Annotated in this window: 93 protein-coding genes (2 of these 93 running past the window's edge); 57 read left to right on the top strand and 36 right to left on the bottom strand. The window is 44.1% G+C overall.

Annotation, left to right across the window (positions count from 1 at the left end):
* The 4 genes from fldA to ORJ00_RS12230 all read right to left on the bottom strand — a co-directional run.
* Nucleotides 1–149, bottom strand: partial view of a flavodoxin FldA gene (gene fldA, locus ORJ00_RS12245; protein ID WP_027670142.1) — the 5' end (the start) only. It extends 382 nt beyond the left edge of the window; 149 of the gene's 531 nt are visible here — the first part of the coding sequence; its start codon is at nucleotides 147–149; its stop codon lies off the left edge, out of view.
* 13 nt (nucleotides 150–162) lie between these two features.
* Complete coding sequence (gene ybfE / locus ORJ00_RS12240; RefSeq protein WP_305974386.1) at nucleotides 163–435, bottom strand: LexA regulated protein; 273 nt, start codon at nucleotides 433–435, stop codon at nucleotides 163–165.
* A 14-nt stretch (nucleotides 436–449) separates the two neighbouring features.
* Nucleotides 450–647: a DUF2788 domain-containing protein gene (locus ORJ00_RS12235; protein WP_027670140.1), complete on the bottom strand. Its 198-nt coding sequence runs from the start codon at nucleotides 645–647 to the stop codon at nucleotides 450–452.
* A 65-nt stretch (nucleotides 648–712) separates the two neighbouring features.
* A complete protein-coding gene (locus tag ORJ00_RS12230) occupies nucleotides 713–1,525 on the bottom strand; it encodes an alpha/beta fold hydrolase (RefSeq protein WP_306140002.1) in 813 nt (270 codons plus the stop codon).
* Between the two features lie 69 nt (nucleotides 1,526–1,594).
* Between ORJ00_RS12230 and seqA the strand changes: the two genes are divergently transcribed.
* The 32 genes from seqA to ORJ00_RS12070 all read left to right on the top strand — a co-directional run bounded on the left by seqA (nucleotide 1,595) and on the right by ORJ00_RS12070 (nucleotide 47,163).
* A complete protein-coding gene (gene seqA, locus ORJ00_RS12225; protein WP_305974390.1) occupies nucleotides 1,595–2,101 on the top strand; it encodes a replication initiation negative regulator SeqA in 507 nt (168 codons plus the stop codon).
* 12 nt (nucleotides 2,102–2,113) lie between these two features.
* Complete coding sequence (pgm, locus tag ORJ00_RS12220) at nucleotides 2,114–3,763, top strand: phosphoglucomutase (alpha-D-glucose-1,6-bisphosphate-dependent) (protein WP_306140001.1); 1,650 nt, start codon at nucleotides 2,114–2,116, stop codon at nucleotides 3,761–3,763.
* A gap of 153 nt (nucleotides 3,764–3,916) precedes the next feature.
* Entirely contained in the window at nucleotides 3,917–6,403 is a 2,487-nt protein-coding gene (locus tag ORJ00_RS12215) for a glycogen/starch/alpha-glucan phosphorylase (protein WP_306140000.1), read from the top strand.
* 103 nt (nucleotides 6,404–6,506) lie between these two features.
* Complete coding sequence (locus ORJ00_RS12210; RefSeq protein ID WP_027670135.1) at nucleotides 6,507–7,298, top strand: SAM-dependent methyltransferase; 792 nt, start codon at nucleotides 6,507–6,509, stop codon at nucleotides 7,296–7,298.
* Nucleotides 7,299–7,303: 5 nt separating this feature from the next.
* A complete protein-coding gene (locus ORJ00_RS12205; RefSeq protein ID WP_027670134.1) occupies nucleotides 7,304–7,828 on the top strand; it encodes a GNAT family N-acetyltransferase in 525 nt (174 codons plus the stop codon).
* Between the two features lie 126 nt (nucleotides 7,829–7,954).
* Nucleotides 7,955–8,227: a hypothetical protein gene (locus ORJ00_RS12200; RefSeq protein WP_305974400.1), complete on the top strand. Its 273-nt coding sequence runs from the start codon at nucleotides 7,955–7,957 to the stop codon at nucleotides 8,225–8,227.
* A gap of 287 nt (nucleotides 8,228–8,514) precedes the next feature.
* Nucleotides 8,515–9,984, top strand: a complete 1,470-nt coding sequence (locus tag ORJ00_RS12195) for a GGDEF domain-containing protein (protein WP_306139999.1) — start codon at nucleotides 8,515–8,517, stop codon at nucleotides 9,982–9,984.
* Nucleotides 9,985–10,048: 64 nt separating this feature from the next.
* Entirely contained in the window at nucleotides 10,049–11,110 is a 1,062-nt protein-coding gene (gene astE, locus ORJ00_RS12190; protein ID WP_306139998.1) for a succinylglutamate desuccinylase, read from the top strand.
* Nucleotides 11,111–11,390: 280 nt separating this feature from the next.
* On the top strand, nucleotides 11,391–12,575 hold the full coding sequence (locus tag ORJ00_RS12185; protein WP_305974406.1) for a thiamine pyrophosphate-dependent dehydrogenase E1 component subunit alpha: 1,185 nt from the start codon (nucleotides 11,391–11,393) through the stop codon (nucleotides 12,573–12,575).
* Entirely contained in the window at nucleotides 12,575–13,552 is a 978-nt protein-coding gene (locus ORJ00_RS12180) for an alpha-ketoacid dehydrogenase subunit beta (RefSeq protein WP_306139997.1), read from the top strand. Before ORJ00_RS12185 ends, ORJ00_RS12180 begins: the two co-directional genes overlap by 1 nt.
* Before the next feature lie 11 nt (nucleotides 13,553–13,563).
* Nucleotides 13,564–15,159, top strand: coding sequence for a dihydrolipoyllysine-residue acetyltransferase (locus tag ORJ00_RS12175; RefSeq protein WP_306139996.1), 1,596 nt, complete (start codon nucleotides 13,564–13,566; stop codon nucleotides 15,157–15,159).
* An 84-nt stretch (nucleotides 15,160–15,243) separates the two neighbouring features.
* Nucleotides 15,244–16,704, top strand: coding sequence for a Ycf46 family AAA ATPase (locus tag ORJ00_RS12170; protein WP_027670128.1), 1,461 nt, complete (start codon nucleotides 15,244–15,246; stop codon nucleotides 16,702–16,704).
* A 15-nt stretch (nucleotides 16,705–16,719) separates the two neighbouring features.
* The gene (locus ORJ00_RS12165; RefSeq protein ID WP_306139995.1) at nucleotides 16,720–18,546 is read left to right on the top strand and encodes a protein kinase domain-containing protein; all 1,827 of its coding nucleotides are present in this window, start codon (nucleotides 16,720–16,722) and stop codon (nucleotides 18,544–18,546) included.
* Between the two features lie 145 nt (nucleotides 18,547–18,691).
* Nucleotides 18,692–19,165, top strand: coding sequence for a free L-methionine (R)-S-oxide reductase MsrC (gene msrC, locus ORJ00_RS12160; protein ID WP_027670126.1), 474 nt, complete (start codon nucleotides 18,692–18,694; stop codon nucleotides 19,163–19,165).
* Entirely contained in the window at nucleotides 19,162–19,470 is a 309-nt protein-coding gene (locus ORJ00_RS12155; protein WP_027670125.1) for a hypothetical protein, read from the top strand. The genes msrC and ORJ00_RS12155 overlap by 4 nt, the downstream gene beginning before the upstream one ends.
* Nucleotides 19,457–20,167 carry an RNA chaperone ProQ gene (gene proQ, locus ORJ00_RS12150; RefSeq protein WP_306139994.1) on the top strand — a complete coding sequence of 237 codons (711 nt, stop codon included), beginning with the start codon at nucleotides 19,457–19,459 and terminating at the stop codon, nucleotides 20,165–20,167. Before ORJ00_RS12155 ends, proQ begins: the two co-directional genes overlap by 14 nt.
* Nucleotides 20,168–20,184: 17 nt before the next feature.
* Nucleotides 20,185–22,209, top strand: coding sequence for a carboxy terminal-processing peptidase (prc, locus tag ORJ00_RS12145; protein WP_306125582.1), 2,025 nt, complete (start codon nucleotides 20,185–20,187; stop codon nucleotides 22,207–22,209).
* Between the two features lie 87 nt (nucleotides 22,210–22,296).
* Nucleotides 22,297–23,628 carry a sodium-dependent transporter gene (locus ORJ00_RS12140; protein WP_027670122.1) on the top strand — a complete coding sequence of 444 codons (1,332 nt, stop codon included), beginning with the start codon at nucleotides 22,297–22,299 and terminating at the stop codon, nucleotides 23,626–23,628.
* Between the two features lie 76 nt (nucleotides 23,629–23,704).
* A complete protein-coding gene (gene nhaC, locus ORJ00_RS12135) occupies nucleotides 23,705–25,174 on the top strand; it encodes a Na+/H+ antiporter NhaC (RefSeq protein WP_306139993.1) in 1,470 nt (489 codons plus the stop codon).
* An 86-nt stretch (nucleotides 25,175–25,260) separates the two neighbouring features.
* Nucleotides 25,261–27,846, top strand: a complete 2,586-nt coding sequence (gene pepN, locus ORJ00_RS12130; protein ID WP_306139992.1) for an aminopeptidase N — start codon at nucleotides 25,261–25,263, stop codon at nucleotides 27,844–27,846.
* Nucleotides 27,846–28,067 (top strand): DUF2835 family protein, encoded by a 222-nt coding sequence (locus ORJ00_RS12125; protein ID WP_027670119.1) that lies wholly within the window; start codon nucleotides 27,846–27,848, stop codon nucleotides 28,065–28,067. The genes pepN and ORJ00_RS12125 overlap by 1 nt, the downstream gene beginning before the upstream one ends.
* 320 nt (nucleotides 28,068–28,387) lie before the next feature.
* Complete coding sequence (locus ORJ00_RS12120; protein WP_305974425.1) at nucleotides 28,388–30,478, top strand: DUF1302 domain-containing protein; 2,091 nt, start codon at nucleotides 28,388–28,390, stop codon at nucleotides 30,476–30,478.
* A gap of 16 nt (nucleotides 30,479–30,494) precedes the next feature.
* A complete protein-coding gene (locus tag ORJ00_RS12115) occupies nucleotides 30,495–31,856 on the top strand; it encodes a DUF1329 domain-containing protein (RefSeq protein ID WP_306139991.1) in 1,362 nt (453 codons plus the stop codon).
* A gap of 79 nt (nucleotides 31,857–31,935) precedes the next feature.
* Nucleotides 31,936–32,970: a WD40/YVTN/BNR-like repeat-containing protein gene (locus ORJ00_RS12110; RefSeq protein WP_306139990.1), complete on the top strand. Its 1,035-nt coding sequence runs from the start codon at nucleotides 31,936–31,938 to the stop codon at nucleotides 32,968–32,970.
* Between the two features lies 1 nt (nucleotide 32,971).
* Nucleotides 32,972–35,287 (top strand): efflux RND transporter permease subunit, encoded by a 2,316-nt coding sequence (locus tag ORJ00_RS12105; protein ID WP_306139989.1) that lies wholly within the window; start codon nucleotides 32,972–32,974, stop codon nucleotides 35,285–35,287.
* A gap of 228 nt (nucleotides 35,288–35,515) precedes the next feature.
* Nucleotides 35,516–40,354 (top strand): NAD-glutamate dehydrogenase, encoded by a 4,839-nt coding sequence (locus tag ORJ00_RS12100; protein ID WP_306139988.1) that lies wholly within the window; start codon nucleotides 35,516–35,518, stop codon nucleotides 40,352–40,354.
* Nucleotides 40,355–40,418: 64 nt separating this feature from the next.
* Entirely contained in the window at nucleotides 40,419–41,429 is a 1,011-nt protein-coding gene (pyrD, locus tag ORJ00_RS12095) for a quinone-dependent dihydroorotate dehydrogenase (protein ID WP_306125590.1), read from the top strand.
* Between the two features lie 116 nt (nucleotides 41,430–41,545).
* On the top strand, nucleotides 41,546–42,061 hold the full coding sequence (locus ORJ00_RS12090) for a cell division protein ZapC domain-containing protein (protein ID WP_027670112.1): 516 nt from the start codon (nucleotides 41,546–41,548) through the stop codon (nucleotides 42,059–42,061).
* Nucleotides 42,062–42,136: 75 nt separating this feature from the next.
* Nucleotides 42,137–43,339 carry a class I SAM-dependent methyltransferase gene (locus ORJ00_RS12085; RefSeq protein ID WP_306125593.1) on the top strand — a complete coding sequence of 401 codons (1,203 nt, stop codon included), beginning with the start codon at nucleotides 42,137–42,139 and terminating at the stop codon, nucleotides 43,337–43,339.
* A 30-nt stretch (nucleotides 43,340–43,369) separates the two neighbouring features.
* Entirely contained in the window at nucleotides 43,370–44,776 is a 1,407-nt protein-coding gene (locus ORJ00_RS12080) for a mannose-1-phosphate guanylyltransferase/mannose-6-phosphate isomerase (protein ID WP_306139987.1), read from the top strand.
* A gap of 112 nt (nucleotides 44,777–44,888) precedes the next feature.
* Nucleotides 44,889–45,575 carry a glutathione S-transferase family protein gene (locus tag ORJ00_RS12075; protein WP_306139986.1) on the top strand — a complete coding sequence of 229 codons (687 nt, stop codon included), beginning with the start codon at nucleotides 44,889–44,891 and terminating at the stop codon, nucleotides 45,573–45,575.
* 82 nt (nucleotides 45,576–45,657) lie between these two features.
* Nucleotides 45,658–47,163, top strand: a complete 1,506-nt coding sequence (locus ORJ00_RS12070) for an alanine/glycine:cation symporter family protein (protein ID WP_306139985.1) — start codon at nucleotides 45,658–45,660, stop codon at nucleotides 47,161–47,163.
* 73 nt (nucleotides 47,164–47,236) lie between these two features.
* Here ORJ00_RS12070 and pyk read toward each other — a convergent pair whose 3' ends face one another.
* Both pyk and ORJ00_RS12060 read right to left on the bottom strand, forming a co-directional pair.
* Nucleotides 47,237–48,673: a pyruvate kinase gene (pyk, locus tag ORJ00_RS12065; protein WP_306139984.1), complete on the bottom strand. Its 1,437-nt coding sequence runs from the start codon at nucleotides 48,671–48,673 to the stop codon at nucleotides 47,237–47,239.
* Nucleotides 48,674–48,805: 132 nt separating this feature from the next.
* On the bottom strand, nucleotides 48,806–49,663 hold the full coding sequence (locus ORJ00_RS12060) for a MurR/RpiR family transcriptional regulator (protein ID WP_027670106.1): 858 nt from the start codon (nucleotides 49,661–49,663) through the stop codon (nucleotides 48,806–48,808).
* A 254-nt stretch (nucleotides 49,664–49,917) separates the two neighbouring features.
* Here ORJ00_RS12060 and zwf point away from each other — a divergent pair, with 254 nt between their 5' ends.
* The 14 genes from zwf (at nucleotide 49,918) to ORJ00_RS11990 (ending at nucleotide 69,545) form a co-directional block, all read left to right on the top strand.
* Nucleotides 49,918–51,387 carry a glucose-6-phosphate dehydrogenase gene (gene zwf, locus ORJ00_RS12055; RefSeq protein ID WP_306139983.1) on the top strand — a complete coding sequence of 490 codons (1,470 nt, stop codon included), beginning with the start codon at nucleotides 49,918–49,920 and terminating at the stop codon, nucleotides 51,385–51,387.
* 3 nt (nucleotides 51,388–51,390) lie between these two features.
* The gene (gene pgl, locus ORJ00_RS12050; RefSeq protein ID WP_306139982.1) at nucleotides 51,391–52,083 is read left to right on the top strand and encodes a 6-phosphogluconolactonase; all 693 of its coding nucleotides are present in this window, start codon (nucleotides 51,391–51,393) and stop codon (nucleotides 52,081–52,083) included.
* Between the two features lie 9 nt (nucleotides 52,084–52,092).
* Entirely contained in the window at nucleotides 52,093–53,925 is a 1,833-nt protein-coding gene (edd, locus tag ORJ00_RS12045) for a phosphogluconate dehydratase (RefSeq protein ID WP_306139981.1), read from the top strand.
* On the top strand, nucleotides 53,918–54,892 hold the full coding sequence (locus tag ORJ00_RS12040) for a glucokinase (RefSeq protein WP_306139980.1): 975 nt from the start codon (nucleotides 53,918–53,920) through the stop codon (nucleotides 54,890–54,892). The genes edd and ORJ00_RS12040 overlap by 8 nt, the downstream gene beginning before the upstream one ends.
* A 1-nt stretch (nucleotide 54,893) precedes the next feature.
* On the top strand, nucleotides 54,894–55,541 hold the full coding sequence (locus ORJ00_RS12035) for a bifunctional 4-hydroxy-2-oxoglutarate aldolase/2-dehydro-3-deoxy-phosphogluconate aldolase (RefSeq protein WP_306139979.1): 648 nt from the start codon (nucleotides 54,894–54,896) through the stop codon (nucleotides 55,539–55,541).
* 155 nt (nucleotides 55,542–55,696) lie between these two features.
* Nucleotides 55,697–57,286, top strand: a complete 1,590-nt coding sequence (locus tag ORJ00_RS12030) for an ABC-F family ATPase (protein WP_084153465.1) — start codon at nucleotides 55,697–55,699, stop codon at nucleotides 57,284–57,286.
* 180 nt (nucleotides 57,287–57,466) lie between these two features.
* Nucleotides 57,467–57,934 carry a Dps family protein gene (locus ORJ00_RS12025; protein WP_306139978.1) on the top strand — a complete coding sequence of 156 codons (468 nt, stop codon included), beginning with the start codon at nucleotides 57,467–57,469 and terminating at the stop codon, nucleotides 57,932–57,934.
* Nucleotides 57,935–58,128: 194 nt separating this feature from the next.
* Complete coding sequence (locus tag ORJ00_RS12020) at nucleotides 58,129–58,974, top strand: HDOD domain-containing protein (protein ID WP_027670098.1); 846 nt, start codon at nucleotides 58,129–58,131, stop codon at nucleotides 58,972–58,974.
* A gap of 56 nt (nucleotides 58,975–59,030) precedes the next feature.
* Nucleotides 59,031–60,713, top strand: a complete 1,683-nt coding sequence (locus ORJ00_RS12015) for an NAD-dependent malic enzyme (RefSeq protein ID WP_306139977.1) — start codon at nucleotides 59,031–59,033, stop codon at nucleotides 60,711–60,713.
* 95 nt (nucleotides 60,714–60,808) lie between these two features.
* Nucleotides 60,809–62,674 (top strand): DUF885 domain-containing protein, encoded by a 1,866-nt coding sequence (locus ORJ00_RS12010; protein WP_027670096.1) that lies wholly within the window; start codon nucleotides 60,809–60,811, stop codon nucleotides 62,672–62,674.
* 154 nt (nucleotides 62,675–62,828) lie between these two features.
* Nucleotides 62,829–63,890, top strand: coding sequence for an efflux RND transporter periplasmic adaptor subunit (locus ORJ00_RS12005; RefSeq protein ID WP_306139975.1), 1,062 nt, complete (start codon nucleotides 62,829–62,831; stop codon nucleotides 63,888–63,890).
* Nucleotides 63,887–66,982, top strand: a complete 3,096-nt coding sequence (locus tag ORJ00_RS12000) for an efflux RND transporter permease subunit (protein WP_306139974.1) — start codon at nucleotides 63,887–63,889, stop codon at nucleotides 66,980–66,982. Before ORJ00_RS12005 ends, ORJ00_RS12000 begins: the two co-directional genes overlap by 4 nt.
* Before the next feature lie 31 nt (nucleotides 66,983–67,013).
* Nucleotides 67,014–68,375, top strand: a complete 1,362-nt coding sequence (locus ORJ00_RS11995) for a ribonuclease J (protein ID WP_306139973.1) — start codon at nucleotides 67,014–67,016, stop codon at nucleotides 68,373–68,375.
* Nucleotides 68,376–68,384: 9 nt separating this feature from the next.
* The gene (locus tag ORJ00_RS11990) at nucleotides 68,385–69,545 is read left to right on the top strand and encodes a GNAT family N-acetyltransferase (protein WP_305974458.1); all 1,161 of its coding nucleotides are present in this window, start codon (nucleotides 68,385–68,387) and stop codon (nucleotides 69,543–69,545) included.
* Between the two features lie 44 nt (nucleotides 69,546–69,589).
* Here ORJ00_RS11990 and ORJ00_RS11985 read toward each other — a convergent pair whose 3' ends face one another.
* The 3 genes from ORJ00_RS11985 to yghU all read right to left on the bottom strand — a co-directional run bounded on the left by ORJ00_RS11985 (nucleotide 69,590) and on the right by yghU (nucleotide 71,118).
* Nucleotides 69,590–69,874, bottom strand: coding sequence for a cell division protein ZapA (locus tag ORJ00_RS11985; RefSeq protein ID WP_306139972.1), 285 nt, complete (start codon nucleotides 69,872–69,874; stop codon nucleotides 69,590–69,592).
* Entirely contained in the window at nucleotides 69,874–70,074 is a 201-nt protein-coding gene (locus ORJ00_RS11980) for a hypothetical protein (protein ID WP_037055036.1), read from the bottom strand. Before ORJ00_RS11980 ends, ORJ00_RS11985 begins: the two co-directional genes overlap by 1 nt.
* Before the next feature lie 210 nt (nucleotides 70,075–70,284).
* Nucleotides 70,285–71,118: a glutathione-dependent disulfide-bond oxidoreductase gene (yghU, locus tag ORJ00_RS11975; RefSeq protein ID WP_306138375.1), complete on the bottom strand. Its 834-nt coding sequence runs from the start codon at nucleotides 71,116–71,118 to the stop codon at nucleotides 70,285–70,287.
* 270 nt (nucleotides 71,119–71,388) lie between these two features.
* Between yghU and ORJ00_RS11970 the strand changes: the two genes are divergently transcribed.
* Nucleotides 71,389–72,318 carry an alpha/beta hydrolase gene (locus ORJ00_RS11970; RefSeq protein WP_051219942.1) on the top strand — a complete coding sequence of 310 codons (930 nt, stop codon included), beginning with the start codon at nucleotides 71,389–71,391 and terminating at the stop codon, nucleotides 72,316–72,318.
* Nucleotides 72,315–73,562, top strand: coding sequence for a kynureninase (kynU, locus tag ORJ00_RS11965; RefSeq protein WP_306139971.1), 1,248 nt, complete (start codon nucleotides 72,315–72,317; stop codon nucleotides 73,560–73,562). Before ORJ00_RS11970 ends, kynU begins: the two co-directional genes overlap by 4 nt.
* Before the next feature lie 34 nt (nucleotides 73,563–73,596).
* Here the strand turns inward: kynU and ORJ00_RS11960 are convergent, their stop codons facing one another.
* From ORJ00_RS11960 to ORJ00_RS11950, 3 genes are all read right to left on the bottom strand, one after another.
* Nucleotides 73,597–74,196: a DUF938 domain-containing protein gene (locus ORJ00_RS11960; RefSeq protein ID WP_305977899.1), complete on the bottom strand. Its 600-nt coding sequence runs from the start codon at nucleotides 74,194–74,196 to the stop codon at nucleotides 73,597–73,599.
* A 62-nt stretch (nucleotides 74,197–74,258) separates the two neighbouring features.
* Nucleotides 74,259–74,990, bottom strand: a complete 732-nt coding sequence (locus ORJ00_RS11955; protein ID WP_306139970.1) for an SGNH/GDSL hydrolase family protein — start codon at nucleotides 74,988–74,990, stop codon at nucleotides 74,259–74,261.
* A 148-nt stretch (nucleotides 74,991–75,138) separates the two neighbouring features.
* Nucleotides 75,139–75,423, bottom strand: coding sequence for a hypothetical protein (locus tag ORJ00_RS11950; RefSeq protein ID WP_306125609.1), 285 nt, complete (start codon nucleotides 75,421–75,423; stop codon nucleotides 75,139–75,141).
* 175 nt (nucleotides 75,424–75,598) lie between these two features.
* Between ORJ00_RS11950 and ORJ00_RS11945 the strand changes: the two genes are divergently transcribed.
* On the top strand, nucleotides 75,599–76,120 hold the full coding sequence (locus ORJ00_RS11945; RefSeq protein WP_306139968.1) for a CIA30 family protein: 522 nt from the start codon (nucleotides 75,599–75,601) through the stop codon (nucleotides 76,118–76,120).
* A gap of 6 nt (nucleotides 76,121–76,126) precedes the next feature.
* Here ORJ00_RS11945 and ORJ00_RS11940 read toward each other — a convergent pair whose 3' ends face one another.
* The 10 genes from ORJ00_RS11940 to gyrA all read right to left on the bottom strand — a co-directional run bounded on the left by ORJ00_RS11940 (nucleotide 76,127) and on the right by gyrA (nucleotide 88,105).
* Nucleotides 76,127–77,851: a potassium/proton antiporter gene (locus ORJ00_RS11940; RefSeq protein WP_306139967.1), complete on the bottom strand. Its 1,725-nt coding sequence runs from the start codon at nucleotides 77,849–77,851 to the stop codon at nucleotides 76,127–76,129.
* 18 nt (nucleotides 77,852–77,869) lie between these two features.
* Complete coding sequence (pyrF, locus tag ORJ00_RS11935; RefSeq protein WP_306139966.1) at nucleotides 77,870–78,574, bottom strand: orotidine-5'-phosphate decarboxylase; 705 nt, start codon at nucleotides 78,572–78,574, stop codon at nucleotides 77,870–77,872.
* A gap of 14 nt (nucleotides 78,575–78,588) precedes the next feature.
* Entirely contained in the window at nucleotides 78,589–79,725 is a 1,137-nt protein-coding gene (locus ORJ00_RS11930; protein ID WP_306139964.1) for an N-acetylglucosaminyl transferase, read from the bottom strand.
* Nucleotides 79,726–79,728: 3 nt separating this feature from the next.
* Entirely contained in the window at nucleotides 79,729–79,971 is a 243-nt protein-coding gene (locus tag ORJ00_RS11925) for a LapA family protein (protein WP_306139963.1), read from the bottom strand.
* 41 nt (nucleotides 79,972–80,012) lie between these two features.
* Nucleotides 80,013–80,297, bottom strand: coding sequence for an integration host factor subunit beta (gene ihfB, locus ORJ00_RS11920; RefSeq protein WP_027672179.1), 285 nt, complete (start codon nucleotides 80,295–80,297; stop codon nucleotides 80,013–80,015).
* A gap of 64 nt (nucleotides 80,298–80,361) precedes the next feature.
* Nucleotides 80,362–82,041, bottom strand: a complete 1,680-nt coding sequence (gene rpsA, locus ORJ00_RS11915) for a 30S ribosomal protein S1 (protein ID WP_027672178.1) — start codon at nucleotides 82,039–82,041, stop codon at nucleotides 80,362–80,364.
* A 111-nt stretch (nucleotides 82,042–82,152) separates the two neighbouring features.
* Nucleotides 82,153–82,842 (bottom strand): (d)CMP kinase, encoded by a 690-nt coding sequence (gene cmk / locus ORJ00_RS11910; protein ID WP_027672177.1) that lies wholly within the window; start codon nucleotides 82,840–82,842, stop codon nucleotides 82,153–82,155.
* 144 nt (nucleotides 82,843–82,986) lie between these two features.
* Nucleotides 82,987–84,267: a 3-phosphoshikimate 1-carboxyvinyltransferase gene (gene aroA / locus ORJ00_RS11905; RefSeq protein WP_306139962.1), complete on the bottom strand. Its 1,281-nt coding sequence runs from the start codon at nucleotides 84,265–84,267 to the stop codon at nucleotides 82,987–82,989.
* Nucleotides 84,264–85,349, bottom strand: a complete 1,086-nt coding sequence (serC, locus tag ORJ00_RS11900) for a 3-phosphoserine/phosphohydroxythreonine transaminase (RefSeq protein ID WP_370304646.1) — start codon at nucleotides 85,347–85,349, stop codon at nucleotides 84,264–84,266. Before serC ends, aroA begins: the two co-directional genes overlap by 4 nt.
* A gap of 137 nt (nucleotides 85,350–85,486) precedes the next feature.
* Nucleotides 85,487–88,105: a DNA gyrase subunit A gene (gene gyrA, locus ORJ00_RS11895; protein ID WP_027672174.1), complete on the bottom strand. Its 2,619-nt coding sequence runs from the start codon at nucleotides 88,103–88,105 to the stop codon at nucleotides 85,487–85,489.
* A 189-nt stretch (nucleotides 88,106–88,294) separates the two neighbouring features.
* Here gyrA and ubiG point away from each other — a divergent pair, with 189 nt between their 5' ends.
* The 5 genes from ubiG to ORJ00_RS11870 all read left to right on the top strand — a co-directional run bounded on the left by ubiG (nucleotide 88,295) and on the right by ORJ00_RS11870 (nucleotide 94,191).
* Nucleotides 88,295–89,020: a bifunctional 2-polyprenyl-6-hydroxyphenol methylase/3-demethylubiquinol 3-O-methyltransferase UbiG gene (gene ubiG, locus ORJ00_RS11890; RefSeq protein WP_306139960.1), complete on the top strand. Its 726-nt coding sequence runs from the start codon at nucleotides 88,295–88,297 to the stop codon at nucleotides 89,018–89,020.
* Between the two features lie 340 nt (nucleotides 89,021–89,360).
* Nucleotides 89,361–91,646: a class 1a ribonucleoside-diphosphate reductase subunit alpha gene (nrdA, locus tag ORJ00_RS11885; protein WP_306139958.1), complete on the top strand. Its 2,286-nt coding sequence runs from the start codon at nucleotides 89,361–89,363 to the stop codon at nucleotides 91,644–91,646.
* Between the two features lie 71 nt (nucleotides 91,647–91,717).
* Nucleotides 91,718–92,848 (top strand): class Ia ribonucleoside-diphosphate reductase subunit beta, encoded by a 1,131-nt coding sequence (nrdB, locus tag ORJ00_RS11880; protein WP_027672171.1) that lies wholly within the window; start codon nucleotides 91,718–91,720, stop codon nucleotides 92,846–92,848.
* Between the two features lie 5 nt (nucleotides 92,849–92,853).
* Nucleotides 92,854–93,108, top strand: coding sequence for a class I ribonucleotide reductase maintenance protein YfaE (yfaE, locus tag ORJ00_RS11875; RefSeq protein WP_027672170.1), 255 nt, complete (start codon nucleotides 92,854–92,856; stop codon nucleotides 93,106–93,108).
* A 75-nt stretch (nucleotides 93,109–93,183) separates the two neighbouring features.
* Nucleotides 93,184–94,191: a tetratricopeptide repeat protein gene (locus tag ORJ00_RS11870; protein WP_051219954.1), complete on the top strand. Its 1,008-nt coding sequence runs from the start codon at nucleotides 93,184–93,186 to the stop codon at nucleotides 94,189–94,191.
* Nucleotides 94,192–94,262: 71 nt separating this feature from the next.
* Here ORJ00_RS11870 and ORJ00_RS11865 read toward each other — a convergent pair whose 3' ends face one another.
* The 6 genes from ORJ00_RS11865 to ORJ00_RS11840 form a co-directional block, all read right to left on the bottom strand.
* On the bottom strand, nucleotides 94,263–94,832 hold the full coding sequence (locus ORJ00_RS11865; protein WP_305974501.1) for a YceI family protein: 570 nt from the start codon (nucleotides 94,830–94,832) through the stop codon (nucleotides 94,263–94,265).
* Between the two features lie 15 nt (nucleotides 94,833–94,847).
* Nucleotides 94,848–95,396, bottom strand: a complete 549-nt coding sequence (locus ORJ00_RS11860) for a cytochrome b (protein ID WP_027672168.1) — start codon at nucleotides 95,394–95,396, stop codon at nucleotides 94,848–94,850.
* 169 nt (nucleotides 95,397–95,565) lie between these two features.
* Entirely contained in the window at nucleotides 95,566–96,480 is a 915-nt protein-coding gene (trhO, locus tag ORJ00_RS11855; protein WP_027672941.1) for an oxygen-dependent tRNA uridine(34) hydroxylase TrhO, read from the bottom strand.
* 130 nt (nucleotides 96,481–96,610) lie between these two features.
* Nucleotides 96,611–97,252 (bottom strand): LysE family translocator, encoded by a 642-nt coding sequence (locus tag ORJ00_RS11850; protein ID WP_306139957.1) that lies wholly within the window; start codon nucleotides 97,250–97,252, stop codon nucleotides 96,611–96,613.
* A 179-nt stretch (nucleotides 97,253–97,431) separates the two neighbouring features.
* On the bottom strand, nucleotides 97,432–98,772 hold the full coding sequence (locus ORJ00_RS11845) for an NAD(P)/FAD-dependent oxidoreductase (protein WP_306139956.1): 1,341 nt from the start codon (nucleotides 98,770–98,772) through the stop codon (nucleotides 97,432–97,434).
* A 36-nt stretch (nucleotides 98,773–98,808) separates the two neighbouring features.
* On the bottom strand, nucleotides 98,809–99,396 hold the full coding sequence (locus ORJ00_RS11840) for a GNAT family N-acetyltransferase (RefSeq protein ID WP_306139955.1): 588 nt from the start codon (nucleotides 99,394–99,396) through the stop codon (nucleotides 98,809–98,811).
* Nucleotides 99,397–99,616: 220 nt separating this feature from the next.
* Between ORJ00_RS11840 and ORJ00_RS11835 the strand changes: the two genes are divergently transcribed.
* Nucleotides 99,617–102,223: a TonB-dependent receptor plug domain-containing protein gene (locus ORJ00_RS11835; protein ID WP_306139954.1), complete on the top strand. Its 2,607-nt coding sequence runs from the start codon at nucleotides 99,617–99,619 to the stop codon at nucleotides 102,221–102,223.
* Nucleotides 102,224–102,290: 67 nt separating this feature from the next.
* Here ORJ00_RS11835 and ydiJ read toward each other — a convergent pair whose 3' ends face one another.
* The 4 genes from ydiJ to ORJ00_RS11815 all read right to left on the bottom strand — a co-directional run bounded on the left by ydiJ (nucleotide 102,291) and on the right by ORJ00_RS11815 (nucleotide 108,590).
* The gene (ydiJ, locus tag ORJ00_RS11830; RefSeq protein WP_306139953.1) at nucleotides 102,291–105,329 is read right to left on the bottom strand and encodes a D-2-hydroxyglutarate dehydrogenase YdiJ; all 3,039 of its coding nucleotides are present in this window, start codon (nucleotides 105,327–105,329) and stop codon (nucleotides 102,291–102,293) included.
* 81 nt (nucleotides 105,330–105,410) lie between these two features.
* Nucleotides 105,411–105,875 carry a YehS family protein gene (locus ORJ00_RS11825; RefSeq protein ID WP_027672936.1) on the bottom strand — a complete coding sequence of 155 codons (465 nt, stop codon included), beginning with the start codon at nucleotides 105,873–105,875 and terminating at the stop codon, nucleotides 105,411–105,413.
* A gap of 88 nt (nucleotides 105,876–105,963) precedes the next feature.
* Complete coding sequence (ribA, locus tag ORJ00_RS11820; protein WP_027672935.1) at nucleotides 105,964–106,545, bottom strand: GTP cyclohydrolase II; 582 nt, start codon at nucleotides 106,543–106,545, stop codon at nucleotides 105,964–105,966.
* Nucleotides 106,546–106,751: 206 nt separating this feature from the next.
* On the bottom strand, nucleotides 106,752–108,590 hold the full coding sequence (locus ORJ00_RS11815; RefSeq protein WP_306139952.1) for a cation:proton antiporter: 1,839 nt from the start codon (nucleotides 108,588–108,590) through the stop codon (nucleotides 106,752–106,754).
* Nucleotides 108,591–108,784: 194 nt separating this feature from the next.
* Here ORJ00_RS11815 and ORJ00_RS11810 point away from each other — a divergent pair, with 194 nt between their 5' ends.
* The gene (locus ORJ00_RS11810; protein WP_306125624.1) at nucleotides 108,785–110,632 is read left to right on the top strand and encodes an ABC transporter ATP-binding protein; all 1,848 of its coding nucleotides are present in this window, start codon (nucleotides 108,785–108,787) and stop codon (nucleotides 110,630–110,632) included.
* Nucleotides 110,633–110,725: 93 nt separating this feature from the next.
* Here ORJ00_RS11810 and ORJ00_RS11805 read toward each other — a convergent pair whose 3' ends face one another.
* The gene (locus tag ORJ00_RS11805) at nucleotides 110,726–111,697 is read right to left on the bottom strand and encodes a DMT family transporter (RefSeq protein ID WP_306125625.1); all 972 of its coding nucleotides are present in this window, start codon (nucleotides 111,695–111,697) and stop codon (nucleotides 110,726–110,728) included.
* 222 nt (nucleotides 111,698–111,919) lie between these two features.
* On the opposite strand from ORJ00_RS11805, the gene ORJ00_RS11800 reads away from it, so the two are divergent.
* Nucleotides 111,920–112,909: a 6-phosphofructokinase gene (locus ORJ00_RS11800; RefSeq protein ID WP_306139951.1), complete on the top strand. Its 990-nt coding sequence runs from the start codon at nucleotides 111,920–111,922 to the stop codon at nucleotides 112,907–112,909.
* Between the two features lie 6 nt (nucleotides 112,910–112,915).
* Here the strand turns inward: ORJ00_RS11800 and ORJ00_RS11795 are convergent, their stop codons facing one another.
* From ORJ00_RS11795 to ORJ00_RS11785, 3 genes are all read right to left on the bottom strand, one after another.
* Complete coding sequence (locus ORJ00_RS11795; RefSeq protein ID WP_305976716.1) at nucleotides 112,916–113,734, bottom strand: LytR/AlgR family response regulator transcription factor; 819 nt, start codon at nucleotides 113,732–113,734, stop codon at nucleotides 112,916–112,918.
* Entirely contained in the window at nucleotides 113,727–114,809 is a 1,083-nt protein-coding gene (locus tag ORJ00_RS11790) for a sensor histidine kinase (protein WP_306139950.1), read from the bottom strand. The genes ORJ00_RS11795 and ORJ00_RS11790 overlap by 8 nt, the downstream gene beginning before the upstream one ends.
* 141 nt (nucleotides 114,810–114,950) lie before the next feature.
* Nucleotides 114,951–115,343 carry the 3' portion of an acyl-CoA thioesterase gene (locus ORJ00_RS11785; RefSeq protein WP_027672929.1) on the bottom strand. Its footprint extends 6 nt past the window's final position, so only the last 393 of its 399 coding nucleotides appear in the window; its start codon lies off the right edge, out of view; it ends in the stop codon at nucleotides 114,951–114,953.

Raw genomic sequence — 115,343 nt, 5'->3', positions numbered from 1 at the left:
AGTAAATCATAGCCAGCAATATCTTCTTTGCTGCTTTTTGCTATATCGCGAATATCGAATAAATGTTTACCCAATTCTTTTTGGATCATCTTGGCGATATGTTCAGTGTTACCGGTATCACTACCGAAAAAAATGCCTACTGTTGCCATTAATCTAACCTTCTTACCTGGTTAAAACTTGTGTCAAAATATGTTCTATATACGCACTGCGTGTCATTTCGGCTTTGTTGGCCTGTTGGCTCAACTCAGCATAAAGGTGATCTGACACTTTAAACTCAATGCGCTTTAACCCTTTACTACGATCACGTTTAATTTGATTACGTTTGTTCAGTTTAAGTTGTTCTTCCCGTGGCAGCGGATTGGTTTTCGGCCTGCCGGGGCGCTTTTCCTGGGCAAACAAATCAATCGTGGTGTGATCAGTGGCAATCTTCGCCATTAATCCAAACCTTACTATTCTAAGAAAAAAGGTACTAAGCTTTTTATAATAAATACTGCTGGCGATAAAAATAGTACCAGCCAGACAAAAAACTGACCAAACTTTGGTGCATTGCTTTTTTTCAGCACGTCACGTATTGCCATGACAATAAACAAGTACAGGATACCCAGCCCAAGCCACAAGCCTAAAGACTCAAACTGCTCTATCGACATTGCACATTACCTAACCTGCAAAAAAGAGCGCGCACTATAGCATAACTTGGCAAGATTTTAGTGTTTTAGCTCAATAAAAACGCTTGTACCAGTCGGGTAAAAGCAGCTGGTTTTTCAGCATGCAGCCAGTGACCGGTACCTTGGATAATTTTTGCTTGTGCATTGGGGAATAGTTTAGCAATTATCGGCCGGTGTTCTGCCTGTATGTAGTCAGATTCGCCACCTTTTATAAATAACGTGGGGCCATCGTATTGGCCGTCAGTTTGTGGTCCATCAATCAGTGCCGAATAATTTTGCTTTAATGCGGTTAGGTTAAAGCGCCAATGAAATGCATTATCGTCTTTTATAAGGCTTTTTAACAAAAACTGCCTTACACCCGGTTCATTTATGTGCGGAGTTAACAGCTTATCAGCCTCTGCGCGGCTGGTTAACTTATTTAAGTCTACCGCCATTAAACCTTCGAAAATACTGGCATGTCTAGGGGGATAACTCACCGGTGCTATGTCAGCCAAAATTAGCTTTGTAACACGCTCAGGGTATTTAAGCGCAAAAGCCATTGCCAATTTACCGCCCATTGAATGGCCTAATAACACGGCTTGTGGTATTTCTAATGCATCCAAAGTTTGTGCTAAATCTGTTGCCATTAATGGATAGCTCATCTGGTCACTGTGGCCAGAGCGACCATGGTTACGTACATCAACGTTAATGACGTGATAATGCTCGCTTAAACTACGCTCAATGACACCAAGGTTTTCATAACTGCCAAACAGGCCGTGGATCAGTACTATTGGAGTGGCTCGGCTATCGAACTTGCCACTGCTATGGGTATGTAAAAGCATAAACAACGTCTCATCAAGGTTAGAATAGTATTCTAACAAATCATGTTGCTGGCGTCAGTCGACAAGGCTTTATATAATGAGGCCACTTTTAGCGCGCGGAATAAATATATGAAATCCATCGAAATAGATGACGAGCTTTATCAATACATCGCCGGCCAGACAAAGAAAATAGGTGAAAGTGCATCCGAGATTTTGCGCCGTTTACTATTAGGTGATGCAGAAGCACAGGTGCCAGAGGTATCTGAGGTTGCAGCGGTTGAAACCCCGGTAGCAGTAAACAGTAATATTTTTGACTTAATAAACAAGCAAGATTTACAGGCAGAGTCGAGTGTGGTGGGGCGGTTTTTATTTATTTTATCAACATTAGCCCGGGTGCATAAAAAGCAATTTAATAAGGTATTGGATATTAAAGGCCGTAATAGATTATATTTCGGCCGCAGCGCAGAAGAATTGTCCGAAGCGGGCAGCAGTACTAATCCTAAGCAAATCCCTAACACCGATTTTTGGGTGATAACTAACTCCAATACCACTCGCAAGAAGATGATGTTAACCGAGACAGCAATAAAACTCGGCTATAGTGAGCAGGATGCTGAACGTATTCGCGATTTGTTATAACAAGGAAACTCTATGTCTTTACATCCGTTAGCCGGGCAACCGGTGCCTAATTCAATGGTGCCTAATATCAGTCGCTTAATGACAGCCTATTATGTGCTTGAACCTGATGTGCATACTCACCCTCAACACAAAGTGAGTTTTGGTACCTCTGGTCATCGTGGCAGTGCGCTACATTGCTCATTTAATGAGCCTCATGTGTTAGCTATTTGTCAGGCGATAGCGGATTATCGGAAAAAAAATACCATTACCGGACCATTATTCTTAGGTAAAGATACGCATGCATTGTCTGAAGCGGCATTTGCAACGGCACTTGAAGTACTTATTGCCAACAAAATTCAGGTCTGCATCCAAAAAGATTTGGGCTATACACCTACCCCTGTAATTTCGCACGCTATTTTAACGCAAAATGCCGGTGCTGAGGCACAATTGGCTGATGGTATCGTCATCACGCCATCGCATAACCCACCAGAGGATGGTGGTATTAAATATAATCCGCCACATGGTGGGCCTGCAGATACGGATGTGACTAACTGGATAGAACAGCGCGCTAATGAGTTACTAGCAAAAGATCTCGACGGTGTGAAAATGATGCCGTACGCTTTAGCGCTCCAATCGGGTTACTGTCAACATATTGATTATATTCAACACTATGTTGATGATTTAAAAAATGTAATTGATATGGATGCAATAGCTAAAGCTGGGATCCGCATTGGGGTAGACCCTATGGGCGGTTCAGGTTTAGCGTATTGGCCACGTATAGCCAAGCAGTATGGCCTTAATATTACGGTTGTTAACGACAAAGTTGATCCCGCTTTTGCTTTTATGCCGCTGGATAAAGATGGTCAAATCCGTATGGATTGTTCATCGGCTTATTCAATGGCAAATCTTATTCAGTTAAAAGATCAGTTCGACATTAGCATTGGTAACGATCCTGATTTTGACCGTCACGGAATCGTTACCCGCAGTGGTGGTTTAATGAATCCTAATCATTACCTTGCCGTTGCCATAAATTACTTGCTTGCCAATCGCCCCGATTGGGACCCTGAACTGGCTATTGGTAAAACACTGGTATCCAGTGCACTCATTGACCGGGTAGTTGCTGCTCGCGGGCGTAAATTACTTGAAGTGCCGGTTGGCTTTAAATGGTTTGTCGAGGGTTTACACCAAGGCACTATAGCCTTTGGTGGCGAAGAAAGTGCGGGTGCCAGTTTTTTACGCTTCGATGGCACTGTCTGGTCAACTGATAAAGATGGTTTTATCCTTGGTTTACTTGCTGCAGAGATGTTGGCTAAAACCGGTGTTGACCCATATCAACAATATCAAGCACTAACGAAAGAACTGGGTTCGCCTTTATACCGCCGCTTAGATGCTCCGGCCAGCAGTGAACAAAAAGCGGCTCTAAAAAAACTAGATGTAAGCAGTGTCAGCCAAACCACACTAGCCGGTGATGACATTTTAGGGGTGTTAACTAAAGCGCCGGGCAATTCTGCAGATATTGGCGGTGTTAAAGTGGTAACGCGAAATGGTTGGTTCGCGGCAAGACCTTCAGGTACCGAAAACGCTTATAAAATATATTTAGAAAGCTTTGTTGGTCAAGCTCATCTGCTACAGTTAGAAGCAGACGCCAAAACTTTCGTTGAATACGTATTCAGTAAAATCTAACATGTTGAAATGTATAAAAATATAAATGTAATCAACTTTCAGCAGTCGTTGTTTATTTTGCTATAACGCAGGACATAGGGTATTTTTTTGTAATAATTCTACAATTGCCGCTACATTGTTGAAAAAACAGGCATTAACTTATCGGGATTTGTAATGAAAAAACACTCAGCACCTGCCGCTACCGGTGCGGTACAAATTAGCACTGAGCAGCTTAAAGATCAGATTGTTCGTCATTTACATGCGACATTGGGTACAGATGTAAACAAGGCAAGCCCTAAAGCATGGTGGCGTGCGACATGCGCAGCGATTAATGAACAAGTCTACGACGGACTTCGTAATACTCAGCGAACCCATTATGAGAATAATACCCGGGCGTTGCATTATTTTAGCCTTGAGTATTTGATGGGGCGATTATTTAGCAACAATCTGCATAACCTGGGGTTATACGATCAAGCTAAGCAAGCGCTTGGCGAACTGGGAATGAATATTGCTGATTTGGAAGATCAAGAAGAAGACATGGCGCTGGGTAATGGCGGTCTTGGCCGACTGGCTGCCTGTTTTATTGACTCTTTGGCCACATTAAATTACCCAGCCATTGGTTATGGTATTCATTATGAGCATGGTTTGTTTCAACAAAGCTTTCAAGACGGTAAGCAAATAGAGCGTCCGGACAGTTGGCGTGAATATGGCAACCCATGGGAGATTTGCCGGCCTGAATCAGTTCAGGAAATTTCGGTGTATGGGTATGTAGAAACCGTTTATGACCTGCAAGGGCGGATGAAAAAAGTATGGCACCCTGGCCGTATTATTAAAGGCGTGCCTTGGGACATTCCTGTTGTTGGTTATAACGGCAGTTCAGTCAATGTTTTACGATTATGGGAAAGCCGTGCCAGTGACTTTTTTAACTGGGACGTATTTAATTCTGGTGGCTATATTGATGCTGCACGCGAAAATATAGAAGCAGAAACGATATCTAAGGTGTTGTATCCAAACGATGAGACCGATGCAGGTAAAGAACTACGGCTGATCCAGCAATACTTTTTTGTCTCGTGTTCGTTAAAAGATATTATTCGTCGTTATAAGCGCGCGCATGCTGATGACTGGAGTGAATTTGCCAAACAAGTGGTTATTCAGTTAAACGATACTCACCCAGCGGTTTCTATTCCTGAACTGATGCGTATTTTGGTTGACCGGGCAGAAATGCAATGGGACCAGGCCTGGAGCATTTGTCAGCAGGTATTTGCCTATACTAACCATACATTACTGCCTGAAGCATTAGAGAAATGGCCGGTGCGATTATTTGAAAAGGTATTGCCACGACACCTGGAAATCATTTACGAAATTAACCGTCGCTTTTTACTAGAGCAAGTTGATGTTTTATGGCCGGGAGACGATGAGAAAAAACGCAAATTGTCCATTATTGAAGAAAACCATGAGCCAATGGTTAGAATGGGCCATTTGTCTGTCGTTGGTTCATTTCGCGTCAATGGCGTTGCAGAAATTCACTCAAAATTGGTGAAATCTGATCTGTTCCCGGAAATGGTTGCGTTATGGCCAGATAAATTTACTAACGTTACTAACGGTGTTACACCACGACGTTGGTTAAAAGCCTGTAACCCTAAGCTATCGAAGCTGCTTGATAATCATATTGGAACAGCCTGGCCGACAGATTTAAAGCAATTGTCTAAGTTTGCAGCGTTTGCTGATGATGCTGCCGTACAAGATGCTTTTATGGCCATAAAGCAGCAAAACAAAGCTGAATTGGCAACGGTGGTGAAAAAATTAACTAATATTGATATTGATCCGCACGCCATATTTGATATTCAAATTAAACGCTTACATGAATACAAGCGTCAGCATTTGAATTTGTTACATATTCTCGCTTTGTATCGTCGTATTTTACAAGATCCAAACTACGATATGGCGCCACGGGTATTCTTATTTGGTGCCAAAGCAGCGCCGGGCTATAAGCTGGCGAAAGACATTATTTATGCCATTAATAAAGTAGCAGAGAAAATCAACCACGATAAGCGAGTTAAAAACCGCCTTAAAGTGGTGTTTATGCCAAATTACCGTGTGACATTAGCGGAAAAGATGATCCCTGCAGCCGACGTGTCAGAGCAAATTTCTACTGCTGGTAAAGAGGCTTCTGGTACCGGAAATATGAAGCTAGCATTAAATGGCGCTATTACCGTTGGTACGCTAGATGGTGCAAATATTGAAATTGCCGAAGAAGTTGGTGATGAAAACATTGCTATTTTCGGCTTAACGGTTGATGAAGTAAAAGCTTTGCATGTTAAAGGCTATAATAGCGCCGATTATTACTACAATAATCCTGAAATTAAGGCGATTCTCGATTGGCTTGAAACTGATTATTTCACGCCGGGTAAACCCGGTGAGTTGGCAGCAATTAAACGCAGCTTACTAGAAGGTGGCGACCCTTATCTGGTGTTGGCTGACTTTGAAAGCTACAGCAAGGCTCATGAGAAAGTTGATCAGTGGTATCGAGATAAAGCATTGTGGGCGAAAAAGGCTATTCTAAATACCGCGTCGGTGGGTAAATTTACTTCAGACAGGTCGATAGAAGATTACGTCAGCCGGGTATGGCATTTGGAAAAGTGCAAAATAACAAAGAATTAAAGCTAAAGGCCTGTGTAAAACAGGCCTTTTTTTTGCTTGTATTCTTTATTGCCTGTAATGTTCTTACCGCATTATAGTAAACAAAAAATTAAGGATAAACGGTTTGCAGATAGGAAGCTTAGTGTGTGTTGGCACGGGTATGACGTTGGGGGCACATATCAGCCCATTATCGCGCAGTTATATAGAACAGGCAGACGTGGTGTTTGTGTTAGTTGCCGACGGTATTACTGAAAAATGGATAGAGCAAATGAATGCTGATGTGCGTTCGTTGCAGCCGTATTACCTGGAAGGTAAATCACGGATGATCACTTACCGCGAAATGGTTGCGGCCATACTGGCTGAAGTAAAAGCCGGTAAAAAAGTCGTCGGCGCTTTTTATGGCCACCCCGGTGTTTTTGCTTGGGTGCCACACAATGCCATAAAACAAGCGCGTGAGTTGGGTTTCAACGCGCATATGGAGCCAGGTATTTCTGCAGAAGACTGTTTGTACGCCGATTTAGCCATAGACCCAGGTACATCGGGTTGTCAGCATTTTGAAACCAGCCAGTTTATGTTTTATAAACGTACTATAGATACCGCGGCGTTATTGGTGCTGTGGCAGGTAGGTGTAGCGGGGGATAGAAGCCTGGCCAAATTTACCACTGATAGTGAATACCGTAAGGTATTAGTAAAACTACTAACCGAGTACTATTCGTTGGATCACAACGTGATTTTATACGAAGCGGCAACGTTGCCTATTCAGCCAACGCGCATTGAATATATACCCATAAGTGGTTTGCCTGATGCAAAGATGGATTTAAAAACAACGTTGGTTATTCCACCTAGCACTAAACCTCAGCTAAACGAGCAACTGATTGCAGAGTTAGAGCTGTTGGTTGAAAGCCGAGACAACTAAAAAGTATGACTGCATTGTTAATTGCTAGCGCATTTGAATTCAGCACTGAAGATTTGCATGTAAAGCCCCTTGGCGAAGAAGATGAAGAGTTATATCTGCATCTTTATACCAGTGAAAGGGTGATGCGATTCATTACCACACCATTAAGCCTGCAACAGGCTAAAGCCAGTTTTGAGCATGCTTTGGCGCAAAATAAACTATCTTGCGGCAATAGGTTATTTTTAACTACCCGACCTATTAACAGTGATAAAGCCGTAGCGCTGTGTTGTATTTCAGATTTTGATCGTAAAAACGAAATAGTAGAGATAGGAAACATGGTATCACCGCTAGCGCAAGGCAAGCAGTATGCGCAGCAGGCGACTGTTGCTCTGATGCACCACGTGCAACGCGTTCTGGACGTGCATCATTTTACAATGGAAATACATGAAAAAAATCTAGCTGCGTTACGTGCTGCAAGGTTACTTGGTTTTAGGCCATGCGAAGGACAAAATAATATGTTTTATTTACATAAACAAAAGTGTGCTTTTTAAAGCAAAGATATTTAATAAAATTATTCACTTGTTTGTTGTTAAACTAGCCAAAAGCGCTGTGTTAACGTATAAAAGTATTTTGCAAACGCAATTTAAAGAAAAATTTAGCCAAAGGAGAAATTTCACGTGTCTAACATTATACGTTTTATGGAAGAATTAGGTTCAACGGCAAGTTTAAAACACATGGCAGAAGCCGAGTTAGTTACAATGCTTCGTGAGCAAGGTGTAAATGTAGACACTAAGCGTTCAATAGTGTCAGCAGTTGAATTTGCAATTGACGCCCGCAACAACGTTGTTTGTGGTGTTTTTCCAGCGGAAGAACCCGGCAAGGAGCAGCCAAATGATGACGAAGATGATGATAAAAAAGATACTGAAAGCCTCTTGGTCGTGAACGGCTGAGTAGGTTTAACGTGTTTAATTCCCTGCATTTAAGGAAAAGTCGCAGCATATTAGCTGCGGCTTTTTTACTAATATCTTGTCAGGTATCCGCAGATAATTGGGCTGCGCTAACCGAGTTGGATAAAATTAAAACTCAGAATTTTGAACAATTCTCTAGTTCGTTAGACGAATGGTTAGTAAAAGATACTGAGCTAAATGTAAAAGAACAACACTACGTCAAATTTTTAGACTTGTTTCGTAACGTCTATCTGAAAGGCTATACCAGCGTTATTGATGAAATTGAGCAAATGTTGCAACAAGATTTGCCTTTGACATTAAAATTCAGATTATCTGCGCTTGCGGTTAATGCCTATCAAATAAAGCGAGATTTTAGAAAAGCCTTTTTGTATGCCGATGACATTTTGAGAACGGCTAACGAAATTGATGATGCATATACACTTAGACAAGTTCTGGCACCGATGGCGCATTTATATATTGATGCCCGGCAAAAAGACTTAGCTCAGTTTTATATCGAACGATTACGAGCAGTTACACAGCAAGAAGACAGGGCGTGTTTTGCTGATTATCTCGATTTCAGATTACATTTATATTTTTCATCAATAGATGAACTTTCAACACATGCAAAAGCTGCTGTTAATAGCTGCAAAGATGTTGGCGAAACATTATGGCAAGATCTGGCCTATGCGCAGTGGGCAAAAGCGTACTTAGACAATAATCAAATTGACGATGCGATCACGTTAATGGATCAATTTAGGGCGTCGGCGTTAGCCAGTTCTTATCCTGTTCTTGTTGGAAGCGTATACAACGTCGATGCAAATATTGCCCTTGAGCGTAAGGATTATATAAGTGCAAAGCGCTATCTTAAGCTGGCATTCGAAAAATCTGCTTCAAATGAGTCTCAAGAACTCAGAATGTACTTAAATGAAACTGCCTATAAGATTGCTTTTAATGAAGGAAACTTTGAGCAAGCGTTAGAGTACTATAAAGTGTTTAAGCAGATTGCTAACTTATTAGATAAAGATCGTGCTGATAAACAGCTTTCTTATGAACTGGTGAAAAGTGAAATTGAAGTAAAAAATCAACGAATCGAGTTGTTAAATAAAGATAACGAATTACTCTACCTGCAAAAAAACGTTTATGAGAGTGAAGCAAAGCAAAACCGTCTTCTTGTATTAGTGTTAGCCTCTGTTCTTGTACTTGCTATTGTAATGGCGTATCGCGGCATTACCGGCAGACGTCGCTTTAAAAGAATTGCCGAGTATGACCACCTTACAGGCATTAGCAACCGTTATCATTTTAACAATCAGGCCCAGGTTGCTTTAGATTATTGCGAAAGTAACGCTAAACCTGTTGCGCTTATTCTGTTTGACCTGGATTTTTTTAAAAACATCAACGATACCTACGGTCATGCTATAGGTGACTGGACCTTACAACAAGTTGTAAATACCTGCCGGAATTTCATGCGTAACAACGACGTGTTTGGTCGTATTGGCGGTGAAGAATTCGTTGTTGTACTACCTGGGTGCCATACGGATAAAGCATTATTGTTAGCCGAAATTTGCCGAGACGCGATTGCTAATATCGATACAGCTGTTAGTGGAACGGAATTTGCGCTTACCGCCAGTTTTGGTGTTACCGGTGCTGATAGCTCAGGTTATCAGTTAAAGCAGTTGTTAGCTGATGCTGATAGCGCAATGTACCGCGCAAAAGAGGCGGGGCGAAATCAAGTTGTATCTTTTGCTCCAGAACAAGAGTAAGCCGTTTAGTCCATCCTCGTACTAAGGTAGAATTAGTGCCAGACTCACAACAGGGAGCTGGCGCATGTCACATCCAACATTATTAGAACAACTTCAACAAGATGGTGATTTTCTTAAGCTAACGCTATCTAATCCTAACGCCCTTGAACCGTTTAACTTTAGTTTACTTGATGACACAATAGTGTGCATTTGGGATACCGGTGTTATTTGTTTTGAACCGAAACAGCTAACCCATCAGGATATTGTATTGTCGTGCGGTGTTCATGGTAATGAAACTGCGCCAATAGAAATTTGCGCAGACATAGTACAGCAGGTGTTAACCGGTCAGATTACACTAAAACATCGCTTGCTGGTGTTGTTCGGCAACCCTCCAGCGATTAATGCGTCTAAGCGTGAAATCGAAGAAAACCTTAATCGTTTATTTTCAGGGCAGCATAACGATACTGCTGTAACGCCTAGCGCTGAACGCGAAAGGGCGAAAAAACTAGAGGGTTATGTTGGACAGTTCTATAGCTCGTCACGCGTAACTGATTTAGTGCCGCGTAACCGTTATTTGTATGATTTACACACGGCTATTCGTGGCTCCCGTTTTGAAAAGTTTGCTGTATATCCCTTTTTACACGAAAAACCGTGGCGAAAAGCCCAATTTGAATTTCTACAGGCTTGCGATGTTACGACGGTATTGTTGATGCAAACCCCAGCGACAACGTTTAGTTATTTTGCATCTAATACACATGGTGCAGATGCCTTCACTATTGAGCTTGGCAAAGTAAAACCGTTTGGGCAAAACGATATGACTCGCTTTACTAAAGTCTGCACGGCGCTACGCCAGTTAATTAGTCACGATACGGTACAAACTGTCGCCTTTGATGAGCATCAGTTTCAGTTATATCAGGTGTATCGCGCGATTAATAAGCAAACCGAAGCGTTTAAACTGCACTTTGCGGATGATGTAGAAAACTTTACGAGTTATCCGGTTGGCACACTATTAGCGTCAGATGGCGAATTGGAATACCGGGTAGAGCAGCCAGGTGAAGCCCTGATTTTTCCTAATGCAAAAGTAGCTAAAGGTCAGCGGGCAATGTTAATGGTGGTGCCAACAACGGTTGCTGGTAATGTCGTTTAAGAAACCAATTGTGACCTGTTATTTATCTTAAATAGTAAATTTAAGCTGACAGTCTTAACTGGTCGCAATGAGCACTTTACCGACACTTGGTTGCAATGCAGTTTACGTAAAGGTAAAGTTGCCGCCGACAATAAATAGAATAAACCGGCGTATCCATAGTGCTACGTAAAACGGGGAAAGCGGTAAACGCCGCTATAATAAAGTCAGTCAGAACAGCGCCAAGGCTGTTTTGGCGTGGCTAACCACATGTCTATCACGTATAACAAACAAGAGACATTCTATGACAAACCCTAATAACGCCACCATTACCTCGGTGCACACTGCAGAATTTACTGCCGGTGATGCGTTAAAAATTCCAACACTTCGTATTCTGCGGGATGACGGTAGCCTGTATGAGGGCGCTTCGGCCCCCGAGCTGGACAAAGTTACTGCGCTTAAAATGTATGACACCATGGTATTTACCCGTGTGTTAGATGAGCGCATGTTGGCGGCACAGCGCCAAGGTCGTATCAGCTTTTATATGCAATGTTTAGGTGAAGAAGCGGCTACTGTCGGAAGTGCTGCTGCTTTGGATGATAAAGACATGATCATGGCGCAGTATCGTGAACAGGGGGCGTTGCGTTATCGTGGTTTTACATTAGAACAATTTATGAACCAGCTGTTCTCGAATGAAAAAGATTTAGGCAAAGGGCGGCAGATGCCGGTGCACTACGGCAGTAAAGATATTTACTACATGACCATTTCTTCGCCGCTGGGAACACAGATCCCTCAGGCAAGTGGCTATGCCTATGCGCAAAAGCTGCGTGGTTTAAAAAACACTACCATTTGTTACTTTGGTGAGGGGGCCGCGTCTGAAGGTGACTTTCATGCCGGTTTAAATATGGCTGCTGTGCACAAAGCGCCTGTTATTTTCTTTTGTCGTAATAATGGCTATGCCATCTCAACGCCGGCGAATGAGCAGTTTGTTGGCGATGGTATTGCTTGTCGTGCCGTGGGTTATGGTATGAAATCATTGCGAGTTGATGGTGCGGACATATTGGCCGTATACAAAGCTACACAGATGGCTCGTCAGCACGCGATTGAGCACAATGAACCAGTGCTCATTGAGTCTATGGCCTACCGCTTAGGTGCACATTCATCTTCTGATGATCCAAGTGGTTATCGTTCAAAAGAAGAAGAAGAAAAATGGCGGCAAAACGATCCAATTTCCCGCTATCGTCTTTGGTTAATTGAAAAAGGCTGGCTTAACGATAGTGATGATAAAGCCACTATTGAAGCACTGCGTACAGAAATTTTAGATGCATTAAAAGTAGCAGAAAAGGTTGCCAAACCGGGCATTGAACATTTGATATCAGATGTTTATGCCGAGCCAATTCCAGCATTACAACAACAATTAGATGAATTAAAAGCGCATATTCGTAAGTATCCAGATGCGTATCCGGTGACTGCGGGGAGACTAGACTAATGGCAAAAATGAATATGTTGCAGGCCATTAATAATGCGCTTGATTTGGCAATGGCCAAAGACGACAGTGTAGTGTGTTTTGGTGAAGACGTGGGCCATTTTGGTGGCGTGTTTCGGGCTACAAGTAAATTGCAGGAAAAATACGGTAAGGCGCGCTGCTTTAATACGCCACTCACTGAGCAAGGCATTGCCGGTTTTGCCAATGGTATGGCAGCACAGGGCATGAAACCGGTGGCTGAAATTCAGTTCGCTGATTATATCTTCCCAGCGTTTGACCAAATTGTGAATGAAACGGCGAAGTTTCGCTATCGCTCAGGCAACGAGTTTAATGTAGCTGGTTTGGTTTTCAGAACTCCTTACGGCGGCGGTATTGCCGGTGGTCATTATCACAGTCAGTCGCCAGAAGCCTATTTTGCTCACACCCCAGGTTTGAAAGTCGTTATTCCGCGTGACCCGTATCAGGCAAAAGGCTTGTTATTGGCTTCTATCGCCAGCCAGGATCCGGTTATTTTCTTTGAACCGAAAAAGCTGTACCGCGCATCGACTGGCGAAGTGCCAGAAGAGTATTACGAGATTGAACTTGGCAAAGCTGAGGTAACACAGCAGGGTAAAGATGTTACTGTGCTTGCCTGGGGTGCGCAGATGGAAATAGTACAAAAAGCTGTGGAAATGGCCGAGAAAGACGGTATTTCTTGTGAGGTGATTGACCTTCGCAGCATACTGCCTTGGGATGCTGATACCGTAGCCGCCTCGGTTAAGAAAACCGGCCGTTTAGTGATAAACCATGAAGCACCGTTAACCGGTGGCTTTGCCGGTGAAATTGCAGCCACCATTCAGCAAACGTGCTTCTTGTATCTGGAAAGCCCAATTGAGCGTGTATGTGGTATGGATACACCATACCCGCTGGCGCTGGAAAAAGAGTACGTGGCAGATCATTTAAAAACCTACGAAGCCATTAAGCGCTCGGTCAATTTCTAACGGAGGCAGCAATGAAAAAAGATTTTATTCTGCCGGATATCGGTGAAGGTATTGTTGAATGTGAAATTGTCGACTGGTTAGTAGCAGAAGGCGATACCATCGTCGAGGACCAGCCGGTATGCGACGTAATGACCGACAAAGCGTTGGTACAAATACCCGCTGTGCACGACGGTGTGGTGTCTAAGCTATATTACGGCAAAGGCGAAATTGCCAAAGTGCATGCGCCGTTGTTTGAAATGCAGCTGACTGGCGACAGCAACGCGGCATCGGAGCCCGCTGCGGTTACAAAGACGCAGCCAGCAGCCGTTAACACCCCATCTGCAGCGACAGCGAACAACGAAACTGAAGACTTTATTTTACCGGACATTGGTGAAGGTATTGTTGAATGTGAAATTGTTGACTGGCTTGTGGCCGAAGGCGACGAGATTGTTGAAGATCAGCCGGTGTGCGATGTCATGACTGACAAAGCGCTGGTACAAATTCCAGCTAAGTATTCCGGTAAAGTCACCAAGCTTTATTATTCTAAAGGCGAAATTGCCAAAGTGCATCAACCATTATTTGCCATGTCGCATGCGGGTACAACAAAACAGGCAACCGCGGCACTGGCGCCATTAATCCAAGCCAGTTCACAACAGACTAGTTCGGGTTCAGCGCAGCAAACGGCAACGCAATCTGCAACTCACAGCACTGCGGCGCCGCAGGGTAAGGCATTAGCCAGCCCAGCGGTAAGGCGTTTAGCACGTGAGCTGAATATCGATTTAGCCAAAGTGCCTGGCAGTGGCGATAAAGGCCGGGTGTATAAAGACGATGTAAAAGCCTTTGCACAAGGCGGTAGTGTGAAAAGTAATGTGCCAGCTGCTTCTGTCGCATCTCCAGCTGTTAAAGCTACAGCGGTAGCCGGTGGCCGCCGTGTTGAGCCTATTAAGGGCATTAAAGCGGTAATGGCACGGCAGATGATGGAGTCGGTATCAACCATTCCGCATTTTACCTATTGCGAAGAGATTGATTTAACCGATTTGATTGCACTGCGCGCCAGTTTAAAAGATCAGTATGCCAAGCAGGGTGTTAAGCTCACCATGATGCCGTTTTTTATTAAGGCATTGTCACTGGCGATTAATCAATTCCCTATTATGAATACGCAAGTGAATGCAGACTGTACTGAGCTGACTTATTTTGACGATCACAATATTGGCATCGCTGTCGATTCAAAAGTAGGCTTGCTGGTACCCAATATTAAAGGCTGTCAGCATCAGTCTGTTATTGATATTGCGCAGGCGCTGACACGCTTAACCGATCTTGCTCGTGAAGGCCGTGTTAGCCCGGCCGATTTAAAAGGCGGTACCATCAGTATTTCAAATATTGGTGCGCTGGGCGGCACGGTAGCAACGCCGATTATTAACAAGCCAGAAGTAGCGATAGTCGCGCTGGGTAAAGTACAAACGCTGCCACGTTTTAATGCCAAAGGTGAAGTTGAAGCTCGTCAGCTGATGCAAGTAAGCTGGTCTGGCGATCACCGAGTAATTGATGGTGGCACCATTGCGCGTTTCACCAATTTGTGGAAACAATATTTGGAGCAGCCAGCCACGATGCTAATGGCAATGCGCTAAACGCGTTACGCTTGGCAGGCTGCTGGCTTTCTGATAAAACCCACTGTAACAAAGTGGGTTTTTTTATTGCGTTAAGGACAATAGATGCACGAATTAGAAGATTTACGCGTACTGGTGCAGGCGCACAGCCCGCTTATTGTAATTGAGAGTTACGAAGAGCCACGGGCGCTGCTACTGATAAAGCGGTTGGCAATAAATTTAATGCGGCCTGTGTTCAAGTGGAGCATTACCGAGGGCTTACATCGGCTAGATGGCGACCATACTGCGCAGGCGTTTAATGCCGATGCGACTAATTTATTAGCGCAAATAAAAGCTACGCGTAATCCGGGTATTTTCGTTTTGTGCGATTTCCACCCGTTTTTAGCCGAGCCCAAGCATGTGCGTTATATAAAAGAGATAGCACAAACGCATGAACAGCTAGGCCATACCCTTATTTTACTTAGTCATGCTATTGAGGTGCCACCCGAGCTAGCACGGCTGTGTTACCGTTTTGAACTTAGCCTGCCATCAGATCAACAAATTCGGCAGTTAGTGCATGAAATGGCTGATAGCTATGCAAGTAAACAAGGTCATCTTGTAGATTTGCCACCGGAGCAGGTTAGCTTACTGGTACAAAATTTACGCGGTCTAACTTTTGCTGAGGTAAAACGATTGGCTTACAAAGCCATTGCTGATGATGGCGCGATAACGGCTGATGATATTCCGCGCATTAACCGTGCTAAGTTCAGCCTGTTGCAAACCGATGGTGTATTGTCGCAGGTGTTTGATAGCGGCAATTTTAGCAATGTTATTGGTCTGGCTAACCTTAAACACTGGATAGCTCAGCGGCAGCGGGCGTTTATCGAGCAACAGGCCGATACCCCCAAAGGTTTGTTGTTAACCGGTGTACAGGGTACGGGAAAAAGTTTGGCGGCCAAGGCGATCGCCGGCAGCTGGAGTTTGCCGCTGCTTCGCCTTGATATGGCTGCGCTTTACAACAAGTATATAGGCGAGACTGAGAAAAATCTCAGTCAGGCGTTAGCGCTGGCCGATGCGATGTCGCCGTGTGTACTGTGGATTGACGAGATTGAAAAAGGGCTGGCGGCAGGTGATAACGACGGTGGTGTGTCGCGGCGCTTACTGGGTAGCTTTTTAACCTGGTTGTCCGAGCGTAAGTCTCAGGTGTTTTTAGTGGCAACAGCAAATAATATTCATGAACTGGCACCGGAACTGCTTAGGAAAGGTCGCTTTGATGAGATATTTTTCGTTGATTTGCCGACAGAAACTGAGTGCTTACAACTGCTAAACCTACATTTATCAAAACGTAATTTATTGCTGGCTGAGAATGACCTAAACACTGCATTGGCGCTGTGTCGAGGTTTTTCTGGTGCAGAGCTGGAGCAAGCTGTTGTCGGTGCCAGTTTTCGTGCCAGAGCTGAACAGGTGTCATTTGCGCTTAGCCATTTAACGGCGGAGCTGACCGCTACGCAACCCTTGTCTGTGGTTATGGCGGAACAGGTTAATGCACTTCGTCACTGGGCGCTTGAACGCTGTGTTAAAGCGTAAATTAAGGCATGGGTAATGCAATATAAAAACCAGCTACGTAATTTTTATATCCCGGAAGAGCAGTCTATTTATCTGCTTAACGCCAATGATGCAAAAAAACTTAAAGACTGGGTGGCATTGTGTATTTCAGAGCTGGAAAAGTTAGGTTACAAAGATATTTCCCTTATTGGCAAGGGGGCTTATGGCTTTGCTTTTGCCGGGCTTGATAACAGCGCTCAAGCCTGTGTATTTAAATTTTCCCGTATTAATTTGCCTCAGCATATTCAGGAACGGTTGGCTGAAGAAGCCTATATGCTATCACAGGTTCACCACCCTAATGTGCCGCGCTATATCACCTATCAGGTGGTGAAAAAGCAAGGCATTTTAATGATGCTGCGCGGTAAAGGCATTGATCTAGAGCGCTATAGCTTGCAGCATGGCCGCCTGAGCGCGCGGCTGGTGGTTGATATTGCTGGCCAGCTGGCCGATGTATTACTGGCACTGCGTAGTTACTATAAAGATGGTGCGCTTCAGCCCATCGTCCATGGTGATATTAAGCCGTCAAATCTGGTGTTTGATGAGCAAACCGGACGCATCAGTCTTATTGATTGGGGCTCATCGGTATTTGCGCAGGTGGATGCCCAGGGGCAATATTTGTCAAATAATGTGATGCAGCTAATGTCAGCCGACTTACAAAGTTCAAACGCCCGTATGGGCGATGTTTACTTTATCGGCGCCGATCAGCGTGCCGGGGCGCTATCCAGCCCGCGTTTTGACGAACAGGGCGTGGCAAGTACTTTATATGCTTTGGCATCTGGACAGTCGTGCCGCTTTGGCTTTAAAGCCATTCCGGCACGTAGTTTGGGCTTGCCGGTAGAGTTTGCCACGTTGCTGGACAGCATGTTATCAGACGACGCTCAGCTTCGTAGCCAAGCGGGCGATTTCTTTATGCAGCAGATGCCAAGGCTAACGCATTTAGTGCTACCGGAACGCCAGCTGTTTGATGATGAGGCGTTATTGCCGGTATGGGTGAGCCCGCAAGCAAGAGAACTGGATACCGTAGTGTACTCTTCACGTAAGTCGTTTTTGCGTGAGCACAGCGAGCAGGACGGTATAGCCTATGTCGATGATGTTCAGCTGGAACGTTACTATAAAAATTATCTCGAGGGCATGGGGGAAACAGAAAAAGCCTTTGTTGCTGCAGTTAGCCGCCTGGCACGTTATCCGGTTGTTGGTGGGTTAGCTATTCATTGGCAAGCGAGTGGGGTCTATATTGATTCAAGTTTAAATTTATATGATGCGAGTTTAGCGTCATCTTTCGCGCTTAGCGTCAATAATGTCGTGACGTTGGCTCGAGCCATTGCAAAGGTCGGTATTTTCAAAGCGTGTTTATTCAATGCACGTAATACCATCCATATTAGTCGAACCACCACTTCAACTCCATTTTTAGCGCCACCAGACGCTATGATCCCTTATCAACTGGCCCCGGTACTTAGTGGTGAGGATGCCAGTAAACAACACTCTTATTTTGAAGATGGCAAAGATCCGGACGAACAGTTAGTGTTACCTGATGCCATTATGGATGACATAGCCCGATTAAATTTAATTCGGCATACCGGCTGTATTATTTTTGAAGTTACCAATCTTTATATGAAAATTCATAGTTACTATCGTTTGTTAGATCCCAAAGCAGAGGCCGAGTTTAACAGGCTGTTGCAAAGTATTTTATCAAAGGTATCTTTGATAAGTGGTGAAGGTGTGGGGGGCTTTATGAAGTTACCTTATAAAGACACGCGCTTTTTTAGTCATCAGGCGCAGCAACCGGTATGTTACTATCCGGCTAACCCATACAGAAATGAGTGAGCCTGTTGTACAAAACTCACGCGATTAAGCCTGCAATACAGTGAAAATCGGGTAGCTAGAGAAATCTTTGGCGTGAAGAGGTTTAAATTGTCAGGTAAAACGAGTAATGTACGGGTTTTGAGTGCTAACCAGAATTCCTTATTTCATGCCAAATGAAAAAACTGCTGAATACCGTCTGCTAAATCTACAGGCACAGGCTTTAATAGAGCAAGAAACCGATCTTATCGCTAACATGGCAAATTTAAGTGCGCTATTGTTTAATCAACTGCCAGATTTAAATTGGGCGGGGTTTTACCTGATGCGTGATGGTGAGCTTGTGCTGGGACCATTTCAGGGCCAAGTTGCCTGTGTTCGTATTGCTGTTGGAAAAGGCGTTTGCGGTACTGCTGTTGCAACAGGCGAAACACAGTTGGTCAAGGACGTACATGAGTTTCCCGGACATATTGCTTGTGATGCGGCCAGTAACTCCGAAATTGTACTGCCACTGCGCCATAAAGGTGAAATAATCGCGGTGCTGGACATTGATAGCCCATCTATTGCAAGGTTTGATCAGGATGACAAAGATGGGTTAGAGCAGCTAATCATGATGTTTGAACAACATTTGGCTGCAATACCATGAAAGATTCAATTTCGTTGCACGACTATTTGTTTGATATGGCAGATATTGGTGACTGGGAGGGCGACGAGGAACTGGTTACAGACAAGATAAATGCCATTTACCATACGGTGTGGCAAGCTTTGCCGGAAGATATCAGTTCAGCACAGGTCGACGTTCTGTTACCTGGAATATGGGATCAGCTTCGCGGTGGTACTGTGCTGCTAGAGGCAGATGAAGACGAATTAATTGATTGGGCGTTGGCATATGTTCGCCAACAGCTGGAAGAAGGTATTCCGCTAACGGATACTGCAGATGAAGAAGAGTGAAGCGTTAATGACCACCCCAACAGAACAAAGTGTTAAAGTAAGCAATGTAAAAGATATACTGACGTACTTAGCGGCGCAGTTCCCAGCATGCTTTAGTTTAACAGGCGAACCCAAACCACTGAAAATTGGCATTTTTCAGGATTTAGCAAACCGATTACAAGATGATGCAACCGTCAGTAAGACTCAGTTGCGTCAGGCTCTGCGGGTTTATACCTCTAGCTGGCGTTATTTAGAATCGACGAAAGAAGGGGTTGCCCGCGTCGATTTGGATGGCGCCCCCGGTGACGTGATTGATGCGTCTCAAGCAGAACACGCCAATAAAGTATTGGATGAAAGTAAAGCCAAAGCTGCTGAAAAACGTAAAGCTAAGATAGCTGAAGCCAAGGCAAAACAAGCTACCGTAGCGGCTGACAAACCTGCTTACAAAAAAATGCCGAACAAAAAGGCACCGTCCCCGTCTAAAAGCACTAAAGTACATCAGAAACCAGCCAGTGCAGTCGAAACTGTTACTCAGTCGGCGCCATCGTTACAGAAAGCATCAGCTGAGCATGTTGTTGTTGGTGGTAAAGTACTGTTAAAGTTAGGGCAAAGCCCAATGTTGGCAACGGTACTTGAAATACATAAAGACGATGTGACTGTGCAGCTTGGGTCTGGTATGGTTATTAAAACCCGTCAGGACAGCTTGTATTTGGCCTGATCTATTCAGAGTAGCTTATGAAAAAATTATCAGTAGTTGCAGCAGCTCTTATCGTCGCCTTTAGCATAAACGCCTCTCCTGAGTCTAAAACAGAGCCTTTGGTATTACCAACAATGGCACAGGACGCCCAACATGCTACGGCAAGTAAGCGCATTACGGCATTATTTAAGCGCGGGCATTACAGCGCCGTTCAACTGGATGACGAATTGTCATCCAAAATGTTTGATAGTTATCTGAAAAATTTAGATTATTATCGCAACGTACTGTTAAAAAAAGATATTGCTAGCTTTGAACAGTATCGTGACAAATTTGACGATGCGTTAGATAAAGGTAATTTGAACTTTGCCTATGATATGTACAATCTTACGCTAAAGCGTCGTTTTGAACGTTTTGACTATGCATTAGCACTATTAGACAAAGGTTTTGATTTTTCTGGCGATGATCAATACGTTTACGATAGAGAAAATGCCAGCTGGCCAGAAAGTGAAGCTGAACTTGATGAAATCTGGCGGCAACGCGTTAAATTTGATGCCCTAAATTTAAAATTGGCTGGAAAAACTCACGAAGAAATATCCACCATTTTGGCTAAGCGTTATCGTTATAGCCAGAAACGTTTGACACAATCTGAAAGTGAAGACGTTTTTCAATTAGTAATGAACTCTTTCGCTCGCAGTATTGAAGCGCATACGTCTTATTTATCACCAAGAAATGCCGATCGTTTCCAACAAGAAATGAATTTATCATTAGAAGGTATTGGTGCAGTTTTACGTGCTGACGAAGATTACACCGTAATTCAGAGTTTGGTACCGGGTGGTCCGGCAGACACTACGCAAAAATTAAAGCCTAAAGATAAAATTATTGGTGTTGCGCAGGACAAAGCTGACTTTGTCGATGTCATAGGTTGGCGTTTGGATGATGTGGTCGACCTAATTAAGGGACCAAAAGGCAGTACCGTGCGCTTGCAAGTGTTAGGTGCAAACGATATTGGTACCAATCAAGCGCAAGTTATCAGTATTGTGCGTGACAAAATTCGGTTGGAAGATCGCGCCGCTAAAGCAGAAGTATTTAAACCACAGTTGTCTGAATTAGATCAAAAAATCGGTGTAATAAACATACCTGGTTTTTATAATAATTTATCTGAGGACGTTAAAAAGCTGCTTGTTGAGTTAAAAGAGCAGAATGTTGACGGTATTATTGTCGACTTACGTGGTAACGGTGGTGGTTCTTTACAAGAAGCGACTTTATTAACGGGCTTGTTCATTGAGCGTGGCCCAGTTGTACAAATTCGTGAAGGTGATGGCAAGGTATCAGTATCACAAGATACTGATGGTGTTAGCTTCTACGATGGTCCATTAACGGTAATGGTTGACCGTTACAGTGCGTCTGCATCAGAAATTTTTGCAGCCGCTATGCAGGATTATGGTCGGGCTCTTATTGTTGGTGAACAAACCTTTGGCAAAGGCACTGTGCAGCAGCATCGTAGCTTGAAGCGTGTTTATGACATGTTTGAAAATGATATAGGCAGCGTACAATATACCATTGCAAAATTTTATCGTATCAATGGTGGTAGTACACAACACAAAGGTGTTATCCCTGATATCCAATTTCCTACAGCTATTGACCCGGCTGAATGGGGCGAGAGTAAAGAAGAATATGCTTTACCCTGGGATTCTATTAATGCTGCACGTTATGACAGTCTGCACGATATTAGTAGTGTAGTCCCTATATTGCGTGAAAAGCATCATGCCCGTATTCAACGAGAAGCTGAGTTTCAATATCTGTTAGATGACATTGCTGAATACAAGCAAAAAGCAGACGACAAAACGTTGTCTCTTAAAGAAGCAGAGCGGATTGCAGAGCGCGATAAAAATAAAGCTGAGCAATTAGTACGCTTAAATACCCGGCTTAAGCGATTTGGTATGCCAGCGGTTACATCATTAGATGATGTACCAGAAAAGCTGGAAAAGCTGGATCCTTTTTTAGAGGAAGCGGCGAATATCACAGCAGATTACAAGATGGTAAGCCGATTAGCCAAAAAATAAGGGCTAGTTCGTTACCCTCCAAGCAAGGCGGCTTAGTTAGCGCCTTGTTTAATATTAGAAATATCATAATAATTATAAAGGTTTACTATGGCTATACGTGGTGAATTCTCATCGAGAATTGGCTTCATTCTTGCTGCTTCGGGATCAGCAGTTGGCTTGGGGAATATTTGGGGGTTTCCGGCGCAGGTTGCCAGTAATGGCGGTGCTGCATTTGTTTTAATGTATCTTATCCTTGCCTTTGTGCTGGCTTATCCGGTGCTAATGGCAGAGTTTCTTATTGGTCGGTCCACCAAGTCTAACGTGGTAGATGCATTAGGAACCGTTGCTAAGGGCGGAGTAGGCCGATTAGTGGGGATGTGGGGCATTGCTACCGTATCTTTAATACTCGCGTTTTACGGTATTGTTGGTGGCTGGATGCTGGCCTACGCTTTTGAAGCGTTAGCAAGCTTGTTTGGTTTAGAAGATGTTGCCCAATGGCTAGTGTCATCGTCTTTAAGTCGTAATATCCTGTTTTGCGCGTTGTTTATGTTGCTGACGGTGGGGATTGTTAGTGGTGGAGTCGTAAAAGGCATTGAACGCTGGTCAGTTCGTTTAATGCCAACGTTGTTTGCCATCATGCTACTGCTTTTCGGTTATGTGATGACCCAAGATGGCGCAATGGATGGCTTGAAAGTTTATTTACTGCCAGATTTCTCTCAAGTATTAAATCCAAATTTATTAGTAAGTGCCATGGGACAAGCATTTTTCTCAATGTCCTTAGGCGTCGGTACTATGCTGATCTACGGCTCTTATGTTAGTCACAATGAAAACCTGCCTAAACTTGGCGCTGCAGTATCGCTTATAGATATTGGCGTTGCTGTTTTGGCAGGGTTGCTAATCATTCCCGCGATGTATGTTGCGCTGCATAATGGTGTGCAAATTTTTGGAGAAAACGGCAAGTTACTTGCTGAAGACACCTTAATTTTTGCAGTATTACCATCATTATTCGACACCATGGGTTTAGTTGGTATTTTTGTTGCCCTGGCGTTCTTTCTACTTATGTCTATTGCATCTTTAACGTCCTCTATCTCTATGCTGGAAGTCCCTGTGTCGTATGTGGTTGAAAAACGCAATGTCACAAGACAAAAAGCAGTTTGGATAATTGCAGCAATTATTTTTAGCCTCAGTGTGCTGATTATTATAAATTTCAATACGTTGTTTGGTTTTGTTATCACGCTGACTACACGTTATAGCCAGCCACTGCTTGGGCTTATGCTATGTATTTTCGCCGGTTGGGTTTGGCGACGGAATGACATCTTACAGGAACTTAAAAAAGGCGATGAACATGCCGAGCAAAGCTTGTTCTGGCGAATTTGGCCGTGGTATGTGAAATTTGTCTGCCCGGTAGTTATCGTATTTATGTTCTATAGGTCGCTGTAAGCGTTTGTCGCATTTCTCTATAACAATAAGAAACTAAAAGGCGCTGGCAGCGCCTTTTATCAATTGGAGCAATACCATGTCTGCTAAGCAACCCAGTTTTCTGGATGCATCTATACCCCTTTTGGTACTGGTAATACTGTTATCAGCATCGGTTTATTTATTTGGTGATAATTCATCATACGGCCCTAACCAAATTGCCTTGTTTATGGCCACTGCAGTAGCTGTGGTTGTTGGTTTGAAAAATGGTTATAGCTGGTCTGTTATTGAAAAAGCGATGGTTAACGGCATTTCCTTATCTTTAGGTGCTGTGCTTATTTTGTTATCAGTTGGTGCTTTAATCGGTACTTGGATGCTCTCAGGTACGGTACCAACACTAATTTATTATGGCTTGCAATTATTAAGCCCTAGTTGGTTCTATGCGGCGAGCTGTTTATTGTGCGGCATAGTCGCGATGAGTATCGGCAGTTCATGGACCACTGCCGCAACAATTGGTGTTGCCTTAATTGGTGTGGCTCAGGGCTTGGGGTTGTCACCGGCCATTACTGCGGGAGCCATTGTGTCAGGTGCTTATTTTGGTGACAAAATTTCTCCGTTAAGTGAAACGACAAATTTAGCCCCTGCAGTTGCTGGTGCCGATTTATTTGACCACATACGCCATATGTTATGGACCACGGTACCCAGTTTTATCTTAGCTTTGTTATTATTTACTGTAATTGGATTTAACTCTGACGTGAGTGCAGATTTTGCACGTATTAATGAAATTAGTCAGGTGTTGACTGAGAATTTTTCTATTAGTGCTATTTCCCTTGTTCCTTTATTTATTTTACTGACTATGGCAGTGAAAAAAGTTCCGGCATTTCCAACCGTGTTTATCGGTGCTTTATTAGGTGCGGTGTGGGCAGTATTTTTTCAGCAAGATCTGATGTCTCGTTTGGTAGAACAAGATGTGGGTTATACACTAGCGTCTATTAAGCTTATTTGGCATATTTTTCATGCTGGGTTTGTTATTGAAACTGGTAATGCCAGTTTAAATGACCTGCTAAGTGGTGGGGGCATGTCAAGCATGCTCAATACTATTTGGTTGGTATTTTGTGCCATGATGTTTGGCGCCACCATTGAAAAAATCGGTTTGTTGCGTAAATTTGTTGAATCAATTTTGTTTTTTGCAAAAAGCACCGGGTCGTTAATTACCAGTACTATTGCTACGTGCTTTGTCACTAATGTACTAACGGCAGATCAGTATATGTCTATTGTTATGCCTGGACGGATGTTTAAAGAAGAATATGAGCGGCGAAACCTGGCGCCGGTAAACTTATCTCGCACGCTGGAAGATGGCGGCACTATTACTAGCCCGCTAATCCCTTGGAATACGTGTGGCGCTTATATGCATAGTGTGTTACAGGTTAGCCCGCTGGATTATGCAATGTATGCATTTTTTAATCTAATTAATCCTGTGTTGGCGATTATTTATGCCTACTGTGGCATTAAAATTTTAAAACTTACCCCACCAGACTCAGTGGTTCAGGAAGTAGTGGCAAAAACCTGACACCGTTTACAGAAAAAAGCCTGATTCGTTCAGGCTTTTTTGTCTGTACAGTGAGTAAATTTTTGTAACAGCTTCAGGATAGTATTATGGTTCAACTTAATAACAGAAAGGCTGTAAACAGGCGCGACTATAAGTGCCCTGAGTTTCTTGTCTCGCATATCAACTTATTTTTTGAATTAGATACAAAAGCGACTAAGGTAACTTCTGTCATGCAGGTACACCGCCAGCTTACTGCCGCCGCACTGGTATTAGATGGACAGCAGCTAGAATTGCTTCGTGTTGCTGTAGATGGCAAAGATTTGCAGTGCAGTGAGTATCACCAAGATAACGAGACTTTGACGATTGCTAATTTGCCTGACAGATGTGAATTGACAGTTGTTACACAAATTTCACCGTTAGACAATACCGCCCTTGAAGGCTTGTATCTGGCTGAAGACACCTTCTGCACTCAATGTGAAGCGCAAGGTTTTCGGCGTATTAGTTATGCGTTAGACCGGCCAGATGTGTTGGCTGAATATCATGTCACGATTAAAGCTGACGCACAGCGTTACCCTTACTTACTCTCAAACGGCAATAAAGTAGCAGAACACATAGATAGTGACGGCAACAGAATTGTACAGTGGCATGATCCCTTTCCAAAACCCTGTTACCTGTTTGCACTGGTAGCTGGCGATTTTGATTTACTTACTGAGCAATTTGTTACGCAAAGTGGCCGAAATGTCGCGCTACAGCTGTTTGTAGATAAAGGACAGGCTGCTAAAGGGCAATTTGCGCTACAAGCGCTTAAACGTGCAATGCGTTGGGATGAACAGCGCTTTAATCTGGAATATGACCTTGACATCTATATGATAGTCGCCGTTGACTTTTTTAACATGGGCGCAATGGAAAACAAGGGTCTTAATGTTTTTAACAGTAAATACGTATTGGCCGACAACAATACTGCCACTGACCGGGACTATTTTAATATTGAATCAATTATTGGCCACGAGTATTTTCATAACTGGACGGGAAATCGGGTAACGTGCCGGGACTGGTTTCAACTTAGCTTGAAAGAGGGCCTAACCGTATTCCGTGATCAGGAATTCAGTGCCGATATGGGATCAGCAACCTTATGTCGAATTGATGCAGTAAAGTTGATAAGAACCGCGCAATTTGCAGAAGATGCCAGTCCGATGGCGCATCCTATTCGTCCTGAATCAGTGTTGGAAATGAATAACTTCTATACTGTTACTGTGTACGATAAAGGTGCGGAAGTGATCCGTATGCTTCAAACCATCCTGGGTCGTGATAAGTTTAATCAAGGCTTAGCGCTATATTTACAGCGACATGACGGGCAAGCAGCAACCTGCGATGACTTTGTTCAAGCAATGCAAGACGCGAGCGGTAAAGACCTATCACTGTTTTCGCGTTGGTATAGCCAGTCGGGTACACCAGAACTTACTGTGCAGCAAAAATTTAACGTACTAACTGGCCAGCTGTGTTTAACGTTACAGCAACACACGCCGGTGACAGCCGATCAGGCAAATAAACACTCTCTCTGTATTCCGGTACAGATTGAGTTGTTGTTGCAAGACGGCAGTAAACAAACCCATTTACTGCTATTGGAACAGGAAACTCAGCAATTTGTATTTGACGATTTGAGTACAGAACCTGTCATAGTCTGGTTAGCACATTTTTCGGCACCCGTTAAACTACATCAGCAAAATGACGACTCTACTTTATTAAACATTGCGGCGCATGCTACAGATGGTGTTGCTCGCTGGGATGCGATGCAGCAGTTTTGGAACAGTAAGGTTCAGCAACTCGTCGCTGGAGCCGATGCATTTGCGATTTTGCCAGAGCAGCTTTTTAGCTTAATGGGCCAGTGGTTAGCTACACCATCGCCAGATTTAGCACTTACCGCTGAACTGCTAACATTACCTGATTTCGACACGCTTGCAGAGCAATACACGGAGATCCCGGTGGAGGCTATTCTGTCAGCTCTACACCATTGCAATTTGCTTCTCGCAACGAGATTACAACGTGATGTGGTCAGTTGTTATCAGCAACTGTCACCTCAACCCTATCGTTATGACGATGAGTCCGCGGGGCGGCGTAAATTAGCAGCGGTATGTCTTAAATATATCGCACTGTTGCCTGAGCAGAACAGTGATGTCGTCATAAAGCACTATGAACAGTCTGACAATATGACCGACACCATTTCAGCTTTACAGGTGTCCCAGCAATATTTGACGAATACGTTTTCTGTATTGATTGAAGATTTTATCTCGAAATGGCAAGACAATGTTTTGGCTATGGATAAAGCATTTTCGTTGATAGCTACCGATCGATCAGAGCACGTTTTTGACGGTATTGAAAAAATGCTTTCGCATCCGCTGTTTAGTTGGAAAAATCCAAACCGGGTACGAGCACTATTTTCAGCATTTAGCTTACGGAATCCTGACCAATTTCATCGTATTGATGGCAAAGGGTATAATTTGTTGCAACAGACAGTTGCAACAATGGACTCTATTAATCCTCAGGTTGCCGCAAGGCTGGTTACGCCCTTAATTAGTTGGCGTCGTTTTGACAGTGATCGTCAGCAGTTGATGCGTAACGCCTTGCAGATACTTGCTTCACATGACAGCTTGAGCAATGATTTATTCGAAAAGGTGAATCGAAGTCTTAACTAATGCAACGCTATTTTTTTAATGCCATGCTCACTACAGACCAGTGCTATGGTTATTATCGTGGTGAAATATCTTACGTTGTTGTTACTACGGACAACGGTACACGTGTGCAGCTGGCATTTCGTCATTTTCAGCCATTTGTTGACAGTAACGGAATAAGAGGGCGTTTTCGTTTAACCATTAGTGAGCAGGGGGCTTTTATCAGTCTTGAAAAAATTAATTAGAGTTTATACTTTAAACGCTTGGTTGAAAGCTCACCTTGCATAAAGGTGAGCTTTGGCCTTTAATTTCATTGAGTTATAAATGCTTGTTTAGCTGTAAAGTCTTAAGATTAAACCTGACAACAGTGAACTCGTGTGAAAGATAATCAAAAAAAACAAAAACTGAATACAAATCAACAGATTTACGTAACAACGGCCCTTGCCTGTAGCTTGAAATGATGTAATTATTTTAGCTAAGTAGGCTGAGATCGGATCAGTTGGCTTAGTATTATAACTAAAAGAACATTTACATATCCTGCAGGGACAGGGGGGGAGATAACAAGATGAATAAAAGGTCATTAACCTTTGCTAAGAAGCCCTTAGCCGCAGGTGTTGCCTCAGCGCTGTTAGCCTTGTCAATGGCTCCGGCACAAGCAGCATCCTGGGACTTTGGTGATGTTAATATTACTTTCGACTCTACTTTTTCATACGGCGGCAGCTGGCGGATGGAAGATCGTAACTTAAATACCATCAGTAAAGCTAACCAACCTCGTTTTGATTGGACAGGTTATAACGCTGCAACCAACAACATTTATTCGCCGTCACAAATTTGGAATACGCCAGGCCCAGGCTCGTATTCTAGTAATGGTGATGCAGGTAATTTAAATTACGATAGGGGCGACATGTTTAGCAGCCTTGCTAAAGGTTTGCATGAATTGTCTATCTCTAAAGATAATATCGGTTTGTTTACCCGTTTTATGTATTTCTACGATTTCGCTCTAATGGACGGTGATCGTGCTTATACCAACCCTGTATCGGGTAATTATGTTGACCCTTGTGCAGATGATGATGCACGTGATTTAACCTGTCGTGATATTCGTTTGTTGGATGCTTATGTATACGGCAACTTCAGTTTTAACGACGGTATGAATCCGGTTACGGTTAAAGTTGGCCAACAAGTACTAAGCTGGGGTGAAAGTACGTTAATACAGCATGGTATTAATATTACGCCAATAGACGTTGGTGTTGCTCGTGCACCTGGCGCAGAGTTAAAAGAAGCTTATATTCCAGTGGGGATGGCAACAATTAACATCGGTTTGACTGAAAACTTGTCAACTGAACTATTTTATCAATATCAGTGGGTAAATAGTTATTTGCCGGTACCTGGCACTTATTTCTCTACTAATGATTTTGCTGGCGAAGGCGGTTATTTACAAAACGTACAGTTAGGTTTTGCTGGTAATCCAGATATCGATTTAGATCATGTTTTGTTAAACCTGAATATGTTAGGTGCAGGCGTAGCATCTGGTGCTATTCCAGCCGCATTAGCCGGTCAAGCCTATCTGGCGTATCCGACCAAAGTAACCTTACGTCCTTATGGCAGTGCAGGTGAAATTGAACCTGATGATGGTGGTCAGTACGGTATTAAGTTTGACTACTTTGCCTCAGAACTAAATGATACAGAATTTGCTTTGTACTACATGAACTACCATAGCCGGGTGCCAGTTATTTCAGGTATTGCTTCTGATTTTTCTCAAGCCGGTGCTGATATTGGCAGATTGGTATCAATGGTAGCCAATGGTGGTGTTACTAAAGAAAATATCTCTGATTTAGCGGCATTTTCAAAAGCATTAATTGAATACCCTGAAGACATTAAACTTTATGGTTTTAGTTTTAACACAACGGTAGGTGAAACCTCTGTTGCTGCTGAACTAGCGTATCGTCAAGATGAACCATTACAAATCGATGATGTTGAGATTTTGTATGCCGGTATGCCAGAGCAATTGGCAAATGCAGGTTTACGCCCAGATTTAGCCGGTATTTCTCAGATTGGCCGTGATACACGTTACGGTGAAAAGGTGTTACCAGGGCAGAAAGCCAATGGCTTTATTTTGGCTGATACCTTACAGGCACAAATGACGTTCACCCATTTATTCGGACCTACATTAGGTGCTGACAACCTAACTATGCTGGCAGAAGTGGGTGGTATTCGCATCCAAGATATGCCGGATCAAGATGTATTGCGGTTAAATGGTCCTAATACCGACCGTAGTGGTGCGCCTCTGTTAAATGGCAATGGCGTAGCAATTCCGGGTTTGCATACCGGTTTGTCAGATGGTGCCGAAACTAACCCGTTCCCAACGGCGTCAGCTTGGGGGTATCGTTTATTGGCAAAAGCGGATTACAACAACGTGTTCGCTGGTGTGAACTTATCTCAGCGCATGGTGTTTTCACACGATGTCAACGGCATTACACCTGATCCGCTGTTTATGTTTGTTGAAGATCGTAAATCACTAGCATATGCCGTAAGTTTTGATTACCTGAGCAAATGGTCAGGTGAAGTATCTTACAATGTATTCTGGGGTGGTCAGGGCACGACAAATAACGTAGCAGACCGTGATTTTATCTCTTTCAATATCAAGTACTCTATTTAAGGGACGAGCACAAATTATGAAAAAACTCACCCTAATTTCTTCCGCTGTTGCGTTAGTTTTAAGCTGTTCTGTAACAGCAAAAATTACCCCTGAACAGGCTGCAAGACTAGGCAATGATTTAACGCCTCTCGGTGCTGAAAAAGCCGCTAATGCTGATGGTTCAATTCCAGCCTGGTCTGGCGGTATTACGTCAGCGCCAGCAGGCTACACTGTTGGCATGCACCATCCAGATCCTTTTTCAGACGATAAGGTTTTGATGGCAATTGATAAATCTAACTTTGCTGAGTATAAAACCTTCCTAAGTCCGGGACAGATAAAACTGTTTGAAATTTATCCTGATACCTACAAGATGAATATTTATCAGTCACGGCGTACTGCTTCTTACCCGCAGTATGTTTATGATGCGACCAAAACTATTGCCACTAAAGCTGAGTTAGTCGAAGGTGGTAACGGCATAGTAAACGCAGCTATTGGTATACCGTTTCCTATCCCACAAAATGGTTTAGAAGCGATTTGGAACCATCTATTACGTTTTCGCGGTGTCGCAGCCAGCCGAAATGGTGGGCAGGCGGCGCCCACAGCGACAGGTGCATTTACTATTATCGGTTTTGATGAACAAATTATGTTCAAATATTCTGATCCTAAAGCCACACCTGAAGCCTTAACCGAAGAAAACATTCTGTTTAGGTTTAAGCAGGCTGTTACAGCACCTGCACGTTTAGCTGGTACGGCATTGTTAGTGCATGAAACAATGGACCAGATTAAAACACCGCGCCAGGCGTGGACATACAATACGGGGCAGCGTCGGGTTCGTCGGGCACCAAACGTAGCTTATGATGCGCCAGGTACGGCGTCTGACGGTCTGCGTACTACAGATGACTTTGATATGTTTAACGGCTCACCAGACCGTTATAATTGGACACTGGTTGGTAAACAAGAACTGTATATCCCGTATAACAGTTATAAGTTACATAGCAGTGGTGTTAAGTACGATGATTTATTAATGGCAGGACATGTAAATCCTGAATATGTACGTTGGGAAAAACATCGAGTTTGGGTAGTTGAAGCGAAACTTAAAGATGATACCCGTCATGTCTATGGCAAACGCGTGTTTTATATTGATGAAGATAGCTGGCAAATTCACATAGCAGACTTATATGACAACCGCGATGAGTTATATCGTGTTGCAGTTGCACATGGTTTGAATTACTTTGAAGTGCCTACGCATTGGAGTACGCTTGAGGTGTACCACGACTTAAATTCACGTCGCTATATTGCTATTGGTTTAGACAACGAAGATAAAATGTATAATTTTGGCGTTGATCTTACCGATGCGGACTTCACTCCTGCAGCACTGCGTCGTGAAGGGACGCGGTAGCACATCGCAGCTATAATGACGGTTGGCCAAGTGCCAACCGTTTTTATTTTTAACCTTTTACCGAGTAAATAATTTAAGTATGCGTAGAACAATTATCTGTCTGACAGCCATACACGCTATGTTTTTTGCTGCAACAGTCGCCGCTGAGACTGTTGATAACCAGCCGCAAACATCAGATATCGCTATTTTGGCTGAAAAAGCGTTGCTAACGGATATTACGGCGATTGGCGATCAAATTTTAGTAGCAGTTGGCGAGCGTGGTCACATTTTGCGTAGTCAGGATGCAAAAAATTGGGTGCAGGCTACGGTGCCTGTCCAGGCTAATTTAAACAGCGTCTATTTTGTTAACAAGCAGCAGGGGTGGGCGGTAGGACATGATGCCAGTATTTTAGCTACTCAGGATGGCGGTGTCAGTTGGCAACTACAACACTTCGCACCGCAGGTCGATAAACCCCTGTTTGATGTTTATTTTTTTGATAGTCAGCATGGTATTGCTGTTGGCGCATATGGCTTGTTTTATCGAACGACTGATAGTGGCAAAAACTGGCAAAAAGAGTTTCATCCAGAAGTAATGTCTGAAGACGATCAAGATTATTTGCAGCAGCTGCAAGAGTCAGATGAACAAATGTATGAAACTGAGCTTGGCGCAATTTTACCTCATTTTAATCGGCTGTATGCTGACGGCAACGTGTTATACATGGCTGGTGAGGCCGGCTTTGTTGCTAAAAGTATTGATAACGGCTTAAGTTGGCTGCGATTAGATGAATTTTATAACGGTTCGTTGTTTGATATTACCCGCACCACACAAATGAGTTTATTAACTGTGGGATTGCGCGGCCACGCGTTTATCAGTGATGACCAAGGCATGAATTGGCAACAAGTTGCATTAACGGAGTCGGCAACATTTAATAGCGCATTTTCAGATGCTTCGGGTCGGCAATATTTGGTAGGAAATGCAGGCGTGTTATTGGTTAGCGACAAAACAGGCAAAACCTATACTGATTATTCCCAGCCAGATGGTAAAGCCATAGTAAACGGCCTGATTTGGCAAGGTCAGCTGATACTGGTTACCGAAGTGGGTATTAAAACGATTAATCTGAGTGAATTAAATTAAAATGAGTGTTAATAGACTGGTTAATAAATTTGAGTACGCTTTGTTCCGGCATCGTACTTTGGTCATTATTGCGTTTGTGGCGGCAACGATTTTTCTGTTAATGAAAGCCACCACCATTAAACTTGATGCCGCGTTCACTAAAAATATTCCCCTGCAACATCAATATATGCAAACCTATCTGCGCCATGCACAGGATTTCGGTGGGGCAAATAACATTCTGGTGTCTTTGTGTGACCAAAACGGTGATATTTTTAACGAAGGATTTTTTGATACCTTCCGTAAAGCACATGACGAGTTGTTGTATACCTCAGGTGTTAACCGTGTGCTGGTTAAATCACTGTTTAGTCCTAGTACGCGTTTTGTTGAAGTGGTTGAAGATGGTTTTGCTGGAGGCCCTGTAATACCTGCCGACTTTGTTGCTAATGCAGCAGGTCTGGCCAAGGTGAAAGAAAATACCGAAAAGGCTGGTATTGTTGGCCGAATGGTAGCTGATGACTACAGCTGTGCAATGATTTCAGCTCAACTACTTGATGTTGACCCTGACACAGGTAAACAAATCGACACGATTGGCTTTGCCAACACGCTAGAGCAGAACGTTCGTGGCAAATATCAATCCGACACCATCAGTGTGCACATTATTGGCTTTGCCAAGATGGTAGGCGATGTTGCTGAGGGTGCTAAAGGCGTGCTGGTATTTTTTGCCATAGCCATTGCAGTGACATCAATAATGGTATTTTTCTTTTGCCGCTCGTTAATGTTAACGGTACTGCCTATTGCATGCTCGCTCATTGCGGTGATCTGGCAAATGGGTTTGTTGTCTGTAATGGGCTTTGGTATTGATCCAATGTCAATTTTGGTACCGTTTTTGGTATTTGCTATCGGTGTAAGCCATGGCGTGCAGATGATTAACTCAACCGGAAAGCGTGTTGCTGCGGGCATGGATGCTAAAACGGCTGCCCAGGCTAGTTTCCGTAAACTGCTGGTACCGGGTGGCGTTGCTTTACTGTCTGATACCGTTGGTTTTTTAACACTACTTATTATTGAAATTGGGGTTATTCGTGAATTGGCGATTACCGCAAGTTTAGGAGTGGCCGTTATCATTTTGACCAACCTTATTCTGTTACCTGTACTGATGTCTTTTGTGCGTTTTAGTAAAAGTTATAAAGAACGTGCCAGCGCACCTTCACCTAAAATAGACAAGGTCTGGTATGCCTTATCCGCATTTGCCACACGTAAATATGCTGCAGTCATATTGTTAATTACAGCTGCATTGTTCGCCTTTGGTTATATGCAAAGCCAACAGTTAAAAATTGGTGACTTGCATGCCGGTGCACCTGCACTGCATGAAAATTCGCGTTATAACCAGGACACCTTTTTAATAACCGACCGCTACGCCATCTCTGTTGATTACTTAAATGTGATGGTGGAAACCATTCCTAGCGCCTGTACTGAACACAGTATCATGGCAAAGGTTGATCGCTTTCAATGGTTAATGGAAAACGTCGAAGGGGTACAATCAACTGTTTCGTTGGCTTCGGTATCGAAATCAATTAATGCAGCATTTAACGAAGGTAATGTGAAATGGCGTGTTTTGCCTCGCAATACGCAGAGCTTGGTGCAGGCATCTTCTCGTGTTGAAACCAGTACGGGCTTGTTAAATGCAGATTGCTCTGTCATGCCGGTCATTCTGTTTTTACAAGACCATAAAGCACAAACGATAGAACGTGTAGTTGCTGCTGCGAAGAAATATGGTAGTGAATTGGGAGATGAGCAGACACAGTTTATGCTGGCATCAGGGCCTGTTGGCGTAATGGCGGCTACCAATGAAGCGGTTGCAGAAGCGCAGCAGCCAATGATGTGGTATGTATACGGTGCTGTTATTATTCTTTGCCTACTTAGCTTCCGTTCAATGCGAGCTACCATTTCCGTTATTTTGCCGCTGTATGTAGTGTCGGTATTAGCAACAGCCTTAATGACCTGGTTGCAGATAGGCCTTACTGTATCAACCTTGCCCGTTATTGCGCTTGGCGTGGGTATTGGTGTTGATTACGGTATCTATATATTATCGAATATGTCTCAGATGCTGCGTGACGGTACCGGCGTTCGTCAGGCTTATTATGAAGCGCTGAAAGAACGTGGCAGTGCTGTGTTGTTTACGGGTATTACGTTAGCCATTGGAGTAAGTACCTGGGTGTTTTCAGCACTGAAGTTTCAGGTTGATATGGGCATTCTGCTGACATTTATGTTTATCGTAAATATGTTAGGTGCCATTGTCGTGTTGCCTGCGTTGGCTGCTTTTTTATGGCGTAAAGATTAATTTATTTTTTGCATGAATAAACACGAAAATGGCCGAAAGGCCATTTTCTATTTACGGCAGATGAATAAGTTGTCATAGCCTTTAGAAATCACTGGTTTAACCAGCACAAAAGCCAAAAATAGTGCTCGAAAAGCGCTACAATAGACACTACACTGCGCACCTGACACGCTCTGGTTTTGTTCGGTAGCGCCTGCTGTAATAAGCAGTGACTGCAAAAAGGATACAATAATGGCACTGATAGACGGTCAACCTTCTGTACTACTACAAAATGTTAATAAACTTATAAAACAAAAAGTAAAAGATCAGGTTCCGCTGATCGAGAAATTTGCTAATACCCTTTACGGCAATATGTCTAATGAAGACTTAGTCGGACGCAATGACAGTGATCTGTATGGCGCAGCCCTTAGTTTGTGGCAAACGTTTAATAGTCACGGTGAGCCTGGTGCTAAAATACGCGTATTTAATCCTGAAATTGCAAAATATGGCTGGGAATCCAAACATACTATTGTTGAAATAGTTGTACAGGATATGCCATTTTTGGTTGACTCAGTGCGTATGGCATTAAGCCGTCAAAGTATTACGGCACACTTATTACTTCATTACCCACTGCAGACAGAGCGTGATAAAAAGCATCAAATTATCGACTTCTTTAAACTGGGTAGTAAAGCTAAAGCCAGCATCCAGCAAACTGTATTTCACATTGAGATTGACCGTTTAAGTAGCGAAGCCGCAATACAGGCGTTGACGGATGAGTTGCACTCAGTAATGGAAGATGTGTCACTTGCCGTGCAAGACTGGCAGCCAGCACGAGACAAACTGCAGCAAGTTGTTAAAGACTTAGCTAAGCAGGCTGGTAAGGCGGCGACTGAGGAAGTAGAGCAAGCCAAAGAATTTTTAAACTGGTTGGCAAAAGATAACTTTACGCTATTGGGCTATCGCGAGTATACGATAAGCCCGGTTGAAGGTGATTATAAAATCAGTGGCATCGATAGCAGCTCACTGGGTTTAATGCGACGTTCTGCTGCTCGTGATTTATTGTTATCTGAACTGCCAGAGTCAGGCCGTATTCAGGCGATAAACAATGCTTTATTAATCTTGACTAAAACGAACAACAAATCACGAGTTCACCGGCCGGCATACATCGACTATGTCGGCGTTAAGAAATTCGGTAAAGATGGCAAGGTGATAGGCGAAGATCGCTTTATCGGTCTTTACTCCTCATCGTTATATAACAACAGTGCCGGTGATATTCCCTTACTGAAAAGTAAGCTCGCCAGTGTTATGCACATGTCTGAGTTTGCAACGGGCACCCATGCTTATAAAGCGTTATTGAATATTCTGGAAACGTATCCACGTGATGAATTAATTCAGTCAACTGCGGATGAGTTACTGCATGTAGCAATGGGTGTACTGCAAATGCAGGAACGAGATATGACCCGACTGTTTATGCGTAAAGACAGCTTCGGTCGCTTTGTTACTGCCATGGTTTATGTTCCGCGTGAGCGCTATAACACTCAGCTTCGCAAAGACACTCAGGCCATTTTACAACGTGCATTGGGTAGTAATGAGCCGGTAGAATTTACTACTTATTTTTCTGAATCTGTGTTGGCTCGTACCCATTATTTAGTACGGATCAGCGATAGCCATGTTGAGTATAAAGTGAAAGATATTGAACGTAATTTGGTAGAAGCGGCCCGTACCTGGGAAGATAAATTAGAAAGTGCGTTACTTGGAGTTTATGGTGAAGCCCGTGGCCGAGAGTTAATTAGCAAGTACGTAAATGCATTTCCACGCAGCTATAAAGAAGAGATGCTGCCAAATGACGCCCTGGTTGATATTGGCAAGCTGGAATCGCTGAACGACGATCACAAGCTCGAAATGCTTTTTTACCGGCCTCAAGAAGAAAAACCTGACAGCAAAGCCGTGCGGTTGAACTTATTCCATAAAGATCATCCTATTCATTTATCAGACGTGCTGCCAATGTTGGAAAACTTTGGACTACGGGTAATCGGTGAAACCCCTTATGCTATTAAGTGTGCTGACGGCTCAATAAGCTGGGTACTAAATTTTGCCATGGAGCTTAACTTTGCTGTGCCGGCAGATTTTGAAGCGGCGCAACAATCGTTTCAGGACTCGTTTGCAAAAGTATGGAATGGTCAACTCGAAGACGATGGGTTTAACCGACTGATATTAAGCGCGGGTTTAACTGGGCGTGAAGCGTCTCTGTTACGCGCGTTTGCAAAATACAAACGTCAGATAGGCGGAACTTTTAGCCAAACTTATGTTGAAAATACTTTTTCACGTTACGCCGATTTAGCCAATTTATTGGTGCAATTGTTTAACAGCAAATTTGACCCTAAATCTAAAGCGACAGCAAAAAGTATTGAAAAACTGGAAGAGCAAATTAGTTCTTCATTAGAAAATGTTGCTAACCTGGATGATGACCGTATTGTTCGTCGTTTTGTCGACATGATTAATGCGACGTTACGGACTAACTATTTCCAGAAGTCAGCCACCGGTGCGGATAAGCCGTATATCTCTTTCAAGATTAAGTCAGACTTAATCCCGGATATGCCGCTACCTATACCTATGTTTGAAATTTTCGTTTACTCACCACGAGTTGAAGGCGTGCACTTACGCTTTGGTAAAGTTGCCCGTGGTGGTTTGCGTTGGTCAGATCGTCGCGAAGACTTCCGTACAGAAGTACTGGGTTTAGTTAAAGCACAAACGGTTAAAAATACGGTTATTGTTCCGACAGGCTCTAAAGGCGGCTTTGTCTGTAAAAAATTACCAGAAACGGGTGGTAGAGACGCTTTCGTTAATGAAGGTAAAGAGTGTTACCGTACTTTTATACGCGGCTTACTTGATGTTACCGACAATATTGTTCAGGGGGCTGTAGTTCCACCTCAAGATGTTGTTCGTCACGATGAAGATGACCCTTATTTGGTGGTTGCTGCCGACAAAGGTACAGCGACTTTCTCTGATATATCTAACGGTATATCAGAAGAATATGGTTTCTGGATGGGCGATGCATTTGCTTCAGGCGGTTCAAACGGCTACGACCATAAAAAAATGGGTATTACTGCCCGTGGTGGTTGGGAGTCAGTAAAACGCCACTTCCGTGAAGTGGGTATTAATTGCCAGACAACAGACTTTACTTGTGTTGGTATTGGTGACATGGCTGGCGATGTTTTTGGTAACGGTATGCTGCTATCCAAGCATATTCGCCTGCAGGTGGCATTTAACCACATGCATATTTTTATTGACCCTAATCCAGATTCAGCCAGTAGTTGGGAAGAACGTAACCGTTTATTTAATCTGCCGACATCAACCTGGGATGATTACAATAAGGCGTTAATTTCTGATGGCGGCGGTATTTTCTTACGCAGTGCCAAAGCGATTAAGCTATCACCTCAAATGAAAGAAATGTTAGGTTCTACTAAAGCCAGCATGACACCAAACGAGCTGATACGTGAAGCCTTGATGATGCAGGTTGATTTGATTTGGAACGGCGGTATTGGTACCTATGTTAAAGCAACCAATGAAAGCCATGCCGAAGTCGGCGATAGGGGGTCAGAGCCACTGCGCGTTAACGGTAGAGATCTTAAAGCTAAAGTAATTGGTGAAGGTGGTAACTTAGGTGCCACACAACGTGGTCGTATTGAATTTGCCATGAACGGTGGATTGGTTAATACCGACTTTGTCGATAACGTTGGCGGTGTTACCTGTTCAGATAACGAAGTTAACATTAAGATTTTGCTGAATACATTAGTTGCAGCAGGCGACTTAACGCTGAAACAGCGTAATAAGTTATTGCTCGATATGACAGATGATGTCACGGCGATCGTATTAAAAGACTGTTATCGTCAAACACAGAGCATTAGTATTTCATCATTGCTAGGTGGTGAGCAGTTAAAAGAATATACCCGCTTTATTCATACATTGGAAAAAGAAGGCAAGCTGAATCGTGAGCTGGAGTTTTTACCAACGGATGATGAACTGGCCGAACGTATGGCAAAGGGGCAGGGACTAACACGCCCAGAGCTGTCGATCCTAACTGCCTATGGCAAAATGGTATTGAAAGAGCGATTGGTATTACCAGAAATATTCGAAAATGAGTATTTTAAGCGTCAGCTTTTTGCCAACTTCCCGCAAATGTTGCAAGACAAATATGCAGCAGAGATGGAAAACCATCCGTTAAAAGCGGAAATTATTGCCACTAAACTAGCCAATATGTTGGTAAATGAAATGGGGCCTAATTTTACGCAACGTATGCAGGAAGAGACCGGTGCCGGTGTCGGTGAAGTGACATTATGCTATGCCATCGCACGTGATTTGTTCGACTTATCGGCTATGTGGCGAAAATTAGAGCAGTTGGATAATGTTATTCCTGCTGCTTTACAAACCAAATTGTTGCATCAATTGCGTCGGACAATGCGCCGTGCGACCCGTTGGTTCTTGCGTCATCGTAACAAGGCATTAGATATCCAACAGACGGTTGATTTCTTTAAACCGGCTTATCAGCAGTTATCTGAGTCGTTAGGTAGCTACTTAGCACCTTCAGAAGCAGAACAGTTGCAGCAAAAACAAGCGGCACTGGTTGAGCAAGAGGTCCCTGAAGATATTGCTCAGTACTTAGCCCAATTAAGTACCGTGTTCTCAGTGATGGATATTGCTCAGGTAGCAGATACTGAAAAAATGGCATTGCCTATAGTGTCTGAAATCTACTTTAAATTGGGTGATAAGCTGGATCTGCATTGGTTCCTTGAGCAAATTACCAACCAACCGGTAGCAAATCACTGGCAAGCACTGGCCCGGGCGTCGTATCGTGAAGAGCTTGATTGGCAACAACGCGCCTTATCTGCGGTTGTTGTTCGTAGCTGCGATAAGAAATGTGCCGCAGACGAAGCTGTTACCAGTTGGGTAAATGCTAATGACGCGTTATTAGAGCGCTGGCGTTTGATGTTGTCTGAGTTTAAAACAACGAAGAGCCATGAATTTGCTAAGTTCTCTGTTGCACTGCGTGAATTAATGCTGCTAAGTCACCACTGCGACCCTGTAAAATAATGTTCTAAGTGGCTACAATACCCCGGCAACACCGGGGTATTTTTTTGTTTATAAAAGGCACGCTATGTTTTATCCAATTGCACAAAAATTAATGTTCGCCTGTGATGCTGAGTGGTCACATAATTTTGCTCTGGGCAGTCTAAAACATCTGGCGCATACGCCTTTGGCTGGCTTGTGGCGTCAACATGTTCCAACTAAAGCGTTGACCGTTGCAGGGATCCGGTTTGACAATCCACTGGGCTTAGCGGCCGGACTGGACAAAAATGCCGAGTGTATCGACGCCTTTAGCCAAATGGGTTTCGGCTTTATTGAGGTGGGAACAGTGACACCAAAACCACAGCTGGGCAATGATAAGCCACGTATTTTTCGTTTGCCACAGTCTGAGGCCATTATTAACCGTATGGGATTTAATAACAAAGGAGTCGATTATCTGGTTAATAACGTAAAAAATGCCCGCTATAAAGGCGTATTGGGTATCAATATTGGTAAAAATAAAGATACGCCAAACGAGCAGGGTAAGGACGATTATATTCACTGCATGCGCAAAGTGTATGCCCATGCCAGCTATATTACCGTCAACATTTCATCCCCAAACACACCGGGGTTGCGTGATCTTCAGTTTGGCGATGCACTGCTTGATTTACTGCAAAGTGTGAAAAATGAACAACTCGATTTGCAGGCGCAGCAGGATAAATATGTTCCTGTTTTTGTTAAAATAGCTCCTGATATGGATTTGGTAGCCGTTAATCAGGTCGCCGAAACCTTAATTAAAAGCCAAATGGACGGCGTTATTGCGACCAACACCACATTAGATCGCCAAGATGTACAAGGCCAACGTTATGCGGGTGAAGCGGGTGGTTTAAGTGGTTTACCGGTACGTGCAAAAAGCACCGAAGTGTTACGTCAATTGCGCGCAGCGGTTGGCAGTGCAATGCCTATTATTGGTGTCGGCGGTATTAATGATGCTGATTCAGCAAAAGAGAAACTTGCAGCTGGTGCCAATTTATTGCAAGTGTATACTGGTTTTATTTATCGTGGTCCCGAAATGGTTAAGCAGATCGTTACTAGCTTATAATGATCAACAGCTGATCTGGGTATTTTAGAACAAAACAATCTTTAACATTTTGATCAGCTTAGTGTAATTATTAAAACGTCTAATAAATAAACAACATATTTCAAGCAGGGATTTGCATGCTTAGGCCATCGGAGCACTGGAACTGGATTTACTGTAGTACTAAAGACCGTTTGTTACTGGATATCAGTGATGAGGCTCAGTTTTGCTCACCTTTTACCAGTTCACAATTAGCTTGTAAGCCTACCCAACAGCCGTTATCTATGGCTGAAGCTCAGGCATTTTGGCAAATTGATGACAGTTTGCAGCAGCTTGAAATGCCAGCGGCAGTTCGTTTAGAGTTATGTTTAACAGCACTTTGTGCCCCCTATTTACAACAGCAAGCTCATAAAAGTTGGTATTTCCAGCAAGGAGCGGATTGTTCGGCTAAACCCTTTGAATTGGTGATGTTGAGAGGCCTAAGCGGCCAATATGCTTTGGTATTATCTTCAGAGACAGATTGCGTAACCTGTTTGCTATTAGGTGATATCAGTACGCTTTCAGGTAAGCAGTTAAAACGGCTTCAGGTTATTCGTGTCTTACGCAATCGGATCAGCCCGCTTAAATTAGATATTCCCTTTAGGCATACTGCCTGAAATTAACAATGCTTTATTTCACTTCGTTACAGATCCGACTACACTAGCGTCAATTTTTTGTAGTGGAGCCGTGCAATGTCTGCCATCGATAATTTATCTGCTCAGTGCGAGCCATTTTTTCAGTTACTGCAATCGGCTATACATGAGCAGCAGTTGGTTAAGTTGGTATTGAGTAAATACCATGGCGATGAAGCGATAAAACAGTTACAGGTACGGCCTGTCGAGTTAAAACAACAATGGCAACTCAGCTTTACTTACAAATATCAAACGCAGGACATAACGCACAACTTTGACGCTAACACAGCTATCAGTGAAATCAGAAAGCTGCTAGGCCATAAGTACAGTGCAGCCAATCTGTTTGCCCTCCAGAATGAAGCGCAATTAACCTTTAGTAAAAAAGGCAAGGTGTTGTTCCAGCAAAAAAAGCTATCACAACCCGTTAGCCTATCTGCGATGGAACATAACCGGGAAAAGCAGCGCTATCTCACACTGCAACGGCCCTTTTTACAAGCGCTGGGGGTAACCGATGCTGGTCAGCAATTAGTCCCTGCCATGTCAAGAAAATGGAAACAAATTAATAAATTTATTGAGATTTTTTCCACTGCAGTAAAAGACACCGGTTTAAGTCAGCGCCAGCAATTGCATGTCGCTGATTTTGGCTCAGGAAAGGCCTATTTAACCTTTGCAATGCACGATTACCTTTGTAACACCTTGGGTTTAGAGGCAAAAGTAACCGGTGTGGAGCTAAGGCAGAACCTGGTAGATTTATGCAATAACACCGCAACGCAACTTGGCCTTAACGGAATTGATTTTGAGCAAGGTGACGTAAAGCACTTTAAAGCACGTGGTATTAACGTGATGATTGCACTACATGCCTGTGATATTGCGACTGACTATGCCATCCATATGGGTATTGCTACCGGTGCAGAAATTATTATGTGCTCGCCGTGCTGCCATAAACAAATTCGACCACAGATGAAAATGCCTGATGTACTGGCGCCGATGTTAGCGCATGGTATTCACCTGGGGCAAGAAGCAGAAATGGTCACCGATAGCCTTAGAGCATTGCTGCTGGAAGCATTTGGTTATCACACCAAAGTATTTGAATTTGTGTCACTTGAGCATACCAGTAAAAACAAGATGATCTTAGCGACAAAGGCTAAGAACAAACCGGATAAATCTAAAATCTTAAAACAAGTTGATGAGATTAAAAATTTTTACGGGATTAAGCAGCACTTTCTCGAAGGCCTGCTCGATGCTGAAAATTCAATATTGTAAGCTTTGTTATCCAATACGACAGGATCAAATATGTTTACGCCGGTAATATTGGCGGGAGGTACGGGAAGCCGGTTATGGCCGTTATCACGTAGTCATTTTCCCAAACAGTTTCTGCAACTCGACGACAAGCACACCCTGTTGCAGCAGACGATATTAAGATTAGGCGGCTTAGCGCACGCCAAGCCATTGTTTATTTGTCATGAAGAGCACCGGTTCGTTGCCGCCGAGCAAATAAGACAGCTTAATTTAAAACAGGTTGATATCTTGTTAGAACCAGCAGGGCGCAACACCGCACCAGCTATAGCATTAGCTGCCATGCGTGTCGCGACCCAAGGTAACGCAAATGCGTTACTGCTGGTGCAACCGGCAGATCATGTTATTGCGGATGTTAAGAATTTTCAGCAGGTAATACGCCAGGCATGCTCTTATGCTGAAGAAGGCTATTTAGTCACCTTTGGTATCGTGCCTACGTCAGCAGAAACAGGTTACGGCTATATCAGGCGAGCGGCTGCTGTTGCAAATGCTTTTAGTGTTTGCCAGTTTGTTGAAAAGCCGGATTTTAATACCGCTAAACACTATGTTCAAACGGGTGAGTATTATTGGAATAGCGGCATTTTCATGTTTCGTGCTGATGTTTATTTAGATCAACTTAAACAGTTTAGACCTGACATCTATGCGAGTTGCCAAGCGGCTATAGCTGAGCAGGTTACCGATTTAGACTTTATTCGAATCAACACTGAGGCATTTTTAGCCTGCCCGGCTGAGTCTGTCGACTATGCCATTATGGAGCACACAGCAAAGGCAATTGTGCTGCCGCTTGATGCTGGCTGGAGTGATGTTGGCGGTTACAATACGCTGTGGCAATACCAAAGCAAAGATGATCATAACAATGTGATAAAAGGCGATGTCATGACGCTTGATACGCATAATTGCTATTTGCACAGTGACGACAAATTGGTATCGACGCTTGGCGTGCAAGACTTAATCGTGGTCAGTACAAAGGATGCGGTATTAGTTGCCCACAAAGATAAAGCACAACAGATTAAAGAGCTGGTTAATCAACTTGAACAGGCCGGACGTGTGGAAGCCGCCTCTCATCGTGTGGTCTATCGGCCATGGGGCATCTACGACTGTGTTGATATGGGGGAGCGATTTAAAGTAAAGCGCATTACGGTAAACCCTGGTGCTAAGCTATCGTTGCAAATGCATCATCATCGTGCGGAGCATTGGATAGTCGTTGCCGGTACGGCTTTAGTGACTATTGATGGTGAAAGCCAGTTTATTAGCGAGAATCAGTCGGTGTATATTCCGATAGCGGCAGTTCATGCGCTGGAGAATCCGGGTAAGGTGTCACTTAAATTAATAGAAGTGCAGTCTGGCGCCTATTTAAGTGAAGATGATATTGTGCGGTTTGAAGACAACTACGGTAGAGTATAAGCCGTGTGCAATGCTAGCTTGCTACACGCATCATAAAACCGCCATTCATGTCACGTGCTAATGCTTTTGTTTAAATCGCTGGCATGGTTAAATTTTTGAAAAGGAAAGCACAATGCGTGAGCTGTATATTGCTAATAAAAACTATTCTTCCTGGTCTTTGCGGCCCTGGGTTTTAATGCAGCAACTCCAAATCCCATTTACTGAACAATTGGTCCCGTTTAGTCAGCAAGGTAATTTTGACAAATTTCGCACTTTTTCACCCAGTGGCAAAGTCCCTTGTCTGGTACAAAAAGATCAGGTGGTATGGGACTCGTTGGCCATAGCGGAATTTTTGTATGAAAGCCACAGTAGTGTTTGGCCAAACGACGCTAAAGCACGCGCTTTTGCTCGTTGTGCAGCCGCCGAAATGCACTCTGGCTTTGCGGCACTTCGAAATACCTGTGGCATGAGCTGTGGCCATCGTGTGCAACTTCACATAGTGTCTACAGCCTTGCAGTTGGATATTGACCGTTTATCTGAATTGTTTGAGCAAGGTATCGCACAGTTTGGAGGGCCTTTTCTGGCCGGAGATACATTTAGTGCGGCAGATGCTTTTTTCGCACCTGTGGCATTTCGCATGCAAAGTTATGATTTAGCCTTCTCTACAGAAGCAAAAAATTACCTAGAAAGACTATTGGAACTGCCATCTATGCAAATTTGGTATCAACAAGCGTTAGCAGAAGTTTGGACCGACGATGCACATGATCAGGAAATTGCCAGTCATGGCAAAATAACAGCTGATTATCGTCAGATAGGCTAACGGCGTAGCTATTGTGGCGCTGATGTGGCAAATTATTCCGCGATAACAAACAACACATTAAATATAATTATAAGGAAGGGAAATGGAAGGCTTTATTAGTGCGCTAAACGGCATTATCTGGAGCCCGGTGCTGATTTATCTGTGCCTTGGTGCTGGTTTATTTTATTCAATTCTTACTCGTTTTGCTCAAGTTCGTCATTTTAAAGAAATGTGCAAACTGTTGCTGAATAACAGCGAGTCGGAAAAAGGGATCTCATCTTTTCAGGCTTTGGCGGTATCACTCTCTGGCCGGGTTGGGGTAGGTAATATTGCTGGTGTGGCAGCCGCTATTGGATTTGGTGGCCCTGGCGCTATTTTTTGGATGTGGGTAGTCGCATTTTTAGGTGCCAGTACGGCTTATGCTGAGTCTACGTTAGGTCAAATATATAAAGTAGAAGAAGATGGCCAGTATCGTGGTGGTCCGGCTTATTATTTTGAGCGCTGCTTAGGTTGGCGTTGGCTGGGTATAATTTTTGCCATTTCGGCCATTATTGGTTGTGGTATTTTCTTACCCGGTGTACAGGCAAATGCGGTCGGTAATGCGGTTACGCAGATTTTTGGTGATGGTAATATGGTCGTCACCAGTTTTGGTGAAGTGGGTACATACAAGCTTATTGCCCTTGCAGTTATTTTGATTGTGTTGGCCTTTATCATCTTTGGTGGTATTAAGCGTATTGCTCATTTTACCCAGATAGTGGTGCCCTTTATGGCGCTTGGCTACATCGTTATGGCACTGATAGTGGTGTTTTTAAACCTGGATAAAGTGCCGGCAATATTTGGGCTTATCTTTAACGATGCTTTTACGGCACAAGCGGGTTTTGGTGCGGCAATTGGTTGGGGCGTAAAACGCGGGATATATTCCAATGAAGCTGGGCAGGGTACAGGCCCTCATGCGGCGGCTGCAGCAGAAGTAGATCACCCGGCACAACAAGGTTTAGTACAAGCGTTTTCAGTTTACGTGGATACTTTATTTGTCTGTACCGCGACAGCACTAATGATTTTAATTACACAGCAATACAACGTGGTGGGTGAATTGCCTGCCGGACAATTTATTGTGCAAAATGTTGATGCTGCCACTGAAATTGGCTCTGCTGCATTTACACAAATGGCACTATTTAGTGTGTTTGGTAATTTTGGCCAAGTGTTTGTAGGTATCGCGCTGTTTTTCTTCGCGTTTACTACAATATTGGCTTACTACTACATTACTGAAACGAATGTGGCGTATTTAAATCAGGTGTTTAATAACAAATTACCTACTATCGTGTTTAAATTATTGCTGATGTTTATGGTGGCTTACGGCACGGTAAATAGTGCTGGCTATATCTGGAATATTGGTGATATTGGTGTAGGTTTAATGGCCTGGGTAAATGTTGTAGGCATATTAACGATATTCTTTATGTATAAACCCACTATGCGCTGTTTACGTGACTACGAAGAACAGAAAAAGGCCGGTGGCCCCATTACCTTTGATCCGGTGAAGCTGGGCATAAAAAATGCGACCTTCTGGGAAAATAAGCTTGCTAAGCAGAATGAGCAGCAAGGTAAATAACGCTGATATCGCATAAATTTACAGACACAAAAAAGGGCTCAATAGAGCCCTTTTTTACTAACAAAATATTACGTTATTTAACTTCTACTATCCTGCAGGTATTCGACGCGCCCACGGTCTCCATTACATCACCGTGCGTCATAATCACCAGATCACCACTTTTTAATCCTGCTTTGTCTTTTATGGCATCAATAGCCGCATCTGCCAATGATTGCCCGGATAATACCGTGCTATCGAAAAACGCCGGATACACACCACGATACAGAGCCATTTTGTTTAGCGTCTTGGTATGTCGTGATAGTGCATATATAGGTTGAGGTGAGGTAATACGAGACATTAATTTTGCGGTATAACCTGACTCAGTTAAGGTGATAATGGCCTTAATACCGTCAAGATGGTTAGCGGCATACATGGCTGATAACGCAATGGTTTCACTGATTTCAGTAAAGGTAACATCCATGCGGTGTTTTGAAATTTGTACGCTAGGGTGCTTTTCAGCGCCATCACATACCCGCGCCATAGCACGCACTGTTTCAGTAGGGTATTTACCTGCCGCCGTTTCTGCAGACAGCATGACAGCATCGGTGCCATCCAATACCGCATTTGCGACGTCCATAACCTCAGCCCGGGTTGGCATAGGGCTTTCAATCATGCTTTCCATCATTTGCGTGGCCGTGATCACAACACGGTTTAACTGACGAGAACGGGCAATAATACGTTTTTGCTGGCCAACTAATTCGGCATCACCAATTTCTACACCTAAATCGCCACGGGCTACCATCACTGCATCAGAAGCTCGAATTATGTCATCCAGTGTTTCATCGTCTGCCACGGCTTCAGCGCGTTCAACTTTTGCCATAATGCGCGCTTCTGACCCTGCGGCTATTGCCAGGTCACGAGCCAAACGTAAGTCATCGCCACAGCGAGGAAAAGAAACGGCTAAATAATCAACATCAATTTCAGCTGCGGTAATAATATCGCGCTTGTCTTTATCTGTCAGGGCAGGGGCGGTTAAACCTCCTCCCTGGCGATTAATGCCTTTATTGTTGCTGAGTTTACCGCCTACCGTAACGGTAGTATGCACGCGCGAGCCTTCAACTCTATCAACTGATAATTGAATTCGGCCGTCATCAAGTAACAGCAAATCACCAGGCTCAACATCCTGAGGCAGCTCTTTATAGTCAATACCAACCTGGTGTTCATCACCTTCACCTTTGCCTAGCTCGGCATCCAGTACATAAGGTTGGCCTTCTTCAAGAACCACTGCACCATCTTTAAAAGTGGAAACGCGAATTTTTGGACCCTGCAAATCACCTAATATGGCAACATGTGCACCAAGTTTTGTCGCAGCAGCGCGTACCATGGTGGCACGTTCACGGTGGTCATCCGCACTACCATGCGAGAAGTTTAAACGAAAGACAGATGCTCCAGCCTGGATCAGTTTTTCTATGGATAACTGAGTATTGGTAGCCGGGCCTAGTGTAGCGACGATTTTAGTTCTTCTGTGCATGGTTTATTCCTGCTTGTTGCAAAAGAGGGCGTTTCACGTGAGTTTAGTGTAATGTAATTTTATTACAGAATACAGCCAATGGCTGAATAAAAACGACAGGTTGGTGCAGTGCAACAAGCACTGCATTGTCCATTAATTATTGAAATCTTTTTTATCGAAGCGAGAGCCGCGCAGACTGTCTTTAACTTTCTTTAGGTTTTCACGAAATTTAGTGCCCCGCCGTAATGTAAAACCAGTGGCAAGAATATCAATAAGTACTAGCTGCGCAACCCTTGAAGCCATTGGCATATACATATCAGTATCTTCAGGCACATCCAGCGATAATACTAATGTACATTCTTTGGCAAGTGGGCTGTCGTATGCGGTGATACCAATAACCGTTGCGTCATTCTCACGGGCTATGGCCGCGATGTCACATAAGTTTTTGGTGCGTCCTGTGTGACTAATGCAAACGACAACATCACCTTCAGCACTGTTTATCGCACTCATGCGCTGCATTACAATATCGTCAAAACACACTACAGGAACGTTAAAACGGAAAAATTTGTTTTGAGCATCGTGCGCTACCGATGCAGAAGCACCTAAGCCAAAAAAGGAAATTTTCTTAGCCTGCGTTAAAACATCAACGGCTCTATTTACCGTGTTAATATCAACACGTTGCCTCGCAGTATCTAACGCCGCCATGGTTGATTCAAAAATTTTTGCCGTGTAGGCCTCGGGGCCATCTTCTTCTTCGACATGACGATTAACGTAAGGTGTGCCATTGGCGAGGCTTTGTGCTAAATGCAGTTTAAAGTCAGGAAAGCCTTTAGTATCCAGCCGGCGACAAAAACGATTAACTGTCGGTTCACTTACATCAGCCATTTTTGCTAAGGCCGCTATACTACTGTGTATTGTCGTTTGTGGGTTAGCTAATATAACATCAGCTACTTTTCGCTCTGACTTACTAAAGTTGTTAACGCTAGTAACGATTTTTTCCAGCACGTTCATCCGGTAATTCCTGACTTATTATTCGGTCTATACAGGTTGTAACAAGGTATGTAGCTCTTCAGCACGGTAGTCAAAGTGGTATTAAATTTACCACAAAATGACAGAACCGTTGCTAAGGCTGCCTTATTATATAAGAATAGTCAAAACATTACGCATTCTGTAATTAAATTACATTATATGCGGTTTACAACCCGTTTATGCTGCGATAGTATGGCGTAAGTGTTGTAAAATTACATCTAAATCAAGGGTCAGTTATGACGACAACAGCACAAAATTCAGCATGTGACTTAATTTTATTTGGTACTAAAGGTGATTTAGCGCGGCGCAAACTATTGCCGGCGATGTACCAATTAGAAAAAGCAGATTTACTTTGCACCGAATCACGCATAATCGGTGTTGCGCGCGATGATATGTCGACAGAAGCTTACGCTGAGCTGGTGTTAACCAACCTGAACAAGTTTTTAAAAGAGCCATTGGACAATGACGTTTGGCAGAGTCTGCAACAAAAGCTGGTGTATGTGCAGCTAGACTTGACCAATGAGCAAGATTATAAAAAGCTTTCATCCGTCACTGATATAGCTAAACGCGTGCCGGTAAGCTACTTCGCTACACCTCCATCATTGTTTGGCCCTATTTGTAAAGGTTTGGCCGCTGCAGGTTTGGCTGAAGAGCCAGCTCGCGTGGTGCTGGAAAAGCCTATCGGCCATGATCTTGCCTCTTCAAAAGTAATTAATGATCAAGTGGCGGCATTTTTTAAAGAAAGACAAATTTATCGTATTGACCACTATTTAGGTAAAGAAACGGTGCTCAATCTGTTGGCACTTCGTTTTGCGAACGCCATTTTTGCTGGTAACTGGGATCATAATTCGATAGATCATGTGCAAATTACTGTTGCAGAGGAAGTTGGTGTAGAAGGGCGTTGGAGTTATTACGACGATGCCGGCCAAATGCGGGACATGGTCCAAAACCACTTATTGCAAGTGTTAACACTTATTGCCATGGAGCCTCCAGCACGGTTAGACGCTGACAGTATTCGTGATGAAAAACTTAAAGTACTAAAAGCACTTCGTAGAATCGACATTAGCAATATTCAGGAGAAAACCGTTCGCGGTCAATATGCCAACGGATTTGTCGCAGGTAAAGCCGCACCTGGCTATCTGGATGAAGAGGGTGCGCGCCCTAACAGTAAAACAGAAACCTTTGTCGCAATTAAGGTTGATATTGATAACTGGCGTTGGGCTGGTGTGCCATTTTATTTGCGAACAGGTAAGCGGATGGCCTCTAAACTTAGCGAAGTTGTGATCTGCTTTAAACCACAGCCGCATAATATTTTTCATGCCACTTACAATCAATTACCTGCTAATAAACTGATCATCCGGCTACAACCTGATGAGGGTGTGGAAATTCAGGTAATGAATAAAATACCTGGTTTGGGTGAACATATGCGGCTACAGGAAAGTAAGCTGGATTTAAGTTTCGATGAAACCTTCAAAGCACAGCGAATTGCTGATGCTTATGAACGCTTGCTGCTTGAAGCCATGTTAGGTAATCAATATTTATTTGTCCGTCGTGACGAAGTAGAACACGCGTGGAAATGGGTGGACGGTATTTTAGATGCTTGGAAAACCAGCAATGAACCGCCAAAGTCTTATCAGGCTGGCAGTTGGGGCCCGGTTGCCGCTATCTCTTTATTAGCACGTGACGAACGGAACTGGGAAGAATAAAGCATGATGGAATTACAACAATTTGCTGACACCAGCGCCTTAAATAACGATTTTGCTAACCGTTTGGTCTCTATTTTACAGCAGGGTATAGAACAACGCGGCGCTGCGTATTTGGTTGTTTCTGGTGGTAAAACTCCGCAAGCCTTATTTAATACGCTAAGTCAGGTCGATTTAGCCTGGGACAAGGTGACGGTGTTGCTGGCTGACGATCGTTGGTTAGACGATAACCAACAAGACTCAAACGAACGTTTGGTCAAAGCCACGTTATTACAACAAAAAGCCCAGGCCGCAACATTTGTCAGTTTGTATGCTCAAGGTGCTTCTGCCTTTGAAGGTGTTGCAGAGATATTGCCGCGGGTGAGTGGTTTGCCTCAGTTTGATGCTGTGATATTGGGTATGGGAGAAGATGGCCACACAGCATCATTGTTTCCTTGCAGTGCACAAATTAGTGCTGGGTTGGCTTTAGATGCTCCTGCGGTATTGGCAGTTGAACCTAAAACCGCCCCCTATCAGCGTATGTCGCTAAGTTTACCGCGCTTGTTAAATAGCCGACATCTGTTTTTACATCTGGTGGGAAGTAACAAATTAGCGGTGTTAAACAAAGCGATGGCAGAGCAAGACGCGCTTGCTATGCCGATACGAGCATTTTTACATCATCCCGTAGCGCACGTTACGGTGATGTATAGCGAAAACTAGGGGATAGCCATGGATCCTGTGATTCAGAAAGTAACGGACAGAATTATTGCACGTAGCCAAAAAAGCCGTGATATTTACCTGCAGCGGCTTGAAAAAGCACGGTTAAAAGGCCCGCACCGGGGGGTACTAAGCTGTGGTAATCTGGCGCATGGTTTTGCCGCCTGTAATCAGCAGGATAAAGCCGATTTACGTAGTTTAACCAAAGCAAACATCGGTATTGTTTCGTCTTACAATGACATGCTATCAGCCCACCAACCTTACGAGCACTATCCGGCCATTATTAAACAAGCTGTTGCTGATGTTGGCAGTGTGGCGCAGTTTGCAGGTGGTGTACCGGCAATGTGCGATGGTGTAACGCAAGGCCAACCTGGCATGGAGTTAAGCTTGCTTAGCCGCGATATTATAGCTATGTCTGCTGCGGTTGGCTTGTCGCACAATATGTTTGATGGTGGGCTAATGCTGGGCATCTGCGACAAAATTGTGCCGGGCCTGTTTATGGCAGCACTAAGCTTTGGACACTTACCCTTTATTTTTGTTCCAGCAGGGCCAATGCCTTCAGGCATACCCAATAAAGAAAAAGCTCGTGTGCGTCAGCTTTATGCTGAAGGTAAAGTTGGTAAAGAAGAATTACTTGAGGCAGAGTCAGCGTCGTATCATTCAGCTGGAACCTGTACCTTTTACGGTACGGCGAATTCTAACCAGCTTGTTGTTGAAATGATGGGGTTGCATTTACCTGGCGCGTCTTTTGTCAATCCGGGTACCGCACTTCGTGACGAACTAACTAAAGCGGCAGCGCGCCAAATTACGCGGTTAACGGATTTAGGCACCGACTATTTACCTGTCGGTAAAATGATTGATGCTAAGTCAATTGTTAATGGTATCGTCGGGCTTTTGGCTACCGGTGGTTCAACTAACCATACTATGCATTTAATTGCTATGGCGCGTTCTGCTGGCTATATCGTTAACTGGGATGATTTTGCTGAGTTATCAGCGGCAACGCCGTTGTTAACACGTATTTATCCAAATGGCCAGGCTGATATTAACCATTTCCAATATGCAGGTGGTATGGCGTTGTTGATACGCGAGCTTTTAGACGCTGGGCTGTTGCATGAAGACGTCCATACTGTTGCCGGTGCTGGACTGCGCCGTTATACACAGCAACCTGTTATGCAAGACGGAAAATTAGTTTGGGTAGATGCACCAGAGCAGTCATTGGATACCGATGTATTGGCCACTGTGAAGAAGCCTTTTAAGACGCACGGTGGCTTGGAAGTACTGTCTGGTAATGTCGGACGTGGCGTGATCAAAACCTCTGCTCTGCGTGAAGGCACTGAAGTTGTTAAAGCGCCAGCTGTAGTATTCTCTAGCCAGCACGAGCTAGATGCGGCGTTTAAAGCAGGTGACCTTGATAAAGACTGTATCGTAGTTGTGCGTTTTCAGGGGCCCAAAGCTTGTGGTATGCCCGAGCTACACAAGTTAACGCCACCACTTGGCGTGTTGCAAGACAGAGGCTTTAAAGTGGCTTTGGTCACAGATGGCCGTATGTCAGGCGCGTCAGGCAAAGTGCCTGCGGCTATCCATGTCACACCGGAAGCCATTGATGGCGGCAACATAGCACGTATCAAAACCGGCGATATGATGTTAGTTGATGGTTTAACCGGGCGTTTGGAAGTTTTAGTCTCAGATGAAGAGTTAGCCGCACGCCATGTTGAGACCTTAGATATGGCTGACAGCTATTATGGCATGGGCCGTGAGATGTTTGGTGCACTGCGCACTCAGTTAACCGGGGCAGAACAAGGGGCCTGTAGTTTGTTTATAACAGAGGAGCACTTGCATGGCTAAGTCGCCAGCCTATGCGATAGTGGCTGATATCGGTGGGACTAATGCTCGGTTTAGCCGTGTTTCGCTTGCCAGTTTGGCACTAGATGAGGTTGCAGTGTTCCCGTGTGCGGATTTTGCTACCTTGGCTGATGCGCTGCTGCATTATCAACAGCAAAAAAACCTACAAGATATTAAACACGTCGCTATCGCTATCGCGTGTCCGGTAACCGGCGACAATGTCAGTATGACCAATTTTCATTGGCAATTTTCTATTCAGGCAATGCAGCAACAACTGGCATTAGACGCCTTGCAGGTAATTAATGATTTTACCGCTGTTGCTATGTGTTTACCTGCATTGACGCTTGAACAAAAAGTCAAGTTTGGCCAGGGTGAAGTGCAACCAGGCAAGCCAATGGCTGTGCTGGGTGCCGGAACCGGGCTTGGCGTTGCGCATTTGCTACCCGTGAACGATATGTATGTTCCGTTGCCTGGAGAAGGTGGCCATACTGATTGGGCTGCCCAGAATGAGCAAGAATGGTTTATCCAGCAAACGTTGGCAAAAGAATATGGCCATGTTTCCCCTGAACGATTGTTGTCTGGCCCAGGGTTAGAGGCAATTTATCGTGCACTGGCATTATATCGTAAGCAGCAGGTAGAACCGATATCTGCGTCACAAATAGCGACTCAGGCACTTAGTGGCGAGTCTGAACTGGCAAAAGCAACGATAGCGCAGTTTTTTGCTAGTCTCGGCAGTATTGCTGGCGATCTGGCGCTTACGCTTAGTACCTTTGGCGGTGTGTACATCGCAGGCGGTATAGTACCAAAATTATTGCCACTGCTAGAAGGTAGTGAATGTAGAACACGTTTTGAAGCAAAAGGCCGGTTTAGTGCGTTTAATCGCCAGATCGCCACCTATGTCGTTACGGCAGAACAGCCTGGTTTAGTCGGTGCTGCCGTTTACCTGAAACAATTTTTGGCGAGTAACTAATATGGCATTTGAAAATTGGCAATTACAACCTGGAACACTATTTGATCAAGGGCCTGTGGTTCCGGTAATTGTGATCAAAGACTTAGCAGACGCCGTTCCAATGGCAAAAGCACTTCTGGCAGGTGGCATTAAAGTGCTTGAAGTGACACTGCGAACGCCTGCTGCGTTAGATGCCATTCGTTTATTAGCAAAAGAAGTGCCTGAAGCGATTGTTGGGGCCGGTACCGTTACCACTGCGGTTCAACTGCAGCAGGTTATTGATGCAGGCGCAAAATTTGCTATCAGCCCAGGCTTAACACGCGAATTATTGCAAGCAGGGAAAGATGCGATAATCCCGTTAATTCCGGGTATTGCCAGCATATCAGAATTGATGGAAGGTACCGGTTTAGGTTACAGCCACTTTAAATTTTTTCCGGCCGAAGCAGCTGGAGGTGTTAAAACATTAAAGTCTATTTATGGACCTTTTGCCGATATTCGTTTTTGTCCAACCGGTGGCATTAATGAAAAGAACTTTAAAGACTATTTAGCCTTGCCAAACGTTAAATGTGTCGGTGGGTCATGGATAGTTCCAGACGATGCTGTTGCCAATAAAGACTGGAGCCGAATCACTGAATTGTGTAAAGCGGCAATAGTACAAAGTCAGCAATAATCAGCTTTAACAAACATTAAAACAAACGCCCGGAATTTACCGGGCGTTTGTTTTGAGTTTGTAGGTAAAAACGCGTATAGTACTGCACTTTTTACCCTCAGGTGACTTAGGTTGCTTGTGGGCTCTGTCGGTCATAACCTGTTCTGGAACACACTGTGATATCAACTGCTAACATTACAATGCAATTTGGCGCCAAGCCGCTGTTTGAAAATATTTCAATTAAATTTGGTGAAGGTAATCGCTATGGCTTAATTGGTGCCAATGGCTGCGGTAAGTCTACTTTTATGAAGATTTTAAGCCGTGAGTTAGAGCCCTCTGCAGGTAATGTGTTTGTCGAGCCAAACCATCGTGTGGCCAAGCTTCATCAAGATCAGTTTGCATTTGAAAAGTATTCAGTTATCGATACCGTTATTATGGGTCATGCTGAGCTTTGGGCAGTAAAAGAAGAACGCGATCGCATTTACGCCAGTGCAGACATGAGCGAAGAAGATGGCATGAAAGTCGCTGATCTGGAAGTCGCTTTCGGCGAGATGGACGGTTACACCGCAGAATCTCGCGCTGGCGAACTGCTTATTGGCGTTGGTATACCGGTTGAACAGCATTTTGGTCCTATGTCCGCTATTGCGCCGGGTTTCAAGTTACGCGTGTTATTGGCACAAGTATTATTTGCCGATCCGGAAATCATGCTGTTAGATGAACCAACAAACAACCTGGATATTAATACTATCCGCTGGTTAGAAACTGTGTTGGCCGAGCGCAATAGTACTATGGTGATTATTTCGCACGACCGTCACTTCTTAAACAGCGTTTGTACCCACATGGCTGACTTGGATTACGGCGAACTACGTTTGTATCCCGGTAACTATGACGAATACATGTTTGCAGCGACTCAGGCTCGTGAGCGTTTATTGTCAGACAACGCGAAGAAAAAAGCGCAAATTGCCGAATTACAAACTTTCGTTAGTCGTTTCTCTGCAAACGCGTCGAAAGCTAAGCAAGCCACATCACGGGCCAAGCAAATAGATAAAATTCAGCTGGATGAAGTAAAAGCCTCTAGCCGTGTTAACCCATTTATCCGTTTTGAACAGCAAAAACAATTATACCGTTTAGCACTTGAAGTCGAAGGTTTAAGTAAGAGCTTCGGTGAACTTAAGTTATTAAAAAACCTTGGTCTCACTATTGAAGTTGGTGAAAAAGTGGCCATTTTAGGCGCCAATGGTATTGGTAAAACCACGTTGCTCAAGTGTCTGGTCGGTGATTTAAAGCCAGAGACCGGTACGGTTAAATGGTCTGAAAACCATAAAATTGGTTATTACGCACAAGATCATGCTCATGAATTTACTGCAGATATCAGCTTGTTTGAGTGGATGACTCAGTGGAAGCAGCCATCTGACGATGAACAGGCTATTCGAGGCATTCTGGGACGTTTACTGTTTTCTCAGGACGAGATAAATAAGTCAGTTAAAGTATTATCGGGCGGTGAAAAAGGCCGTATGTTGTTTGGTAAGTTGATGCTACAACGGCCAAATATTTTGGTGATGGATGAACCGACTAACCACCTGGATATGGAGTCAATTGAATCGCTAAATTTGGCATTGGAGCATTACAAAGGCACCTTGCTGTTTGTTAGCCATGACCGTGAGTTTGTTTCTAGTCTGGCCAGCAGAATTATCGAGATCACTGATAACGATATACGTAACTTCGTAGGCACCTACGAAGAGTATTTGAACGCACAAGTTAGCTAACCAATATAAAAAGGCCAGTTTAAAACTGGCCTTTTTACTTGAAATATCTCTCTACGCCCCCATGTCTTTTGTAAGCATTGTTTATTAGAGCTTACTCGTGCACGCTTTACTTTAAGCTGATTAATGCGCAGTTTGTGCACCAGGTTTGTATCGTTCAACATGTTGATAAAAGGATCCGCTATGAAAATCAATATTGGTATTAATGATGAACAGCGTAAAGCAATCTGTGACGGCTTATCTGTACTATTGGCAGATACCTATACTCTGTATTTAAAAACGCATAACTACCATTGGAACGTAACTGGCCCAATGTTTCAAACGTTGCACACCCTCTTCGAAACGCAATACAACGAGCTGGCATTGGCCGTGGACGATATAGCCGAGCGTATCCGTGCGTTAGGTGAGTTTGCACCAGGTTCTTACAAAGAATTCGCTAAACTTACTAGTATCAAAGAAGTAGATGGCATTCCCACTGCTGAAGAGATGATAAAAGATTTAGTGAAAGGGCAAGAAGCTATTGCTAAAACAGCTCGGTCAATTGTTCCTGTCGCTGACAAAGCGTCTGATGAGGTTAGCCTGGATTTGTTGACGCAACGCATGACGGTACACGAGAAAACCGCCTGGATGTTACGTAGCCTGGTAGCTTAATCGTCCTATACTGTAAAGCCTTACAGCGCCAGAGGTCTGGCCTGTAGGGCGGCAGTGGTGTCTGAGCGCATAAAACTGTCATTTGGACAAAAAACACTAAGATTTTCTGCGTAAACCTTGTAAAATCCCGCCAAGAAGTAACACTTATAGCTGATGCCGTTTTTGGATGTATCCGCTACAGGAGAAGATATCCAATGAAAGCCTTGCAATATGCGCAGAATGTTGCAGATCTGTTTGCTTTACCGGAAGGATATTTAAAAGTAAAACAACTTATGGATTCGGATACCGCGAGTCTGGATGAAGTTGCAGAAGTTATTTTACTTGACCCTATACTTACGGCTAAATTGCTAAAACTAGCCAACAGTGCCATCTACAACCTGCCTTATCAGGTCGAAAGTGTAAGCAAAGCCTTGTTAATATTAGGGAAAACTCAGGTTTACAACTTAATTTTGAGCATAGGTATTGCATCTGCTTGCAGTAATATTGATAGTTCATCAATTGATTTAGAACGCTTTTGGGAGCAGAGTGTTAATGCTGCACTCATCGCGAAATTTCTTGCTCAATGCTGTCAGCTAAAACCTTGTGATAGATATTATGTTGCTGGCCTTTTGCATAACATTGGTGAGATGGTGGTATTGCATAACGATGCGACACTGGCTAACCAATGTCAGAACTATTCAGCTGAAGAAAAACCCTGGCAGCGTCAGCAACAACTGCTTGAATTTACTTATGCTAATTGTGGCGCAGAGTTATTACACCTTTGGCAGTTACCTGATAGCATCGTTGCGCCGGTTGCGTTGCAACACAGCTACAAGTTTGACCCGAAAAATAAACCACAACTTGTATTATATCTTGCAGTTCGCCTGGCGTTGGCAAATCAACATCCTGAAATGTACACCACTAAGCAATTAGTCGATCCTTTTGTACTTGAATTACTGCAGTTGACCCAACAAGATGTTATTCGCGCCATCGATTTTTGTAATACCGAAGGGTTGTTTATTTTATCGGTATTAAATCCCAGAATCAGCACTATTTATTAATCTTCAGTGGATAGAAGCACTAACAGTACTTCTATCGGCTATTCAGGTAGTTATCAATGAAAAAATCACCCCTGTATACCGCTTATTCCGGTTCAGCGTTACTCGAGACGCCTTTGTTAAATAAAGGCAGCGCTTTCACAGTTGATGAGCGCATAGCGTTCAACTTGGCAGGCTTACTGCCTCCTCGCTACGAAACTATTGAAGAACAAGTCAGCCGTGCTTACATGCAATACAAGAGTTTTGATACGGCAATTAATAAGCATATTTATTTAAGAGCCATTCAGGATAACAACGAAACCTTGTTTTACCGTTTGTTACAACAACACCTGGACGAAATGATCCCCATTATTTATACGCCGACGGTAGGCGATGCGTGTGAGCAATTTTCTGATATTTATCGTAGTGCCCGCGGATTGTTTATTAGCTATAACGACAGGCATCAGTTGGATGACATTTTGCGTAATGCAACTAAACGTAAAGTGAAGGTGATAGTGGTTACCGATGGTGAGCGCGTGCTGGGCTTAGGTGATCAAGGGATCGGCGGTATGGGCATCTCTATCGGTAAATTGTCGCTTTATACCGCTTGTGGTGGCATTAGCCCAGCTTATGCGTTACCTATGATGCTGGATGTTGGCACCAACAATGAAAAGTTATTAAACGATCCGATGTACATGGGGCTTAGGCAAAAGCGCGTAGGCCAGGCAGAGTACGATGAATTTGTAGAGCTATTTATTCAGGCAGTAAAACGCCGCTGGCCTGAAGCTATTATTCAGTTTGAAGATTTTGCTCAGCCAAACGCTATGCCATTCTTACAACGTTATCGCGAGCAAGTGTGTTGTTTTAATGATGATATCCAAGGCACAGCGGCGGTTACAGTAGGGACACTACTTGCCGCGTGCCGTAGCAAAAATGTGCAATTATCTGCCCAGCAAGTTGTTTTTGTCGGCGCGGGCTCAGCCGGTTGTGGCATCGCAGAACAAGTTATTAGCCAGATGGTAGCGGAAGGGATCAGCGAGTCTCAAGCCCGCAGTCAGATTTTTATGATTGACAGATTTGGCCTGTTAACGGACGCGACACCCGGTTTACGAGACTTTCAACAAGCACTGACGCAACCGCAAAAAACTATTGAAAGCTGGAGCTACAGTGGTGAGTTCCCAAGCTTACTGGATGTCATGAATTGCGCTAAACCAGGTATTCTTATTGGGGTATCGGGGCAAGCAGGTTTGTTTACTGAGCCGGTGATCCGCGCAATGAAAGCAGGTGTTAGTACACCTATTATTTTCCCATTGAGTAATCCGTCAAGACAGGTTGAAGCCACACCAGAGCAAGTTATTACCTGGACAGAGGGCGATGTCATTATTGCCACAGGCAGTCCATTTGCACCGGTTAGTTATAATGGACAGCAATATGTTATAGCGCAGTGTAACAACAGCTATATTTTTCCGGGCGTTGGTTTGGGCGTTATTGCCATTAAAGCCAGGCTTATTAGCGACGAAATGCTGCGTGAAGCCAGTAAGACACTAGCAGCTGCGTCACCTAAAGCTAATAATGGTAGCGGTGGCCTGTTGCCTGCGTTTACAGAACTGGCAGCACTTAGTAAAAAAATAGCGTTTAACGTGGCCAAGGTCGCGATAAAACAAGGTTTGGCGCTTGAAGTTGATGACGTTATCCTCCAACAAAAAATAGACGAGAATTTTTGGTTACCCCAGTACCGACAATATAAGCGGATAAGTGCCTAGTTCAGAAAAAGCTGGTTACAATTTGTTTAGACTAATGCAATGCTTATAGGTAGTCTGTCATTTGGTGATAATCAAAACAACAAGGACCTCTAAGCATGTATAAATCGTTAATTGCCTTGGCCGTAGCCGGCGTTCTTGCCGGCTGTAACCCAGCGCCGGACACGTCTTCTTCTACCTCAGTAAACGTTGCAGCGGAACAACCTCAAGAAAATCTTCAATCTGAAACGCAACGACTAAACCAATGGTTTGAGGTTAAGTACGAAGAGCAGCTACAGGAAAGTCCGCTGCAAATGACTTTTTTGGGACGCAAAGACAAATACGATCAAGTTGATGATACCTCTGTTGCGGCTGAAGAAAAGCAACTAGCCTGGTTAGCTGCAAGCGTAGATGAACTCAAAACCAATTTTGATTACGCGAAACTGGATCTTGAGGCACAAACGTCTTACGACATTTGGGTACATCAATACGAAGAAGCCAAAGAGGGCGTTGCATTTCGCAAAAATGCCTACACGTTTACCCAAATGCAGGGTATTCATGCCTTACTGCCGCAAATTTTAATAAATTTTCATAAAGTCGATAACGCTGAGGATATGCAGGCATACGTTAAACGTATTGAAGGCATTAGCCGCGCGTTGACGCAACTAATGGAAAGGGCGCAAGCCAATGCTAAGCAAGACGTAAGACCCCCACGCTTTGCCTACGAAGGTGTATTACAACAAATCAATAACCTAATTACCGGTGCGCCTTTCACCGATACGGAACAGGATGTCCCGTTGTGGAGTGATGCCAAGGGTAAAATTGACGCGCTGGTTAACGCAGATAAATTAACTGATGATCAAGCAAAAGAATTGTCTGAAGAAACTAAAGCGGCGTTGCAAACCCACTTTTTACCGGCATACAGTGCGTTAAAACAATGGTTGGAACAGGACATTGTTAACACGGATGACATTGCGACCGGTGTCGGTAAACAAATGGATGGCACAGCGTATTACAACTATCGGTTAAAAGTGTCTACAACGACAGATTTAACCGCAGATCAAATTCATAATATTGGTTTGGCAGAAGTCGAGCGTTTAACCAAAGAAATGATCACCATTAAAGATAAAGTGGGTTTTAAAGGTGATTTGGCCGCCTTCTTTAAATTTATTAAAGATGATGATCAGTTTTATTATCCGGAAACAGACGAAGGCCGTGAAGCCTATCTGGAAGATTCGCGTAAATATCTGGCGTTTATTAACGAACAACTACCAAACTACTTTGGTATTTTGCCAAAGGCAGATTTAGTGGTAAAACGGGTAGAGCCGTTTCGTGAACAGCCCGGCGCTGCCCAGCACTACTTCCCTGGTACCCCGGATGGTGCAAGACCCGGTATTTACTATGCGCACTTGTCTGACATGCGTTCTATGCCAAAAAATGAGATGGAAGCCATTGCATATCACGAAGGCAATCCTGGCCATCATATGCAAATCTCTATCGCTCAGGAATTGACTACAGTACCTACTTTCCGTACGCAAGCTGGCTTTACTGCTTATTCTGAAGGCTGGGGCTTGTATTCAGAGTTACTGGCTAAAGAAATGGGGGCTTATCAAAACCCGTATTCAGATTTTGGCCGGTTAATTACTGAAATGTGGCGGGCAGTGCGTTTGGTGGTTGATACAGGACTTCATAGCAAAGGCTGGAACGAACAGCAGGCTATTGATTACTTTATGGAAAAAACACCGATTGCCCAGGGCGCCATTATCTCTGAAGTGCGTCGTTATATTGTGTGGCCGGGTCAGGCAACAGCATACAAAATTGGTATGATAAAAATCCTGGAATTACGTAGCAAAGCTAAAGCTGAGTTGGGTGATAAGTTTGATATTCGAGCTTTTCATGACACGGTATTGGGTGGCGGGGCACTGCCTCTGAGTGTACTTGAAAAACGGGTGAACAATTGGATTGCTGCAACTAAAGCAACGTAATGTCATGTTGCCGAATGATTAGGTAGGCGTTATGTCCACCTAACGTTTTATAAAGGTTGTTCATCGTGTATGAGCAGCCTTTTTTGATCAGAATACGCATAAAACCGTATAGTTGCCGGTTAAGACAACATTCATTCTAATAAAAGGACGCCTAATGCCGTTTACACGCTTTGTTGTAGTGCTTTTTTCAATTTTACTGTTCAGTGCTTTTAGCACTTTTGCGCAGGTTAGAGGGGCAGGCCGAGTCACTCAAGTGATTACAGCACCTATTAGCTTTGAACAACAAGCCAGCAGAGTTGAAGCGGTTGGAACGGCAGAAGCACTACAATCTGTAGTGGTATATCCAGCGGTTGGAGATAAAGTTACTGCGGTCAATTTTGTGCCGGGTCAGTTGGTTAACAAAGGGGATGTACTGCTAGAGCTGGATTCCAGACGTCAGCAAGTGGCCGTTGACAGAGCAACTATTCAGTTGGCAGATGCAAACCGAACCCTTACCCGGCTGCAAGCCAGTCGTAAGCAGGGCGCAATCGCCCAAAGTGAATTGGATGACGCCATTACTGCGCGAGACTTAATGCAAGTGCAATTAACCGAAGCGTTAACTGAACGCCAGGACAGAGCGGTGCGGGCGCCTTTCACTGGCATTGCCGGGCTTACCGACGTCGAGCAAGGCGACCGTATAAACCAGCAAACGGCAATCACCACTATCGATAACCGTGAACAACTGTTAATAAATTTTAGTGCGCCCGAAGCGGCACTTACCATTTTGCAAGGTAATGCTCATGTTGAATTGGCACCATGGCATGCACAAGAGCTGCGTATCAAAGCAAAAATTCAACAGATTGACTCGCGCATTGACAGTGTTAACCGCAGTATTCGTGTGCGCGCATTATTAGATAACCGTGCAGATATATATCGCCCGGGTATGAGCTTTCGCGTCATCATGCAGTTAGCTGGAGAAGAATATCCTGTTGTTCCTGAAGCTGCGTTGTTGTGGGGAGCAACCAGTGCCTATGTGTGGTTAGCAGAAAATGGCGTTGCTAAACGGGTTGATGTACAAATAAAGCAGCGATTAGCAGGACGTTTATTGGTGTCTGGTGCACTTAAACTGGGTGATGAGCTAATTGTTGAGGGCGTTCAGACCTTGCGTGAAGGTCAGGCAGTTAAAGCCGCTGTGCCTGCAGCGGCAAATAATGTGCTTTCGGACGGTGCATTATGAGCAAGCCCCTACCACAGAATGATTTGCCATCATTGTCTATTCGTCGACCGGTTTTAATTGTCGTATTAAATTTACTGATTATTATTGCTGGCTTTGCTGCTCTTAATGCCATAGAAGTGCGCGAACTTCCAGACGTTGACCGGCCTATTGTGTCAGTTACGGCAGCGTTTCCTGGTGGCTCGCCCGAAACAGTTGATACTGAAGTTACCAGTAAATTAGAAGGTGCTGTTGCCCGTGTCAGTGGCGTTAAGTCAATAAATGCGTCCAGTGAAGAGGGCAGTTCACGGGTAAGGGTTGAATTTCGCCCAGGTATCAATCTTGATGATGCCGCCAATGAAACCCGTGAGGCGGTAAGCCGTGTACAACGTGAATTACCCGAAGGGGTCGAGCGTCTGGCTATTATTAAAGCCGACAACGATGCTGAAGCAGTGGTCAGCTTGGCGGTGTCCAGCGAAACGCTAGATTTAGAAACACTTACTGAGCGCGTAGAAACCGACTTAGCACCCTTATTTTTAAGTATTCCAGGCGTTGCTGATGTTCGCCTCAACGGTGACCGGGAGCGGGTGCTGCGGGTGCTTCTCGATCCACTTCGCTTAACCAGTTTTAATCTTGCGGTAACCGATGTGGCAGCCGCGCTGCGTCAGGCGCCTTTTGATGTGCCTGCAGGCAGTATGAAGTCAACGGATCAGCAGCTTATTGTCCGTGCTGACGCAACATCGATTACCGCTGAACAAGTGGCCGACATCATTGTTAGCGGTAACACCCGGGTTGGCGATGTCGCTACGGTGTATTTTGGCCCGGCTGATGCACAAAGCTTAGTGCGGCTGGATGGTAAACCCGTCGTGGGCTTGGGTGTAATTCGTCAGGCGCGCTCTAATACCATAGAAATTTCTGATGAAGTGCTTGCCATGGTTGCCCGACTGGAAAGTCGTTTTCCGGAATTAGTTATTCAGGTTACCTCAGATGATGCTGAATTTATCCGGGGCTCTGTAAAAGAAGTTATTACCTCTTTGCTATTAACCATTGCGTTGGTTGTGGCGACACTCTGGCTATTTATTGGCTCAGGGCGAGCCACCATAGTGCCAGCCTTGTCCATACCCGTGTCGCTAATTGGCGCCGTGGCTGCAATTTGGTTAATGGGTTTCTCAATAAATATTCTCACCTTGCTGGCATTGGTGCTCGCTACCGGGTTAATCGTTGATGATGCCATTGTGGTGACAGAAAACATTCAACGTCGTCGTAGCATGGGGCTAGGCGCCAGAGCGGCGGCGGTTATTGGTACACGTGAGGTGTTCTTCGCTGTAGTGGCGACAACGGCGGTACTGGTTGCTGTTTTTGTTCCCATAGCGTTTTTACCGTCAACTGCAGGGCGCTTATTCCGCGAGTTTGGCGGTGTGCTGGCCATTGCAGTAATTATTTCATCGTTCGTGGCGTTATCACTGGTACCGGCATTAACGGCGCGATTACCGTTAAAACAAGGTAGTAAAAATGTATTTTCTGGTGTTGGCAATAAGGTGCTTAACCTCTATCAGCGCAGCTTACATGTTGCGCTAGATAAAGCATGGTGGGTATTTATAGCTTGTTTGGTGGCAGCAGGTTCAGCAATAAGTCTTTACACTGTGCTTGATAACGAACTGATGCCTTCTGAAGATCGCGGTACCATACGAATTTTTGCCCGCGGGCCTGATGGTGTAGGGCTTAATTTCATGGACCGTCAGGCTGATAAAATGGAAGACATTTTGTTGCCGTACGTTAACGGTGGCGATATTGATTCTATTTACACGGTTGTAGGGCAATGGGATCCTAATTTAGTTTTTATTACGGTGCCACTGAAAAACTGGAGTGAGCGTGAACGGTCGCAGCAAGAGATTATTGCAGAAATAAGTCAGCCACTGGGCGCTATTCCCGGCGCGCCTGCTCGGGCGTTTGGTTCAAATAGCCTTAACTTGCGTGGTCAAGGCGGTGGTTTGGAATTAGCTTTAACTGGCGAAAGCTATACCGGTATTTTTGCCGCAGCGCAGGCCTTTTCAAAAGTCATTCAGCAAGAAATGCCTGCACTTGGGATGCCACGTATTTCGTATCAGCCGACACAGCCACAGCTTAGGGTAAACATTGACCGGCGCCGGGCGGAAGAGCTTGGAGTGAAGCTGTCCGACATTGCAACTACGTTACGCGTTGCTATTAATGGCGATGATTTAGCTGATTTAAATGTGGGCGATCAAGCTATTCCGGTGATATTGCAAGCAGTAACCTCGCAGGTACAAGACCCTACTGATTTAGCTAACCTTTACGTTGGTTCCAGCAACGGCGGTTTAGTGCCGCTATCAAGTTTAGCCACGATTTCAGAAGAAGGTGTTGCGGCCGAATTAGAACGACAGGCGCAGCGCCGTGCCATTGAAATGGAAATGGAATTACCTGAAGAACTGCCTATTCAAATCGCAGTTGAGCAATTAAGAGCCTTGGCAGAGCAACACTTGCCAGCCAATATCGGCCTGGTATTTTTGGGTGAGGCGCAAACCTTTGAAGAAACCGCGCGAGAAGTAACACTGACCTACGTGTTGGCGTTTATTATCGTGTTGTTGGTGCTAGCAGCACAATTTGAAAGCCTAAACAGTGCTGTTGTTGTAATGGCGACAGTACCTTTTGGCATTGCAGCGGCATTATTTGCGTTATTTCTTACCGGTACGTCAATCAATATATACTCTCAAATAGGTTTGGTAATGTTGATCGGTTTGCTGGCAAAAAATGCTATTCTGCTGGTCGAATTTGCTGATCAACTTCGAGATCAAGGTTATAGCGTAAGAGAGGCGGTAGAAAATGCAGCCAGTATTCGCTTGCGGCCCATTACCATGACATTGTTGTCGACGTTACTCGGCGGTTTACCATTGATTTTATCTAGCGGAGCAGGCGCTGAAGCCCGCAATGCCATTGGTTGGGTAGTTTTTGGTGGCTTAGGTATTGCTGTTATTTTTACGCTGTATTTAACACCGGTATTGTATTTAGCTTTGGCCAGGTTCGCCAAACCCCGGGCCGATGAGAACAAACGCCTTGAAACTGAATTAGACGAAGCCGAGCAGCTAGAACAACGCTAAGGAGACGATTATTACCAGCATTCGCCCTGTTGTGACACCCGGCAATGCCGATCTGTGGTTTTTGCCATTGGGAGGCACGGGTGAAATAGGCATGAATCTTAACTTGTATGGCCATGCTGGCCGCTGGTTAATGGTAGATTGCGGCGTTACCTTTAATAGTCCGTTAACGCCGCAGAGAAGTGCAGCGCACACTAGCACTGAACTTGCCGAGGTTGTGACAGCCGATCCGGCGTTTATTTGCGATCAAGTCGACAATTTGTGTGGCATTGTTATTACGCATGCGCATGAAGATCATATTGGTGCCTTACCTCATTTATGGCCGCGTTTTAAATGCCCGGTTTACACCACACCTTTTACTGCTGAAATTCTGCGGCGCAAACTTAATGGTACTGGTCTTCTGGAAAAAATGCCGATCATTGAGGTGCAAAGTGGCGACACCATTAATATTGGCCCATTTAACCTGATTTGGTTGGCCATCACGCATTCTATTCCTGAGCCACATGCGCTAATAATTAAAACTGCTGCTGGCAGTGTGTTTCATACTGCAGATTGGAAAATGGATGCCAGCCCAATACTCGGGCGAGCGTTTAAACCAGCGGTATTTAAACGTTTGGCACAGCAAAATATTACCGCAATGGTGTGTGATTCAACGAACGCACTTCGCAGCGGTTTTTCCGTATCAGAAGCGGATTGTGCTGCGGCGTTGCTACACGTTATCTCATCAGCAAAGGCTAGAGTGGTGGTAACCGGTTTTAGCTCTAATGTTGGCAGGCTAATTTCACTGGCGCGCATAGCGGTTAAAACCGGTCGCTATTTAGCGTTATTAGGCCGCTCATTAGACAATATGGTGGGTGCCGCTCGTGCAACCGGACATTGGCCTGAAGATCTTATTGTGATTGATGCACAACATGTAGGTTACTTACCCAAGCATGAAGTTTTGGTTGTTGCAACGGGTTCACAAGGTGAGCCCAGAGCAGCACTTAGCCGTTTGGCCGATGACCGACATCCGCTGTTGTTATTAGAGCAAGAAGATTTAGTTATTTTTAGCTCCATTATTATCCCCGGTAACGAGATGTTAATTGCACGGTTGGTAGAGAAGTTTAAAGCGCGCCATATTACAACCATGCAAAGCCACGATACTGACTTACCTATTCATGTGTCCGGTCATCCTAATGGCGCAGAGCTTGATTTACTGTACCGTTGGGTACAACCCAAAATAGCGGTACCCACCCATGGCGAGGCAGCACATTTAGCCGAAAATGCCAATATAGCCAGGGCTGCAGGTGTGCAAATACAACTGTGTGGACAAAATGGTGATTTATTTGAGCTGGCACCGAACCCCAGGCTGTGGCCTGGTTATGCCAAAGTAGGCCGTTTAGCGGTAAACCGCTAGGGAGCACAATTGCAGTTACATATACTGTCTTCCATTACCGAGGTAAGCCAAACCAGCTGGGATGCGCTATTCGATAGCCAGTATCCGTTTTGTCGTTACGCGTTTTTGCATGCATTAGAGCAGGGTGGCAGTGTCGATACCGCCACGAGTAAACACCAAACCGGCTGGCAGACCATGCATTTACTGCTTAAACAAGATGACACCCTCATTGCAATAATGCCGGCGTATTTAAAACAGCATTCTTATGGTGAATACTTCTTTGATTGGCAATTCGCAAAAGCGTATCAGCAATACCAACTGCCGTTTTACCCTAAACTAATTAACGCTATTCCATTTACACCAGCCCAAGGGCCACGTATTGCTATTGCACCCGGGGCTGTGCGCTCAGACGTGTTAACCATTCTACAGCAAGCCATCCGTCAATTAATGTTGCAGCTAAAACTCAGTCAGTTTCAAAGCCTGTACGTCGCCCCAGACGACAGGGCGGTTTTTCAAACGGGTGACTATCTCGAACGCTACGATGTGCAATTTCAGTGGCATAATAATCATTATCTTGATTTTAATGCCTTTTTAGCCGCGCTTAGCTCACGTAAACGCAAACAAATTCGCAAAGAGCGAAGCGTAGTAGAACAGCAAGGTGTTGTTATAAAAACCCTTTCAGGCACTGAGCTGGATGCTGATTTTTGGTCATCGTTTTATCAGTTTTACTGTGCCACCTATTTTAAGCGCTCAGGTCATCAGGGCTATATTAGTCTGGACACCTTTTCACTATGGGGCCAGCATCTTGCCGATAGCATTGTTGTTTTTGCCGCTTATGCTGCACAGCAGTTAGTCGCAGCGTCGTTGTGCTTTCGCTCAGATGATACGCTTTATGGTCGCTATTGGGGCTGTTCTGCCGATTATGACCGGCTGCATTTTGAATGCTGTTATTACAGTGGTATAGAGTATTGTATTGCACAGCAATTAAGTTTTTTTGATGCGGGGGCCCAGGGTGAACACAAATTGCAGCGCGGGTTTAAGCCAGTGGTACGCCATGCATTTTACGATATTGCCCCTACAATGCTGTCTGAAGCGGTAACGCGTTACTGCAATGAAGAGCGCCAAAGCATTTTGCAGTACGTAGACCAGGCCAGTGACTTATTACCGTTTGCCAAAAAAGCCGATAATTGATGCGTATCACATTACTGGCATCTTATGGTTACGTTTCTGCTGTTTTAACTATCCGGTTGTGTCTTTAGGTGCTGCAATAATGTTACTAGCCGTTGTTTGTCATCTGCGTTTTGCTGCTTAATTTGACTCAGTTCATGCAGGGTATTTATAGCACTGAGCACTAGCAGTTGATCTCTGTTTGCCAGTGGAGACTGCGCTCGCATTGCTGACACATTTTCATCAAGCACGTTTGCCAGCAACTGCAAAGCAGCTTGCTGGCCTGGTGGTGCTTTAAACTGATATTCCCGCCCAAGCACTGTTATCGTCAGGGCATTTTGCTGCACCGACATTAGTTATTTCCGGCCTGAACAGTTTCCAGCAGTGTTTTTATCCGTGCCGCATCAGTATTTTGTTGCTCTTCTTTTTCCATAACATCTAGCTGCAGCAATTCATGCTGTTCAGTTAATGTTGCCAGTTGTTGTTTAAGTTGGGTGTTTTTTTGAAGCAGGTTTTGTACTGCTGTTTCCAGCTCGCTAATCAAGGTAGTCATCTGTAATTCCAAAACAGAAATAAAGGGCTGGCACCATACTGAATTTAACGGTGCAACTCCAGTGAAAACGTGGGATCCAGCGCTGAATGCTTACTAAAACAACAAGCGTCGAAAAAGCCAGCAATCTTTGTTCGGCGCACACTGACATTAGCGCAAATTACTACAGCGGCCTTTGGTTGGAGGCCGCGAATTTTGAGAGGTTAAAATAGGCTACAGCTTAAATTCGTCGAAATCGGCAGCGCTGTGACGTTCAGCCATTTGTGGGCCATCACCAAAGGCACGGTTAACTAAATAGCCGCGTTTTACTGCCGGACGCTCATCTATCTGTTTAGCCCAGCGCAGCAGGTTAGGGTATTGCTCTACCGCCAAAAACTCAGCCGCGTTATAAAGCCGGCCTAACACTAAACCACCATACCAGGGCCAAATAGCCATATCGGCTATACTGTACTCATCACCAGCAATATAGTTATGGTTCGCCAGTTGTTTATCTAATACATCCAATTGGCGCTTCACTTCCATAGCGTAACGATTAATTGGATATTCAAATTTTTCCGGCGCGTAGGCATAGAAATGGCCAAAGCCGCCACCTAAAAACGGTGCGCTACCCATCTGCCAGAATAGCCAGTTCATCACTTCCGTACGTTTTGCCACATCGGTTGGCAGGAAAGCGCCAAATTTCTCGGCCAGATAGAGTAAAATTGAACCGGATTCAAATACCCGGTTCCCGCTGATGGTATCCAACAACGCCGGTATTTTGCTATTAGGGTTAATGTCGACGAAACCACTACTGAACTGATCGCCATCGCCAATATTGATTAACCAGGCATCATATTCAGCTTCGTCAAACCCCGCTTCGAGCAGCTCTTCAAACATAATGGTTACTTTAACACCGTTCGGTGTCGCCAAAGAGTACAGCTGAAACGGCTGTGTGCCGCGAGGTAACGCTTTATCGTGTGTTGCACCAGATACCGGGCGGTTAATATTGGCAAACTGGCCACCGTTTTGGCTATCCCAGGTCCAAACTTTAGGGGGACTATAAGACATAATGTTTCCTTATTTCGTTTCATGGGGTAGTGCGCGTTGTACTAAGTTGCAAACAGGCATTAACTTCTAATCAGATATTGGCTTTGGGTGTTAGCTTTACAAGGCCATACAAGCTTTAATAAATGATGTTTTCGCTCTAAGACATAGTTAATTTGAATATCACAAGCATAAAAGCCGCCATACTTTGGCGCAAAGTATTGACGCACCAAAAACTTTTGAGCAACATATACAACTTACGATAACAGTCTGATTATTGGAATAAAACGGACTATGCAACAGAGATGGCTAAGTGCTAAAACCCCTTTTTCGTTGCTGCATAGCACCTTATTGTCAGCGCTACTATTACTAGGCGGTTGTGCTATACCCGTTGTAAAAAAATCAACAACACTCAGTTTACCTACAGCTGCTACACCGCTTAATAATGTCAGTTACTCCAGTGTAATAGCACTGCCGTATGAAGATCGCAGTATCAAACTGGCGTATAACAGCACCCCTTTACAATTTGGCCAGTTATATTTACCGGTTGATAAAGCCACCAATAGCCTGAAGAGCGCAGCTGGAATACCACTGGTTATCTTTATTCATGGTGGTTGTTGGTTAAATGCTTACGATATTTCACACAGCAATGCCTTTAGTCAGGCCATTTCTGCAGAAGGTTATGCGGTGTGGTCATTAGAGTACCGCCGTACAGGTGACGAAGGTGGTGGTTGGCCAGGCAGTTTAACAGACATCAAACAAGGTATCGCTTTCGCTCAAGCGTCGTTGCCACAATATGGCGTTGATACATCGCGGATTGTAATAAGCGGGCACTCTGCCGGTGGCCAGCTGGCATTATTAGCGGGCAGCCAAATAAAGGGGGCAGGTATTGTAGGCGTTATTGGCCTGGCGGCTATAACCGACATGCCAACTTACGCAAGCGGCAGTAACAGTTGTCAAAGCGCAACGGCTCAGTTTATGGGCGGCGCCTACAGCGATTTGGCACAGCAATATCAGCAAGCCAGCCCAAACCAGCAGCTTATGCACCCTGCAACATTATTATTGCAAGGCAGCAACGATAATATTGTGCCGCCAAGCCAGGCCAGCCAAAGCGGTATTCCTTATAAGATGGTCGAAAACGCCGGGCACTTTGATTGGATCCATCCGCAAACTACTGCGTATAAGCAGTTTGTTATTTCACTGCAGGAGCTATTACCACTTTGAATACGCCATTAGGTATAACCCAGTTAGAACAATTTGACGCACAAGACAGCCTTGCGGCAAAACGCGATGCCTTTGTTTTGCCGCCCAATACCATTTATTTAGATGGTAACTCGCTTGGTGCAATGCCAAAGGTGGCCGCGACACGTGCACAAGACGTTTTAGCCACTCAGTGGAGCCAGGACTTAATTAAAAGCTGGAACAGCCATAGCTGGATTGATTTACCCGGCACGGTAGGTGAAAAAATTGCAAGGCTAATTGGTGCTTCACCCGGGCAGGTAATTAGCTGTGACTCCACGTCGGTTAATTTATTTAAAGTGTTAAGCAGCGCCATGTTGCTTCAACAAGGTAGAAAGATTGTGGTGTCTCAAGCTGGCAATTTCCCTACCGATCTTTATATGGTTGAAGGCTTATCCAGTTTATTGGGCCAGCAAAATTGCCAGCTCCAGCTAGTAGACAATAACGAATTAGAAAGTGCATTAACCGAACACGTAGCGGTATTAATGCTTACACATGTTGATTTTCGCAGTGGCCGCTTGCTTGATATGCAGCGCCTTACGCAACTGGCACACGAAAAAGGCATTTTAGTTATTTGGGACCTAGCCCACAGCGCGGGGGCATTACCCATTGAGCTTGATGCGTGCAATGTCGACTTTGCCGTGGGCTGTGGTTACAAATACCTCAATGGCGGCCCGGGTGCACCGGCATTTTTATATGTTGCCAAGCGCCATCAAGCTGATGTCGTACAACCACTGTCTGGCTGGATGGGGCATAAAACCCCGTTTAGTTTTGACAACAAGTACGATAAAGCGCCAGGGATCGAGCAATACCTTACCGGCACACCTGCCATCTTATCGATGAGTGTATTAGATGCCGCACTTGATGTATTTAGTGATGTCGATATGAGCACACTCAGACAAAAGTCATTGGCACTTAGCAACAGTTTTCATCAATTAGTAAAACAACACGATGCATTGGCCGAGCTAACGCTTCTAACGCCGTTATCTGCAGCAGAGCGGGGTAGTCAGCTAGCCTATCAGCACCCTAAAGCCTATGCTTTGTGTCAGGCGTTAATAAAGCGTGGGGTGATTGCTGACTTCAGAGCGCCGGACATACTTCGCTTAGGTTTTACGCCGCTGTATTTGCGCTATATCGACATTTTGCATGCAGTAGAGATCCTGGCTGATATTGTTAGCAGTAATGAGTATTTAAAACCTGAATACGCAGTGCTTCATAAAGTTACCTAGCAACTATCTGAAAAAACTAGTGTTTATGGAGTTTTCAGTTTGCTTTAAACCAAAGTAGTTGATTATTGGCTGGCATAGCAACATCGTGTATCAAATGAAAACCTTGTTGTTTAGCCAGCGTTAACACCGCCTCAATGTCTCTTATGCCCATAGCAGCGCTGCGCTGCTTTAGTGAAAAATCAAATCTGGCATTACTGTCACTGGTAAATTTTCCGGCATATTTAAACGGGCCGTATATACACAGTGTGGCATCTGCTGTTGTTAAGGCACCTATCTGCGCAAAAAACTGTTCAACCACAGGCCAGGGCATTATGTGTAGGGTGTTTGCACTAAATACGGCATCAAACTTCTGCTGCAATATAAGTTGCTCGCTTACATCAAATAGCAGCGGTGAAGGTAAGTTAGCTAATGCCGCCAGCTGTATTCTTCGCGATAGATCGCTCAGATAGATACTTTGATCCGACGTTTGCCAGGTTAAATGGGTTAATGCAGTAGCAAAATACTCGGCATGCTGGCCAGTGCCACCGCCAACCTCAAGTACAAGCGAACAGCCCTGCAATGCTTGCTGTAAAACAGATAGGATAGGGGCTTTGTTATTTTCACAAGCTTGAGAAAAAGGTAAATCGTTCAACATAGTTACTCATTGTGATTAAGATGGTTAAATACACGTAACCATTATTATTTTTGCCAGTGTGCTTATTTAGTATTAACAATACGCTCAATAGCATCAAAAACGAGCTGTGCCCAAATTTTACAACCTGACTCAGACGGATGAAAACCATCGGCAGCAAACATATCAGCCGTAAATGGTAAATCACTATATACCAGCTGTGCTTTAGGCCAGTTACTTAACTCGGTTGCCAGTGCCTGATTGAGCATCGCGGCTTTTAAACCTAGCCAGTAATTAAGCGGTGTGGGTAAAGCAGTGAAGTGTTGCATAGGGGGAATAGCGCTAAACAATACATAGGGGTTAGTAAAATCGGTGGCCAGTCTGCTTAGTAATACTCGGATCTGCTTTTGAAATTCAGCCTTGCTGCGCCGCGCCGTAACATCATTCACACCAATGGATACAACAACCACATCCAGCTTATATACCGCATTTGGATGTGAGTAACTCTGTTGTAATAAGGTGTTTAAGCCCGCGCTATCCAGGCCGGTTTTCGCGACAAGTTGCCAATTTACCTGATAACGCTCTGCCAGCAGGTCAACTAATTGCCCGCAAAAGGCCTGTTCTTGCTGTGATAGCCCAACGCCTGCAGCTGCAGAGTCGCCGCAAATTAACAAGCGCAACGGCTCGCCATTACCCAACATGCCGCTTCGACGACCTAACGCTTCAGGTAAGTACAAAGCACGTTTTCGTGCACGCTTTGCTTGCCATAACAGCAGTGGCCCGCAGAGCAGGGTAAGCAGAAGCCAACGTATAATCATTATTTAGAATTTATGTCCCATTTTTAAAACGCTTAGCATACTATCAAGTTCAAAGAGCTGCATCATTAGTCGATATAAATTAAATTAATAACCAATTTAACATAATATACATTATGGGCCATTTAGTGTTAGGTGATGAAGCGTGCTTTTATGGCGCTATTTTCTGTTTTCTTACCCAATCAACATGTTGGCTTATGCTGCTATCTGCTTGTAGCTGCTGCAAACTGTTAAATTGCTTTGCCAGTGTCATTTCATCGTACAGCGTGTGAATACCTTTGTGGCATAACCTACACAGCATTACGCCTTGCTGTAACTGCGCTTTGTCGAAATGCTTTTTATAATACGTTCGCCGGTGCATTTTGCGTGGTATTAAATGATGAAACGTTAATGCGCATTGCCGTTCACACAGCTGACACTGATTTATTTTGCTCATGTAGTTTATCCCGCTAATCAGCGCTTAGCATCCGAGAACTGATTAAGTGTATTTACCGTATACCCAATTTAAATATATGTAGCTACCTAATATGAAGATCAGCACTTGTCGGTTTATTGTGTCATTAGTTTTTGCCGTAACCGTTAGCCTTAGTGTATCTGCCAAGGATCTGGAAATGAGTAAACCTGTTCAGCTCGACTTTATTAACAACGACCATTTCAGCCGGCTATTTTTGGTTCATGACACGGTTATGGGCGGACGCTCACAAGGCAGCGTGACTAAAACTGCCGATGGCAATGCGGTGCTGTTTTATGGCGAATTATCGCTGGAAAACAATGGCGGCTTTGCTTCTGTTGAGTTTCGTTTGCAACAAAAGCTGCCAGCAAAAACGTTTACGCAGGTATCGCTAAACGCTGCGGCAGACAATCGCACTTACCAACTACGCTTGAAAACGCCTTATATTCCACAAGGTGTTGCGTATGTGACTGAATTTAATACCACCAGTGAATTGCGCGATTATTACTTTGACAGTGCTGCTTTTGAAGGCCGATACCGCGGTCGTAAAATAACTAATCTGCCTGCTCTTAACTTTTACGATATTATTCAGATTAGTGTGATGCTAGCGGACAAAAAAACTGGCCCGTTTCAAATTGAACTTCATCACATAAGCTTTAGTACTGACAATAAGACACAGTAAAGCCGGTTATTGCTCAACCGGCTTAATACCCACCTGTGTTGCTTCGCCTATTTCATTAACCTGACGTACTGTTAGCAGTAAACTGTCCAGTTTTACCTGATCACCTATTACAACCCGGCGGTGGAATCGCTTAGTTATGTATTGGGCTAAGGTCTGTATTTTATCTTCATTACCAAAGTCTATGGTGTAGAAGCCATCTAAATCACTTAGGCTAACTGAGCCATTTAGCACAAAGTCACCAAAGAAGTTGCTGTTTGTCAGAACAGATTTTTCAGCGTCGTTGGCTAAAATTTCACTGATTTTAGTAACATGCATTAGTTTAGCTAACACCATTAAGGTGTCTTTAGCATTAAATACCGGTTTTTTCTCTGGCAGTATCCATTCGCCATCGCGTATTACGCCTAAAAACTGAATAGGCTGCTTAAATTTTAAATCCTGCCAGCTAAGAGCCAGTACCGGTGATGTATCGGTGACTTTAAACGCCAACACTTCCATCACATCGTTACTGGGTACTGCGTCAAGCGGCATGGCTTGATCCGGCGCAAGCTCAGCAGGCACTTCCAGTTTTAGCCAGCGTGCTACAGGCACAATGCTCCAACCTTGTACCACTAGTGAAACAATTACTACAACAAAGGCCACATCGAAATAAAGATGTTCATCTGGCATCCCCGCCAGCCATGGAAATAACGCCAGGATAATGGGTACCGCACCGCGCAGTCCAACCCAACTGATAAAGAGTTGATCACGTGCGGGAAAACGAAACGGAATTAAACTTAAAAATACGGCTATAGGCCTGGCAATAAAGATAAGTACAGCCGCCAGAATTAATGCGGGAACCAGGTGATTCATCAAATTACTTGGCACCACCAATAACCCTAGCATCAAAAACATGCTGATTTGGCTGATCCAGGCTAAGCCGTCGTGCATGCGCAGAATATGGATAATTTGCGGCAACCTGGCGTTACCCACTAAATAGCCCATTAAATAAACCGCTAAAAATCCACTACCGCCAAAGGTATTAGTTGCTGCATAGATAAAAATACAACTGGCAACGGCCAGTAGCGGGAAAAAAGCGAAACTTAACGGCAGTTTTCTGCATAAAAAGACGAACACACGCCCTGCCCCAAAACCCATAATGCCCCCTACAGCGGCTTGCTGCAGAAAGGTTCGTCCAACTTCCCAACTTAACGTTTGTCCTTCAGCCAATACGCCAACTAAGGTCAGGGTTAGAATTACCGCCATGGGATCATTACTACCCGACTCTATTTCCAGTGTTGAGGCAACACGGTCTTTAATACGCAGCCCTTGCGACTGAAAAATAGAAAATACCGCTGCGGCATCGGTTGAGCTAAGAATAGCGCCCAACAATAATCCCTGCAGTAGCGTCATATTAAGCAAATAGGCTGCAGCAACGCCGATAATACCGCAAGTAAGCACCACACCGACCGTTGCCAGCATTGATGCCGGTGCTAACGCGACTCTGAACCGTTCTGGATGGGTGCGCATACCACCGTCAAACAAAATGATGACTAACGCAATGGAGCCGATAAAAAATGCAACCTGGGGATTGTTGAATTGAATACCTACCAGACCTTCTTCACCGGCTAACATACCAATAATAAGGAAAAGTAATAGCATTGGCGCGCCAAGACGCGCCGAAATTAAGGTTGCAATGATGCTGATAATAAAAAGAAAGCCGCCAACTAATATCGCGAGGTTTATACCATCCAACGTGTACCTCCTGATTAATTAAGCGATTGAAATCTCCCGAACTATGTCGTTTAAAGCATCTAATGGCACCGCGGCTTTCGTAATTGGCCGGCCGATAACCATGAAGTCAACGCCTGCTGACAACGCTTGTAATGGCGTCATCACGCGTTTTTGATCATCCTGGCTACTGCTAGCCGGGCGAATGCCTGGTGTTACCAAACAAAATTCTTTACCAAATTGTTGCTTTAATAGTGTAGCTTCCTGAGCGGAACACACCACACCATCAAGCCCGGCATTTTTGGTTAGCGAGGCTAATTTAACCACTTGCTGCTGCGGTGTCAGCATAATACCTAACTCAGTTAAATCGCTTTGCTCCATGCTGGTTAATACAGTTACTGCAATAAGATATGGTTTTTCAGTGCCATAGGATACCAAAGATTCACGTGCAGCGTTCATCATTTTGCTACCACCACTAGCATGAACATTTACCATCCATACACCTAAATCGGCGGCAGCTTTAACTGCTTTTGCTACGGTGTTAGGAATATCATGGAATTTTAGATCTAAAAACACATCAAAACCGCGTTGTTGCAATGTAGTGACAAATTGAGGGCCAAAGTGAGTAAACATCTCCTTGCCCACTTTTAAACGACACAAGCTAGGATCAAGCTGACTAACCAAATTTAATGCGCTGGCTTGCTGTTCGAAATCAAGCGCGACAACCACTGGGGTTTGACAAGACATGTATTTTCCTTTAACTAACGACCGTCAATACCACTAATGGGTTCAACCATTTCCCATTGCTGACATGACGGACACAACCAATATTGTTTGCGGGTTTTAAAGCCACAATTGCGACAGCTGTATAACGATTTCTTGTCCAGATAAGCGTTAACCAATTCTTTTACCGAGGATAACACTTCCGCCGCTGGAGCAGACTGCTGCTGGCGGATCTGCAGCAATTGTTGGAATAATCGAATGCTAGGCTGTTGTTTTAACTTATCTAATAAAAACTGTTCAGCGGCGGTAGCTGAGCCATGCTCTGTTAGCCAGCTGGCCAATAATACCACAGCGGTAATATTGTGGTGTTTATTAGCAAGTTTACTTAGTAGTTGGTACCACTCTTCGTCAGCTAATTCACACTGTTGTAATAATGGTAGTAAATCAGCGCTCCACTGGGGTTTGTGCTCAACAAGATACAATAAGGCTGATTTAGCCAAAGAGATGTCATGCAACGACAAAGCGAGTTGCGCTAACTCGTACTTTGGCCGAATAGCAGTTGGATAATGCTCTGTAAGCTGCAGCACCTGTTTAGTGTCTAGCTGAGACTGGCTTTTCAGCGCTTCAATTTGCATGTTTGCTTGCGCGATACGTAAAGACTTAGATGTTGTATTGTCTACCGCAGCACTATACTGGCTGGCCTTTTGCCACTCATGGGTTGCAATAAAAATGCTAAACAGTTGTTTAAGCGCAATCTCAGCTAACGCTGGAGACTTTACCAAATCAACCAGCAGTTTTTCAGCGCGATCATACAATCCTGCTGAAAAATAATCTTTTGCCAGCTCGAACTGGATCTGTTGGGCTTGCGGCTTAGGTAGTTTAAGTTGGTGTAGTTTCTCATGAATACGAATGGCTTTATCCCAATCGCCTTTGCGACGGAATAAATTTGCCAATGCCAGATAGGTTTCAATCGTCGCAGCTTCAATATCAAGCAGCTCAAGCAACTGCTCAATAGCCTTGTCTTCTTGATCGGTTAATAAAAAATTTAAACCAGACGATAAATTGCGGGTAATGCTTGCGCGACCCTTAAGTTCTTTGTGCTTGACGCTGTTGCGCCCCATAAACCAACCATAGGCCGCTGCTACCGGTAATAACAAAAACAGCAGCTCTAACATAGGTTAGTTATTGTCCGTTGATTTACGCAGCCAACCCTTTGCCTTGCGTTGTAATGAATACAGCGTTGCCAGTGTTAAACCCAGTACAATGCCCAACAACAGAAACAACACAGCTATATCAACAACTCTAAGCTGAATACTGATTATAAGAAGGTTTAAATCAGCTAATTGCTGATTAATAGAACCGAATAACACCCCTATTACAACCAGGGCTACTATTAATGCGGTAAAAAGTAGTCTGCGCAAGGGACACTCCGATTACGCCTGCACACTCAATAAATTGAGGCTCAGGTGTTTGTTTTTACGCGGTCTCGTAATTCTTTACCCGGCTTGAAATGCGGTACATATTTACCGTCTAATTCCACTTTATCGCCAGTTTTAGGATTACGGCCTACACGAGGCGCTCTGTAGTGTAGCGAGAAACTGCCGAAACCACGAATTTCGATGCGTTCATTGCCAGCCAGTGACTGTGCCATCTGCTCGAGGATTTCTTTAACTGAAGCTTCAACATCCTTGACCTGAATATGGGGGAAATCAGTAGCTAATTTTTCAATTAATTCAGACTTGGTCATAGACCCTCCGGCAAACCTGCTTAAGGATAAAGCAGGAGGTTTATACCTCCTGCTTTGCTAGCAATTAATCCTGCTTCTGAGCAGCTTTAAATGCTTCGGCCATAGCGTTACCACCAAAATCAGCTTCTTGTTGCTTGCTGTTGACAGTATCCATAGCTTCTTTTTCTTCAGCTTCGAATTTCGCTTTGATTGACAGGCTGATTACGCGGTTTTTGCGATCAACACCCATTAAACGAGCTTCAATTTCTTCGCCTACTTTCAGTACAGTAGTCGCATCTTCAATACGCTCACGCGCGATATCAGATACACGAACATAACCTTCTACAGCACCTTCTAACATAACAGTAGCGCCTTTAGCGTCAACGGCAGTTACTTCACCTTTAACGATAGCACCTTTTTTGTTGTCAGCAAGGTAACCGTTGAACGGATCTTCATCCAGCTGCTTGATACCTAAAGAAATACGCTCACGCTCTGGGTCAACTTGCAGTACAACAGCGTGTACTTCGTCGCCTTTCTTGAAGTCACGTACGGCTTCTTCGCCAGTTGCGTTCCAAGAAATGTCAGATAAGTGAACCAGACCATCAATACCACCGTCTAAGCCGATGAAGATACCGAAGTCAGTGATTGACTTGATCTTACCGCTTACACGATCGCTCTTATTGAAGCCTTTAGCGAACTCTTCCCACGGATTAGCTTTACACTGTTTCAGGCCTAAAGAAATACGACGACGTTCTTCGTCGATTTCCAGAACCATAACTTCCACAGAGTCACCTAAGTTAACAACTTTAGATGGGTGGATGTTTTTGTTGGTCCAGTCCATTTCTGAAACGTGTACTAAGCCTTCAACGCCTTCTTCGATTTCAACGAAACAGCCGTAATCAGTCAGGTTAGTTACGCGACCAGTGATGCGAGCACCTTCTGGGTAACGTGAAGCGATAGCTGCCCACGGATCTTCGCCCATCTGTTTCAGGCCTAAAGAAACGCGCTGCTTTTCGCGATCGAATTTCAGTACTTTCACTGGAATTTCGTCGCCAACATTAACGATTTCGCTTGGGTGCTTAACGCGCTTCCATGCCATATCAGTGATATGCAGTAAGCCGTCTACGCCACCTAAATCTACGAATGCACCGTAGTCAGTCAGGTTCTTAACGATACCTTTAACTTCCATGCCTTCTTCCAGTGTTTCTAACAACTGGTCACGTTCATGGCTGCTTTCTGATTCAATAACCGCACGACGTGAAACAACCACGTTGTTGCGCTTCTGATCCAGCTTGATAACTTTGAACTCAAGTTCTTTGTTTTCCAGGTGCAGAGTGTCACGCACCGGACGTACGTCTACTAATGAACCAGGCAAGAATGCACGAATACCGTCAACTTCAACTGTGAAACCACCTTTAACTTTACCAGTGATAACACCGATAACAGTTTCTTTGTCTTCACAAGCTTTTTCCAGGCGTACCCAGGCTTCGTGACGTTTGGCTTTTTCGCGAGATAACAGAGTTTCACCGAAACCGTCTTCAATCGCATCTAAAGCAACGTCAATGATGTCGCCAACGCTAACTTCGATTTCACCGCTCAAATTTTTGAACTGTTCAACCGGAATAGCAGCTTCTGACTTAAGGCCAGCGTCAACCATGACGACGTCTTTCAGAACGGCTACAACAGTACCTTTAACAATGGCACCCGGACGGGTTTCGATGGACTTGAGGCTTTCCTCAAATAATTGTGCAAAATTTTCAGTCATATTCACTTTTTCAGTTAAGTGCGCCACAGAACATCATGTTCGTATGGGGTTGCTAAATTTACCTGTTTAATTCCATTTAACAGGCTGTCCAAAATGCGGTTTTGGCCTGGTTCACACCACTGCTGGCAATTTCATGCCGGCGTAGTTCAGTACCTCTTCCAACACTTGTTCAATCGATTTACTGGTCGAATCCAGTCTATAGGCATCGTCAGCCGGTTTTAATGGCGCGGTAGCACGATTCATATCGCGCTCGTCCCTAGCTTGGATATCGCTCAAAAGGTCGCCGATGTTAACATCAAAGCCCTTTTCTTTCAACTCTAAATAGCGCCGTCTGGCGCGCTCTTCCGCCGTGGCGGTTAAAAAGATTTTAACTTCTGCCTGCGGGAAAACGACCGTGCCCATGTCACGTCCATCCGCCACTAAACCGGGGGCTTCAGCAAAAGCACGTTGGCGGCGTAATAAAGCTTCACGCACACGTGGTAATGAGGCAATTTTGGACGCCAAGGTACCCACTTCTTCGGTACGAATAGTATGAGAGACGTTTTCACCTTCCAGTGTTATACGCACATTGCCTTGCTCATCACTGCTAAACTGCACGTCAAGATGAGCGGCTAGCGGCTGTAACGCGTCTTCATCATCACACGCAATGTGATGGTGCATAGCTGCTAATGCCAGTACGCGGTAAATAGCGCCACTGTCGAGTAATTGCCAGCCTAAGCGCTGAGCTAGCAAACGACAAATTGTGCCTTTGCCTGAACCGCCCGGGCCATCAATGGTAATTACTGCTGCAGAGTGTGGCATCCTACCCCCTTATTACAACTGGTTAATCGGAATTTAAAACGGCGACATTATACAGCTTTTTGCGACAAAATCTGTGTTTAATTACGATAAAGCGAAGGAAAGACGCATAGTTAGAAGGCTACGCGTCTGGAAGCATCAACCTGATTAACAGGCTAATTGCCGGAACAAATCAAAATAATTAGGGAAGGTTTTTGCTGTGCAGTCCGGGTCTTCAATTGTCACCGCCGTGTCACTCAGTGCCACTAGCGAAAAACACATCGCCATACGGTGATCGTTATAGGTAGCAATGCTGGCGTGCGTCAGTGTAGTAGGTGGCGTTACTTTGATATAATCGTGGCCTTCCTCAACCTCAGCCCCTACTTTTCTCAGTTCTGTTGCCATAGCAAAAAGCCGGTCGGTCTCTTTAACACGCCAGTTGTAGACATTACGGATCACCGTTGGTCCCTTGGCAAACAGTGCTGTCGTTGCTATCGTCATGGCTGCGTCTGGAATGGCATTATAATCCCTGTCCACACCGTTTAACTGGTTACGCGATACCTTTATATAGTCATCTCCCCATTCTACGTTAGCGCCCATTGCTTCTAAGGCATCAGCAAAATGGATATCACCTTGAACCGCATGTTTGCCAATTCCGGTGACTTTAATGCTACCGCCTTTAATCGCAGCTGCTGCCAGAAAATAGGACGCAGATGAAGCATCGCCCTCTACCAGCCAGTGTCCAGGCGAACAATAATGTTGCTTTCCTTTAACTAAAAACGCCTTATAATCATGGTTTTCTACGGTCACACCAAAACGCTGCATCAACGCCAACGTAATATCGATATAAGGCTTAGAGACTAACTCACCTACAATCTCTATTTCACTATCGCCTTTTAGTAGTGGTGCCACCATAAGTACAGCGGTTAAAAACTGGCTGGAGATACTGCCATCTATTTGAATTTTGCCACCTTGCAGCGTGCTACCCACAATGTGTAGTGGAGGGTAGCTTTCATCGCCAACATAATGTATGTCTGCCTGCCATTGGCGCAGTGCATCAACTAAATGCCCAATAGGACGCTCATACATGCGAGGCTCACCGGTGAGAGTCACATCAACATTTGACGCTGCCAGCGCAGCAGTTAGCGGACGCATCGCTGTGCCAGCGTTACCTAAAAACAGTTCAACGGTTTGAGACTGCTGAAACAATCCGCCTAAACCCTGAACTTCGCACTCAGTTCGGCTTTCTGATAACGCGTAACTAACCCCAAGTGCCGTTAGGGCATTTAGCATATGACGTACGTCGTCGCTGTCGAGTAAATTAGTGATCTTTGTTGTGCCTTTAGCCAAGGCTGCAAGCAACAATACGCGATTTGAAATACTTTTAGAGCCAGGTAAATGCACTTCACCGGATACTTTTTTGATAGGGTTTAGTGTTAATGTCTTCATCCGTTTACCCGCTCAAATTCTTGCATAAAACTCACCAGCGTTTGTACCCCTTCCAATGGCATGGCGTTATAGATGCTGGCACGCATACCTCCAACCATACGATGGCCCTTTAACGCCAGCAAGCCATGGGCCTCTGCCTGGTCAACAAACATATCGTTTAACCGCTCGTCTGCCAGAAAAAAGGGCACATTCATCCAAGAACGGTAAGCGGTATCGACGTCGTTTGAGTAAAAGTCACTTTTATCAATGTAATCATATAAAAAGCTTGCTTTGATTTGGTTACGCGTTGCCATTTCGGTTACGCCACCCTGCTGTTTTAGCCATTTAAACACTAAACCTGCCAAATACCAGGCAAAAGACGGCGGCGTGTTAAACATGCTGTCGTTCTCTGCCGCTAAGCGATAATCTAATACTGATGGAATAATACTTTCTTTTGTAGGTAACAAGTCTTCTCGTACAATTGCCAGCGTTAAACCAGACGGGCCAATGTTTTTTTGTGCTCCGGCATAAATAACACCATAACGACAAACATCAATTGGCCTGGATAAAATGGTTGAGGATAAATCTGCCACTATTGGGCTCTGACTATCAGGTAAGGCTGTAAACTCAATACCGTCAACGGTTTCATTTGGACAACAATGCACATAAGCAGCATTAGGTGTTAATTGCCAATCTTTGGGCGCAATTAAACTGCGGCTACCGTTCGCATCGGTTTGGCGAATATTTTGCACGTTTAGCTGGCCATATTTTGCTGCCTCTTCTACTGCAGACGTTGACCATGCCCCAGAGACGATATAATCCGCTGTTTGGCCTGCTTTCAATAAATTTAATGGCACAGCAGAAAACTGGCCACGGCCACCACCGTGCATAAACAACACTTTGTAGTTGGTTGGGATGTTAAGTAAATCACGTAAGTCTTGTTCAGCTTCTGCTGCGACACGAATAAACGACTTACTTCTATGGCTCATTTCCATAATAGAGCAGCCATGCTGCTGCCAGTTAATAAATTCGTGCTGTGCTTGCGCCATAACGTCTACCGGTAACATTGCCGGACCGGCGCAAAAATTAAATGTGGTCATGATCTACTGCTTGCTCCTGAGTTAGCGTGTTTATTCAACTGGCCTGGTTGTTTTTAAAGCTGCCGGTTTTGTAACCGATCTCAAATTATGGTCACCGTAGAAAGCAAAACGAGCGCATAAGCGCCCGTTTTGTCTGGGTGTTACTCTTCTTCATCCTGTGCTAACTGTGTATCAGTCAATTCAGGATTAGGTGTTTTTTCTGCTTCAGCAGCGGCAAGTTCTTCAAGGTCTTGGATCTCGTCTACCTTGGCTACCCCAACCACTTTTTCATTTTCAGCGGTACGGATCAATATAACGCCCTGGGTATTACGGCCCACTTCAGAAACCTCATTAACACGGGTACGTACTAAAGTGCCCTTGTTAGAAATCATCATGATTTCATCAAGCTCATTTACCTGCACGGCACCAACAACTAAGCCATTACGCTCAGAGACTTTAATGGAGACTACGCCTTGTGTTGCACGGCTTTTCGCTGGGTATTCATTTAATCCGGTACGTTTACCGTAACCATTCTCGGTGACAGTAAGAATTGGGCCTTCGCCTTGCGGAATAATTAGCGATACGACAGAACCACCTTCGCGCAGTTTAATACCGCGAACACCGGTAGCGGTGCGGCCCATGCCACGAACCTGATCTTCAGTGAAGCGCACGACTTTACCATCATCTGAGAACAACATAATTTCGTTGTTTCCGTCAGTGATACCAACGCCGATTAACCTATCGCCATCATTCAGATTTACAGCAATAATGCCGTTGGAACGTGGCCGTGAGTATTCTACTAACGACGTTTTCTTAACGGTACCGTTAGCGGTTGCCATAAATACATATTTATCAGCTTCGTATTCACGTACCGGCAGGATAGCATTTATACGCTCTCCTTCTTCCAGCGGTAACAAGTTAACAATAGGCTTACCGCGAGCTGTACGGCTGGCCAGAGGTAACTGATAAACTTTCATCCAGTACAGACGACCACGATTAGAGAAACACAGAATCGTATCGTGTGTACTTGCGACCAGCAGCTTGTCGACGAAGTCTTCATCTTTAACGGTTGTCGCGGCCTTACCTTTACCACCGCGACGTTGCGCTTCGTAATCTGATAACGGCTGGTATTTAGCATAACCCAGGTGCGATAACGTAACGACCACATCTTCTTCCGTTATCAAATCTTCCATGTTGATATCTAACATGTTGTCTTGGATATCGGTGCGCCGTGCATCACCATACTGTGTTTTAATGGCTTCCAACTCTTCGCAAATCACTTCCATTAAACGTTCCGGGCTGCCCAGAATAAATAACAATTCAGCAATCAGCTCTAACAGCTGTTTGTATTCGTCCAGAATTTTTTCATGTTCCAGACCCGTTAACTTGTGTAAGCGTAAATCAAGGATGGCTTGTGCTTGTTGTTCAGTGAGGAAATATAAACCATCACGAATACCGAAGTGTTCTTCAAGCCACTCTGGCCTTGCAGCATCCTGGCCTGCCCGCTCAAGCATTGCACTTACATCACCCAGCTTCCAGCCGCGCTGAACAAGGCCAGCTTTGGCTTCTGCCGGGCTGGCAGAGGTTTTAACCAGTTCGATAATTTCATCGATATTCGCCAGTGCGATGGCTAAACCTTCCAAAATATGAGCACGGTCACGGGCTTTACGTAAATCGTATACGGTGCGACGCGTAACAACTTCACGACGGTGCAGCACAAAACACTGCAGCATTTCTTTTAGGCTTAGTAGTTTAGGCTGACCTTGATCCAGTGCCACCATATTAATACCAAACACGGTTTGCATTTGCGTGTTGGTATAAAGTTGGTTAAGCATCACATCCGTAGACTCACCGCGCTTAAGCTCGATAACAATGCGCATACCGTCTTTATCAGACTCGTCACGCAGTGCAGAAATACCTTCAATACGTTTTTCTTTGACCAGCTCGGCAATTTTTTCAATTAAACGGGCTTTATTAACCTGGTACGGAATTTCATTAACAATAATAGCTTCGCGGCCAGTTTTTTCGTCGGTCTCAACCATGGTTTGAGCGCGGATATACACCTTGCCACGGCCAGTACGGTACGCTTCTTCAATCCCTTTTCGGCCGTTAATAATAGCGGCGGTAGGGAAATCTGGCCCAGGGATATATTGCATCAATTCATGCAATTCGATATCAGGGTTAGCAATTAAAGCTAAGCAACCGTCGATGACTTCGGTTAAGTTGTGTGGTGGAATATTAGTTGCCATACCAACAGCAATACCACTTGAACCGTTAACTAACAGGTTTGGTAGCTTGGTTGGCATAACAGCCGGAATTTGTTCAGTGCCATCATAATTTGGCACAAAATCTACGGTTTCTTTATCTAAATCGGCTAGCAATTCGTGCGCAATACGCGCCATCCGTACTTCGGTATAACGCATTGCGGCCGCTGAATCGCCGTCAATTGAACCGAAGTTACCTTGCCCATCAACCAACATATAACGCAGAGAGAAAGGCTGAGCCATACGCACTATCGTGTCGTACACTGCGCTATCGCCGTGCGGATGGTATTTACCAATAACATCCCCTACCACACGGGCAGATTTTTTATAGGCTTTGTTCCAGTCGTTGCCAAGTTCCTTCATCGCGAATAGCACGCGGCGATGCACCGGCTTAAGACCATCTCTTACGTCTGGTAAGGCGCGGCCAACAATGACACTCATTGCGTAATCGAGGTACGAATTCTTTAATTCGTCCTCAATATTAATAGGAACTATTTCTCTGGCCAGATCTGTCATAAAACGCTATTTTCCCTTTAAATCAAATAGATAACTCGCTTTTGTCGATGTTATAAAGCGCGAGACAACGCAAGATTCTATCACAGAAAATCACGCTTGCCATGCCTGAAATGCATAGCAAATTAACCCGTAGCATTGCTCTAACAGATCAAGGCTTTATAATGCACGCAAAAACGTGAGGCATCTGATATGACAACACAAGTAAAAGTGAATACAACCAATGTTGATCCAGGCGAAATTGCCAAGTTTAACGATATCGCCTCTCGTTGGTGGGATCCTGCCGGCGAATTTAAACCGCTGCATTTATTAAACCCGGTTCGGTTAACCTACATTAGCGACGAAATACAGGGCCTGTTCGGCAAAACGGTTGTTGATATTGGCTGTGGTGGCGGTATTTTAGCGGAAAGTATGGCCCGTTGTGGTGCAGTGGTAACCGGTCTTGATATGGCCTTAGATTCATTAAATGTTGCCCGTTTACATGCACTGGAAGCCGGTGTAGAGGTAAATTATCAGCAGACAACAGCGGAAGAATATAGCCAACGCTTCGCGGCGCAATACGATGTTGTCACCTGTATGGAGATGCTGGAACATGTTCCCGAACCAATGTCTGTTATTCAGGCATGTGCAGATTTAGCTAAGCCTGGTGCGACTTTGTTTTTTTCAACGTTAAATAAAACCTGGAAAGCGTATTTATTAGCAATAGTCGGCGCTGAGCATATTATGAAGCTGGTACCTAAAGGCACACACGAATTTAATAAATTTATCCGGCCTTCTGAGCTAATGCGCTACCTTGAGCAAGCAGGTTTAGAAATTACCGCCGCCACAGGGCTACATTTTAACCCCGTCAATAACAGTTTTAAAACCGGGCCCGGCGTAGATGTTAATTATATTGTGGTGGCAAAAAAACCAGCTTAATTTAAACGACTGGTTAAGTCTTTTACCTTATAAATAGCTTCACGCTATAAAAAATAAATTGATAGAACAAATAAATTTATCTGGAAAAAAAGCTTGCTTCGCGCAAGCTTTTCTCAGCACACTACTGCCAAGGTTAGCAGCTACTAACAGCAAGTTTAACCGGCTTTTTTTCACTCACGTCAAGCCTTGCAAAATAATCAGATCCACACTATCTTGTGATCACTTTATAAAAAGCACCTATATGTTGTGTAATTAAGCAACAATAGCTGCTGGTTAAATGGCCGTGCGCTACATGGCTCATAATCAGTATTAACAACAACCGAAACGGAAATCTGCAGCAATGACTCAATCTCTTTTCGTCACTAAACGTGATGGCCGCCGCGAACCATTAGACCTGGATAAAATTCATCGTGTTATTACCTGGGCGGCCGAAGGTCTATCACATGTTTCGGTGTCTCAGGTTGAGCTAAAGTCACATATTCAGTTTTATGACGGCATAAAATCGGAAGATATTCATGAGACAATTATTAAAGCTGCGGCTGACTTAATTTCAAAAGACAGCCCTGATTATCAGTATCTCGCAGCGCGCCTTGCCGTTTTTCATTTGCGTAAAAAAGCCTACGGCCAGTTTGAACCACCGCACTTGTATGATCATGTGGTTAAAATGGTTGAAAGCAATCGTTATGACCAGCATATTTTGGCTGATTACAGTCGTGAAGAACTGCAGCAGATGAACGATTTTATTGACCATAGCCGGGATTTAAATTTCAGCTACGCCGCAGTCAAACAACTGGAAGGCAAGTATTTAGTACAAAACCGCGTCACAGGCGTAATTTATGAAAGCGCACAGTTTTTGTACATGCTGGTTGCAGCCTGTTTGTTTGCCAATTATCCCAAAGCAAACCGCTTAACTTATGTTCGCCGCTTCTACGATGCATGTTCACTATTTAAGTTATCTTTACCCACACCTATCATGTCGGGCGTGCGCACCCCTACCCGTCAGTTTAGCTCTTGCGTATTGATTGAATGTGGTGACAGCTTAGATTCGATAAATGCCACCTCCAGTGCCATTGTTAAATATGTCAGCCAGCGCGCCGGTATTGGTATTAATGCTGGACGTATTCGTGCTATGGGTAGCCCAATTCGTAATGGTGAAGCATTCCATACTGGCTGTATCCCATTTTATAAACACTTTCAAACCGCTGTAAAAAGCTGTTCGCAAGGTGGCGTTCGTGGTGGTGCTGCAACCCTGTTCTATCCACTTTGGCATTTAGAAGTAGAGTCGTTGCTGGTCTTAAAAAATAACCGTGGTGTGGAAGAAAACCGGGTTAGGCACTTAGATTACGGCGTCCAATTTAACCGCTTAATGTATACCCGCTTAATTAAAGACGACTACATCACGTTGTTCAGCCCATCTGATGTACCGGGTTTATACGATGCGTTCTTCGAAGATCAGGAAAAGTTTGAGCAGCTATACGTAAAATACGAAGCTGATAACAGCATCCGTAAAAAGCGTTTAAAAGCGTTAGAATTATTTACTTTGTTTATGCAAGAACGTGCCAGCACCGGCCGCATTTACTTACAGAACGTAGACCACTGTAATACGCACAGTCCGTTTAACCCCAAATTTGCCCCAGTGCGCCAGAGCAATTTATGTTTAGAAATCGCTCTGCCAACAAAACCATTAAAACATGTCAATGATCCAGACGGTGAAATTGCCCTGTGCACCCTGTCAGCTTTTAACCTGGGGGCGATTGAAGATCTTAACGAATTAGAAGAATTAGCTGAGCTGGCGGTAAGGTCATTAGATAGCCTGCTAGATTATCAGGATTACCCTATTCCTGCAGCATTCCATGCGTCAATTAACCGCCGAACCCTCGGTGTTGGCGTCATCAATTATGCTTACTATTTAGCTAAGAACGGGGTTAAGTACTCAGATGGTTCAGCTAATGGCTTAACACATCGCACCTTCGAAGCTATTCAGTATTATTTATTGAAAGCGTCGAATAAATTGGCTCAGGAATTTGGTGCTTGTCCAAAATTTAATGAAACCACTTATGCCGAAGGCATACTGCCAATTGATACGTACAAGAAAGACTTGGACAAAATCTGTAGTGAGCCATTGCTGTTAGACTGGGAGCAACTACGTAAAGATATTCTGAATCATGGTCTGCGTAATTCGACCTTATCAGCATTAATGCCGTCTGAAACGTCGTCACAAATATCTAATGCGACAAATGGTATTGAGCCACCACGTGGTCATATCAGCGTAAAAGCCAGCAAAGACGGTATATTGAAACAGGTTGTTCCTGAATACGAGAGATTAAAAGATCAGTACGAATTACTTTGGAATATCCCCAATAACAGTGGTTATATTGCCTTGGTCGCTATTATGCAGAAATTTATCGATCAGACCATTTCCGCGAACACTAACTACGATCCAAATAAGTTTGATGGCGGCAAAGTGCCAATGAAACTGTTGTTACAGGACTTACTGTCAGCTTACAAACTGGGTGTAAAAACAATGTATTACCACAACACCCGTGATGGCGCATCCGACATTCAGGAGGATATTAAGCCAGAGCCGGAAGATGACGGCTGTGCTGGTGGCGCGTGTAAAATTTAACTTTTGAGTAAACGGACTGCTTAGGTAGTCCGTACTTTGTATTGAACCCCCAGTTAGGACGATAAGTGGCAATGGCGTACACAACTTTCAACCGCATAATGAATGATCAGATGAAAGAGCCGATGTTTTTCGGTAATCCGGTAAACGTTTCACGCTATGATCAGCAAAAATACGGTATCTTCGAAAAACTGATTGAAAAACAATTGAGTTTTTTCTGGCGCCCGGAAGAGGTTGACGTTAGCAAAGACAGGATTGACTATCAAAACCTGCCGGATCATGAAAAACACATATTTATCAGTAATCTGAAATACCAGACCTTATTGGATTCTGTCCAAGGCCGTTCACCCAATGTGGCGTTTTTGCCAATAGTATCTTTACCTGAACTAGAAACATGGATAGAAACCTGGGCCTTTAGTGAAACCATACACAGCCGCAGCTATACCCATATAGTACGCAACATTAGCGCCGAACCCCATAAAGTGTTCGACGACATTATGCTGAATGAAAAAATACTACAACGCGCTGAAGATGTAACCCGCTATTATGACCACCTGATTGATGGCATTAATTTATATCAGCGCTGTGGTGAAGGTACTCATACCATTAATGGTAATAGTGAAACCATTAGTCTTTATGAGTTAAAGCGCCGCTTGTACCTGTGTGTTATGTCGGTAAACGTGCTTGAAGCTATCCGGTTTTATGTTAGTTTTGCCTGCAGTTTTGCCTTTGCCGAACGCGAACTAATGGAAGGTAACGCCAAAATTATCCGGCTTATTGCCCGCGATGAAGCATTACATCTTACCGGCACCCAGCACATGCTAAATATTATGGCCGCAGGCGATGATGATCCAGACATGGCAATAATCGCCAAAGAATGCGAAGAAGAAGCTTACGCCATTTTCCGCAAAGCAGCAGAGCAAGAAAAAGACTGGGCAGAGTTTTTGTTTAAGGACGGCTCTATGATTGGTTTGAACAAAGACATTCTTTGCCAATATGTAGAGTATATTTCAAACAGCCGTATGCAAGCTATTGGTTTAAAGGCTATCTTCTCAACCACACAAAATCCTATTCCGTGGATCAATACCTGGTTGGTTTCTGACAACGTACAGGTTGCCCCGCAAGAAGCTGAAATTAGTTCTTACCTGGTTGGGCAGATTGATAATGAAGTTGACGGTGGCGATTTCGGTGATTTCGATCTGTAAGCCAAATGCCTACTGTTAAAGTAAGCGCTGATGTGGCCATTAATTTTGATGGCCAAGCCAGAACGCTGCTCGACGCACTAGAACAACAACGGTTACAGGTCAATTTTCATTGTCGTGAAGGTTACTGTGGTGCATGTCGTTGTAAGCTTTTACGCGGAGAAATTCGTTACATCAATGAACCCCTGGCTTTTGTTCGGCAAGGCGAGTTCTTGCCATGCTGCAGTATTCCTGTAAACGATATTGAAATTGAAATCCCGTGATTGTGTGGTATTTTTACTGCATTTGCTGCAGACTACGATACGTGTATTGTGCATTGATCTTGAAGGAGATCATTGATGAAGGCCCTGTTGTTGCTCGTTGCATCCAGTTTACCGTCGGCAGACTTCTCCCATTATGAGCAATTGTTAGCCAAGTCGCAGTTTTCTGAGCTTGAACATCAGTTGGTCAAGCTGCCCGATTATAAACAACACGATAATTTACTGGTTGTCTATGCTAAGGCTCTGATTAGTTTGCAACGTTTGGAAGACGCTAATGACTTACTCAACTTCGCTGTTGAACAGTTTCCGCAAAATGTTGAATTAAACTATCTTGCAGGATTAAGCAAAATTCGTTTGGCAAGCAATGGCAATGTGTTTGCAGCAAAAGATCGCGCGCTTCGCGGCGTGGCGTTATTGCAAAATGCTGTTAATTTAAACCCGCAGTATTTTGCTGCACGTCAGGCATTAATAGATTTTTACAGTATTGCACCAGCCGCTGCAGGTGGTGACAAAGCACTTGCTGAAGCCATGACAGAGCAACTTGCCAAAGAAAATCCGGCACAAGCCTTGTTAGCCAGATCGCGTATTTTACTTAATGACAAAAAACCTACAGAGGCACTTGAACTATTAAACAGCATGATGCCTAACCCACCAACGGCGCGCTTACTCGCACGTAAAGCTCAAATTGAAAATGAATTAGGCGTGCATGCACAAGCATTTAAAAGCTATACGTTAGCAGCTCAATACGCTACCGATGCAACTGACAAATATAATGCACTTTACCATATAGGCCGCTTGGCGGTAATCGCCGATCAAGATGCTGATGAAGGGATTAAGGCGTTACAACAATATCTGGCATTTTACAAAGACAGTGAAAACAGAAGCCTGTATTGGGCAACATTACGCTTAGCACAACTGATGTATCGTACCGGTGATACTTTTGAGGCCACATTGCTTGTCAGCCAACTGACCAACGTGCAAGTAGAAGACGAAGAATTTAATCTTATTTTGGTAAGTTTGCTCAGTGCCTTAAAGCCGAAAGAACCTGTGCCAATACCTATATCGACAACAAACAATAGCAATTAAACATCAGTCTAAAACAGCAGGAGTGCTGCATTTTTGTATTAGCATCTCCTGCTGATGAGTGATGCTGAGGCCTACTTGCGGATCCCCTCAACGCTTAACTCCATTTGTACTGTTGCCGAAGCAGGGCCTAAATCCATACTGATAGCAAAGTCTTTCAACGTTAACGTTGTAGTACCTGAAAATCCAGCACGATACCCCCCCCAGGGATCTTTGCCTTCACCCGTTTTTTCTGCAGCAATAACGACTTCTTTTGTCACACCATTGAGGGTGAGGTTGCCATAAAGGTCGAAGTTATTGTTATCTCTCTCAACAACTTTAGTGCTAACGAAAGTGGCTTTAGGGTGTTTGCCAACATTAAGAAAGTCAGCACTTCGTAAGTGTTTATCACGCTCAGCATGATTTGAATCAACGCTACTGGTATCTATCGTTAACTGAATTTTTGACTCGGCTAGCTTTGCCGCGTCATAGCTAAAGTCACCAGAAAAAGTATTAAAGCGGCCATAAAGCCAGCTATAACCTAAATGGCTAATTTTGAACTGTACAAATGCGTGTGCGCCTTGAGTATCAATAACATAGTCTGCAGCCTGTGCTGGCAATGTCATTAATGCAGCCAATGAGGCAGCGAGGAAAAGTTTCTTCATATTACTCTCCAAATTTTAAGGTTTACGCCCAAACATACGTCTGAGTGTATTGTCTTTATCAACAAAGTGATGTTTTAACGCTGCAGCACCATGCAACAATGTCAGCGCGATTAAGCTGTAAGCAACGTATTCGTGCACTAAGCCCGCAGTGTCAGCCTGATTATCAAACAAGGCCCCTGCTGCGGGTACATCAAACCAACCAAATACACTTATTGGCCTGCCGTCTTCTGTAGAAATCAGATAACCACTTATAAAGAGTGTCACCATACCGATATACAGCAAACCTTGCACAACAGATGAAATCTGTTTTTCCCAACGTTTATGCGTTGTTACTGCATTTGGCGGCGGACTAAAGTAACGCCAGGCCAAACGAAGGCAAATTGTTATGGCCAACAAAATACCAATACTCTTATGCCAGTATGGTGCAGTTCGATACCATTGGCTGTAATAGGTCAGATCAACCATCCAGAAACCAACCGCAAATAAGCCTAACACTGCTAAAGCGGTTATCCAGTGCAGTACAATACTTATTAGCCCATAACGCGATACGTCATTTTTCCACATGGTTTACTCCTTTAATTTACTAAGGATATAGCAATTTTGTGAAACTAAAATCGCAATTTTTGCCGATAAGCATTCTAAATAATAGAATGGATGGTTAACGACAAACCATTTAATACCATAAAAAAAGCCAGCATTATGCTGGCTTTTACTATCGATAAGTTACTAAACCTTATTCAAACTTACCATCTCGGATGTGCTTTTCACCACGTTGTTTTGCTAATTCAACCTGACGCTGACGTTCTGCGAAGGCCGCTTTTTGTTCTTCTGTTGTTTTATCATAACAGTGCGGGCAACTCAGACCTTTAACATAATGCTCTGATAACATTTCATCAGCCGACAATGGCATGCGGCAGGCGTAGCATTGATCATAACTACCTTGCTCTAAGCCATGTTTAACTGCCACGCGTTGGTCAAATACAAAACATTCACCTTGCCACAGGCTTTGCTCAACGGGTGTCTCTTCCAGATATTTTAAGATACCGCCATCCAGGTGATAAACCTCATCAAAGCCTTGCTCTTTTAAGAACGCGGTAGATTTTTCGCAACGAATACCTCCGGTACAAAACATAGCCACTTTTTTGTGCTTGGTTTTGTCCAGATTATCTGCCGCCCACTGCGGGAATTCACGAAAGGTAGTCGTGTTTGGATTGACAGCATTTTTAAAGGTACCAATGGCAACTTCGTAATCATTGCGTGTATCAATCACAATGGTGTCTGGATCAGAAATAAGTTGATTCCAATCATCACCTTTAACATAGGTACCAACAATATGTGCAGGGTCAATACCTGCGACACCCATGGTAACAATTTCATTTTTCAGCTTAACTTTGGTGCGATAAAACGCCAGCTCTTCCGCAAACGATTCTTTATAACTTAACGCGGTAAAACGCCCATCAGCATCTAGCCAGGCTTTAACAGCATCCACACCGGCTCGCAAACCGCAAATGGTGCCATTAATCCCCTCTTCAGCCAGCAATAATGTACCTTTAACATTATTGGCAACCATCGTCTCATATAACGCATCTCTAAGCGTTACGTAATCGGGTAAGTGAACAAATTTATAAAGTGCAGCTACAACGTACATAATTAACCTCTTGCAAGGCCGGACCGTAAATCCGGAGCAACATTAAAAACCGCGCGTATTATAACGGTGCCGACAGTTATAGCAATAAAACCCTTAAATAAAATGTGGTTTTACCTCGTTACTATAAGTATTAGCGACTAAGACTGCTCACCACCAAATGAGCCGCAAGTGCCAGCAATAATAAGCCCATCGCCCTGTCGAACCAATAGCCTTTTAGAAGTAAAAAACCTCTCACTTTAGTGTGGGTTAGCACAACAGATAACATACAAAACCATGCCGCGGTCGCTATTGACATATAGATTCCATAACCAATTTTGTACATAAGCGGAGTGATAGGGGAAATGATGACAGCAAACAGCGATAGAAAAAATAACGTTGCTTTAGGGTTTAACCCATTGGTAATAAAGCCGGCAATGAAGGCTCGTTTTACCGACGGTACTTTTTCATTAGCACTTTCGTCCGTTGGCTGTTCTGACACTGATGGCGGCTGACTTTTCAGTGCCATTACACCAACATAGGCCAAATACGCTGCTCCTGCTATGCTCAATGCCTTAAACAGCCAGGGTGTTGTCTGGATTAGCACGGCAATACCAACGAGTGACCACGTGATATGCAATAATATGGCAACCCCAATACCTATACTGGCTGCAAGTGCCTGCTGTCTGCCAAAACGAACCGCATAGCGCAGTACAATGGCAAAATCCGGCCCCGGGCTAGAGACGGCCATTAGGTGCACAAAGGCAATTAATAAAAACTCAGGCCAAAAACTCATACAACATTATTCCAATGGCTAAAAACGGCATTTTAAAGACTTATGCAGGGTGGACACCAGCAAATAATCTATCTTAATCGCAGCCTGTGATTAGCAAATCGTTACTCAGCGATAACAGCGTTAAGCCGCGATTGCCTCTGCGCACTTACTATTTTCAATAAAAAAGTACACCAGAAAAGCTACGACAAAAAATGGTCTTTAAATCGCCCCCACTGATAAAACGCTTGCTGCCCAATACGTCTAAAACCTGGCAATGGAAACGGCCGTAGCGATGATTGGTATAGCGGCAGCGCAGGCAAGCCATGGCCCATTGCTAGTTGTGCTAACCGTAGGCCTGCTAATGTACTGAACGATACCCCACTGCCACAATAACCGGCACTGTAAAACACATTAGGTTGCGCTTCACAGACTCTGGGTAAGTCATCATAAGAAACTGCTACCCAGCCGCTCCAATGATAGTCGTATCGCAACGACTCCAACATCGGAAAACAGGCTTTCAATGCATTAAGTAATCGCGCGGGATAAATAGGCTTGGTCGCATCCTTGCCATGCACCGCACTGCGTCCACCAAAAAGCAGCCTGTTATCGGGTAGTTTACGGTAGTAATATTTTAGCGCACGGGTATCCATAACCAGCTGAGTATGATTAAGACCACTTACTTCAAGTTGCTCTGCATTCAGTGGCTGCGTCACTATCACGCTACTAAGCACCGGCAAACACGCATTATTCAGCTGCGGGAAAAAATTTTTTGGTGTATAGCCATTGGTAGCGAAAATAAGTTGTTTGCAACGCACTGTCGCTGATGGAGTCTGTACCTCAATAACCCCCTTCGGTTGTTGCCGCCATTTCAACACTGGCGTCCCCGTATACGCAACAACCCCACTCTGCTTGGCTAAACTGGCATACCCTTGTGCCAGCGCCATTGGGTTAACTCCAAAGCAATCAGGAAAACGGATAGCACCAAATGCTTGGGTATTTTGCATGTAATCGCGTTTCAATTGATCTGCTGAAACATACTGCACAGGATACGCGAAATTACGTTGTAAATACTCAGCTTGTACGGGGAAATCGCGGCCTAGTTTTGCGGTATGTGCCACTTTCAAGTAACCTGGTGGCTGAGGCTCACAGACAATATTGCCCTCGGCTATCATCCGGTGAACCTGAGCTATACCAGCGCCATATTCCTGATGAAATAATTTTGCTGTATCAAGGCCGAATTTTTTACTTAATTGTGACAACCCCAAACGACCTGTGCCACGTAAAACAAAGCCAGCATTGCGCCCGCTGCACCCCCAGCCGGTATTGTTTGCTTCTATTACCGTCACCTCGCGGGAAAACTGTGCTGCTAGTTGATAAGCACAACTCAATCCGGTGTAACCGGCACCGACAACAACAACATCGGTATTGATATCATGTTGTAAAGAAGTACCTAATGATTGAAGAGATGTGTTGGCGGACCAGTACGAAGCCGGATAGCTCGCCCTCTGCTCTATATTACTGTGAACCAGCGGATCGTACATTACTTACTCCACACTTCGCTTGTGAGCGAGCTTAAACTATTCTGACACGGCCAATGAATTGTCAATTTTAGCAAACGGTAATACCATTTCTGCTGCAGTACAGCGACACAAATTGCCACAACACGGGCATATATAGCCCATGGTTTCAGATAAATGTCGCCAGCGATCCGGATGAACATAAAGCAATTTTGCGCCTGCTTTAGCAAAATATAACTGTGCCGCATTGTCTGGGCTTTCACGCCAAATATGCGCTAAACCGGCCTCTGCACCTTGTTGTTGTAATGCACAAATTGAATGCAGTAATAGATTTTTAGCAACGCCCTGCCCACGATACTCGGGCTTTACGCCAACTGATTTAAAGTACGCCATCTTTGTCGATGACACAGGCCAAAGCGATACACTGCACCACTTATCTTGCAGCCATTGCCCAGCCGCATAGCTAATACGAAACCCTACAACCGTAGTTTTATCTAAAGCGATAAAACTCGCGTTAATATTATTTTTGATACCTGACTGCCACATCTGCTGCAATTCTGAAACTGTTAGATAATTATCACCGTGTATCTGGTTGGCTAACAAAACGACTGCGGGGAAAAAAGCTTCGGTTAACGGCAGGTATTGCATTTTCACATCCAGTAAATTGATCTGCAGACTTTTATAAAGCAGCTAATTAACATTGGCAATGGTTAACAACAATTTTAACTATCTCACTAAGTCCCCGTATCAACGACGAATTAACGTAAATATACGATAGACAACCACCGATTTATCAAATATTGTTATAACGACGACATAATAAAAGCATATACGTCAGGCAAATAACTAATAATTCCAGGAATAAACTATGAAAATCCACAACAACTATAATCCGGTTGCGCGGTCGGTAAAGTTCGCGTTAGCGGCATCTTTATGCATCAGTGCAAGTGTGGCGGTTGCTCAGGAACAGCAAACGGCAGACGCAACAAAAGAAAAAGCCGTTGAAAAAATTGCCGTCGTTGGTTCGCGTTCAGCACCACGATCTATTGGTGACTCGCCAGTACCTATTGATATTATCGGTGGTGAAGAACTGTCAAAAAATGGCAGTACAGATATGCTTAACCTGATAACAACAACGGTACCATCACTTAACGTACACTCTAACCCTATCAGTGATGCTGCAACGCTGGTTCGTCCAATGAACCTGCGTGGTCTATCTGCAGACAGCACTTTGATATTAACTAATGGTAAACGCCGCCATAAGTCGTCCGTTATTGCATTTTTAGGCGGCGGTATTAACGATGGTGCCCAAGGCGCAGATGTATCAGTTATCCCTGGTATTGCATTAAAACAAGTAGAAATTTTACGTGATGGTGCTGCTGCACAATACGGCTCTGATGCTATTGCAGGGGTAATTAACTTTGTATTGAAAAATGCCGACCAAGGCGGCAGTTTTGAAGTAAAACATGGTGAATACTACGAAGGTGATGGCACCAGCACTGAGTTTGCCGGCAACATTGGTATGCCGTTAACTGATAACGGTTTTGTTAACGCCAGTTTTCAATATAAAAATGTAGACCCGACAAGCCGCAGTGAACAACGTCCGGATGCTCAGGCATTTGCTGATGGCGGTAACCCAAGTATTGCACCTATTGCCCAGGTATGGGGTTCGCCAGAAATTAGTGATGATCTTACAATCTTTATTAACTCGGGTTTAGACTTGGGCAATGGTAGAGAAGCCTACCTGTTTGGTAACTACTCTGAGCGGGATGTTACTGGCGGTTTTTACTATCGTAATCCATATAACCGTGGCGGTGTATTCTCTAATGATGGTGGTGAGACCTTACTAATTGGTAACACTGACTTGGCTGCTGGTGCGTGTCCAACTATTGGACTTAAAGACGGTAGCGGTAGTAACTTGCCATTTGACGCGGTTAATTCGGCTGTAGGCGCGTTACCATCAAATTGTTTCACCTTCTTCTCGATGTTCCCTGGCGGCTTTACACCGACTTTTGGTGGTAATGTCACAGACACCTCAATCACTGCGGGTACTAAGGGTGAGTTTAAAAGCGGTTGGCTAGAAGACATCATGTATGACTTTAGCGGTTCTGTTGGCCGCAACGAGTCAAGCTATATGATGACTAACACCATCAACGCCTCTTTAGGCTTAGATTCACCAACCGAGTTTAATCCGGGCAAATATATTCAGCTGGAGAAAAACTTTACAGCTGATTTCGTTAAATTTGTACCTGCTGGCTTGTATGAAGACTTAACCGTTGCTTTTGGTGCACAATGGACTGAAGAAACCTTTGAAGTGGTTGCAGGTGATTCGGCTTCATTCGAAGTTGGTCAGTTTGTTGACCAAGGTTTCAGCATTGGCTCAAACGGTTTCCCTGGCTTTAAGCCTGAAGATGCCGGTGTTTCATCACGCAGAAACTATGCGTTCTATACTGATATTGAAGCAGAAATGACAGAAGCTCTGTTAATGGGTTTCGCCTTGCGTTTTGAAGATTATGATACCTTTGGCTCGACATTAAATTACAAACTGACTGCACAATATCGCCTAACCGATGACTGGGCAGTTCGCGGCTCACACAGCACTGGCTTTAGAGCGCCAACCGTTGGTCAGGCAAACGTAAGTAACGTGCAAACAAACCTGGAATCAGGTTTGTTAGTAGATTCTGCATTGTTACCACCTACCAACCCTGTCTCAATTGAATTGGGCGGTTCTGAATTACAACCTGAAGAGTCAACCAGTTTTGCTGCAGGTGTGGTGTATTCAGGTGGCGATATCTTTATGACCCTTGATTACTACCGTATTGATGTAGATGATCGTATTAGTCAGTCAAGTAAAATTAATTTAACCGACGCTAACCGTGAGGCACTTAAAGCTGCAGGCGTAAAAAACGTTGATTCCATTCAGCAGGTTAGCTTCTTTACGAACGATTTCGATACCAAAACACAAGGTATTGATTTTGTTGCTAGCTATTCTACCTACTTACTTGAAGGTCGCAGTAGCTTCAACTTCGCCTACAACTGGAACGATACGTCAGTTAAGAGTGCTACAGCAATCACTGGTTTAGATAAGGTATCGAGACTGGAAAATGATTTACCAAACCACCGCGCAACGTTAACCTGGAACCAGAGCTACGATGATTGGTCTGTCTTTGTAAGAACCAATTATTTTGGTGAATATCAAGGTGTCCACGTTGACTGGGTTGGTACACCAAGTGAGCCAGGTACTGAAGTTAATGCAAAAGCAAAAGTAACGTTTGACGCTGAGTTTAGTTACTTTATCAACGATGAGTTTGTTGTATCGTTAGGTGCTCAAAATATTTTTGATACTAAACCAGAGCGACTTAACCTTAGCGCTGTAGGTGAACCTAATAATGCTTTTGGTGGTAAATACTACGAAACTTCCCCAATGGGTATCAATGGTGGTTATTACTACTTAAAAGGTACTTATAAGTTCTAATCACTGTTAGAAACAAATAAAAAATCCGCCAATTGGCGGATTTTTTTCTTTACACATCATCCCCAGACTACAATGCTGCCAATAACGCCTGCAAAGGATGCAGGGGTTTATCACCGACTAAACGTTTAACCTGACTACGACAAGAAAAACCCGTGACCAATATTTGCTCCGTGCCAAACTGCTCTACCGGCTTACGCCAGCTCATATCAAATAACGCTTTGCTGTTTTCCAAATTCTGCGCTTCATGACCATAAGTACCTGCCATACCGCAGCAACCTACACTGACAGGCTTTAATGTGAGGCCAACCTTGGAAAAAATAGTCTGCCAGGTTTTTTCTGTAGCCGGCAAAGCAGTTTTTTCTGTGCAATGCGCTAATAAAGCATACTCAGCAGACTGTTGAGCATTTGGCAGTGTTTGCCCTGCTAACCACTCATGCAACAGCTGAACATTAAAATCCCCCCTTGCAGAACCCAGCGCTTTGTTATATTCATCGCGGTAAACCAACACCAAAGACGCATCAAGTCCTAACATCGGCAAATCCAAAGCCTGCAATTGATTTAAAAATTGTGCAGCCGTTGACGCTGTGCGGGCAAAGTCACGTAAGAAACCTTTAACATGTTGAGGTTTACCATTGGGTAAAAATGGTAGCAAGATCGGATTAAAACCCAGCTTAGTGAGCAAGCTAAGTGCATCAGCAACCAGCTCCGCTTCATAAAAGCTGGTAAAAGGGTCTTGCACCAGCAATACGGTTTTTTCATGTTGTGCAGCACTGAGTTGTTGCAGTGCAGCTAAATCAAATGCATAACGTTTGCCTACTTGCTGAGATAATGTTGGCACCGACAACAATGGCGTATCAACATAACCTACGCTTTTTTCCAACATACTGGCGACAAATTTACGTTTCAGCATAAAGTTAACTAACCGTGGGGCTTTTGCCAAAAGAGGTGCCGTGCGTTCAATATTACCGACGATATAGTCCTTTGCGGGCCGTAAATACCGGCTGTGATAAAGCTGTAAAAACCGCGCACGAAATGACGGCACGTCAACTTTAATCGGGCATTGCCCAGCACAGGCTTTACAGGCCAAACAGCCCTCCATTGCTTCCATCACCTCATGGGAAAAATCAGCATCTCCCTGACGTTTAGCTAGTGTGTTTTTAACTTTTTCCCATACCTCTTTGAAACTGCTACGGTTTTCTTGAAGTACTTGTTCTTGGGCTAATACATCGTAACCCGCATTTTCGGTTAGGCGTAACCATTCGCGCATTAAACCTGCCCGTCCCTTGGGGCTATGCCGGCGGTCTTTCGTTACTTTGCTGGACGGACACATTGGCGAGCTTTCTTCGTAGTTAAAACACAGGCCATTACCGTTACAATTTAAACTACTGTCAAAACTGTCTTTAACTGCAACCGGGATCTGCCTGTCAAACCAAGCTCGCTTTTGCCCATCAACAGACACCAATTTATCTGCGCTGTTAAAGGGCGTACAAATTTTTCCCGGGTTAACGCGGTTACGCGGGTCAAATGCTGCTTTGATTTTGCGAAGTTCAGTGAATAACTCTTCGCCAAAAAAAGCCGGAGCATATTCACTACGATAGCCTTTACCATGTTCGCCCCACATCAAGCCGCCATATTTGGCCGTAAGTGTAACAACCTGATCTGAGATGCTGCGGAGTAGTTTTTCTTGCTCAGGATCGCATAAATCCAAAGCTGGACGCACATGTAAAACACCAGCATCAACATGCCCAAACATGCCATAGTTCAAATTATGGCTATCGAGAAGCGCTCGAAACTCCATAATAAAGTCGGCCAGATTCTCTGGCGGTACAGCCGTATCTTCGGCAAATGCCAAAGGCTTTTGCGCCCCTTTGGTATTACCCAGTAAGCCAACCGCTTTTTTACGCATCGCATAAATATGGCCAATTGCCGTGGTGTCATAGGTAAGTTGATATCCGATAATACCGTCGGTTTTATCGGCAATGGCGTTATCTAAACGTGCAGTAAGTGCAGCAATTTTTTCTTCAATATCAGATTGTTGTTCACTGTTGTACTCGACCATATTAAGGCCTTGCATTTCAGTGCCTGCAACATCGGTAATCAAGTCTTTTACCTGATGCCAGATAATATCGCCGCGCGCTAAATTCAGCACCTTACTGTCAACGGTCTCAACAGATGTCGCTTGCGCAGCAACTAAAAACGGAGCATTTCTAAGTGCGCTGGCAAAACTGTCGTACTTAACGTTTACCAAACATTTATACTTGGCGATGGGCGTAATGTTAAGTTTGGCTTCAACGACAAAGCCTAAAGACCCTTCTGAACCAGTAATAATTCGAGATAAGTCAAACTCGGTTAAATCATCATTAAATACGTGTTCAAGATCATAACCGGTTAAAAAACGGTTTAAACGGGGAAATTTAGCTAAAATTTGTGGTCTGAAATCTCGACAACTATCCAATACTTGCCGGTAAATGCGCCCCACAGAATTAGGCATTTGTGCTCGGTGTTCAGCTTCAAACGTGGCCATCTTGTGCGTTTTAAGCACATTGCCATCGATTAATACGGTTTTTAACGCCAACACGTGATCACTGGTTTTACCATAAACCAATGAGCCCTGCCCAGACGCATCTGTGTTTACCATACCGCCGATAGTGGCACGATTCGAAGTGGATAAATCAGGAGCAAAAAAGAAACCATAAGGTTTAAGAAAAGCATTGAGCTGATCTTTAATTACCCCTGCCTGTACCCTCACCCAGCGCTTTTCGACATTGATCTCCAAAATATTGTTCATATGCCGCGATAAATCGACCACCACATGTTCCGTCAGTGACTGACCATTTGTGCCGGTACCGCCACCGCGCGGGCTAAATTTAATATGTGAGAAACTCGATGTTTGAGCCAGTGACGTTAAGATCACTAAATCATCAGTCGTCTTTGGTAACAAAACGGCTTGTGGTAGCGCCTGATATACACTGTTGTCGGTAGCAACGGCTAAGCGGCTAGCGTAACTGGTTTCAATATCACCAGTGTATCCAGCTGCAATTAATGCCTTGCTAAAGGCAACAATACCGGCATCAAGCGCTAATTCGGGGGTAAGCTTTGGGATCATAACTGCAGACACTTGGCAATAAATGCCTGCAGTATAACATTAACTTGGCAACAGATTTAACTGCAATTTGTAGCTAACGCGCTACTCTACAGGGCGGAATTTTAATTGAATACCGCGTAAGAAGTAACGCAATACCTGATCCTGGCACGCTCGGTAATGTTTATGATCTGCCCGGCGGAAAAATGCACTTAACTCAGATTTACTTAGGCGAAAATCGGCACTTTCTAGTAACGCAATAATGTCATCGTCTTTAAGATCAAAAGCGATTTTTAGCTTTCGCAACATGATATTATTGTTTAATTTTGTTTCAGGTTCAGGAATGCCGCTGTCTTTTGCTCCCCGCCGTTGAATGATCAAACCATTCAGAAACCCTGACATCAATACATCATCAATCGGGGTAAAACCTTCGTCTTCATCTTTCTTTAACCATGCAACCACTTGCTCTTTTGTTACAGTCACTTCCGTTAAGGCGAAAATGGCTATCATGCCGTAGTCATGTACGTTTAAACTGAAGCGCAGGCTGCGCAATAGGTCGTTGTTGGTCAAAAGAATATCCTGTGGGCAATAAGACAAAAAGGACAGCTATTATAACATAGCCGTTGTCAAAGCAATATATAGCTGTACATTAACAGTATTACGGCAAATGCCCCAATTTACTGGCTTTTGTCGCCAAATAACGGTGGCTATGTGCAGTGGTTTTAACCCTATGTTGCACACGTTCAACCACATTAACTCCGGCGTCAGTAAGGGCTTTTAATTTACGAGGGTTGTTCGTCAACAAACGTATTTGCTGAATACCCAGTTGCTCAAACATTTGCGCCGCAATATCGTATTCACGCATGTCGGGTAAAAAACCAAGAATTTCATTGGCTTCAACCGTATCCAGTCCCTTGTCTTGTTCTGCATATGCCCTAATTTTATTTATAAGGCCTATACCGCGGCCTTCCTGGCGCAAATACAATATACAGCCACGGCCTATATCCGCAATTTTTTGCATCGCAGCATGTAATTGCGGCCCACAATCACAGCGCAAACTAAACAGTGCATCACCCGTTAAACACTCGGAATGCACTCGCGCCAGAACAGGCTCAGCGCCACCAACATCACCTAATGTCAGCGCAACATGTTCTTTCCCGTTTGGCGCTTCAAAACCATGCAATCTAAACTCTGCAAACGGTGTGGGCAATAGCGTTGAACTAACCAGTTTTAATTTCATTTCAATATCTCGAATAACCGCTGCGTTACATACAACGCATGCTAAGTTGGGCTAGCGCTTTACTTATTCAAGGCCTTGCACCAGCATTATGTTGATATTGCTGCTTTGGCCGTACTGAAAGTGCTCAAATACGTCTACCAATAAAATTGTTACACTATAACATAATCAAGCAACTCGCACTATGTATCGGCAAGCATGTAAGTTTCTTACGTTTTTACTTGCTGCTCACTCTCAGCAGGTTGACTAGCCACTTTTGCTTCTTGCAGTGCATGGGCAGAGATAAGACTAACCAGCTCAACATCACCTGGTATTGTTTCGCCTGTTGTGCCAGTAATGACGTGTAGCTTCTTATCTTTGATATATAACAAAGGTAATGCGCCGTCACCGTAACGCTTTAAAAAATGCTCAAAGGTGAAGTTTTCTGTAATATTTGTTGTTTTGATTACCGCTCCCCGGGCAACTAAACTTGATAACTTGGCATAGGAAACTTGTTCACCAAACAAGCTGAGTTGTTTCACATAAGTTTCCGACATTTGGTGCCTGGCACTAACAGGCTCAGCATTATTTAAGCCAAACACTTTATTCATGCCATACACATCTTGAAAGTGAAAATTTACCAATGGGTTTAGTTGTCTGTACGGGGAGATAACAAAGACCCTGCCGATGCCGGTAAGATCCAAATACGTCTCAGCATGTTCAGATGCGGGGTTACCAAAATATACCGGAATATTGTCCATTCTAGCCAGTCTGATGTTATCCCAGTTTGTATCAGCCAGAACGACCCTTAATTGACGTGTTTGTAACACCTTGGCTAAATCACGAGAGAATCGAGACGCGCCGAAAATAAGGATACCTTGATTGGAGCCTGCAGAAACGCCAAGCCATTTAGCCCATTTTGCTGCGGTAAGGCTTTGTACCACTACAGTGCCGATAATCACAAGAAACACCAAAGGAACTATTTTATCAGCCCCGTCAAAACCCAGTGTTTCTAGTTTAATAGCAAAAAGCGAAGATACCGCTGCAGCAACAATACCCCGAGGCGCAACCCAGCTTAAAAACCATTTATCATTACTCGTAAGCGATGAACCTAATGCAGATACCCAAATACTTAAAGGCCTGGCGATAAACATCACCACCAACAATAAGCCTAAACCACCGAACCCCAAATCCAGCATTGCACTTGAATCTAAACGGGCAGCAAGCAAGATAAACAACGCCGAGATTAACAGCACCGTTAAAGTTTCTTTAAATTCAAGAATGTCGGCAATGTCAACACCACGCATATTGGCAAGCCAGATCCCCATTACCGTTACTGTTAATAAACCCGACTCTTCCTGCAGTAAATTCGACGCGACAAACACGGCAAGTACTATTGTAAGTACTGCAGTGTTTTGTAAATAATGTGGTAGTAAATTCTTACGCAGTACGTTACCGACCAGATAACCGGCTAATCCACCGAGTCCAAAGCCGATAGAGAGCATTAAACCAAGTGCAGTTAAGACATGATTTCCGGTATTTGAAGAAAACGCGATATATTCAAACACCAACACGGCAATTAGAGCACCGAGCGGGTCAATTACGATCCCTTCCCAACGCAAAATGCTGGCAAGTTTAGATGTTGGCCTGACACTGCGTAGCATAGGTACAATGACCGTTGGGCCAGTAACAACAACCAGCGCACCAAACAGCATGGAAATTTCCCAGCTAAACCCAACCAACCAATGTGATGCTAATGTAATACAGGCCCATGTAATGACTGCACCCACCGTGACCAGACTTGTTACCATCCTGCCATGACTTTTTATTTCTTTAAAATTAAGTGTTAAGGAACCTTCAAACAAGATTACCGCAACACCAAGCGAGATAATTGGAAATAACAGATCACCAAAAAGCTGATCAGGATCCAGCACGCCAAATGCCGGGCCAAGAAGTAAACCCGCCACTAATAATGGTAAAATAGCCGGTAACCTTAGTTTCCAACCAAGCCATTGACAAAATAAAGACACTATTCCAAGTAAAGCCAGTGTGGCAGATATTTTTTCCATGAGTTCCCTGATATAAAAAGTCGAAACGCCTGAATACAATTATGACGTGCGGTTAATAGGGCAATAATACACAGCGAATACAAGATTCACAGTATTATTCGGCTTTATTACCCGCCAATGACATCCTGACCGCATGATTTTAATGATAAGTCAGGTACAATAGTCATTCTTGTTTAAGCTTTACAGAGTCTATCATGCTGAGTTTTTTTGAACGGATTATAAACCCTTTTCCTGCTGAAAATCCGGAACAACCGCCAAAAGGAATTTTCGCTTTTTGTCGTCATTATACTAAAGGAATGGAAACATCGTTGGTGCTAATGTCGATAAGTACAGCGCTGCTGGCCATGCTGGAAGTATCGCTATTTAGTTTTATGGGCCAGTTGGTTGACTGGTTGATACAAAACGACCCGCAAGATTTGTTTGTCAGCGAGCGCGCGACCTTAATTAAAATGGCGGTTGTAACCTTGGTGTTACTCCCTGCCCTAAGTTTTTTTCATGCTGCTATTTTGCATCAAACCTTATTGGGTAACTACCCAATGTCAATTAGGTGGTTAGCGCACAGGTATTTGTTACGTCAAAGTATCAGTTTCTATCAAAACGACTTTGCCGGCCGGATTGCCACTAAAGTCATGCAAACCTCTTTGGCCGTGCGTGAAACGGTAATGAAGCTTCTCGATGTAATGGTATATATTTTGGTATATTTCGGTTCTATGCTGTTTTTTATTGGTGAAGCAGATTTACGACTTATTATTCCCATACTGGGATGGTTAGTGATCTATGTTTCAATGCAGTTTTATTTTGTTCCCAGGCTAAAACGTGCGTCAACGCTGCAAGCAGATGCAAGATCCGAAATGACCGGCCGTATTGTCGATAGCTATACCAATATAAGCACCATAAAATTATTTTCACATACTCACCGTGAAGAAGCGTACGCCAAAGAAAGCATGGATGTGTTTTTAAAGCCGGTTTACCGGCAGATGCGTCTCGCTACTGGTTTGAGTGTATCGGTACAAACGCTAAATTACTTTTTGGTGTTCAGTATCGCCGCATTATCGATTTACTTGTGGGCTGACAGCGCCATTAGTGTCGGGGCTATTGCTATTGCTGTTAGCTTAGCCCTGCGCTTAAACGGCATGGCGCAGTGGATTATGTGGGAAGTCAGTAGCTTGTTTGAAAACATCGGTACTGTGGCCGACGGTATAACCACCTTATCCCAACCCGCGCAAGTAATGGATATAGCTAACGCCAAGCAGCTACAGGTCAGTACGGGCGCGATAACATTTGACCAAGTTTGTTTTAACTACGGCAAGGAAGATAGCCCGGACGGAAAAACCCCTGTACTGCAGCGCTTAGATCTCAATATTAAACCGGGTGAAAAAGTTGGCCTGGTCGGTCGTTCTGGCGCTGGCAAATCGACGTTGGTAAACCTACTTCTACGTTTTTATGATGTAGAGAGCGGCAAAATATTCATTGATGGTCAGGATATTAGCCAGGTTAGTCAGGAAAGTCTGCGAAAGCATATCGCCATGGTTACACAAGACACATCTTTATTGCATCGTTCAGTACGTGACAACATTGCCTATGGCAAGCCCGATGCTACAGAGGCAGAACTTCAGTTGGCTGCAGAGCAAGCAGAAGCCAGTGAGTTTATTGCAGATTTGTCTGATCCTAAAGGCAATCGTGGTTTTGATGCCCAAGTAGGCGAGCGCGGAGTAAAACTTTCTGGTGGACAACGGCAACGTATTGCAATAGCCAGAGTATTGTTAAAAAATGCCCCTATTTTAATCCTAGATGAAGCAACATCAGCGCTAGATTCTGAAGTAGAAGCCGCAATTCAAGCCAGCTTGAACACCTTGATGGATGGTAAAACCGTTATTGCTATTGCGCACCGATTATCCACTATTGCTCAGATGGACCGCTTAATTGTGTTAGATCAGGGTAATATTATCGAACAAGGCAGCCACGCTGAGCTTATTGCATCAGGTGGCATTTATGCACAGCTTTGGGCGCATCAAACCGGTGGGTTTATTGGTGTAGAATAGCCCTTAGTGACAATGCATCCGGATTGCCGTATGCATTGTCAGGTTTTCTCATGCCATAACATGCTTGCTGTATAAAATTGTCTGCTGTATGTTTTAAAAAACATCACGTTGTAATTTTCGTGCTTTGCGAGCGCTGTTGTATTGAACAAACTGCGGTGCTAACGCCGTCATAGCAGAACCCAAAACAACCAGAAACGCACCAATTAAAGAGCTGATATTTAACTGTTGTGCCGACAAGAAACCCGGAAATAGCCAAGAGGTTAGCTGGGCAAACAAGATGGTAAATAATGGCGTTACTGCTAATACCGCGCTGACTTTTGACGCCTCCCAATGATGCAAAGCTTCAGCAAAAGCACCATAAGCCACCACGGTATTCAAACAACAGAATACCAACAGTGCCCAGTGTAAGTAACTCATCGTCATCAATGGTTCAAAAGCTGACACAGGAACAAACGCCAACGTACCGGCGACATACAACATATACATAATTTGTTTCGAACTAAAATGCACTAACAGCTGCTTCTGTGCCAATGCATATGCCGCCCAGGTAACTGCCGCGGCAACAACTAAAAGTACACCAATACTTTCATTGCTCGCTTGCATAACCAATTGCACTAATCGCTCATTAAAAAACAGTAATAAACCGGTAACCAATGTTACAGCCCCAACTTTCTGCCAGCGCAATAAACGCTCTTTAAAAATAATAACGCCGCCAAGCATCATCAAAAATGGCGCTAGTTGGATCACTACTTGCCCGGTTTCGGCATTTAAATAATTTAAACCGGTTAAATACATGATGTAATTTGATAACAGTCCCGCAACAGCAACCAACATGAGAGTAATTACTTTACGGTTACGAAACAGCATCATAGCGGGTAACTTACCTGTGAAACCAAGCCAAATACCGACCATGACAGCGGCAACCAAAAAACGAATCGCCGTTATGGTATTGGGAGTAAGCACATCAAGCAGTACCTTTAATGCAATAGGAAGCATGCCCCATAAAATGGCAGTAGTTAATGCTAACGTTAAGCCAACCAGGCTTTTGCCGGTAATTTGATGCATGAATTATTTCCAGTGTGGATGCCACAAGTGTGGTAAAACGGCATTGTCCGATACAGCAGACATTTTCACCTATTTTTGCCGCTTTTGTCTGTACGAAAACAGATAATAGCGACCAACCTACTAACCATTGCGCCATATCAAACTAAAATGCGCTGATATTCACTATACTTCATCAGAAACATAACGCTATTGCCCAGCGACAAACGAAAATTGAGATGCAACATGATAAAACGTATTGGCATACTCACCTCAGGTGGTGATGCCCCCGGTATGAACGCAGCTATTCGCGCAATTGTGCTAACGGCGTCTGTAAGCAATATTGATGTTATTGGATTTCATCATGGGTTCAATGGCTTACTGGAATCTGATTATCAAAGGTTACTGCCGCAACACGTTGCTCACATTATCCATCAAGGCGGCACCATGCTGAAAAGTGCTCGTTGTGCACAGTTACATACCGCAGAAGGTGCAAGGCAGGCTGCCACAGTACTTGAAGAGCTTGAACTTGATGCCCTAATTGTTATTGGCGGGGATGGCAGCTTTCGTGGTGCGCTGGCAATTGCCAATTATTATCAAGGTCAAATTATGGGGATACCGGGCACCATTGACAACGATATCGATGGAACCGACTTTACTATTGGCTTTGCTACAGCTATCGACACCGCACTGGACACAATTGATAAAATTCGTGACACGGCAGAGGCCTTTGAGCGTATTTTTCTAATTGAGCTTATGGGCCGACATTCAGGTTATATCAGCCTATCTGCCGGTATTGCAGCGGGTGCTGAGCAAATTATTTGCCCGGAATTTGGCATTTTGCAGCCACATAATATAAAAGCCCTGCTTGCACCAATACAGCGTGCACAACTAATGCGGGGTAGTAGCAGCTATATTATTGTTGTAGCGGAAAACAGTTATCCAGCAGGAACCAGCGCATTGGCAGAAACAATAAGTGAAGCGTTAGGAATTGAATGCCGGGCGTGTATTCTTGGACATATCCAGCGAGGGGGGAGCCCTGTGGGCGCTGACAGAATTCTGGCGACAAAACTAGGGGCTTTTGCAGTAGAGCAACTACTTGATGGCGCGCATCTGATGATGGCAGGTGAAGTGCATCAAAAACCTGTGCTTTACCCGCTAATAAATACCGGTGAGAAGAAAAAACAACTCGACCCCTATTTAGTTCGCTGGCAACAAAACATTGCCAGCGACTAGGCTATTTTATGGTGTAAAAACCTGTTTAACCCGGTCTTTATAGCTGCGGCTTACTTTTACTGCCTGGCCATTAGTCAGCATTAGTTGATGCTCACCATTGGCCAACATTTGCAACTTAGCAATGGTATGAACATTAACAATCGCAGAACGATGGACCCTAACAAAAAGCTTAGGGTCAAGTTCTTGTTCCAGCTCTTTCATTGTGCGACGTAAAATATGGGTTTGACCATCGCGCGTATGAATACACATATAGTCACCAGCGGCATCAACCCACTCTATTGCAGATACCGGTACTCGCGTTATCTCGCCGCTGTCCTTAATACTTATTGCATCTGGGAATCGGTCATTAACAACCGGCTGGGCGTTATCAAGTCGTTGTAAAATATTACCAGTATCATCTCCGGTAAGCTTTGCTACAGCTTCAGCAAGCTGCCCCTTATGTTTTTGTGTGTCCTGTGCCTGAAAAAGTTTAAGTACCTTTTCTATTGCTAATTTTAAACGCTCCGGCTCAACGGGTTTAAGCACATAATCCAGCGCACTGACTTCAAAGGCATTAAAAGCATAATGATCATAAGCTGTAACAAAAACGACGTAGGGTAAAACAACCTGCTTTGCTTGAAGTTGCTTAAGCACAGCGAAACCATCCATCCCAGGCATTTCAACATCAAGAAAAACCAAATCCGGAGCAAGCTCGCTAATAAGCTCTACTGCTTGTTGTCCATTACTACACTCAGCAATAACGTTCAATTCAGAAAATTCGCGTAACCGAACCATCATCCCTTTACGGGCTAAAGGCTCATCATCTACCACTATTACCTTAAGCATGTGCCTGTTCCGTTTTTTCTAATTCTAATGGGATCCGAATATTAACTTTCAACCCTTGTGGCTGATTATGCGTTAACACCAACGCAAAATTATTGTCGTATAATGCGGATAATCGTTCTTTGGTATTGACTAAGCCAACACCACTATCACTGCTTTTGGGTAAGCCATTGGTAATGGTCATTCCCGGACCATTATCGGCGACTTCAAGCAACAAATCATGGCCAAACTTTTTCGCCGTTATAGCAATTTTCCCGCCATTTATCTGACTGGCTACTGCATATTTAACCGCGTTTTCTATCAAAGGCTGCAAAATTAAACTAGGTACCAGCGCCGACTCAGTGTCAGGCTCTAATTCAAATTCTACTGACAGGCGTTCAGAGAAACGCACTTTCTCTATCTCAAGGTATAAGCGGGCCGCATAAACCTCTTGTTCTAACGGCACCTTATTAATAGGGTCTTTGTACAATGAATAGCGCAAAAAGTCACTAAGCCTTGTCACCATTTTATTGGCCGTGTCGGCTTCATTAATTAACACTAAGGTTGAAATGGCGTTAAGGGTATTGAACAGAAAATGCGGATTAAGTTGATAACGCAGCATTTTAAGTTGTGCTTCATGGGCTTTATTGGTTGCAGTTAATGATTTTTGCTTCTCTAATTGCAACGTCTGATAATACTTAATACCAAAGTACAGCCCGCTCCAGCTCAACATAACGTAAAAAGCAAATGGCGTTTCACGCACATACTTTAACCAATGATCTGGCCGTGCACCGTGGCGGTAAATTTCCCAATAATTAAAATTACGCACCGCAGTCCAGATTGCCGCTACGGTAAAAGCTAACACCAAAACCGTAATGATCATTTTCCACGGTGTCCATTGCCCTACTCTTTGATAGGTGTAACGCAGCGGAATGGTAATTAACCAACCAATATAAGAATCAAGTGCTACCACTATAAGATAGGCATCTCGGGTTTCCTGTATTAACGAGTTTAAATACGTAACAATGGCAAAACCGAGCCAGCCCAATGTATGCAGCAGCCAAAACTGGCGGGTGCGGTCCTCTAAAAACTTATACAAAATACTGACCCGCAGCGAAATTTAACCCTAGTGGGATTATAACTAAACAATGACAAAAGCCCTCGTTAACTGGCCGCATTTACACTCGCATTAATCGCAGTAATAACATAAAAGAGTTAGCGTGTTGTTGAATATATAGCACTAGCTAAGCACGGGTGTCGGCTTACGATCGGGCCCAAGTGCAACAAAAGTAAAACTACCAGAAATGGCTTTATGCTGATCATCGCTATACATGTTCTCTACAAAAATATCGACTTGCACACGAATACTGGTGCGGCCAACGTGCTCCACTCTGGCAACCAGCTCAATTATGCTTCCTGCAGGTATAGACTCTTTAAAATCAACGCGATCAGAACTTACTGTTACTAAAGGCTTACGACAAAACCGGGTCGCTGCAATAAAGGCCGCCTCGTCCATCCACGCTAGCGCTTCGCCACCAAACAAGGTGTTATGATGATTGGTACGCCCGGGAAATACTGTTTTTGTAACACGGGTAACAGCGTGCTCCATACGTTTAGCAATTAACGCGTCATT

The sequence above is a fragment of the Rheinheimera baltica genome (assembly GCF_030731985.1).
GTDB classification, from domain to species: domain Bacteria; phylum Pseudomonadota; class Gammaproteobacteria; order Enterobacterales; family Alteromonadaceae; genus Alishewanella; species Alishewanella baltica.
Note: the sequence above shows the minus strand (reverse complement) of the source record. Positions and strands in the feature narration are given on the sequence as shown.

Coding starts and splice junctions, on each gene's coding strand:
- ybfE (WP_305974386.1), bottom strand. CDS start 435: ATGGCGAAGATTGCCACTGATCACACCACGATTGATTTGTTTGCCCAG.
- ORJ00_RS12235 (WP_027670140.1), bottom strand. CDS start 647: ATGTCGATAGAGCAGTTTGAGTCTTTAGGCTTGTGGCTTGGGCTGGGT.
- seqA (WP_305974390.1), top strand. CDS start 1,595: ATGAAATCCATCGAAATAGATGACGAGCTTTATCAATACATCGCCGGC.
- pgm (WP_306140001.1), top strand. CDS start 2,114: ATGTCTTTACATCCGTTAGCCGGGCAACCGGTGCCTAATTCAATGGTG.
- ORJ00_RS12215 (WP_306140000.1), top strand. CDS start 3,917: ATGAAAAAACACTCAGCACCTGCCGCTACCGGTGCGGTACAAATTAGC.
- ORJ00_RS12205 (WP_027670134.1), top strand. CDS start 7,304: ATGACTGCATTGTTAATTGCTAGCGCATTTGAATTCAGCACTGAAGAT.
- ORJ00_RS12195 (WP_306139999.1), top strand. CDS start 8,515: ATGTTGCAACAAGATTTGCCTTTGACATTAAAATTCAGATTATCTGCG.
- astE (WP_306139998.1), top strand. CDS start 10,049: ATGTCACATCCAACATTATTAGAACAACTTCAACAAGATGGTGATTTT.
- ORJ00_RS12185 (WP_305974406.1), top strand. CDS start 11,391: ATGACAAACCCTAATAACGCCACCATTACCTCGGTGCACACTGCAGAA.
- ORJ00_RS12180 (WP_306139997.1), top strand. CDS start 12,575: ATGGCAAAAATGAATATGTTGCAGGCCATTAATAATGCGCTTGATTTG.
- ORJ00_RS12175 (WP_306139996.1), top strand. CDS start 13,564: ATGAAAAAAGATTTTATTCTGCCGGATATCGGTGAAGGTATTGTTGAA.
- ORJ00_RS12170 (WP_027670128.1), top strand. CDS start 15,244: ATGCACGAATTAGAAGATTTACGCGTACTGGTGCAGGCGCACAGCCCG.
- ORJ00_RS12165 (WP_306139995.1), top strand. CDS start 16,720: ATGCAATATAAAAACCAGCTACGTAATTTTTATATCCCGGAAGAGCAG.
- msrC (WP_027670126.1), top strand. CDS start 18,692: ATGCCAAATGAAAAAACTGCTGAATACCGTCTGCTAAATCTACAGGCA.
- ORJ00_RS12155 (WP_027670125.1), top strand. CDS start 19,162: ATGAAAGATTCAATTTCGTTGCACGACTATTTGTTTGATATGGCAGAT.
- proQ (WP_306139994.1), top strand. CDS start 19,457: ATGAAGAAGAGTGAAGCGTTAATGACCACCCCAACAGAACAAAGTGTT.
- prc (WP_306125582.1), top strand. CDS start 20,185: ATGAAAAAATTATCAGTAGTTGCAGCAGCTCTTATCGTCGCCTTTAGC.
- ORJ00_RS12140 (WP_027670122.1), top strand. CDS start 22,297: ATGGCTATACGTGGTGAATTCTCATCGAGAATTGGCTTCATTCTTGCT.
- nhaC (WP_306139993.1), top strand. CDS start 23,705: ATGTCTGCTAAGCAACCCAGTTTTCTGGATGCATCTATACCCCTTTTG.
- pepN (WP_306139992.1), top strand. CDS start 25,261: ATGGTTCAACTTAATAACAGAAAGGCTGTAAACAGGCGCGACTATAAG.
- ORJ00_RS12125 (WP_027670119.1), top strand. CDS start 27,846: ATGCAACGCTATTTTTTTAATGCCATGCTCACTACAGACCAGTGCTAT.
- ORJ00_RS12120 (WP_305974425.1), top strand. CDS start 28,388: ATGAATAAAAGGTCATTAACCTTTGCTAAGAAGCCCTTAGCCGCAGGT.
- ORJ00_RS12115 (WP_306139991.1), top strand. CDS start 30,495: ATGAAAAAACTCACCCTAATTTCTTCCGCTGTTGCGTTAGTTTTAAGC.
- ORJ00_RS12110 (WP_306139990.1), top strand. CDS start 31,936: ATGCGTAGAACAATTATCTGTCTGACAGCCATACACGCTATGTTTTTT.
- ORJ00_RS12105 (WP_306139989.1), top strand. CDS start 32,972: ATGAGTGTTAATAGACTGGTTAATAAATTTGAGTACGCTTTGTTCCGG.
- ORJ00_RS12100 (WP_306139988.1), top strand. CDS start 35,516: ATGGCACTGATAGACGGTCAACCTTCTGTACTACTACAAAATGTTAAT.
- pyrD (WP_306125590.1), top strand. CDS start 40,419: ATGTTTTATCCAATTGCACAAAAATTAATGTTCGCCTGTGATGCTGAG.
- ORJ00_RS12090 (WP_027670112.1), top strand. CDS start 41,546: ATGCTTAGGCCATCGGAGCACTGGAACTGGATTTACTGTAGTACTAAA.
- ORJ00_RS12085 (WP_306125593.1), top strand. CDS start 42,137: ATGTCTGCCATCGATAATTTATCTGCTCAGTGCGAGCCATTTTTTCAG.
- ORJ00_RS12080 (WP_306139987.1), top strand. CDS start 43,370: ATGTTTACGCCGGTAATATTGGCGGGAGGTACGGGAAGCCGGTTATGG.
- ORJ00_RS12075 (WP_306139986.1), top strand. CDS start 44,889: ATGCGTGAGCTGTATATTGCTAATAAAAACTATTCTTCCTGGTCTTTG.
- ORJ00_RS12070 (WP_306139985.1), top strand. CDS start 45,658: ATGGAAGGCTTTATTAGTGCGCTAAACGGCATTATCTGGAGCCCGGTG.
- pyk (WP_306139984.1), bottom strand. CDS start 48,673: ATGCACAGAAGAACTAAAATCGTCGCTACACTAGGCCCGGCTACCAAT.
- ORJ00_RS12060 (WP_027670106.1), bottom strand. CDS start 49,663: ATGAACGTGCTGGAAAAAATCGTTACTAGCGTTAACAACTTTAGTAAG.
- zwf (WP_306139983.1), top strand. CDS start 49,918: ATGACGACAACAGCACAAAATTCAGCATGTGACTTAATTTTATTTGGT.
- pgl (WP_306139982.1), top strand. CDS start 51,391: ATGATGGAATTACAACAATTTGCTGACACCAGCGCCTTAAATAACGAT.
- edd (WP_306139981.1), top strand. CDS start 52,093: ATGGATCCTGTGATTCAGAAAGTAACGGACAGAATTATTGCACGTAGC.
- ORJ00_RS12040 (WP_306139980.1), top strand. CDS start 53,918: ATGGCTAAGTCGCCAGCCTATGCGATAGTGGCTGATATCGGTGGGACT.
- ORJ00_RS12035 (WP_306139979.1), top strand. CDS start 54,894: ATGGCATTTGAAAATTGGCAATTACAACCTGGAACACTATTTGATCAA.
- ORJ00_RS12025 (WP_306139978.1), top strand. CDS start 57,467: ATGAAAATCAATATTGGTATTAATGATGAACAGCGTAAAGCAATCTGT.
- ORJ00_RS12020 (WP_027670098.1), top strand. CDS start 58,129: ATGAAAGCCTTGCAATATGCGCAGAATGTTGCAGATCTGTTTGCTTTA.
- ORJ00_RS12015 (WP_306139977.1), top strand. CDS start 59,031: ATGAAAAAATCACCCCTGTATACCGCTTATTCCGGTTCAGCGTTACTC.
- ORJ00_RS12010 (WP_027670096.1), top strand. CDS start 60,809: ATGTATAAATCGTTAATTGCCTTGGCCGTAGCCGGCGTTCTTGCCGGC.
- ORJ00_RS12005 (WP_306139975.1), top strand. CDS start 62,829: ATGCCGTTTACACGCTTTGTTGTAGTGCTTTTTTCAATTTTACTGTTC.
- ORJ00_RS12000 (WP_306139974.1), top strand. CDS start 63,887: ATGAGCAAGCCCCTACCACAGAATGATTTGCCATCATTGTCTATTCGT.
- ORJ00_RS11985 (WP_306139972.1), bottom strand. CDS start 69,874: ATGTCGGTGCAGCAAAATGCCCTGACGATAACAGTGCTTGGGCGGGAA.
- ORJ00_RS11980 (WP_037055036.1), bottom strand. CDS start 70,074: ATGACTACCTTGATTAGCGAGCTGGAAACAGCAGTACAAAACCTGCTT.
- yghU (WP_306138375.1), bottom strand. CDS start 71,118: ATGTCTTATAGTCCCCCTAAAGTTTGGACCTGGGATAGCCAAAACGGT.
- ORJ00_RS11970 (WP_051219942.1), top strand. CDS start 71,389: ATGCAACAGAGATGGCTAAGTGCTAAAACCCCTTTTTCGTTGCTGCAT.
- ORJ00_RS11960 (WP_305977899.1), bottom strand. CDS start 74,196: ATGTTGAACGATTTACCTTTTTCTCAAGCTTGTGAAAATAACAAAGCC.
- ORJ00_RS11955 (WP_306139970.1), bottom strand. CDS start 74,990: ATGATTATACGTTGGCTTCTGCTTACCCTGCTCTGCGGGCCACTGCTG.
- ORJ00_RS11950 (WP_306125609.1), bottom strand. CDS start 75,423: ATGAGCAAAATAAATCAGTGTCAGCTGTGTGAACGGCAATGCGCATTA.
- ORJ00_RS11945 (WP_306139968.1), top strand. CDS start 75,599: ATGAGTAAACCTGTTCAGCTCGACTTTATTAACAACGACCATTTCAGC.
- pyrF (WP_306139966.1), bottom strand. CDS start 78,574: ATGTCTTGTCAAACCCCAGTGGTTGTCGCGCTTGATTTCGAACAGCAA.
- ORJ00_RS11930 (WP_306139964.1), bottom strand. CDS start 79,725: ATGTTAGAGCTGCTGTTTTTGTTATTACCGGTAGCAGCGGCCTATGGT.
- ihfB (WP_027672179.1), bottom strand. CDS start 80,297: ATGACCAAGTCTGAATTAATTGAAAAATTAGCTACTGATTTCCCCCAT.
- rpsA (WP_027672178.1), bottom strand. CDS start 82,041: ATGACTGAAAATTTTGCACAATTATTTGAGGAAAGCCTCAAGTCCATC.
- cmk (WP_027672177.1), bottom strand. CDS start 82,842: ATGCCACACTCTGCAGCAGTAATTACCATTGATGGCCCGGGCGGTTCA.
- aroA (WP_306139962.1), bottom strand. CDS start 84,267: ATGAAGACATTAACACTAAACCCTATCAAAAAAGTATCCGGTGAAGTG.
- gyrA (WP_027672174.1), bottom strand. CDS start 88,105: ATGACAGATCTGGCCAGAGAAATAGTTCCTATTAATATTGAGGACGAA.
- ubiG (WP_306139960.1), top strand. CDS start 88,295: ATGACAACACAAGTAAAAGTGAATACAACCAATGTTGATCCAGGCGAA.
- nrdA (WP_306139958.1), top strand. CDS start 89,361: ATGACTCAATCTCTTTTCGTCACTAAACGTGATGGCCGCCGCGAACCA.
- nrdB (WP_027672171.1), top strand. CDS start 91,718: ATGGCGTACACAACTTTCAACCGCATAATGAATGATCAGATGAAAGAG.
- yfaE (WP_027672170.1), top strand. CDS start 92,854: ATGCCTACTGTTAAAGTAAGCGCTGATGTGGCCATTAATTTTGATGGC.
- ORJ00_RS11870 (WP_051219954.1), top strand. CDS start 93,184: ATGAAGGCCCTGTTGTTGCTCGTTGCATCCAGTTTACCGTCGGCAGAC.
- ORJ00_RS11865 (WP_305974501.1), bottom strand. CDS start 94,832: ATGAAGAAACTTTTCCTCGCTGCCTCATTGGCTGCATTAATGACATTG.
- ORJ00_RS11860 (WP_027672168.1), bottom strand. CDS start 95,396: ATGTGGAAAAATGACGTATCGCGTTATGGGCTAATAAGTATTGTACTG.
- trhO (WP_027672941.1), bottom strand. CDS start 96,480: ATGTACGTTGTAGCTGCACTTTATAAATTTGTTCACTTACCCGATTAC.
- ORJ00_RS11850 (WP_306139957.1), bottom strand. CDS start 97,252: ATGAGTTTTTGGCCTGAGTTTTTATTAATTGCCTTTGTGCACCTAATG.
- ORJ00_RS11845 (WP_306139956.1), bottom strand. CDS start 98,772: ATGTACGATCCGCTGGTTCACAGTAATATAGAGCAGAGGGCGAGCTAT.
- ORJ00_RS11840 (WP_306139955.1), bottom strand. CDS start 99,396: ATGCAATACCTGCCGTTAACCGAAGCTTTTTTCCCCGCAGTCGTTTTG.
- ORJ00_RS11835 (WP_306139954.1), top strand. CDS start 99,617: ATGAAAATCCACAACAACTATAATCCGGTTGCGCGGTCGGTAAAGTTC.
- ydiJ (WP_306139953.1), bottom strand. CDS start 105,329: ATGATCCCAAAGCTTACCCCCGAATTAGCGCTTGATGCCGGTATTGTT.
- ribA (WP_027672935.1), bottom strand. CDS start 106,545: ATGAAATTAAAACTGGTTAGTTCAACGCTATTGCCCACACCGTTTGCA.
- ORJ00_RS11815 (WP_306139952.1), bottom strand. CDS start 108,590: ATGGAAAAAATATCTGCCACACTGGCTTTACTTGGAATAGTGTCTTTA.
- ORJ00_RS11810 (WP_306125624.1), top strand. CDS start 108,785: ATGCTGAGTTTTTTTGAACGGATTATAAACCCTTTTCCTGCTGAAAAT.
- ORJ00_RS11805 (WP_306125625.1), bottom strand. CDS start 111,697: ATGCATCAAATTACCGGCAAAAGCCTGGTTGGCTTAACGTTAGCATTA.
- ORJ00_RS11800 (WP_306139951.1), top strand. CDS start 111,920: ATGATAAAACGTATTGGCATACTCACCTCAGGTGGTGATGCCCCCGGT.
- ORJ00_RS11795 (WP_305976716.1), bottom strand. CDS start 113,734: ATGCTTAAGGTAATAGTGGTAGATGATGAGCCTTTAGCCCGTAAAGGG.